General features: G+C 49.7%; 123 protein-coding genes and 2 tRNA genes (2 of these 125 running past the window's edge). 41 read left to right on the top strand and 84 right to left on the bottom strand.

Annotation, left to right across the window (positions count from 1 at the left end; genetic code table 11):
* On the top strand, positions 1-2,107 hold the 3' portion of the coding sequence (locus ACZ520_RS09430) for an outer membrane lipoprotein-sorting protein (RefSeq protein WP_464125175.1). It extends 800 nt beyond the left edge of the window; the window shows 2,107 of its 2,907 coding nt (coding positions 801-2,907); its start codon lies beyond the left edge, outside the window; it ends in the stop codon at positions 2,105-2,107.
* On the opposite strand, the gene ACZ520_RS09425 is transcribed toward ACZ520_RS09430, so the two are convergent.
* Positions 2,104-2,610, bottom strand: coding sequence for a TetR/AcrR family transcriptional regulator (locus tag ACZ520_RS09425; RefSeq protein ID WP_232468506.1), 507 nt, complete (start codon positions 2,608-2,610; stop codon positions 2,104-2,106). The two genes, ACZ520_RS09430 and ACZ520_RS09425, sit on opposite strands and share 4 nt — an antisense overlap.
* A 143-nt stretch (positions 2,611-2,753) precedes the next feature.
* Here ACZ520_RS09425 and ACZ520_RS09420 point away from each other — a divergent pair, with 143 nt between their 5' ends.
* From ACZ520_RS09420 to ACZ520_RS09410, 3 genes are read left to right on the top strand one after another with little or no spacing between them, the layout of a single operon-like run.
* The gene (locus ACZ520_RS09420; protein ID WP_416480619.1) at positions 2,754-4,274 is read left to right on the top strand and encodes a GH3 family acyl-acid amido synthetase; all 1,521 of its coding nucleotides are present in this window, start codon (positions 2,754-2,756) and stop codon (positions 4,272-4,274) included.
* Positions 4,271-4,837 carry a LysE family transporter gene (locus ACZ520_RS09415; RefSeq protein WP_464125172.1) on the top strand — a complete coding sequence of 189 codons (567 nt, stop codon included), beginning with the start codon at positions 4,271-4,273 and terminating at the stop codon, positions 4,835-4,837. Before ACZ520_RS09420 ends, ACZ520_RS09415 begins: the two co-directional genes overlap by 4 nt.
* The gene (locus ACZ520_RS09410; RefSeq protein ID WP_464125170.1) at positions 4,834-6,816 is read left to right on the top strand and encodes a C45 family autoproteolytic acyltransferase/hydolase; all 1,983 of its coding nucleotides are present in this window, start codon (positions 4,834-4,836) and stop codon (positions 6,814-6,816) included. Before ACZ520_RS09415 ends, ACZ520_RS09410 begins: the two co-directional genes overlap by 4 nt.
* On the opposite strand, the gene ACZ520_RS09405 is transcribed toward ACZ520_RS09410, so the two are convergent.
* Both ACZ520_RS09405 and ACZ520_RS09400 read right to left on the bottom strand, forming a co-directional pair.
* The gene (locus ACZ520_RS09405; protein WP_374030245.1) at positions 6,817-7,530 is read right to left on the bottom strand and encodes a substrate-binding periplasmic protein; all 714 of its coding nucleotides are present in this window, start codon (positions 7,528-7,530) and stop codon (positions 6,817-6,819) included. It lies immediately after the preceding gene.
* Positions 7,531-7,594: 64 nt separating this feature from the next.
* Complete coding sequence (locus tag ACZ520_RS09400; RefSeq protein ID WP_464125167.1) at positions 7,595-8,350, bottom strand: MnmC family methyltransferase; 756 nt, start codon at positions 8,348-8,350, stop codon at positions 7,595-7,597.
* A 39-nt stretch (positions 8,351-8,389) separates the two neighbouring features.
* Between ACZ520_RS09400 and mnmL the strand changes: the two genes are divergently transcribed.
* The 4 genes from mnmL to ACZ520_RS09380 all read left to right on the top strand — a co-directional run bounded on the left by mnmL (position 8,390) and on the right by ACZ520_RS09380 (position 14,347).
* Positions 8,390-9,397, top strand: coding sequence for a tRNA modification radical SAM protein MnmL/YtqA (gene mnmL / locus ACZ520_RS09395; RefSeq protein WP_232468508.1), 1,008 nt, complete (start codon positions 8,390-8,392; stop codon positions 9,395-9,397).
* Positions 9,398-9,884: 487 nt separating this feature from the next.
* Positions 9,885-12,290 carry a ribonucleoside-diphosphate reductase subunit alpha gene (locus ACZ520_RS09390; protein WP_417869190.1) on the top strand — a complete coding sequence of 802 codons (2,406 nt, stop codon included), beginning with the start codon at positions 9,885-9,887 and terminating at the stop codon, positions 12,288-12,290.
* Between the two features lie 86 nt (positions 12,291-12,376).
* The gene (locus ACZ520_RS09385) at positions 12,377-13,375 is read left to right on the top strand and encodes a ribonucleotide-diphosphate reductase subunit beta (RefSeq protein WP_088565253.1); all 999 of its coding nucleotides are present in this window, start codon (positions 12,377-12,379) and stop codon (positions 13,373-13,375) included.
* 9 nt (positions 13,376-13,384) lie between these two features.
* On the top strand, positions 13,385-14,347 hold the full coding sequence (locus ACZ520_RS09380; protein ID WP_232468509.1) for a hypothetical protein: 963 nt from the start codon (positions 13,385-13,387) through the stop codon (positions 14,345-14,347).
* Here the strand turns inward: ACZ520_RS09380 and ACZ520_RS09375 are convergent.
* From ACZ520_RS09375 to ACZ520_RS09345, 7 genes are all read right to left on the bottom strand, one after another.
* Positions 14,337-14,819 carry a hypothetical protein gene (locus ACZ520_RS09375; RefSeq protein ID WP_464125164.1) on the bottom strand — a complete coding sequence of 161 codons (483 nt, stop codon included), beginning with the start codon at positions 14,817-14,819 and terminating at the stop codon, positions 14,337-14,339. The two genes, ACZ520_RS09380 and ACZ520_RS09375, sit on opposite strands and share 11 nt — an antisense overlap.
* A gap of 112 nt (positions 14,820-14,931) precedes the next feature.
* On the bottom strand, positions 14,932-15,441 hold the full coding sequence (locus tag ACZ520_RS09370; protein ID WP_464125162.1) for a TlpA family protein disulfide reductase: 510 nt from the start codon (positions 15,439-15,441) through the stop codon (positions 14,932-14,934).
* Positions 15,442-16,341 (bottom strand): HTTM domain-containing protein, encoded by a 900-nt coding sequence (locus tag ACZ520_RS09365; protein WP_088565256.1) that lies wholly within the window; start codon positions 16,339-16,341, stop codon positions 15,442-15,444.
* The gene (locus ACZ520_RS09360; RefSeq protein WP_232468510.1) at positions 16,338-16,913 is read right to left on the bottom strand and encodes a hypothetical protein; all 576 of its coding nucleotides are present in this window, start codon (positions 16,911-16,913) and stop codon (positions 16,338-16,340) included. Before ACZ520_RS09360 ends, ACZ520_RS09365 begins: the two co-directional genes overlap by 4 nt.
* The gene (scpB, locus tag ACZ520_RS09355) at positions 16,888-18,354 is read right to left on the bottom strand and encodes an SMC-Scp complex subunit ScpB (protein WP_417869198.1); all 1,467 of its coding nucleotides are present in this window, start codon (positions 18,352-18,354) and stop codon (positions 16,888-16,890) included. Before scpB ends, ACZ520_RS09360 begins: the two co-directional genes overlap by 26 nt.
* A gap of 8 nt (positions 18,355-18,362) precedes the next feature.
* A complete protein-coding gene (locus ACZ520_RS09350) occupies positions 18,363-19,361 on the bottom strand; it encodes a segregation and condensation protein A (RefSeq protein WP_088565258.1) in 999 nt (332 codons plus the stop codon).
* 146 nt (positions 19,362-19,507) lie between these two features.
* Positions 19,508-20,170, bottom strand: coding sequence for a site-2 protease family protein (locus tag ACZ520_RS09345; protein WP_088565259.1), 663 nt, complete (start codon positions 20,168-20,170; stop codon positions 19,508-19,510).
* A gap of 364 nt (positions 20,171-20,534) precedes the next feature.
* Between ACZ520_RS09345 and ACZ520_RS09340 the strand changes: the two genes are divergently transcribed.
* From ACZ520_RS09340 to ACZ520_RS09305, 8 genes are all read left to right on the top strand, one after another.
* Positions 20,535-21,701 carry an acyl-CoA dehydrogenase gene (locus ACZ520_RS09340; protein WP_088565260.1) on the top strand — a complete coding sequence of 389 codons (1,167 nt, stop codon included), beginning with the start codon at positions 20,535-20,537 and terminating at the stop codon, positions 21,699-21,701.
* A 115-nt stretch (positions 21,702-21,816) separates the two neighbouring features.
* A complete protein-coding gene (locus ACZ520_RS09335; RefSeq protein ID WP_464125158.1) occupies positions 21,817-23,280 on the top strand; it encodes a peptide ABC transporter substrate-binding protein in 1,464 nt (487 codons plus the stop codon).
* A gap of 12 nt (positions 23,281-23,292) precedes the next feature.
* On the top strand, positions 23,293-24,495 hold the full coding sequence (locus tag ACZ520_RS09330) for an EAL domain-containing protein (RefSeq protein ID WP_374032985.1): 1,203 nt from the start codon (positions 23,293-23,295) through the stop codon (positions 24,493-24,495).
* 172 nt (positions 24,496-24,667) lie between these two features.
* Entirely contained in the window at positions 24,668-24,889 is a 222-nt protein-coding gene (locus tag ACZ520_RS09325) for a hypothetical protein (RefSeq protein WP_374032984.1), read from the top strand.
* A gap of 273 nt (positions 24,890-25,162) precedes the next feature.
* The gene (locus ACZ520_RS09320; protein WP_464125155.1) at positions 25,163-25,909 is read left to right on the top strand and encodes an SDR family NAD(P)-dependent oxidoreductase; all 747 of its coding nucleotides are present in this window, start codon (positions 25,163-25,165) and stop codon (positions 25,907-25,909) included.
* On the top strand, positions 25,906-26,295 hold the full coding sequence (locus ACZ520_RS09315) for a 6-carboxytetrahydropterin synthase (protein ID WP_416480627.1): 390 nt from the start codon (positions 25,906-25,908) through the stop codon (positions 26,293-26,295). Before ACZ520_RS09320 ends, ACZ520_RS09315 begins: the two co-directional genes overlap by 4 nt.
* A complete protein-coding gene (locus tag ACZ520_RS09310) occupies positions 26,292-27,029 on the top strand; it encodes a pseudouridine synthase (RefSeq protein ID WP_374032981.1) in 738 nt (245 codons plus the stop codon). The genes ACZ520_RS09315 and ACZ520_RS09310 overlap by 4 nt, the downstream gene beginning before the upstream one ends.
* Positions 27,022-28,047, top strand: coding sequence for a lipid A deacylase LpxR family protein (locus ACZ520_RS09305; protein ID WP_416480628.1), 1,026 nt, complete (start codon positions 27,022-27,024; stop codon positions 28,045-28,047). The genes ACZ520_RS09310 and ACZ520_RS09305 overlap by 8 nt, the downstream gene beginning before the upstream one ends.
* Here ACZ520_RS09305 and ACZ520_RS09300 read toward each other — a convergent pair.
* Positions 28,044-28,835, bottom strand: coding sequence for a DUF455 family protein (locus ACZ520_RS09300; protein WP_464128375.1), 792 nt, complete (start codon positions 28,833-28,835; stop codon positions 28,044-28,046). The genes ACZ520_RS09305 and ACZ520_RS09300 overlap by 4 nt on opposite strands.
* An 82-nt stretch (positions 28,836-28,917) precedes the next feature.
* On the opposite strand from ACZ520_RS09300, the gene ACZ520_RS09295 reads away from it, so the two are divergent.
* The gene (locus ACZ520_RS09295) at positions 28,918-29,616 is read left to right on the top strand and encodes a YebC/PmpR family DNA-binding transcriptional regulator (RefSeq protein ID WP_088565267.1); all 699 of its coding nucleotides are present in this window, start codon (positions 28,918-28,920) and stop codon (positions 29,614-29,616) included.
* Between the two features lie 164 nt (positions 29,617-29,780).
* Entirely contained in the window at positions 29,781-30,098 is a 318-nt protein-coding gene (locus ACZ520_RS09290; RefSeq protein ID WP_088565268.1) for a hypothetical protein, read from the top strand.
* A gap of 73 nt (positions 30,099-30,171) precedes the next feature.
* On the opposite strand, the gene ACZ520_RS09285 is transcribed toward ACZ520_RS09290, so the two are convergent.
* The 5 genes from ACZ520_RS09285 to ACZ520_RS09265 all read right to left on the bottom strand — a co-directional run bounded on the left by ACZ520_RS09285 (position 30,172) and on the right by ACZ520_RS09265 (position 33,758).
* Complete coding sequence (locus ACZ520_RS09285; RefSeq protein WP_464128370.1) at positions 30,172-31,041, bottom strand: trypsin-like serine peptidase; 870 nt, start codon at positions 31,039-31,041, stop codon at positions 30,172-30,174.
* 71 nt (positions 31,042-31,112) lie between these two features.
* Positions 31,113-31,547, bottom strand: coding sequence for a SufE family protein (locus ACZ520_RS09280; protein ID WP_464128367.1), 435 nt, complete (start codon positions 31,545-31,547; stop codon positions 31,113-31,115).
* Positions 31,548-31,561: 14 nt separating this feature from the next.
* Entirely contained in the window at positions 31,562-32,374 is an 813-nt protein-coding gene (locus ACZ520_RS09275) for a hypothetical protein (RefSeq protein ID WP_374032975.1), read from the bottom strand.
* An 8-nt stretch (positions 32,375-32,382) separates the two neighbouring features.
* The gene (locus ACZ520_RS09270; RefSeq protein ID WP_464128363.1) at positions 32,383-33,189 is read right to left on the bottom strand and encodes a phosphatase domain-containing protein; all 807 of its coding nucleotides are present in this window, start codon (positions 33,187-33,189) and stop codon (positions 32,383-32,385) included.
* Positions 33,190-33,287: 98 nt separating this feature from the next.
* Complete coding sequence (locus ACZ520_RS09265; RefSeq protein ID WP_011164410.1) at positions 33,288-33,758, bottom strand: hypothetical protein; 471 nt, start codon at positions 33,756-33,758, stop codon at positions 33,288-33,290.
* A gap of 240 nt (positions 33,759-33,998) precedes the next feature.
* On the opposite strand from ACZ520_RS09265, the gene ACZ520_RS09260 reads away from it, so the two are divergent.
* Entirely contained in the window at positions 33,999-34,262 is a 264-nt protein-coding gene (locus ACZ520_RS09260) for a hypothetical protein (RefSeq protein WP_088565272.1), read from the top strand.
* An 84-nt stretch (positions 34,263-34,346) separates the two neighbouring features.
* The gene (locus ACZ520_RS09255) at positions 34,347-34,541 is read left to right on the top strand and encodes a hypothetical protein (RefSeq protein WP_011164408.1); all 195 of its coding nucleotides are present in this window, start codon (positions 34,347-34,349) and stop codon (positions 34,539-34,541) included.
* A gap of 57 nt (positions 34,542-34,598) precedes the next feature.
* On the opposite strand, the gene ACZ520_RS09250 is transcribed toward ACZ520_RS09255, so the two are convergent.
* Together ACZ520_RS09250 and mutS are read right to left on the bottom strand one after the other, a co-directional pair.
* Positions 34,599-36,908 (bottom strand): [protein-PII] uridylyltransferase family protein, encoded by a 2,310-nt coding sequence (locus ACZ520_RS09250; RefSeq protein ID WP_464128358.1) that lies wholly within the window; start codon positions 36,906-36,908, stop codon positions 34,599-34,601.
* A 49-nt stretch (positions 36,909-36,957) separates the two neighbouring features.
* A complete protein-coding gene (gene mutS, locus ACZ520_RS09245; RefSeq protein ID WP_464128356.1) occupies positions 36,958-39,459 on the bottom strand; it encodes a DNA mismatch repair protein MutS in 2,502 nt (833 codons plus the stop codon).
* A 157-nt stretch (positions 39,460-39,616) separates the two neighbouring features.
* Here mutS and ACZ520_RS09240 point away from each other — a divergent pair, with 157 nt between their 5' ends.
* Positions 39,617-40,306: a transposase gene (locus ACZ520_RS09240; RefSeq protein WP_464128353.1), complete on the top strand. Its 690-nt coding sequence runs from the start codon at positions 39,617-39,619 to the stop codon at positions 40,304-40,306.
* Between the two features lie 61 nt (positions 40,307-40,367).
* Here ACZ520_RS09240 and mpl read toward each other — a convergent pair whose 3' ends face one another.
* From mpl to ACZ520_RS09215, 5 genes are read right to left on the bottom strand one after another with little or no spacing between them, the layout of a single operon-like run.
* Positions 40,368-41,807, bottom strand: coding sequence for a UDP-N-acetylmuramate:L-alanyl-gamma-D-glutamyl-meso-diaminopimelate ligase (gene mpl / locus ACZ520_RS09235; protein WP_416480633.1), 1,440 nt, complete (start codon positions 41,805-41,807; stop codon positions 40,368-40,370).
* The gene (locus tag ACZ520_RS09230) at positions 41,779-42,840 is read right to left on the bottom strand and encodes a serine hydrolase domain-containing protein (RefSeq protein ID WP_374032966.1); all 1,062 of its coding nucleotides are present in this window, start codon (positions 42,838-42,840) and stop codon (positions 41,779-41,781) included. The genes mpl and ACZ520_RS09230 overlap by 29 nt, the downstream gene beginning before the upstream one ends.
* A complete protein-coding gene (locus ACZ520_RS09225; protein WP_464128350.1) occupies positions 42,840-43,769 on the bottom strand; it encodes a S66 peptidase family protein in 930 nt (309 codons plus the stop codon). The genes ACZ520_RS09230 and ACZ520_RS09225 overlap by 1 nt, the downstream gene beginning before the upstream one ends.
* A gap of 3 nt (positions 43,770-43,772) precedes the next feature.
* Positions 43,773-45,056 carry an adenylosuccinate lyase gene (purB, locus tag ACZ520_RS09220; protein ID WP_088565279.1) on the bottom strand — a complete coding sequence of 428 codons (1,284 nt, stop codon included), beginning with the start codon at positions 45,054-45,056 and terminating at the stop codon, positions 43,773-43,775.
* Positions 45,053-46,357, bottom strand: coding sequence for a hypothetical protein (locus tag ACZ520_RS09215; RefSeq protein ID WP_464128346.1), 1,305 nt, complete (start codon positions 46,355-46,357; stop codon positions 45,053-45,055). Before ACZ520_RS09215 ends, purB begins: the two co-directional genes overlap by 4 nt.
* A 173-nt stretch (positions 46,358-46,530) precedes the next feature.
* Between ACZ520_RS09215 and ACZ520_RS09210 the strand changes: the two genes are divergently transcribed.
* The gene (locus ACZ520_RS09210) at positions 46,531-47,085 is read left to right on the top strand and encodes a glutathione peroxidase (RefSeq protein ID WP_374032961.1); all 555 of its coding nucleotides are present in this window, start codon (positions 46,531-46,533) and stop codon (positions 47,083-47,085) included.
* A 110-nt stretch (positions 47,086-47,195) separates the two neighbouring features.
* Positions 47,196-47,966: an outer membrane beta-barrel protein gene (locus ACZ520_RS09205; RefSeq protein WP_088565281.1), complete on the top strand. Its 771-nt coding sequence runs from the start codon at positions 47,196-47,198 to the stop codon at positions 47,964-47,966.
* A gap of 11 nt (positions 47,967-47,977) precedes the next feature.
* On the opposite strand, the gene ACZ520_RS09200 is transcribed toward ACZ520_RS09205, so the two are convergent.
* From ACZ520_RS09200 to ACZ520_RS09170, 7 genes are read right to left on the bottom strand one after another with little or no spacing between them, the layout of a single operon-like run.
* A complete protein-coding gene (locus ACZ520_RS09200; RefSeq protein ID WP_011164397.1) occupies positions 47,978-49,345 on the bottom strand; it encodes a sodium-dependent transporter in 1,368 nt (455 codons plus the stop codon).
* The gene (gene der, locus ACZ520_RS09195) at positions 49,338-50,687 is read right to left on the bottom strand and encodes a ribosome biogenesis GTPase Der (RefSeq protein ID WP_088565282.1); all 1,350 of its coding nucleotides are present in this window, start codon (positions 50,685-50,687) and stop codon (positions 49,338-49,340) included. Before der ends, ACZ520_RS09200 begins: the two co-directional genes overlap by 8 nt.
* Entirely contained in the window at positions 50,665-51,576 is a 912-nt protein-coding gene (gene era, locus ACZ520_RS09190; RefSeq protein WP_088565283.1) for a GTPase Era, read from the bottom strand. Before era ends, der begins: the two co-directional genes overlap by 23 nt.
* A gap of 1 nt (position 51,577) precedes the next feature.
* Positions 51,578-52,282 carry a ribonuclease III gene (gene rnc, locus ACZ520_RS09185; RefSeq protein ID WP_088565284.1) on the bottom strand — a complete coding sequence of 235 codons (705 nt, stop codon included), beginning with the start codon at positions 52,280-52,282 and terminating at the stop codon, positions 51,578-51,580.
* Positions 52,279-53,622 carry a tRNA (N(6)-L-threonylcarbamoyladenosine(37)-C(2))-methylthiotransferase MtaB gene (mtaB, locus tag ACZ520_RS09180; protein WP_088565285.1) on the bottom strand — a complete coding sequence of 448 codons (1,344 nt, stop codon included), beginning with the start codon at positions 53,620-53,622 and terminating at the stop codon, positions 52,279-52,281. The genes rnc and mtaB overlap by 4 nt, the downstream gene beginning before the upstream one ends.
* Positions 53,607-54,689 (bottom strand): tRNA 2-thiouridine(34) synthase MnmA, encoded by a 1,083-nt coding sequence (gene mnmA / locus ACZ520_RS09175; RefSeq protein ID WP_157678765.1) that lies wholly within the window; start codon positions 54,687-54,689, stop codon positions 53,607-53,609. The genes mtaB and mnmA overlap by 16 nt, the downstream gene beginning before the upstream one ends.
* On the bottom strand, positions 54,682-55,887 hold the full coding sequence (locus ACZ520_RS09170) for a cysteine desulfurase family protein (protein ID WP_464128338.1): 1,206 nt from the start codon (positions 55,885-55,887) through the stop codon (positions 54,682-54,684). The genes mnmA and ACZ520_RS09170 overlap by 8 nt, the downstream gene beginning before the upstream one ends.
* A gap of 209 nt (positions 55,888-56,096) precedes the next feature.
* Here ACZ520_RS09170 and ACZ520_RS09165 point away from each other — a divergent pair, with 209 nt between their 5' ends.
* From ACZ520_RS09165 to ACZ520_RS09150, 4 genes are all read left to right on the top strand, one after another.
* On the top strand, positions 56,097-57,536 hold the full coding sequence (locus ACZ520_RS09165) for a hypothetical protein (protein ID WP_464128335.1): 1,440 nt from the start codon (positions 56,097-56,099) through the stop codon (positions 57,534-57,536).
* Between the two features lie 2 nt (positions 57,537-57,538).
* A complete protein-coding gene (locus tag ACZ520_RS09160; RefSeq protein ID WP_464128333.1) occupies positions 57,539-59,218 on the top strand; it encodes a protein-arginine deiminase family protein in 1,680 nt (559 codons plus the stop codon).
* A complete protein-coding gene (locus ACZ520_RS09155; RefSeq protein ID WP_464128330.1) occupies positions 59,215-59,715 on the top strand; it encodes a hypothetical protein in 501 nt (166 codons plus the stop codon). Before ACZ520_RS09160 ends, ACZ520_RS09155 begins: the two co-directional genes overlap by 4 nt.
* A gap of 89 nt (positions 59,716-59,804) precedes the next feature.
* Positions 59,805-60,452: a thermonuclease family protein gene (locus ACZ520_RS09150; protein ID WP_464128328.1), complete on the top strand. Its 648-nt coding sequence runs from the start codon at positions 59,805-59,807 to the stop codon at positions 60,450-60,452.
* Between the two features lie 28 nt (positions 60,453-60,480).
* Here ACZ520_RS09150 and tsaE read toward each other — a convergent pair whose 3' ends face one another.
* From tsaE to ACZ520_RS09070, 16 genes are all read right to left on the bottom strand, one after another.
* Positions 60,481-60,927, bottom strand: coding sequence for a tRNA (adenosine(37)-N6)-threonylcarbamoyltransferase complex ATPase subunit type 1 TsaE (gene tsaE, locus ACZ520_RS09145; RefSeq protein WP_464128325.1), 447 nt, complete (start codon positions 60,925-60,927; stop codon positions 60,481-60,483).
* Position 60,928: 1 nt separating this feature from the next.
* Positions 60,929-61,654, bottom strand: coding sequence for a pyridoxine 5'-phosphate synthase (locus ACZ520_RS09140; protein ID WP_374032947.1), 726 nt, complete (start codon positions 61,652-61,654; stop codon positions 60,929-60,931).
* A gap of 36 nt (positions 61,655-61,690) precedes the next feature.
* Positions 61,691-63,064, bottom strand: coding sequence for a phosphoglucosamine mutase (glmM, locus tag ACZ520_RS09135; protein ID WP_088566836.1), 1,374 nt, complete (start codon positions 63,062-63,064; stop codon positions 61,691-61,693).
* A gap of 1 nt (position 63,065) precedes the next feature.
* Positions 63,066-63,488 (bottom strand): CdaR family protein, encoded by a 423-nt coding sequence (locus tag ACZ520_RS09130; protein WP_011164383.1) that lies wholly within the window; start codon positions 63,486-63,488, stop codon positions 63,066-63,068.
* The gene (gene cdaA, locus ACZ520_RS09125) at positions 63,488-64,297 is read right to left on the bottom strand and encodes a diadenylate cyclase CdaA (RefSeq protein ID WP_011164382.1); all 810 of its coding nucleotides are present in this window, start codon (positions 64,295-64,297) and stop codon (positions 63,488-63,490) included. Before cdaA ends, ACZ520_RS09130 begins: the two co-directional genes overlap by 1 nt.
* Before the next feature lie 76 nt (positions 64,298-64,373).
* Positions 64,374-66,311: an ATP-dependent zinc metalloprotease FtsH gene (ftsH, locus tag ACZ520_RS09120; RefSeq protein WP_088565293.1), complete on the bottom strand. Its 1,938-nt coding sequence runs from the start codon at positions 66,309-66,311 to the stop codon at positions 64,374-64,376.
* Between the two features lie 96 nt (positions 66,312-66,407).
* A complete protein-coding gene (gene tilS / locus ACZ520_RS09115) occupies positions 66,408-67,358 on the bottom strand; it encodes a tRNA lysidine(34) synthetase TilS (protein WP_417869230.1) in 951 nt (316 codons plus the stop codon).
* A 1-nt stretch (position 67,359) separates the two neighbouring features.
* Positions 67,360-68,709: an NAD-dependent succinate-semialdehyde dehydrogenase gene (locus tag ACZ520_RS09110; RefSeq protein WP_464128321.1), complete on the bottom strand. Its 1,350-nt coding sequence runs from the start codon at positions 68,707-68,709 to the stop codon at positions 67,360-67,362.
* Positions 68,710-68,781: 72 nt separating this feature from the next.
* On the bottom strand, positions 68,782-69,012 hold the full coding sequence (locus tag ACZ520_RS09105) for a hypothetical protein (protein ID WP_464128319.1): 231 nt from the start codon (positions 69,010-69,012) through the stop codon (positions 68,782-68,784).
* A gap of 56 nt (positions 69,013-69,068) precedes the next feature.
* Positions 69,069-69,446: a hypothetical protein gene (locus ACZ520_RS09100; RefSeq protein WP_374032943.1), complete on the bottom strand. Its 378-nt coding sequence runs from the start codon at positions 69,444-69,446 to the stop codon at positions 69,069-69,071.
* A complete protein-coding gene (locus tag ACZ520_RS09095) occupies positions 69,436-69,867 on the bottom strand; it encodes a type II toxin-antitoxin system RatA family toxin (protein WP_088565297.1) in 432 nt (143 codons plus the stop codon). Before ACZ520_RS09095 ends, ACZ520_RS09100 begins: the two co-directional genes overlap by 11 nt.
* Before the next feature lie 80 nt (positions 69,868-69,947).
* Positions 69,948-70,433, bottom strand: a complete 486-nt coding sequence (locus tag ACZ520_RS09090; protein WP_464128316.1) for a hypothetical protein — start codon at positions 70,431-70,433, stop codon at positions 69,948-69,950.
* Positions 70,434-70,519: 86 nt separating this feature from the next.
* Positions 70,520-73,210, bottom strand: a complete 2,691-nt coding sequence (locus tag ACZ520_RS09085; protein ID WP_464128314.1) for an RCC1 domain-containing protein — start codon at positions 73,208-73,210, stop codon at positions 70,520-70,522.
* A gap of 114 nt (positions 73,211-73,324) precedes the next feature.
* Complete coding sequence (locus ACZ520_RS09080) at positions 73,325-73,618, bottom strand: hypothetical protein (RefSeq protein WP_088565300.1); 294 nt, start codon at positions 73,616-73,618, stop codon at positions 73,325-73,327.
* Positions 73,619-74,581: a class II fructose-bisphosphatase gene (gene glpX, locus ACZ520_RS09075; protein WP_011164372.1), complete on the bottom strand. Its 963-nt coding sequence runs from the start codon at positions 74,579-74,581 to the stop codon at positions 73,619-73,621. It abuts the gene before it with no gap.
* Positions 74,560-74,982 (bottom strand): acyl-CoA thioesterase, encoded by a 423-nt coding sequence (locus tag ACZ520_RS09070; protein ID WP_088565301.1) that lies wholly within the window; start codon positions 74,980-74,982, stop codon positions 74,560-74,562. The genes glpX and ACZ520_RS09070 overlap by 22 nt, the downstream gene beginning before the upstream one ends.
* 58 nt (positions 74,983-75,040) lie before the next feature.
* Here ACZ520_RS09070 and pgsA point away from each other — a divergent pair, with 58 nt between their 5' ends.
* Positions 75,041-75,601 carry a CDP-diacylglycerol--glycerol-3-phosphate 3-phosphatidyltransferase gene (gene pgsA / locus ACZ520_RS09065; protein WP_011164370.1) on the top strand — a complete coding sequence of 187 codons (561 nt, stop codon included), beginning with the start codon at positions 75,041-75,043 and terminating at the stop codon, positions 75,599-75,601.
* Between the two features lie 181 nt (positions 75,602-75,782).
* Here the strand turns inward: pgsA and ACZ520_RS09060 are convergent, their stop codons facing one another.
* Genes ACZ520_RS09060 through ACZ520_RS09050 form a run of 3 tightly spaced genes read right to left on the bottom strand, consistent with a single transcriptional unit; the run spans position 75,783 to position 79,546 of the window.
* Positions 75,783-77,342 (bottom strand): DHA2 family efflux MFS transporter permease subunit, encoded by a 1,560-nt coding sequence (locus tag ACZ520_RS09060; RefSeq protein ID WP_464128311.1) that lies wholly within the window; start codon positions 77,340-77,342, stop codon positions 75,783-75,785.
* Positions 77,343-77,363: 21 nt separating this feature from the next.
* Positions 77,364-78,212, bottom strand: coding sequence for an HlyD family secretion protein (locus ACZ520_RS09055; RefSeq protein WP_088565303.1), 849 nt, complete (start codon positions 78,210-78,212; stop codon positions 77,364-77,366).
* An 11-nt stretch (positions 78,213-78,223) separates the two neighbouring features.
* Positions 78,224-79,546, bottom strand: coding sequence for a TolC family protein (locus ACZ520_RS09050; protein WP_464128308.1), 1,323 nt, complete (start codon positions 79,544-79,546; stop codon positions 78,224-78,226).
* 87 nt (positions 79,547-79,633) lie between these two features.
* Here ACZ520_RS09050 and ACZ520_RS09045 point away from each other — a divergent pair, with 87 nt between their 5' ends.
* Positions 79,634-80,092: a MarR family winged helix-turn-helix transcriptional regulator gene (locus tag ACZ520_RS09045; protein ID WP_157678766.1), complete on the top strand. Its 459-nt coding sequence runs from the start codon at positions 79,634-79,636 to the stop codon at positions 80,090-80,092.
* A gap of 12 nt (positions 80,093-80,104) precedes the next feature.
* Positions 80,105-80,578, top strand: a complete 474-nt coding sequence (locus tag ACZ520_RS09040) for a nucleoside deaminase (RefSeq protein WP_416480645.1) — start codon at positions 80,105-80,107, stop codon at positions 80,576-80,578.
* Here ACZ520_RS09040 and ACZ520_RS09035 read toward each other — a convergent pair.
* Positions 80,575-80,922, bottom strand: a complete 348-nt coding sequence (locus ACZ520_RS09035; protein WP_088565307.1) for a putative quinol monooxygenase — start codon at positions 80,920-80,922, stop codon at positions 80,575-80,577. The two genes, ACZ520_RS09040 and ACZ520_RS09035, sit on opposite strands and share 4 nt — an antisense overlap.
* Positions 80,923-81,104: 182 nt before the next feature.
* Between ACZ520_RS09035 and ACZ520_RS09030 the strand changes: the two genes are divergently transcribed.
* Positions 81,105-81,476 carry a hypothetical protein gene (locus tag ACZ520_RS09030; protein ID WP_464128305.1) on the top strand — a complete coding sequence of 124 codons (372 nt, stop codon included), beginning with the start codon at positions 81,105-81,107 and terminating at the stop codon, positions 81,474-81,476.
* Between the two features lie 8 nt (positions 81,477-81,484).
* On the opposite strand, the gene ACZ520_RS09025 is transcribed toward ACZ520_RS09030, so the two are convergent.
* The 8 genes from ACZ520_RS09025 to ACZ520_RS08990 form a co-directional block, all read right to left on the bottom strand.
* Positions 81,485-82,747, bottom strand: coding sequence for an APC family permease (locus tag ACZ520_RS09025; protein ID WP_464128303.1), 1,263 nt, complete (start codon positions 82,745-82,747; stop codon positions 81,485-81,487).
* Complete coding sequence (locus tag ACZ520_RS09020; protein ID WP_464128301.1) at positions 82,747-83,412, bottom strand: hypothetical protein; 666 nt, start codon at positions 83,410-83,412, stop codon at positions 82,747-82,749. Before ACZ520_RS09020 ends, ACZ520_RS09025 begins: the two co-directional genes overlap by 1 nt.
* Positions 83,413-83,486: 74 nt before the next feature.
* On the bottom strand, positions 83,487-83,795 hold the full coding sequence (locus tag ACZ520_RS09015; RefSeq protein ID WP_088565310.1) for a hypothetical protein: 309 nt from the start codon (positions 83,793-83,795) through the stop codon (positions 83,487-83,489).
* Positions 83,796-83,830: 35 nt separating this feature from the next.
* Positions 83,831-84,370: a hemerythrin domain-containing protein gene (locus ACZ520_RS09010; RefSeq protein WP_088565311.1), complete on the bottom strand. Its 540-nt coding sequence runs from the start codon at positions 84,368-84,370 to the stop codon at positions 83,831-83,833.
* A 149-nt stretch (positions 84,371-84,519) separates the two neighbouring features.
* Entirely contained in the window at positions 84,520-84,762 is a 243-nt protein-coding gene (locus ACZ520_RS09005) for a hypothetical protein (protein WP_088565312.1), read from the bottom strand.
* A gap of 60 nt (positions 84,763-84,822) precedes the next feature.
* A complete protein-coding gene (locus ACZ520_RS09000) occupies positions 84,823-85,005 on the bottom strand; it encodes a hypothetical protein (protein ID WP_088565313.1) in 183 nt (60 codons plus the stop codon).
* Positions 85,006-85,358: 353 nt separating this feature from the next.
* Positions 85,359-85,736, bottom strand: a complete 378-nt coding sequence (locus tag ACZ520_RS08995) for a hypothetical protein (RefSeq protein ID WP_088566838.1) — start codon at positions 85,734-85,736, stop codon at positions 85,359-85,361.
* Positions 85,737-85,868: 132 nt separating this feature from the next.
* Positions 85,869-86,621 (bottom strand): hypothetical protein, encoded by a 753-nt coding sequence (locus ACZ520_RS08990; protein ID WP_374032931.1) that lies wholly within the window; start codon positions 86,619-86,621, stop codon positions 85,869-85,871.
* 148 nt (positions 86,622-86,769) lie between these two features.
* Between ACZ520_RS08990 and ACZ520_RS08985 the strand changes: the two genes are divergently transcribed.
* A complete protein-coding gene (locus tag ACZ520_RS08985; RefSeq protein WP_232468518.1) occupies positions 86,770-87,246 on the top strand; it encodes a hypothetical protein in 477 nt (158 codons plus the stop codon).
* A 103-nt stretch (positions 87,247-87,349) separates the two neighbouring features.
* Positions 87,350-87,697, top strand: a complete 348-nt coding sequence (locus ACZ520_RS08980) for an FKBP-type peptidyl-prolyl cis-trans isomerase (protein ID WP_088565316.1) — start codon at positions 87,350-87,352, stop codon at positions 87,695-87,697.
* Between the two features lie 12 nt (positions 87,698-87,709).
* Here the strand turns inward: ACZ520_RS08980 and ACZ520_RS08975 are convergent, their stop codons facing one another.
* Positions 87,710-88,453 (bottom strand): DUF4423 domain-containing protein, encoded by a 744-nt coding sequence (locus ACZ520_RS08975; protein ID WP_088565317.1) that lies wholly within the window; start codon positions 88,451-88,453, stop codon positions 87,710-87,712.
* Positions 88,454-88,613: 160 nt separating this feature from the next.
* On the bottom strand, positions 88,614-89,420 hold the full coding sequence (locus ACZ520_RS08970; protein WP_464128296.1) for an alpha/beta hydrolase: 807 nt from the start codon (positions 89,418-89,420) through the stop codon (positions 88,614-88,616).
* 141 nt (positions 89,421-89,561) lie between these two features.
* Here ACZ520_RS08970 and ACZ520_RS08965 point away from each other — a divergent pair, with 141 nt between their 5' ends.
* A complete protein-coding gene (locus tag ACZ520_RS08965; protein WP_464128294.1) occupies positions 89,562-90,002 on the top strand; it encodes a hypothetical protein in 441 nt (146 codons plus the stop codon).
* Here ACZ520_RS08965 and ACZ520_RS08960 read toward each other — a convergent pair.
* On the bottom strand, positions 89,999-90,724 hold the full coding sequence (locus ACZ520_RS08960) for a response regulator (RefSeq protein ID WP_374032926.1): 726 nt from the start codon (positions 90,722-90,724) through the stop codon (positions 89,999-90,001). The genes ACZ520_RS08965 and ACZ520_RS08960 overlap by 4 nt on opposite strands.
* Positions 90,725-90,955: 231 nt before the next feature.
* On the opposite strand from ACZ520_RS08960, the gene ACZ520_RS08955 reads away from it, so the two are divergent.
* The 3 genes from ACZ520_RS08955 (at position 90,956) to ACZ520_RS08945 (ending at position 93,209) form a co-directional block, all read left to right on the top strand.
* Positions 90,956-91,138, top strand: a complete 183-nt coding sequence (locus ACZ520_RS08955; RefSeq protein ID WP_088565321.1) for a hypothetical protein — start codon at positions 90,956-90,958, stop codon at positions 91,136-91,138.
* Between the two features lie 219 nt (positions 91,139-91,357).
* The gene (locus ACZ520_RS08950; RefSeq protein WP_464128290.1) at positions 91,358-92,122 is read left to right on the top strand and encodes a DUF4423 domain-containing protein; all 765 of its coding nucleotides are present in this window, start codon (positions 91,358-91,360) and stop codon (positions 92,120-92,122) included.
* A gap of 10 nt (positions 92,123-92,132) precedes the next feature.
* Complete coding sequence (locus tag ACZ520_RS08945; RefSeq protein WP_464128287.1) at positions 92,133-93,209, top strand: hypothetical protein; 1,077 nt, start codon at positions 92,133-92,135, stop codon at positions 93,207-93,209.
* Positions 93,210-93,239: 30 nt separating this feature from the next.
* Here the strand turns inward: ACZ520_RS08945 and ACZ520_RS08940 are convergent, their stop codons facing one another.
* The 4 genes from ACZ520_RS08940 to ACZ520_RS08925 form a co-directional block, all read right to left on the bottom strand.
* Entirely contained in the window at positions 93,240-93,707 is a 468-nt protein-coding gene (locus tag ACZ520_RS08940) for a hypothetical protein (RefSeq protein WP_416480654.1), read from the bottom strand.
* Positions 93,708-93,828: 121 nt separating this feature from the next.
* Positions 93,829-94,125, bottom strand: a complete 297-nt coding sequence (locus ACZ520_RS08935) for a hypothetical protein (RefSeq protein ID WP_464128285.1) — start codon at positions 94,123-94,125, stop codon at positions 93,829-93,831.
* Between the two features lie 76 nt (positions 94,126-94,201).
* On the bottom strand, positions 94,202-95,419 hold the full coding sequence (locus ACZ520_RS08930) for a hypothetical protein (RefSeq protein WP_374032920.1): 1,218 nt from the start codon (positions 95,417-95,419) through the stop codon (positions 94,202-94,204).
* A 154-nt stretch (positions 95,420-95,573) separates the two neighbouring features.
* On the bottom strand, positions 95,574-97,109 hold the full coding sequence (locus ACZ520_RS08925; protein ID WP_464128281.1) for a sigma-54-dependent Fis family transcriptional regulator: 1,536 nt from the start codon (positions 97,107-97,109) through the stop codon (positions 95,574-95,576).
* 179 nt (positions 97,110-97,288) lie between these two features.
* On the opposite strand from ACZ520_RS08925, the gene ACZ520_RS08920 reads away from it, so the two are divergent.
* Positions 97,289-97,471 (top strand): hypothetical protein, encoded by a 183-nt coding sequence (locus ACZ520_RS08920; RefSeq protein ID WP_088565326.1) that lies wholly within the window; start codon positions 97,289-97,291, stop codon positions 97,469-97,471.
* Positions 97,472-97,532: 61 nt separating this feature from the next.
* Positions 97,533-97,949 carry a hypothetical protein gene (locus ACZ520_RS08915; RefSeq protein WP_088565327.1) on the top strand — a complete coding sequence of 139 codons (417 nt, stop codon included), beginning with the start codon at positions 97,533-97,535 and terminating at the stop codon, positions 97,947-97,949.
* A gap of 64 nt (positions 97,950-98,013) precedes the next feature.
* On the opposite strand, the gene ACZ520_RS08910 is transcribed toward ACZ520_RS08915, so the two are convergent.
* From ACZ520_RS08910 to ACZ520_RS08860, 11 genes are all read right to left on the bottom strand, one after another.
* Positions 98,014-98,457, bottom strand: a complete 444-nt coding sequence (locus ACZ520_RS08910; RefSeq protein ID WP_464128278.1) for a hypothetical protein — start codon at positions 98,455-98,457, stop codon at positions 98,014-98,016.
* Between the two features lie 20 nt (positions 98,458-98,477).
* Complete coding sequence (locus tag ACZ520_RS08905; protein WP_464128274.1) at positions 98,478-99,002, bottom strand: hypothetical protein; 525 nt, start codon at positions 99,000-99,002, stop codon at positions 98,478-98,480.
* Positions 99,003-99,013: 11 nt separating this feature from the next.
* A complete protein-coding gene (locus ACZ520_RS08900; protein ID WP_464128271.1) occupies positions 99,014-99,244 on the bottom strand; it encodes a hypothetical protein in 231 nt (76 codons plus the stop codon).
* Positions 99,245-99,611: 367 nt separating this feature from the next.
* On the bottom strand, positions 99,612-99,962 hold the full coding sequence (locus ACZ520_RS08895; RefSeq protein WP_464128268.1) for a hypothetical protein: 351 nt from the start codon (positions 99,960-99,962) through the stop codon (positions 99,612-99,614).
* The gene (locus ACZ520_RS08890) at positions 99,946-100,266 is read right to left on the bottom strand and encodes a hypothetical protein (protein WP_464128265.1); all 321 of its coding nucleotides are present in this window, start codon (positions 100,264-100,266) and stop codon (positions 99,946-99,948) included. The genes ACZ520_RS08895 and ACZ520_RS08890 overlap by 17 nt, the downstream gene beginning before the upstream one ends.
* 47 nt (positions 100,267-100,313) lie before the next feature.
* Positions 100,314-100,559 (bottom strand): hypothetical protein, encoded by a 246-nt coding sequence (locus ACZ520_RS08885; protein ID WP_464128263.1) that lies wholly within the window; start codon positions 100,557-100,559, stop codon positions 100,314-100,316.
* Positions 100,560-101,066: 507 nt separating this feature from the next.
* Positions 101,067-101,603 carry a hypothetical protein gene (locus tag ACZ520_RS08880; protein WP_464128261.1) on the bottom strand — a complete coding sequence of 179 codons (537 nt, stop codon included), beginning with the start codon at positions 101,601-101,603 and terminating at the stop codon, positions 101,067-101,069.
* Complete coding sequence (locus tag ACZ520_RS08875; protein ID WP_464128407.1) at positions 101,600-102,007, bottom strand: DUF4279 domain-containing protein; 408 nt, start codon at positions 102,005-102,007, stop codon at positions 101,600-101,602. Before ACZ520_RS08875 ends, ACZ520_RS08880 begins: the two co-directional genes overlap by 4 nt.
* Positions 102,008-102,683: 676 nt before the next feature.
* On the bottom strand, positions 102,684-103,028 hold the full coding sequence (locus tag ACZ520_RS08870; RefSeq protein WP_464128258.1) for a hypothetical protein: 345 nt from the start codon (positions 103,026-103,028) through the stop codon (positions 102,684-102,686).
* 321 nt (positions 103,029-103,349) lie between these two features.
* A tRNA-Leu gene (locus tag ACZ520_RS08865) sits at positions 103,350-103,436 on the bottom strand.
* A 105-nt stretch (positions 103,437-103,541) separates the two neighbouring features.
* Positions 103,542-105,014, bottom strand: a complete 1,473-nt coding sequence (locus ACZ520_RS08860; RefSeq protein ID WP_464128256.1) for an anion permease — start codon at positions 105,012-105,014, stop codon at positions 103,542-103,544.
* 373 nt (positions 105,015-105,387) lie between these two features.
* On the opposite strand from ACZ520_RS08860, the gene ACZ520_RS08855 reads away from it, so the two are divergent.
* Positions 105,388-106,191, top strand: coding sequence for a TIGR02147 family protein (locus ACZ520_RS08855; RefSeq protein WP_088565330.1), 804 nt, complete (start codon positions 105,388-105,390; stop codon positions 106,189-106,191).
* Positions 106,192-106,250: 59 nt separating this feature from the next.
* Here ACZ520_RS08855 and ACZ520_RS08850 read toward each other — a convergent pair whose 3' ends face one another.
* From ACZ520_RS08850 to ACZ520_RS08840, 3 genes are all read right to left on the bottom strand, one after another.
* Positions 106,251-106,727: a VOC family protein gene (locus ACZ520_RS08850; protein ID WP_088565331.1), complete on the bottom strand. Its 477-nt coding sequence runs from the start codon at positions 106,725-106,727 to the stop codon at positions 106,251-106,253.
* A gap of 121 nt (positions 106,728-106,848) precedes the next feature.
* Positions 106,849-107,157: a hypothetical protein gene (locus ACZ520_RS08845; protein ID WP_088565332.1), complete on the bottom strand. Its 309-nt coding sequence runs from the start codon at positions 107,155-107,157 to the stop codon at positions 106,849-106,851.
* A gap of 128 nt (positions 107,158-107,285) precedes the next feature.
* A tRNA-Gly gene (locus ACZ520_RS08840) sits at positions 107,286-107,361 on the bottom strand.
* 305 nt (positions 107,362-107,666) lie between these two features.
* On the opposite strand from ACZ520_RS08840, the gene ACZ520_RS08835 reads away from it, so the two are divergent.
* Positions 107,667-108,167 carry a hypothetical protein gene (locus ACZ520_RS08835; RefSeq protein WP_232468526.1) on the top strand — a complete coding sequence of 167 codons (501 nt, stop codon included), beginning with the start codon at positions 107,667-107,669 and terminating at the stop codon, positions 108,165-108,167.
* Here the strand turns inward: ACZ520_RS08835 and ACZ520_RS08830 are convergent.
* The 5 genes in view from ACZ520_RS08830 to ACZ520_RS08810 are tightly spaced (each overlapping or abutting the next) and all read right to left on the bottom strand, a layout consistent with a single transcriptional unit that may run on beyond the window.
* Positions 108,148-109,224: an ABC transporter permease gene (locus ACZ520_RS08830; RefSeq protein ID WP_088565334.1), complete on the bottom strand. Its 1,077-nt coding sequence runs from the start codon at positions 109,222-109,224 to the stop codon at positions 108,148-108,150. The two genes, ACZ520_RS08835 and ACZ520_RS08830, sit on opposite strands and share 20 nt — an antisense overlap.
* Positions 109,221-110,327 (bottom strand): ABC transporter permease, encoded by a 1,107-nt coding sequence (locus ACZ520_RS08825; RefSeq protein WP_464128250.1) that lies wholly within the window; start codon positions 110,325-110,327, stop codon positions 109,221-109,223. Before ACZ520_RS08825 ends, ACZ520_RS08830 begins: the two co-directional genes overlap by 4 nt.
* On the bottom strand, positions 110,324-111,064 hold the full coding sequence (locus tag ACZ520_RS08820) for an ABC transporter ATP-binding protein (RefSeq protein WP_464128248.1): 741 nt from the start codon (positions 111,062-111,064) through the stop codon (positions 110,324-110,326). The genes ACZ520_RS08825 and ACZ520_RS08820 overlap by 4 nt, the downstream gene beginning before the upstream one ends.
* Complete coding sequence (locus ACZ520_RS08815; protein ID WP_464128245.1) at positions 111,061-111,804, bottom strand: ABC transporter ATP-binding protein; 744 nt, start codon at positions 111,802-111,804, stop codon at positions 111,061-111,063. Before ACZ520_RS08815 ends, ACZ520_RS08820 begins: the two co-directional genes overlap by 4 nt.
* A protein-coding gene (locus tag ACZ520_RS08810; RefSeq protein WP_088565338.1) for an efflux RND transporter periplasmic adaptor subunit crosses the window boundary here: on the bottom strand, positions 111,804-112,201 show its 3' portion. Its footprint extends 337 nt past the window's final position; only the last 398 of its 735 coding nucleotides appear in the window; its start codon lies beyond the right edge, outside the window; the stop codon is at positions 111,804-111,806. Before ACZ520_RS08810 ends, ACZ520_RS08815 begins: the two co-directional genes overlap by 1 nt.

Here is a 112,201-nt window from a genome sequence, read left to right as displayed (position 1 = left end):
CTATACTTTCAAAGCACTCTTTGGAACGAATTTCTTTGCCTCCACGACCACCATGATTGGTTTTTTAAGTCTGCTGGTAACGAAAGTGCCACTGATTCGGGACTACGGTTTGACGGCTGCGGGCGCGATCATCATTGGCTGGATTGTCACCACATTGCTGCTATTCCCGATGCTTTACTTTATGCCGGGTCCAAAAGCACGTGACTGGGCGTGGGCGAAAGCACGCTGGGGACTGTATCTGTTCCGTCGCTCCGGCGTCTGGGCCTTTTTAATTATTTTAGTGTGTTCTGCTTTGGCCATCAAAGGCCAGGGACTCAGTTGGTCTGCAAGGCTGTTTGATGATTTGCCCGCCAACCATCAGGTGCGCCTATCAACTGAAACCATCGATCGCGAACTGGGTGGAATGATCCCGGTGGACATTGAAGTCCGCGGGCCTTCCGATTCCTGGAATGAACCTCAATTATTGGCGCGTCTGGATCAGTTGCTGGTTGAACTGCGCAGTATTGATGGCGTGGGAAGTGTTGTGGGGCTTCCGGATCTGGTGGCCGCGGCAAATCTTCATCATTCCCGTCTGCCCGCCAGTCGCTCCTCGACCGCTGAGATCTTTTTCCTTTACTCATTAAGCAGTGCAAGTCCGCTTAAGAACTTCCTGACGACAGATTCGTCCAATACACGTATTTCAGTTCGCACCTTTGATCTTCCTTCGAACCAACTGCAGGAAGTGGTGAATCAGATCCGTGAAAAGGCCCAGACCGCGTTCCCTCAAATGAAGGTGGATGTGACCGGCATGGGATCCACCATTCATCACTTAAATAACGAACTATCCAAGGAACTGATCTTTGGTTTCTGGCATTCGATGATCGCCATTGCTTTGGTGCTGGTCTTTGTTTTCAGATCCGTGCGCTGGGCGATTGTAGCGTGTATTCCGAACCTGGTGCCACCGGCAGCCCTGCTGGGCTTCCTTGCAATTTCTGAAACGCCCATCAAACCCAGCATCGCGATTATTTTCTCGATTGCTCTGGGACTGGCATTCAACAATACGGTTTATCTGCTGGAACGTCTTAAATACATGCAGAAAAAATCCAGCAGCAAAGAGCTGGAAATCGAGCGCACCTTATGGCGTGAAGGAAACCCTTGTCTGATATCAAGTCTGATTCTGCTGGCGGGCTTCTCCGTCTTTATGGCGTCATATTTTGCCATGAACAGGATCTTTGGCTTCTATATGATTTTGTCAATGCTCGCTGGACTGGTGGGGGATTTGATTCTTCTTCCAACGCTGTTGAAAAGTTGCCCTTGGTTGCTGGCTCCCGTACCGTGGAAAAAGGAGAAAGTCATGGCAACAACCGCAGTGATACTTTTGACAATACTTGTGGCAATGGCCCCTGTTCCAACTCACGCCCAGCCTCCGACGACAGAAAAACTGGGAGAGGAAATGAGTCAGCGCCTGCGTTCCCGGGATGAGCAGTTCGTGGTGAAGATGAAAATCATCGAAGCCGATGGTTCCAGCAAGGACCGCGAGATGAAGATCTGGCGTTTCAGTCCGCAGAAAAAAGAGCACTATCTTTTAGTGCGCATGCAAAAACCCCAGGACTTAAAGGGTACGGCCCTGCTGGCCACCCTGAAGGGCGAACAGGAGGACAAATGGATTTACCTGCCCTCCACCAAACAAACGCGCCGCCTGACCGGGGAATCCGGGCAAGGGGGCATTCTGGGGTCTGAGCTTTCCACCGAGGACTTTGATTTCAATCGCGATCAGGGCGTACAAACTGTTATTAAGAAAGAAGCCGAGATCGGCGGGAAGAAATATCTGATCGTTGAATCCGATGTGAACACGACCTCCCCGTCTTATTCCAAAATCATCAGCTATGTTTCCGCCACGGATTATGTGCCGGTGAAGGTCGAGTGTTACGACAAACAGGGAAAACTTCTGAAAACCCTGGATTTCACGGGGTACAAAAAGGTTGCAGGCAACAAAATGCGGGCTTCAAAAATCAGTATCAAAAATGTGCAGAATAAAAGAGCCACGGTGATTGGCCTGTCCCAGGTCAAGATCGACCAGGGCCTGACTGCCGCACGCTTTACACCGAAAGCGCTGGCAGAAGACTAATTCTTTTTGATGTAGTCAGCAAAGAGGTCATTGACCCGTTCCGGCGGCAACTGGAAGGCAATGGCCCCAAGTTCCTTTAAATAGATTTCCAGAATCTGGATTTCACTTAAATCCGGGAACTCGATTTTCATCGCTTTCATCAGCAAAGCCTCGGCCTCATTGATCATCTTGCCAAACTGGGTGCCAGCGTTTTTCTCCAGATAATAAAGCACGAACAAGTAAGGCATGTTTTTCACATCCCGCAAAACATCGCGCAAACGCTCGCGAATGCCGACTGTTTTGGTCCGTTCCATATTGAAGATATGAGAGATGACGAATTTATAGGCCTCTTCCAGAACCTTGTCCTTCTCTTTACCGAAATAGTAGTAAATCAGGGACCGGGTGACATTGGATTCTCTGGAAATATCAGACAAGGTCCATTGTAAATGGCCTTTGGCCACTTCCATCTTCAGGATAGCGTTACAGACCGCAAAATAGATTTCTTCCTTCGATTGAGTTGCCATCCTGCAATTTTGACAAAAACACCCGAATTCTGTCAATGGAAGCCGCCGAATTCGACAAAAACCCTCATTTACTGTCAACGCGTTAAAGCGACAACGGCTCTAAATCGAAATAGATTGCCTTCATTCCAACGAAGGAGAATTTTATGTTCGCAGTGAATCATGTTGTCCAGTCCCTGGGTCAAAAGTATCTGAAAACATACGGTCAAAGAATGACCGTGAATCACCAGGACCTGCTTGCCAAACAGGAAAAGAACTTTGCCAGCCTGAAGCGCTCTATGGTGGGCACACGCATCTATAAGGATCTGCGTTTGTCCCATATCCATTCATACGAAGAATTTGTAAACCACGTTCCGGTTTTTGGTTACGACGAATATGCGCCCTATGTCGATATGATTGCCGCAGGCCATAAAGACATTCTTTTTAAAGACAAAGCGGATTATTTCGGTCTTTCCTCCGGCACTTCCGGCAAAGACTCCAAACGTGTTCCTTATAATGAGCGCATGATCCGCATGTTCATCAAATCGCAAAAGCGTATCGCAAGCAAACTGTCCACTCTGGAGCCCAATCTGAACCTGCTGAAAGCCGGTCGCCTGACGTTTGGTTCCGATCCTTATCTGTATTCACAGAATGGTTTTAAATTTGGTTATATTTCCGGGATTCTGTCCACCCGTGTTCCAAAGGCTTTGGCCAAGAACACCTTCCCTTGCCGGGAGGTGCTGGCTATTTCCAACTGGGATAAAAAGATTGAAATGCTGGTCAACGAATCCATCCAGCAGGACATTCAAGTGGTGAGCGGAATCCCTACTTACATTATCTCGATCTTTGAGGCGGTTTTGCAAAAAACCGGCAAGACTCATATCAACGAAATCTGGCCAAACCTGAAGGTTTTCGTTTACGCAGCCACCCCGATCAAACAATACCAGGAGCGCATTGACCGCCTGGTGGGTCATGAACTGAACTATTACGGCGTGTATGCGGCCACAGAAGCGGCCATCGGCCTGCCTTACGAGAAATATGAAAACGGCCGTCAGCGTTACTTCCTGAACCCGGATCTGATTTATTCCTTCACTCCGGTCAATGGACCGAAAAAGAACGTCGGCCTGCACCAGATCGAAATGGGCGTGGCTTATTATTTGAACGTGGGCACTCCCAACGGAATGATTCACTATTGCATGAAAGACGTTGTCAGCTTTGACCTGAATAACGGCGATCTGGTTTTCGAATTTGTCGGTCGTAAATCCACGGGCATGAACCTGGCGGCGGAAAAAGTCAGCGACGATGAAATCCTGGATTGTTATCTGAACACCAAAAACTCTTTGAATGTGGATATGCGCCACTTCTTCCTTTCGCCGGTTCTGAACGAAGGCAAAGCTTCTTATCTTTGGACCTTGTTCGTACCGGAAAATGCCGACATCAACCCGGAAGTTCTGGCCCAAACCCTGGATCAGCAGATGCAAAAGCTGAATGGTGATTACCATGACTGCCGTGAGGTGGGTGTTCTGGGGCCGGCCCAAGTGCAAATCATGAATGCCGACTATTTGCAGGCGTATTTCGAAAAAAACCGCAGCCGCGGCCAGTTCAAAATGAAAACCACGTTTGAAACTGCTGAAGAATACCTGAGCTTCATCCGCAACAACCTGGAACAGACAGGACTTGCACAATGATTCTGTGGATGATTTCAGTGGGATTTTTATCAGCGTTTGCGCTGGGGCCGGCAAGCTTCAGCATCATTCGCAGCCTGGTGTCCCGCCGCACCTGGCCCTGGTCCTCGATTGCAGGGTTTTTACTGGGGGATGTGGCCTACATCCTTCTGGCAATGGCCCTGCTAAAAAGCCCGTTGTTTCACCAGGAATGGCTTAAGGTCACACTGACTGCAATGACCGCCGTGGTGCTATCAGCTTACTCTTTGAAAGTTCTGCTTTCCAAAGAGCAGCCAGCGTCACTTGAAATCCCGCATCAGGGATTCGCAAAGAGTCTGGCTTTGACCCTTTCCAACTTCCATCTGGTCTTGATCTATGCAGGTTTGTTCGTTCACTTGCGTGATGCGAAGTCCCTGTGGCTGGGAGTTATCGTGTATCTTCTGACCTTCGTGGTCAGCTTCCTTGCTCTTTTGTGGGGATTAAAAAGACTGCACGGGCCTATTAAGCAATTCTTAAGAAAAATCGAAATCGTGGCTGCCTGCGGTTTCTTCTGCTTTTCCATTTATCTTTCTGTGGGGATCCTATGAAGCGTCTTTTTATCCTGGCTCTTTTACTTCCCGGCTCTGCCTTTGCCGACTGTGTTCTTAAGAATGAACTGCAAGGCCAAAAGCATTTTGTCTGTCAGGCTCCGGGCACTTCCAAATCGGTGCACGTGCTGGACCTGAATGGTGGTTTTTCTGAGACCGCTTATTTCCACGGCTATTTCCTGAAAAAAGAAATCGAAGCTGGTGTTTTGAAGGGCGTTCAGGTTCGCACCGAACGTGCGTTTTCAGCACTGGACAAAAAGTCCCAGGATCAGCTGTTGTTGATTAAAAAATGCGTGATCGACAACTATCGCGCCAGTGTTTCTGATGAATTTAAAACTGGACTTAAAAACCTGCACCGTGGATTGAAAGATGCCGGAAGCCAGGTGCCTTGGACGGCGTTTGAAGAAACCAATTACATGGTGGAATTCTCTATCTTTGCCGATTCCATGCAAAGACAGATGGATGAAAGCCCCCGCAAAGGAGCCATGAAGGTTTTTGCCTCTTGCGCGCCTTACTTTATCGGGAACACTCTGGCCAAGCCCTTCAAGTTGCTGGCTCAGGGTTTAAGATCCATTAAAATGGGTTGTACAGGGATCAGTGCATCTGCTAGCAGCTCCAGGGATGGGGCCCTCCTTCATGGTCGCAACTTCGACACGGGCCTTCTGGGTTTCTATGAACCTGAACAGGTCATCGTGATCAATCGCCAGAAAAACGGAACCACCTCTGTCGGTCTGGGTTCTGCGGGGCTGCACTATGCCGGCGGCATCAGTGGTATCAACAATCACGGCCTGTCTGTGAGCTTGCATGAACTGCAAACCGAGGGCACCCAGATTCGCTATGATCGTGGTGAATCCGACATCGCCCCTTACCTGCTGCATTCCGTTCTGTTGAAAGCACGCACCCTTAATGAGGCCATTGCCATGATCCAGACCCGCAAGGGCTTTGGTGCATGGACGTTCTTTATCTCTGACGCCAAAACTGATGAATCCGCTTCCATTGAATTGAGCGGCGACACCGTGGTGGTGGCTCGTCGTGCGCAGAACAAATTCCTGGGTCAGAGCAATCACTTTCTGGGCGGCAAGACCAGTCAGGAAGGTTATGAATACAGTCTGAACAAAACCCTGGAAACCCGCGCGCGTCTGGCCCATGTCGAACGCACCCTAAATGAAGACTTCGGAAAAATTGATGCCCAGTGGGTGATCAATCGCCTGAGCGGCCACACCGACGAACTGGTGGGCGCAAGATCCTTTGGTCGCACCACCACGAAGCTGTACACGGCAGCGACGCACGTGATGCAACCTGGCCGCATGCAGTGGTGGATGAGTGTGGCAGAAACCTACCCAACCAACCGCTCTCACTTTGTCGGCTTCCGCCTGCTGGGTCCGGGGCAAAGAGCTCCGGTTGAGATTCTGGGAACCACCAAAGCGTGGGAAGATCCAACGAAGCCTGCCTGGTATGACTCTATGAAATACTATGTGAAGGCTTATCTCGCCAACGAACAGGATCACAGCACCATTGCCGGCCTTGATCGCACTCTGGCGCTGCTTGAAACAGCGTCTGCGACCGCAGCTCAGGATGGCGTGTTTGAATTCCCTTACGAGTTTATGTGGGCGCGTATCAAGGTTTTGCGATCTGCCAAAAACATCATGGCAGGTCAGCGTGACATCGCTTATATCGACCTGACAGAGGCCCAGGAGCGTTTGAATATGATCTCAGCCCGCTTGGGGGCAGGACTTCATGACTATGAAAACTTCCAGCTTGATCTTTGGAGATTCCGCGCGGAAACCCTGAAGCCTCAGGCAAAACAGTCCCGTGCTGCACAAGGTGCCTTCCGTCAGGAAGCTCAAGGGTTGTTGCAAGGTTTGATTTCCAAATACCCTCGCCAAAGTGAACTTTATGATTTGCAGTGGAGTTTGGGCGAAGAGGCGCAATTATACATTGTCCTTGATGCCGAGATCCGCTTGGGAACTGTGGAATAACTAAGGTGTGGTGGCGACAGTCTCGGTCAGGACCCGATCGAGGCTGCCGTCTTTTTTCATCGTCTCTATAGTTCTTGAGAAAATATCCGCCAGGCGTTTGCCATTTTCGTTGTCCTGGAACGCATAGTACACAACCTGTTCCGACAACGGCTGATTCCGGTCAAATTCAATCTGTTTCTGTCCGCTCAGTTGCAGTGCCTTAAGACCAGAGCGCTCTTCGACCACGAAGGCATCAATCAGACCCTTCCCCAGCTTCTTCATATTCAAGACATCATCCGCTGCCATTTCAAAGCGGATTTTCTTGTTGCCGATAAGTTCTCTGACATAGGGATAACGGAAAGTCAGACCGACTTTTTTCCCTTCAAGGTCTTTCAGGCTTCTGAGCGGCTTGTCTTTTTTGTAGAAGATATAATCCACCTTGCGGTAAAAGGCGCTGCTTTTGGCAGAGGCCTGAGGCACATACACATCCAAAGCCGGGAAGAATCCATCGACTTTGTTGTTAGTGAACGCCAGCAGGGTTTTCCCTGTGGGATAAACCAGGATTTCAACTTCTCGGGAATTGCGTTTGGCGATTTCACGGGTCAGATTGACGAAAAGACCTTTCTCTGGACTTTCCACCATCAAAGGAATGGCGAAGGTGGCCATCACAATCGGCTTGGCTGACGCCACCGACGTTAAAAGCAGCAAAGCTGAAACGTTCGCAATCAAAGACATAACTAAGTAAAGATTTATTGATGATATTTAGCAAGGCCTTTTCGGCCCGGCCAACGTTACAAATTCAGATGTTTCTCAGACCCAAAGTGGAGTTGCGCTTGCCTTGAAAACCTTCGCGCAAAATCACTTCGAAGCCTTGCGCCTTCAGCGCACGCTTCAAACTTCCTTTGCAAGCATAGGTGGTCAGAAGACTTTTTTCCTCTGTCCCCTCGCGCAGAACCTTGTTTAAGAACTCTTCCTCCCATAAATGCGGAGAGGTCTTCGAACTAAAGGCATCATATAAAATGCAGTGATATTTCGACACCAGCACAACGTCCGCATCAAGAGCGCCGCTGATTTTACCGACGTCCGAAAAATGATTTCTCAAGAAAAACTTAAGATTTTGCGGATCAAGTTCGGTGTTGCGACAAACACTTTGCAAAACGCCGTCGTAGGTTTGCAAAACTTCGGGATGAAGATTCGCGCGATCATCGTGCAACCACTGAACGAAAAACTCACGCAACTCAGGCACACTTTCATAACTTGTGATCAAGCCCACATCGTCCGCGGTTTTTCCCAAAAGCAAAGCCTCACGTGCGATCACCAATTCAATGTAACCAAGCCCCAGGCCCACCACCAGAAAATGAGGTTTCTGTACTTTCTGAAGCACTTGCTTTGCAGGCTCGCCATAGATCATCAAAGTCTCCGAGCATGCACCGCCGGAGTGATGCATGGTTTCGCCGCGATCCGTGGCGCCGTCAATGGACTCCAACAGATGCAAGCTGGGGCTTTCATCCCCCGTGATCTCGATTTCAAACCCAATATCGGCCCATGACTTCATTTGATTGACTTCCCGCAGAATAAACCTGTAAAAGTGCCTATGGAAAAAGGCTGGTTAGGGGTTCCCTATCATACTATCAGTGAGCACTACAATAAACTCTTTGGCGAAAAGGTTTATAAGGTGCCCGTGGCTGTCGTGGACGACTGCCCGAACCGCCGTGGCCTGAAGGGCATGCAGACTTGCGTGTTTTGTGATGTCTGGGGTTCGGCCGCCAATGCCGAAAGCCTTTCCATGGAACTTCGCGCACAAATCGAAAAATACCACGGTATTATCAGCAACAAGTACAACGCCAAGGCATTTTTGATCTATTTCCAGGCCTACACCAACACCTTCACCAAAGTGTCAGCTCTTAGAAACAACTTCGATGTGGCGCTGTCTTACCCTTGGGTGAAAGGCTTCACCGTGGGCACCCGTCCGGACTGCCTTTCCAAGTCCGTTTTGGACCTGTGGCAGGAGTATCACGAAAAGTCGTTTGTGGCCGTCGAACTGGGTGTGCAGAGCTTCTATAATGACCAGCTCGAATTCATGCGCCGGGGTCACACGGCAGAGGACTCCATCGCGGCTATCCACAAAATCGCATCTTCCACGACGGTGGATCTGGGTATTCACTTGATCTTTGGAAGCCCCACGGAAACTGACGAACAGATCATTGAAACAGCAAAGATCTGCAACGATCTGCCGATCACCAACGTGAAACTGCACAATCTGCACGTTTTGAAAAACACACCTTTGGAAGAGATGTATCACAAGGGCGAATTCAGCCCGATTGACAAAGACACCTACACACGTCGTGTGGAGCTGTTCCTGCAGCATCTTTCTCCGCGTTTGGCTTTGCACCGTCTGGCGGCTTATTCTTCACGCTGGGATGAGCTTGTGGCGCCGGAATGGACAAGGAACAAGATGGGCATTCACCAGCACATTATTGATTCTTTGCGCGCGCATGGCTCTTATCAGTCCCAGAATTTCGCTGCTTTGAACGAATCCGACCTGCTATTGCAAAAACGCTTGTTCGAAAAATCACAAAGAACAGACGCAGTTCGTGCCTAGTTTCTACACAATTTAAGATTGTGTAAGATCAGTACAGGGAAATTTCAGCTTTAAGCCCCCAAATTTAAGGTTTCAGCACTGGACTTTAGTTTTACGAGGTAAAATTACAACCTCTTGCCAGTTTTGTTTGCACGCGACTTCAGTCAAGAGGAAGTTTTTTTTGCCTATTTGATGGGCAACGTCACAAAAAAATCGGCGTTATTTTTAAAATTGTTCTTGAAACATCACCGAAAGAATTACAAGATCGGAATTGAGAGAGATACCCGGCATATGGATATGTCACCAATTAGAGACCACTAGATATAGTGGCAAGCCGAAAGGCGACTAAGGGGGATTCAAGGGAAACAGCTAAGGATTAGCAACTTCGTTCTCACCAATTACCATACAACTTTATATATGCACTAACCAGACCTAAGTCTTTACGAGGGGTGAAGATTTGGGGCGGGATTTTTTTGCCCAAACGGAACTGGGCAGAGGGGATACAGCCATGTTGGAAACAACAGCTCACATCATGAGAGTTAAAAAGCGCGATGGCACACTGGAGCCAGTGGACGTAACGAAAATCGTTGAGCGCGTAACCAAGAACTGCCAGGGGTTGACTCAGGTGGATCCTTTGCGTGTTGCCACTAAGGCCATCAGCGGTCTTTACGATGGCGCATCCACTAAAGAATTGGATAACCTTTGTATCCAGACAGCTTCTTTGCTGATCGGTGAAGATCCAGAGTATTCCCGTCTGGCCGCTCGCCTTCTTTCCACCTACATCGACGAAGAAGTTCGTTCTCAGAAGATTCAATCTTTCGCAGACTCTGTAAGCTTCGGCTTCCAGGCAGGTCTTCTTGCTGAGAACACTTACAAATTCGTTGAAGCCAACAAAGCAGCTCTTTGTGCGGCTATCGAACCGTACAGAACAGACCGTTTCGAATACTTCGGTCTAAGAACTGTTTATGATCGTTATCTTTTGAAAAACCCAACAACTCGTCAGGTGTTTGAGACTCCTCAATACTTCTTCATGCGTGTTGCCTGCGGTCTGGCGCAATCCGTGGAAGAGGCTGTCGAGTTCTATCGTTTGATCTCCTCTCACGATTACATGCCGTCCACCCCGACTTTGTTCAACTCCGGCACTATGCGTCCGCAGATGTCTTCTTGTTATCTATTGGATTCCCCAAGCGATGACTTGTCTGCCATCTATCAAAAATACACGGACATCGCCCTTCTGTCCAAATTCGCCGGCGGTATCGGCGTGGCTTACTCCCGCGTTCGCTCCCGTGGTTCTTTGATCAAAGGAACAAACGGTCACTCCAACGGTATCATCCCTTGGCTGAAAACAATGGATTCCTCCGTTGCGGCCGTCAATCAGGGTGGTAAACGCAAAGGCGCTGCCTGCGTTTATCTTGAGACTTGGCACGGCGACATCGAGGAGTTCCTTGAGCTTCGCGACAACACCGGTGACGAGGCAAAACGCGCGCACAATCTGAACCTGGCAAACTGGGTTCCAGACTTGTTCATGAAGCGTGTTGAAGCCGATGCAATGTGGTCTTTGTTCGACCCGAAAGTGGTTCCTCATTTCGTGGACACTTACGGTGAAGAGTTCGAAAAGGCTTACGCCGAAGCAGAGGAAAAGAAACTTTACATCAAACAAATCAAAGCTCGCGACCTTTACAGCCGTATGATGAAAACATTGGCTCAGACTGGTAACGGCTGGATGACTTTCAAAGACCATGCGAACCTGAAAGCCAACCAGACTGGCGAAGCTGGAAATGTGATCCACCTTTCCAACCTGTGCACAGAGATCCTTGAAGTGACCTCTGACAAAGAAACTGCCGTGTGCAACCTGGGTTCTGTGAATCTGGCTCGCCACGTGGAAAACGGTCAGTTCAACTTCGAAAAACTGGCTCGCTCTGTTCGCACAGCTGTGAAATACCTGGACCGCGTTGTTGATATCAACTTCTACCCTATCCAGACAGCTCAGGACTCCAACCACAAATGGCGTCCAGTTGGTTTGGGCGTGATGGGTCTGCAGGATGCTTTGTTCCTTATGAAGCTTCCGTTTGACTCTGCAGCGGCTCGCGATCTTTCTGCAAAAATTCAGGAAGAGATCTATTACAATGCACTGGTTACTTCCTGTGAATTGGCTGAGCAACTGGGTCCTCACGGTGCTTACGAGCAAACTAAAGCGGCTAAAGGTTTGTTGCAATACGACCTTTGGGGCGTGACACCTTCTCAACCAGAGCGTTTCGAGAAGTTGAAAGAGAAAATCAAAAAGCACGGCTTGAGAAACTCTTTGATGATCGCGATTGCGCCAACAGCAACTATCGCTTCCATCGTGGGCTGCTACGAAGCAATCGAGCCACAGGTTTCCAACTTGTTCAAACGTGAGACTCTTTCCGGAGAGTTCATGCAGATCAACAAGTACCTTGTAGGTGACTTGAAGGCGATGGGCATCTGGACTGAAGAAGTTCGCAACGAAATCAAACTTCAGGACGGCTCTATCCAGGACGTGGCTATGATTCCTCCACAAATCAAGGAATTGTACCGCACGGTTTGGGAAATCCCGATGAAGTCTTTGGTTGATATGGCTGCCGACCGTGGCGCTTACATCGATCAGGCTCAATCTTTGAACTTGTTCCAGGAAAGCCCGACTATCGGAAAACTTTCCTCCATGTACATGTATGCATGGAAAAAAGGTGTGAAGACGACTTATTACCTTCGCTCTCGTCCTGCGACCAAAATCGCAAAAACGACTGTGAAAGCTTCCAGCAACTCTGTAAATCCAACTGCTTCTGAAAGCATGATGGATGCAGCTCCTGCTCAGGAAGCCAAGAAGTCTTACTCTGACGCTGAAGTTATCGCATGTTCTCTGGAAAACCCGGAAGCCTGCGAAGCTTGTCAGTAAACGGCGGCGGTAGCCGCGGAGAGAGGTCCGCGAAAGCGGGCCTCTGAACCAGCGCTTTAAAGCGCGTACTTTTTTTGGAGATTTTTATGATTTTGGATCCTGGCTTTAACCTGACTTTGCGCCCGATGAAATACCCTGTTTTCTACGAAATGTACAAAAACGGGATCAAAAACACCTGGACTGTGGATGAAGTTGATTTCTCTACAGACCTTGTGGACCTGCACTCCAAAATGACTGAATCAGAAAAACATCTGATCCGTCGTTTGGTGGCTTTCTTCGCAACGGGTGATTCCATCGTGGGTAACAACCTGGTGTTGAACCTTTACAAGCACGTGAACTCTCCAGAGGGTCGCATGTACTTGTCCCGTCAACTGTACGAAGAGGCTTTGCACGTTCAGTTCTATCTGACACTTTTGGATAACTACATTCCAAATCCGGATGAGCGCGCCGAAGCTTTCGCTGCGGTTGAAAACATCCCGTCCATCAAAAAGAAAGCGGACTTCTGCTACAAATGGATTGATTCCATCAACGAGCTGAATGAACTGAACACGATCGAAGATCGTCGCCGCTTCCTGATGAACCTGATCTGCTTCGCAACTTGCGTTGAAGGTCTGTTCTTCTATGCTGCTTTCGCCTACGTTTACTTCCTGCGCTCCAAAGGTCTTTTGGCTGGTTTGGCGTCTGGTACCAACTGGGTCTTCCGTGATGAATCCATGCATATGGCCTTCGCAATCGAAGTTGTTAAAACAGCTCGTAAAGAAGAGCCAGAATTGTTCAACCAGCAAATGGAAGACATGGTTGTACAAATGCTTGAAGACGCCATCGAATGCGAGATGGAATTTGCTCACGACGTACTGAACCTGGGTGTTGCCGGCTTGTCTGCTAAAGACATGAGACAATATCTTGAGTACTGCGCTGATCAACGCCTTGAAAGCTTGAACATTGCTCCACGCTACAACGTGAAGAATCCGTTCATCTTCATGGAACTTCAGGATATGCAGGAACTTGCAAACTTCTTCGAAAGACGCGTTTCCGCTTACCAAACAGGCGTATCCGGCGCCGTTGCGTTTGATGAAGCCTTTTAATCAGGCTGCGTGAAAAGCAATATTCTTTGGATCTTCTTTTTTCTAATCTGCATGGGGGTGGGATTTCTGCACGGAGTCCTGCCCCAAGGCATTTCCAGAAGCTACTTTGTCACTCCCCGAAAAATTTCTGTACTGACCACGGATGAAGTCCTGTTCCCGATGAATTTGCGTCAGGAACTGGAAGAAGAACTTCATGTGCGTTTTTCCGTCACAGTGACCCGTGACTGGGAATCCATGCTGGCAAATGTGGTGGCAAGCCCGTCGGCGGATCTGATCTTCCTGCCTTCCTATTGGGCCAACACTCTGGCACACCAGAATCTTTTGGCCAACGTGGCGGGCATTCAAGGCGAACTTCTGCAGCGGGTTTCCACTGACTTTGTAAAAAGCCGCAATCCCGAGACCTTTACTTTTTTGCCCATTTACTGGATGAAAACCGGCATTGATACTCCGCTGGATGAAACCTTCCTGGATTATCTGAAAAACAAAAAAGAAACATTCCTGTTTTTGCTGGCCGACGAAGACCTGCTGTTGAAACACTTCCAGACATGGAAAGATCAGGGACTGCTTGAACAAATCAACACGAAAAGAATCCTGACCCTGCAACTGGATCAATTAAGCAAAACCAGCGATGAAGGCGCGGTGGAAACCCCGCTGAATCGTGAATTCCGCGGCGGCACTCACCCGTTCCTCAGCGCCCTTTTGATGTGGGGGGCCGCGATTCCAGCGAACTCCACCCAGAAAGAACTGGCACTGGAGATTCTTGCGGTTTTGACAAATGTGGAGCATCAGGAAAAGGGACTGCTCAGCACTCCCTTTAATTCGACCTTTTCAACTGTGACGGGAAAAGAAATTCCTCTGCATCGGCGCGCGGACTTCATCCGCGATCTGCAACTGAAGGACACCCTGATTCTTGAAACCAAGGATCAAGAGGCGCCTTTAAAGCTTAAAAACGAATTCAATTTTATTTTGTAAGAGTGAACGTCGGAGCTGCACGAGCCTCGTTCATCACGGCATTTCCGTCAGCATCGAAAGCCTGCATGATGATTCGCATGCTGTAAACCCCGGAAGCCAAAGTCGAAATATTCAAAGAAAAATTAAAGCGCCCGTTTTTACAAGTGGCATAGTTGGCATTGGAAGCAGTGGCCGGATTCGTATCCACCAAAGCCATTTGCGTGGAACCATTCATCACAATCAGTCTGTGGGACGGATAAGTCGAAACATAGCACTCGCCGGTGATCTCGGCCTTGGTGTCTGTGTTTTTCATATTAATGGTCGGAGAAAAAAGCTGAACCGTCAGCTCTTCTGATTTCGGAGTTTTATCCAAAGTGTGGGTGCTGGAATCATCTTTTTTATCAGTCAGCAGAGAATCGCCTTCCACCGGCTGACAGGCCGCCAACAGAAGACAAAGACTTGAAAGTCCTGCAAAATATCGTACTGATCTCATGAGCTCCCCCACCTCTATAGAATAAATGAGGTGCGGGGACGCTTAAACGAGTTTTTTCATCAGGTCCAGTTTTGAGACGGATTCTTCGTCCCAAAATGCGATAAATGCCGGTTTACTTAAAAAGACCCCGGATTTTTACTTCCAGCAAGGGGCTTAACCCCGTCGTGATCCAGGTCAGTTGATGATTCTGATCCAGCAAAGCGGTGGTCGGCGTGGCCCGAACCCCATACTGTCCGGCGATATGACCGCTGATATCCACTCCCACAAGAAAGCTGTATTTACGCTGATTCACCGTTGATTGAACCAGATCCCGGTCTTCAAGACTTGAAACAGCCAGCACGGAATTTGCGGGAATGACTTTATCATCAACCAGCTTTTGCACCCGGGACAACTCCACTTCGCAAGGCCCGCACCAGGTGGCCCAAAACACAATCACCAGGGGCTTGCCAGCTTTTTGTGATTCGAACAAGCTTCCATCCAGTAACGGCACCGCAAACGACGGGGCCGGCTGATTCTGTTTTTTGAAGTTTTCAATAATACCCGGAAGGCGGTTGGCCAAAACCCACAGGACCGCCACAACCAGCAGTCCGTTCACGATTTTTCCGATCAGGGCTTTGTTCATTTAAATGCGCACCACAGAGCGGGTCTTCACAAGAGTCTTTTCAAGAAGCTGTGGATCCAGGAACAGGAAGTACGTCGACACCATGACCGTGGCAAACGGAATCAGCCCCATGAAGATGCCAATCCCCGCGTGGAACGAAAGTCCCAACAGCAGGCACAGATACCTTGTCTTGGGCCAGGCCACCATGGCCGGGAAATAGATCTCAAACAAAATCGTCACATAACCAATCACCGGGATCACCCACGGGAAATGGCGCAGGAACGAAAAATCCATCGTTGTCATTTGCGGATTGGCCAGAACACTCCACAAAGCGGTTCCATCCCACCAGCTTCCACCTTTAAGTTTTTCCCAGCCGGTGTAAGCATAGATCACAGAAATCTGAACCTGCATCATGCGAATCATCATCGAGCTGACGGTGTCGCTCAGCTTAAACGAGCTTTTCTTTCGCACCAGATTCACGACACTCAAGCGTTCGCAGCTTTGCGTGAAGGACATATAGAACAGGAACAAGGCCCCGATCACATCCGCGCCAAAATTCACCGCATAGTTTCTTTGCAGGAAACCTGCGTTAATGATCCAGGCAATTCCCATCAACCAGCGACCGCCAATCCCCACCGTCAGCAGCGCCAACAGCACCACCAACACCAGGTTCATGACAAAGTTCATGCTGTCCGGCCAGAAGGTCCACAGGAACAGCGGACGCCCCAGTTCGGGCATGACTTCCAGCGCCCGCGTGCGAGGAATCCAACTGGAATCAGTGTAAAATTCCAAATTATAGAAGCGGGTCAGATTCATATAAAGCAGGGTCGCACACAACATGACTCGCATAAAAGCAAGCCCCAGCAGACTTTGCGGTGCAAACCAGAACTGATCCCAATGAGCCCAGAGTTTCTTGATCATAGGCTCTCCTCATCCCCGCCGGCACAGGAATAGCTTTCACGGATGTACTGGACCTCTTTGGAAAGATCACTGACGCTGTCCTCACGGAAACGCACGGCCTGATCCAGGAACGGAATAGTTTCAATCACATGTTCCATATCCACCGAGGTGGCCCCCGGATACTGCCGGCACAACCACGGCCCCATCAGCACGCGCAGACGCTTTGGATCCAGCACCATATAGCGCATCAAGGCCCATTCACGCTTGCGCGTGATATTCGGCAAAGGACGATCGTCTTTAGCGATTTCCAACGGGAAAAAACCATAAACCGGCTCTTTGGCCTCTTCGCCGGCATTTTCACCTTCGGTGTACAGATAATTGATGGTGTATTTCAGATACATGGGATGGGCTGGCTCGGGGGAAAAGAAATTCCACCCGGCATTCAAACCCACTGTGTTGGCGTAGGGGGTGACCACGTTTGCAGTCACCCGCCCGAAATAGGCACCCACATTGGGCATCACCAACATCACAAAGATATTATATACGATCCACAGACTCAGAAGAGTCTTAAACAGAAGCTTCACCTTCTTCATCAATGTCGTCCGCCTCACCCAGGAATGGCAACTCTTCTTCTTCGGAAGATTCATCATCAGAGTCAGCGAATAATTGATCGTCTGAAGCCTCATCCAGATCTTCGTCGTTATCAAATGCTACGACAGCTTCTTCCAGCTCGGAATCATCCCCGTCGGTGGATTCATCAACAGACTCATCCGCAGATTCGTCCATAGAAGCTTCCAAAGTCTCTTCAGATCCTTCTTCAGAGATTTCTTCGCCGTTTTCAGCAGTCACAGCCGGCTTTTTCATGTTTTCCAAAGCTGCGGCTTTCTTTTCAGCGGCAATAGCCACCAAAGAAGTGCCTGCCGCCAAAGCCTCATCGTACTTCGTCAGCCAGTTTTGGTCACGAGTGGACACTGGTTCACCGAATGCCAAAGCATCACGGATGTTCTGTGCACGCTCCTGATCACGTTTTTCAGCCTGACGGCGTTTTTCTTCCTCAAAGAAGTTAGAGGAAGTCGCGATGTCCTCAAGCTGTTCCTGGATCTTCATCAGCTCTTCCTCACCTTGCGAGTAAGAACCGATGTAAGTTTCAGACATGCTGTCAGTGATGGTCGCAAGAGTCGGTTTTTCCTCCGCCTGCTGTTCATCAATACCTTCCGGCAAAAGCTCATCAATCTGGGACAGGGTTGGAAGCTCTTTCAAGCTTCTCAGGCCGAAGATCTCCAGGAACTTTCTGGTCGTACCGTACTGCATAGGACGGCCTGGAAGCTCGGATTTACCCTCGAAGCAAACCAGATTTTTCTCCATCAAAGCGCGCAGCAAGTGACCGGACTCAACGCCGCGGATTTCATCCACTTCGGCTTTCACCGTCGGCTGCTTGTAAGCCACGATGGAAAGAACTTCCAAAGCCGGACCGGAAAGTTTGAACTGACGCGCTTTCAATGTGCGCTTCAGGAATTCCATATTGTCAATTTTAGTGCGCAGTTGGTAACCACCCGGAACCTCTTCCAGGGTCACACCACGGCGACCGCCGGCGTATTCAACTGCCAGTTGATCCAAGGCGCGACGGATTTTGTCGCCACGAATGTTGGTGCCTTTGAACAAAAGTTTCAAAGAAGCCAGGCTCACCGGTCGGTCAGAAGCAAACAGCACGCTTTCCACGATGCTTTCCAGACGCTCTTCCTCAACGAATTCCACTTCTTCAATTTCAGCGGAGTCAAAGCCGTCAAGCTCAGTGCCGTCAACGGACACTTCACTTTCTTCTTCAGAGGCTTCCAGGGCATCAACTTCATCGTCAGACACTTCCGGAAGGAAGCCTTCTGTTTCCTCTTCTTCCTGCAGGAATACAGAGGCGTCGGACTCAATACCATCAGCGGAAAGCTCGTCGGTTTCAACGTCAGCTTCGTTTTCGAAGCCTTCAGATTCCTCAGCGTGATTCATTTCTTCGTTGATCAAATCTTCTTTTTCTTCAGACATGGTCCCCTCTACACTTCCGTCACGTCATCTTTAAACAATTCGCTCTCAGCAGCCAAGATTTCGTCGTCCGTGGCGATATCATCCACATTTGTGTCAACAAATGCGATGTCGTCTGTGAGACCAGCACCCAAGTCCATTTGCAGCTGGTTGTTTTCTTCTTCAGTTTCCTCAACATCCGCCAAAAGATCTTCGTCAGCGTCGATCTTTTTGGTTTCTTCCATCATTTTTGCCGCGACTTCATCAGCGCGCATGGAATCATATTCTTCAACCCGGCTCAAAACGTCGGTTTCGATCGGTTTTTTGGTATCAACCCAGATGTCAGAATAAGCCTCCGTCTGATACAGACCCACAAAGCCCATCTTACCCAGTTCAAGCAAGGACAGGAACGTGATCAACGCCTGGCGCGCACGATCTTCGGTCGCCGTCACCATCTCCATCATTGTGGTTCTTTGCCCCACAATCAGACGGTCCTTGATTTCAAGAATACGGCTGGAGATGGACTGGGCTTTCGCCGCCACCTGGTGAACTTTCTTTTTAATAGCACGGGAGATACGACGATAGCTGGCAATCAAAGAGAACAGGGCGTTGTCCTCAAGAATGATTTCCTCTTCTTTTTCATCCAGTTTTTCACGGGTTCCACGCAACCACACATCACGACCCACCAGCGGGCGGTCATAAAGAAGCTTCGCTGCTTCCTGGTACTTCTGGTATTCAAGAAGTTTCTGAACCAGTTCCTTGCGCGGATCTTCAACTTCAATGGCTTCGCCATTTTCGTCGTACTGAGGCAAAAGCATGCGGGATTTAATCTGGATCAGAGTCGCAGCCATAGCCACGAATTCCCCGGCAACTTCCAGATCCAGTTCTTTCATCAATTTGATATATTCAAGGTATTGTTTGGTGATCTCATGGACTTTGATGTCCATGATGTCCATTTCCTCTTTACGGATAAGGTAAAGAAGAAGTCCAAGAGGTCCTTCGAATTTAGGCAACTGTACTGTAATACTCATGAAAGATGGTCCCCTCTACCCTTTCACTAAAACCGGAACGCACATCGCAGTCCCCGTCCAAACGCCGAAGATTGAATCAAGCGGCTTTGGATTATTCAACAACTCTTTAAAGGCCCCACCCGACGCGTTTGCGCCGCGGCAAAGCCTTAAACTCCCACCCCACTCAACGCAAGGTTGATAAGGCGCTGAGAACTCCAGAAAACCGGCTCAGCCAGGAAGCGCAACATCCCCGTCAACACCAACACCATCAAAACCATGCTGGTGATGTGCTCATTCTGTTCAAGCTTATAATTCAAGCTGGCAGGCAGGAAGCGCGCCAGCACCTTGCCACCATCCAGCGGATGCATCGGCAAAAGATTGAAAACAGCCAGGAACATATTAGTCACAATAAAGGTCTGAAGAATCGCCACGGCCCCTTTGGCATACACACCGAAGGAATAGTACTTCGCGACCAGGGCAATCGCAAAAGCCCCGACAAATGCCAGGAGGATATTGGACAACGGCCCCGCCAAGGCGATCCAGAACATATCCACACGAGGGTTTTTAAGGTTGCGGGAATTCACCGGCACCGGCTTCGCCCAACCAAAAAAGATCGGCGAAGAAAACGCAATAGCCGCAATCGGAAGAATCAACGTCCCGATCAAATCCATATGCGCCACCGGGTTCAGGGTCAAACGACCCATCTGTTCCGCAGTGTTATCTCCACGTAGACGCGCCACCCAACCGTGCGCAAACTCGTGGAAGCAAAGTGCAAAAAGAAAAGGAATAAAGTAGACACCAATCTTGGCGCCGATTTCCATCATGTCCATACAACCTCACGCTAAAACACACCTAGACTCATGTCTAGTGCGATAAAACACTTGCACATTTAAAGTGCAATTCAGCTTAACACAGCTTGTTAAGAGAAAAGCTCCCATCATTCCAAGGTCTTGAATAAATCTGCCAAAAACGTTACCGTGACCCCCGTTTTTACAAACAGTTTTAAAACAGATTTAAAACGGTTCTGAATACGTTTTAACAAGAACTGAAGCCCTGCCCTAGGGGCCTACACCTAGCCCTGCGCCAAGTTCCGCAGCAGCACATCCCACAGGGATGGCGTCCGCGAGGACTGTCCGAAGGCGAAGGGTTAGGTGTAGGCCCCTAGGGCAGGGCTTCCGATCGAAGGGAAATAAGATGTCTGATACAACAAATGCGCGTCCGGCGCTGACTATGCTTTCTGAAGATGAACTGGCATTCCGTGATGCTGTAAGATCTTTTGCAGAATCTGAAATCAAACCTCATGTGACTCACATGGACGAAGAAGCTCAGATGAAACCGGAGATCCTGACGAAGCTTTTCGAAATGGGTTTGATGGGCATCGAAACTCCTGAAAAATGGGGCGGCGCTGGCTCCACATTCTTCATGGCCTGCCTGGCCGTTGAAGAAATCGGTCGTGTGGACGGTTCCGTTTCCGTTCTTGTTGACGTTCAAAACACCCTGACCACAAACGCGTTCCTTAAATGGGGCACGGAAGCTCAGAAAGAAAAATACCTGGGCATGATGGCTTCCAAATCCGTGGGCGCTTACGCTTTGTCTGAATCCTCTTCCGGTTCCGACGCTTTCGCATTGAAATTGAAAGCGGAAGACAAAGGCGACAAATGGGTTCTGAACGGCTCCAAACTTTGGATCACCAACGGTAACGAAGCAAACATCTTCATCGTATTTGCCAACATGGCTCCTGAAAAAGGCTACAAAGGCATCACGGCGTTCATCGTTGAACGCGGCTTCAAAGGCTTCACAGTTGGCAAAAAAGAAGACAAACTGGGCATCCGCGCTTCTTCCACTTGCGAACTGTTGTTCGAAAACTGCGAAGTTCCAAAAGAAAACGTTTTGGGCGAAGTCGGCAAAGGCTACAAAATCGCGATTGAAACACTGAATGAAGGCCGTATCGGTATCGGCGCACAAATGATCGGTATCGCTCAGGGCGCTTACGAAGCGGCATTGGGTTACGTAAAAGGCCGTGAGCAGTTCGGCAAACCAATCGCTCACTTCCAGGGTGTTCAGTTCCAGTTGGCAGAAATGCGCACTGAACTGGAAGCAGCTCGTTTGATGGTTTACAATGCTGCTCGTCTGAAAGACGCGGGCCAGGACTTCATCGAGGCCGCTGCCATGGCGAAACTTTACTCTTCCCGCGCGGCAGAGAAAATCACTTCCAAAGCCATCGACCTGTTCGGCGGTAACGGATTCACCAAAGAATATCCGGTTGAGAAATTCTGGCGTGACGCGAAGATCGGTCAGATCTACGAAGGTACAACCAACATGCAATTGCAAACGATTGCAAAAATGGAATTGGACAAATAGTTCTTTCCTTAAGTTGAACTTGGAAAACGGCAGGCATCCCCTGCCGTTTTTTTATGGTTTTGCCCGGTAATTTTCGTGCTTCAATTCATCCCGCCCTTAAGCTAATCTTAAAGGCATGAAAATCATCCTTGCACTTCTTCTGGTTTTTCCTGCGCTTTCTTTCGCCAACACCAAGGCGTTTCGTCTGCATCTTTCCAACGAACCGGGAAGCCTTGACCCGAACAGGCAAAAGACCTCGGCCTCCAGTTACCTGCTGGGAAATCTGTATCGCAATATCTTCACCTTTGATGATCAAAAGGGCCTGGTTCCGGATCTGGGCAGCGGCTGCACCCGTGACAAGAAAAAGAACCTGACCTGCCGCCTGAAAAAGGACCTGCGCTGGAGCGACGGCACCCCGCTGACGTCCGAAGACTTCCTGCGCACCTATAAAAAGATTCTGGATCCCAAATCCGCAGCCCCGCGCGCGGATTTGCTTTTCAAAATCAAAAAGGCTCAAGATTATTATGCTGGCAAAGCCAAAATCACCGAGCTGGGAATTTCTGCTCCGGATGCCCAGACTTTGCGTTTTGAGTTTCAGGAACCGGACCCTGATTTTGAATACAATCTTTCAAGTTTTTTGCTGGCCCCCACCAAAGCAGATCTGGGCGCCTTTTCAGGTCCCTACAAACTGGCTGAATGGAAAAAGGGCCAAAAGATCATCCTGACAACAAATTCGAACTATCAAGGCGGACACCCCGGGCGCCCGAACGTGGAGTTTTTGTTCATTGAGGAAGACACCGTGGCTTTGCAGCTTTATGAAAAGAACGAGCTGCAATTCCTGCGCAGACTTCCAACTTTGTTCATTCCCAGCCATAAAAAACGCCCGGACTTTCACTGGATTGCAGTCACCCGCCTGGACTATCTGGGGTTTGGACCTGAGCTTGCCGACAAGGAAGACCTGAGAAAGGCCTTCACGTACTCTTTAAACTACGTGGAGCTGCAAAAGATCTTTTCTTCGGAAGGTCGCCCCGGCTGCATGGGTGTTCCGGATTCTTGGTTTCCGGAAAAAGCGCCCTGTTACGACTTTGACTTAAAGAAGGTTCCCAAGGTTCAGAACACTTCAACCTTTACTTTGATGTTCTCAAGCCTTGGGGGTGAAGATCACAAGCGCGCCACCGAGTGGATGCAAAACCAGTGGTTAAAAAATGCGGGCCTGAAAACCCATCTGGAGTCCCGTGAAAACAAAGTCTATCTGCAGATCCTGCAGCAGAATCCTCCGGCCTTGTTCCGTAAAGGCGTGGCTCCGGATCGTCCCACCTGCCTTGCGGCTTTGGAGACCTTTGCGCCGTTAAGCCCGGAAAACTACATCCGCCTGAAGTCGACAGAGTATGAAAGCATTTTGTCCTCACTGGCGAAGGCCGAAAAGCCTCAAGATCAGAAGAAATGGTGTCAGGCCGGCATGGATTTCCTGATGAAAAAGCATCTGCTGATCCCGCTGGGCGCCATCCATTTCTCGATGTTGGCCAAACCCGAATTTACGGGATGGAAACTGAATCAAATGAATCAGCTGGACTTGTCCAACCTGCACCAAAGACCTTAGAATAAACCTCATATGAATTCAGCAGCTCAGTCCGTCGACATCCACAAAGATCAGATCATTTTCAGCGAAAACGATGCAGGCGACTGCGCGTATATCATCGAAAAAGGCCGGGTGCTGATTTACATCACCAAAGACAAAGAGGAAATCCCTTTAACCATTCTGGGTGAAGGTGAAATCTTTGGTGAAATGGCCCTGATTGACAACCAAAACCGTTCTGCCAGTGTGCGCGCATTGGAAGACGTCCGTTTAGCCATCGTCACCAAGCAACAGGTTCTGGAGCGTGTTTCCACTGCCGACAAAGTCGTTCAGCTTTTGATGCGTGTTTTGTTAAAACGCCTGCGTCGCAAAAACATCGGCGGCCCCGGCGGGTCCCGCATCTCGGAAGTGGAGTTCGACAATTCCGGCGCCGGTGATGACGGCACCCAAAGCGCGCTGGATCAGATCAAACTTGAAAATCAGATTTTCCAGGCCTTCCAGAACAAGGAATTTGAACTGTTCTATCAGCCGATCGTGAACCTGAAAAACAAAACCATCACGGGCTGCGAAGCTCTGCTGCGCTGGAACTCCCCGCAGCATGGATTGGTTTCCCCGAATCTTTTCATCGATATCATTGAAAATTCATCCATGGTGATTCCGATTGGTCACTGGATTATCAATCAGGCCTTAAAAGATCTTCGCACCATTCAGGATCAGCTGCGTCTGAATAAAAAAGAGCGCATGGCTGATGATTTCATGATGAGCATCAATATCTCCGGCCGTCAGTTCACTCATTCTGATTTCGTGAACAACCTGGAAGACCTGCGTGAAAAGCATGATCTGCACACCCAGAACATCAAGCTTGAGATGACCGAAAGAATCATGATGGATGGCGCGATCGCCATTGATGCTCTGAACCAGTGCCGCAGTCTGGGTTATGCGATTTCCATTGATGATTTCGGAACGGGTTTCTCGGGTTTGCAATACCTGACTCAGATGCCAATCAGCTTCCTGAAAATCGATCGTTCCTTCGTGATGAAAATCCTGAGCGATCCAAAATCCAAAGCGGTGGTCAGTTCGATCATCCACTTGGCGCACGCCATGGATATCGAAGTCATCGCTGAAGGCATCGAACACCATGAAGAGGCGCTGGTGCTTGAAACGCTGGGCGCTCGTTTTGGCCAGGGGTATTTGTTCTCCAAACCCGTTGATCTGGGCCGCTTCCTGAAACTGATTTAACCGCAAGGCCTCTTCTTCAGAGGCCTTATTCCTTCGTAAAATCGCCAATACGTGTCTCAAACTGAGACTTCTAAACTTGAGAAGATTTCCTAAAGTCCGCAAGACCTTCGCCGATAAGTCTTATGTCTTAAGACAATCAACCAGCTTAAGATTTCATCTGGAGGTCACACGTATGGCTGACAAAAAATTTGATAAACAGATCCCAAACAATGTCGTTTCTCTTGAATCTGCCCGTTGCTGCGGCGAAGGCTGCAAAAAGAAATCTGAAAAAGCAGGTTTCTGCGCAGAGCACTTTGACTGGTTTAAAGCCGGCCTGATCACAAAAGAAGGCATGAAGGCGCCAGACTTCGACAAGAAGTACTACCACTATACGGCAGCCAAAAAAGTGGCTTAAAGCCGTTCCTATTTCGAATTCATCCGTTGAAAGCCGGGCTCCCACCCGGCTTTTTTTTATGCCGGCACTCCAGCCTCCTCGGCGTGGCCGGGGTTAAAAATGGCTGAAAAAGGCCCCGAAGATCAAAAGACCGACAAAGAAGAACTTTATTCCGATAGACGTCGCTTCGCGCATGGACATAACTTCTCTTCGGCCCCCTCTTTTGCTACCATAAGTCCAGTTCAAATCCATTTACGCTCCGACGAAGTCGGAGTGGGTGTTCGGGGGTCCAACTTGAAAAAAGCCGTCCTTATCACCGGCGCCAGCAGCGGCATCGGTGCTGCCACCGCGATCGAATTTTCCAAAAACGGATACTTTGTCTATCTTATGGGTCGCAACAAAAAGCGCCTGCAGGACGTGGCTTTGAAATGCCGAAGTGGCGCCTCCATTGTTTCCTGTGACCTGTCTGATGAAGCAGCTTTGAACAAGCGCCTGGACGAGGTTATGGGGGCTAAAATCCACCGCGTGGAATGCGTGGTGAACAATGCCGGCATCTATGAAAGCAACACCACTGAATCCGGAACGGATGAACTGTGGAGCCGTCAGTTTGAAGTTAACATGCTGGGACCATTGCGCATTGTTCGCGCTTTCTTCCCGTACTTCAAAGAACAAGGTGGCGGCAGCATCGTGAATATCTCCTCGACACTGGGGCTGCGCCCCCAAGGCCCGACATCTGCTTATTCGGCGGTGAAGGCCGCTTTGGTGAACTGGACAGAAAGCCTGGCCCTAGAAGGCGGACCGCTGAATATCCGCGCCAACTGCGTGTGCCCCGGCCTGGTCGACACCCCGATTCATCAGTTCCATGCTTTACCGGAAGATCAGAAAAAAGCGACCCTCGAAAAAATGGGCGGATTGCAGCCGCTGGGCCGCATTGGCAAACCGGAAGACATTGCCCGTGCGGTTTACTTCCTGGGCTCGGATCTTTCCTCCTGGACCACCGGAGCGGTGCTGTCCGTGGACGGCGGGATCAATCTGACATGATTATCACCCTGAAAAGCCCTTTCAGCGCCGCGCACTTTTATGCTCAACCCGCGTGGGACGAGCAAAAGAACCGCGAAACCTTTGGCCGCTGCTACACGCAGTACGGACATGGGCACAACTATGTGCTGGAAGCAGGCTTTCATTGTCAGAACAACAACTGGCAACAACAGCAGCAGCATTATCAGTCTGTTCTGAACAAACTGACCTCTGTTCTGGATCACGAGCATTTAAATTTTGTGATTCCGGAATTTAAAACAAACATCCCGACGACAGAAAACATCTGTCTGTATTTTCTGGATAAATTAAAAAGTCAGGTGAAGTCCGAAGAGATTTCTTATCTGCGCCTTTACGAGATGGACAACATCTGGACGGAGATCCGCCTATGAGCGAAGACAATAAAGTACGCCTTTCCAAACTGATGGCTGAAAAAGGCATCTGTTCCCGCCGCGAGGCGGATGACTATATTTCCCGGGGACTGGTCATGGTCAATGGTGAGGTTGTCAGCCAATTGGGAACCAAAGTCAGTCCGGATGTTAAAATCACCCTGGAAGCTCAGGCACTGAAACAGCAAAAACGTCTGGCGACGATCTTGCTGAATAAACCCGTGGGTTATGTTTCCGCCCAGCCGGAACCACCGTATCAACCCGCAATCAAACTGATCACCCCGCAAAATCAGTTCGGGAATTCCAAAACCCGCTTAAAAGAAGAACACTTCAAAGGCCTGGCCGTCGCCGGTCGCCTGGATATTGACTCACAAGGGCTGCTGCTGTTCACCCAGGACGGACGAATCGCCAAAAAGATCATCGGCGAAGAATCCAAGGTCGAAAAAGAATACATCGTGCGGGTGCAGGGTCAACTGCCGCCGGACAAACTGAAGCTTTTGAATTTCGGTCTGTCCTTGGATGGGAAAAAGCTAAAACCTGCGAAAGTGGAATGGTTGAATGAAGATCAGTTGCGCTTTGTTTTGCAGGAAGGAAAAAAGCGTCAGATCCGCCGCATGTGCGAGCTGGTCGGTTTGAAAGTCACAGGTCTAAAGCGTGTGCGCATCGGAAAAATCCGTCTGGGTCAGTTGCCCGAAGGCCAATGGCGCTTCCTGGAAGAGGACGAGAGTCTTGATTAAAACGTTGCTGCTGGCAGCATTTGTTTTTGCAGGACTCAACCCGCTGGCTGGCGCCGCCAGTCGCGGGGAATCCTACAGCGCAACAATCGAAAACGACACGCGCCGGATGGGCGGACCGAACTCGGATGACGATTACTCAAGCGGTTTTCGCTTTGCTTACATCTATGCCGAAGACACCATTCCAACATGGGCACCGACCTTGACGGACTGGTCCAAATCACTAAAAAAAGAACTGACGGAATCCACCACGAATTTTGGGATCTCGCTCAATCAGAAAATCTACACACCGGAAAACACCGACATTAAAGAGCCCATCCTGGATGACCGTCCCTATGCGGCCTGGCTGTATCTGGGGTTCACTGCAAACTACAAGACAGAGACCCACAGTCACAGCCTGGAACTGGATATAGGAATCGTCGGACCTCCTGCTATGGGGGAACAGGTTCAAAATGGGTTCCACCACATTGTCGATGTGCCCGAAGCGCAAGGCTGGGACAATCAACTCGACACCGAGCCCATCGTGCAAGTCTCTTATTTTCAGAAAGTGCGTTTTGTAGATGTCCTGGATAAAACCACAGGACGCATGTTTGATGTGATTCCCTATGCCGGAGCGTCCCTGGGGAATGCCCTGATTGCCGCACACACCGGCGTGATTGGGCGGCTGGGAGTGAATATCCCCAACGATTTTGGTCCCACCCGCCCCTCTGCATCTGATGGCGACATGATCAAGGACCCGCGCGAAAGCAACGGCGACCTTCCATGGCGGGCTTATGTTTACGGAGCCGCTCGCGGAAATCTGGTGGGCCATAATATCTTTATCGACGGAAGCATATTCCACAATGGTCCGCACGTGACCCGCAAGCCCTTTGTGGCCGAAACCGAGTTTGGCTACGGTGTTCAATACATGAACTTCAGCTTTATCTGGAGATTTGTGACGGTGTCACCGGAATTTGAGGAGCGCGACAACTTCCACAGCTTCGCCTCCATGACCCTGTCGTATTATCACGATTTGGATTAGTTCTTTTTGTCCTTGTTCATGAAATCAAGGCGCAGGTTTTCAAAATACTGAATCTCTTCATCCGTGAAGCCGGCTTTGGAACGCAATACGCGATTCACCGGCTCAATACGTTTTGGCAGGCGCAGGCGCAAATCCGCCATGCGCGTGAAGAAATCCTCGCCTGCATCCATCTTTTTCTGACGGCAGATTTCGCGGTACCATTCTGATCCAAAATTCACATGCCCGATTTCATCGTGATTGATCTGTTTTACGATTTTTTGGATAGGACCATTGGACCCCAGTCCTTCCAGTCGGCGGATCAAAGTGTCCCCCGCATCCAAACCGCTGCCTTCAAGGTACCGGTGCACAATCAGAATACGGTCCAACAATGAGTCTTCAGCACTCACGGCACGCCACAGGGCTGAATGCACCGGCCAGTCCCCCCATTTGAATCCCAGGGACTCGATACCCTCCAGACACATGCGCAGATGCTCGGATTCATTCAAAGTGATGGCCACCAGTTCTTCTTTGAAGCCCTGCGGAGCATCCGGGAACTCCGTCAGGGTTCTTACCCCCAGCTCCATGGCCTGAAGTTCGATATTGGCCAGATCGTGCAGCATGCGCGCCTGCCCTTCGGCAGAGGAAAAGCCCTTTTTAGGGGGATGAAGCTTCGGGTGCAGCAAAAGGATGTCCCGTGCCGGATCTTCAGGCATCTGTGTCCAGGGTTGAGTGAGTTTAAAGGCCTCCTCACAGGACTTTTCAATATTGTCTATTTTTTCCCACACATCCGGGACCAAAAAACTGAACATAGCCCCTTTTACATCCCGCTCCCTTTGTTGCCAAATATTTCCTGATTTGGTGCAATATGTCCCAAGCCTAAGAAGGAGATATATGGGTAAATCATGGAAAAACGCCGGAAAAGTTGAGAAGGCTCAACAAAAAGGCCAAATATTCACCAAACTTGCGCGCGAGATTGCTGTTGCTGCAAAAGCTGGTGGCCCTGATCCCAATGCCAATGCTCGTCTTCGTATGGCGATCGATGCTGCCAAGAAAGTTTCCTGCCCGAATGACACTATCGAACGCGCGATCAAAAAAGGCGCGGGTCTTTTGGATGACGGCAAGGTGATCGAAGAGCTGACTTATGAAGGCTACGGTCCTCACGGCGTGGGCGTGATCGTGGAATGCCAAACCGACAACAAGCACAGAACAGCTCCAGACATGCGTCACGCCTTTAAATCCCATGAAGGAAACATGGGTGAGACTGGTTCCGTGGCGTGGATGTTTGATCGCGTGGGTCTGATTGAAGGCACCAAAGACGGTTCTTTTGATCCGGACGAAGAAGCCATTGAAGCTGGCGCCAATGAAGTTTTCGCAGACGAAGGCACTTATGAGTTCTTCACCGCTGCAGACGATTTGGATGCCGTTCGTGAGGCACTAACCTCCCGCGGCTGGAAAATCACCAAAGGGGAATTGTCTTACAAAGCCAAGAACATCACCGAACTTTCCGACGAGCAAAGAAAAGACGTCGAAGAGTTCCTGAACTATCTTGACGATATGGATGACACTCACCGCGTTCACGCGACGATCTAAAAGTTCCAAAGGGAGGCCTCAAACCTCCCCTTTTTTTTTGCCCGACTTAAGGCGATCAAAATTCCTGTCTTTTAACAGTCACAATCCTCGCAGCCCACCTCTTGCACTTGAAAAATACCGGTCTGCAAATTTGAGTTATAATGAAAGATGCAAAGGAGGTCGTTATGAAATTTGCCCTGTGGTTAACGGCTCTTCTGATGATCGTTCCTCAATTTGTCAAAGGGGCTCCTGAACGCATGACTTCTGATCAAAACGCGTCCAGCGCCACAGTGACAAATGAGGAACTGAAACGAAAACCAGCCAACACTCAGAAGGAATCCCCTCTTCTGCCCTGTGCCGGGGAAGCACATCGGGACAAACTGGGTGATATGGCCCGACTTGAAAGCACGACCCGCGACTGCCCTGCTGAAGGAGCTATTAAAGCTCAACCGATCAGACCCGCGGATCCTGCTGAACCAGGCCGTCCGCTGAGATATCAGTAGCGGTCCTGAAAAAACAAAAAACCCACAACTCGGAGGAAGCTGTGGGTTTTTCGTTTTTAAATCTTTTTAAATTCTACTGCTTCAAGGCCTGAGAGATGAAAGAAATGTTTGTCACATCTTCACCACGGCAGCCTTCGTCCGTGCAACGATTGCTGACTGTGCACTGATTTACGCGGTCATAGGCGAAATCCTGTGCGCCACGAACAAGGATTCCCACGATTTCATTTGTGCGGGCATTAAACACAGCAGAACCGGAGTTCCCACCATAGGTGTCCAGATTAGTGACGAAGTAGCCGTTCTTTTGGGAACGAACTTTCGCACCATCGGCAATCTTGGTTGGCAGACCGGATGGGTGACCCACCACATAGATATCATCGCCCGGCTGTACCGGAGTCGATTGGATCGTCAGCACGCGGTGACCACGAACCGGTCTGTCCAGACGAACCAGGGCATAGTCCTGAGCGGAGGTGTATTCGCGCGCCACGATCTCTTTGCAAGTGTAGACATCGTCAGCCGCGATTGTTTGCGGAGCTGTTTTCGCATCCAGCATACGGAAGCCAAAAACAAAACTGTAAGTGGCGCAGTCTTTGGTGCTGATACAGTGACCAGCAGTTGCGATCAGATCCTCACCCACCAGAGAGCCTGAACAGTTCGCGGCTGTCGGCTGATCAAAGAACGGCTCAGATTTGCACAGATCCAATTCATGACCATAAGTAGTTGTGTTGATTTTGAAGTTGCCCTGAGCATCACGAACCACAGCACGGGATGGAATCAAAGCCACGGTGGAATCCGCGATTTCACGAATATCAGCGCGCTGGACTTGGTACACGTCCACACGGTTGTCTTCGCCATAAATAACTTTTGGAGTGATATTAACAAAACCGACTGAGAACGTTGCTGCAACCGCGACACTGATGGACGCGACCAATGAATTCCTTTTCACTTTGTCCCCTCTGGACGCTCATCATGAACATCCACCATTACAAGTTTGTGTAATGTGACAGGGAAAGACAACTATTTTTTTGTTTTTAACAAATAATCGAAGGCCGTTGCATAAAGCTTAATTTGCTTCAGCATCGAGTGAAGACCGTTGGCGCGACTGGGAGACAAATTTCCTTCAAACCCCAAAGCTTTCAAAAATTCTGGCGGCGTCGCTAAAATCTCTGACGGAGTGGAGCCGGAGTAAACATTCAAAAGCAAACCCACCAGACCCTTCACGATCAAAGCATCACTGTCACCCTGAAGCAGAACCTGCCCCTGCTCATTCAAGGACGCTGACAACCAGACCTGGGACTGGCAGCCTTTAACCACGTTCTGCTCAGTCTTCAAAGACTCGGGCATTTCCGGCAAAGCCTTCCCCATGTCGATGATCTTCTTGTAGCGGTCTTCCCATTGCGCAAGGGCTGAGAAATCCTGGATAACCTTGTTTTGTTTTTCTTGAATAGTCATATATCTAACCCTGCTCATTCACTTTTCAGTTTGGGAAGTATGGTGAATAGCTCTTCTTCCAGAGACTGTCCCTGCTCACCGATCAATTCATGGAAGGCACTTTTATCCAAATTAGCCACAATCTCAAAGCTCTTTTTATAAAAGCCCTCTTGATCATCATAATACCCGTTCCACAGCTCACGAGAGAGCTTTTCCGGGATCACCCAGGACTTTTTTTCGGCCGCTGTGCCGTCAAATCGATTGTGATAGTCCAATAAAGTCATCACCTGGCGCGGGGAAAAATCCAGCATCGCCAGAGCCTCTTCCAACAGGGCCAGCTCCACATACCAGAGATAATTACTGAACTTTTCCCAGAATTTCAGGCCCGTCTTCCCGTAAGAGCTTTTGCAGAAAAACGTCGTACAGACAACCCCACGGTTGCGCCACACATTGCAGTTCTGGCTTTCCTTGTTGTAGTACGGACACAACCAGTCCTCGCGCTGGCCAAAGTCGCCCTCTTCGCGGTTGTTGAACTGGACCTGGTATTTCACCGGGGCCACAAGGCCGATTGGCAGGGCGTATTCACGGCGCTCGATCTTGTCACGGAAGATGCGGTGAGCTTCCGTGGCAGTGCTGTCCAGGAAGGTCGCCCCGACCATATAGTTCGCCAAAAAAGGATGGAAGGTGCAGCACTTCAGATCCGCGCGATAATGAATCTTGGCCTTGTTTTGCGGGCGCGACATGGCGCAGGCATCACAGGTGGCCTTTTTTTCTTCCGGCGCGAAATTCAGAATCTCGCGCGGCAGGATGTTTTCATAAATGCGGGGAAGCTGGTACTTTAAAAGCATGGATCCTCTTACGGGCGAAGCTTGCAGCGGCTGACAATGCGGTCTTTAACGCTTTTCACGCCATCAAAACGGTTGATCGCATCATCCCATTTCCACACCATATCACGGCAGTTCACAAAATACGGGAACGCGACTTCGCCTTCGGCGGTGTAGTTGGGCTGTTCAAGAATTTTAGGCAAAACGGCCTTGATCAGAGTCTGAACCGAGGACGCCTTCAGCACGCCGGCTTTTTCCAGGTCCAGGGCCACTTCGACGGGAGTCACAAAACCAGTCTGCCCCTCCAGCATCATCTGCGGGGTCATCAGCAAAATACTGGCCTTCGGGTACACGATACGAATGAACTGATGAAACTCCACATTGCGGGCCGCGAATTCCTCTGAGATCTGTTTGTAGATTTCGGGATCCTGCTCGCCATTGTCGCCGACAAAGATGACTTTATCCGGGCGGACTTTCGCCATGACCTCTCTGAGGGTGTAGAGCTTGTGCACGTCAGAATCATAATTGGTGCGATTGATATACTCCCCGTCCGGATAGTTTCCATTGGCCAGGAATTTACGGTGAGTGCGCCCCATAAACCAATCCGGGGCACGGGACAGATACACAATTTCAAGATCGGGCTGATCCTGGGCGATCAGATGATACAGCTCACTCATACCGGCAAAACGACTTTGGGAGTCAAACGCGTATCTGGCGGCTTCCGACAGATCCTTTACGTGGGCCAGTTTGATCGTGTCATCAACATCACTGACCAAAAGAGTGCGCGCCTGGGCTGACAGCCCCACAAACAGCACAATAAAAGCAATCCATGTTTTCATTGGTTAAACCTCCGATTAGCGAAGGTTCTATAACAGAAAAGGCCCTCACTCAAAGGGCCTTTTTCGGGGACAAAGTAATTACAGGAAATGGTGCGAAACTAAACGCCGTTGGCGTTAAATTTCATCACAAATCGCTCTGGTGTGGCCTCAATCAGGAACAGGCCGTCGCCGTCACGGAACGAGAAGCGATTGTCCTGGGTGTGGAACTGCTCAAACAGGGCGCGAGCCTCAGCCCCGCGGGCCTCGAAATGCGCCATTCCCGGACCAATGCGCGCCAAAGGTGACTGATGGATGTAAATGGCACAATGATAGTTGTTTTCACCTTTGCGGGCACAGATGAAATTAAGCACTTTCTGAGGAGCTTCCAGCACCTTTCCGCGTCCCACCATGGAGTCCTGCTCTGGCCTGTTCATGGCCTCAAAAAGCACATGCGGAGAGCTGTCATTGGAGCCATCATACATGACCGAGGCGATATTCACGATCAACTGCATTCCCAGAAACTGACCACGGGTTCCGGCTTGAGAAGTCGTCGCCGTCAGAAGCAAAAGCGCAAAAAGAAAAACTCTCATAGAAACGTCCTTGTTGGTTTTTATCAAAGCTTAGCAGTGTCCAAAAGTTTATCAACCGCATTCCCTAACATGTCACCTGTCGACTTCCTACATACCCCTTTGAGACGCCTCACTATGAGATGAAATATATTAGTTATTTCAGTATGTTATAAGGCATTTTTGTGGCGTGCGGGCCGATTCTCTGGCGCACCCCTTGCTCTATGTAAAAGCAAGAACATTAATCCTGATCAAGGGGGACTTATGAAAACATTCATCACCATCGCAATCCTGGCTTTCTCTTGCACTTCTTTCGCATGGAGCAGCCGTGATGCCGCCTCTAAAGAATACACGTTTAAATACAATCTCTCCGGCCAGACTCTGGAACTTAAAAAATCCGCGGGCAGCTATGAAGAAGCCTATGAACAAGCAGCCCAACAGTGCTTCAGCTTCTACAAAGGTGCTGGCAAAGTTTCCGAAGACCGTGGTCTGGACATCATCGACGTTTGCGCCAACCCACGCTCCTAAGACGCGCCGCACTCATGAACCTTGCTATCTTGCTCGAGCCCCCTTGCTCGCTTATATTGGGATAGCAATCGAATGAGGTTATAAATGGGTATTCTGAAGTCCATCGGTCAATTTTTGGTAGGTAAAGATCCAGACATCTTTGATGAAAAGGGTCAGGTCTCTCACAAACTTCCTAAGAAAAAATGGGAAGCTTGGCACAACCGCACCAAAACAGATCCAGAATATAACTGGAGAAACCACACCGGCATCACTGGTGCGGCAAAAAAGAAAAACAACTAGTTTGTTGTTGAAATTAAAAGAGCCCCTGCGAGGGCTCTTTTTGTTTTTAGGGATGTCCTAAGAACCCAATCGCTCCGACAAAGTCTTCACCAGTTCCTGCGCATCGCCTGATGGCTTCACCACAAAGATATCATCCACCTGACGACCCCACGTGTGCACACGCGCGGACTTGATACTCATACCGGCATCACTCAAAGCCTTGGCTGCAGAGGCCAGCAGACCCGGCTGATCGGCCCCTTTAAAACTCACAACCCATTCCTTGTCATCTGCACTGACAATCTGAATCGTATCAAACTTCACGGCCGGCACGGGTTTGCTTTGCACGGAGGCGTTTTCAATCATTTTTGCCAGCGCCGCAAGATTGCGGGAACTCGTCACCTGGAACCAGTCATAGACACCCACCTTCGGCAGCGTATGAATGGAGGCGTGGCGGATTCCCAGACCCAATGAATACAACTGGCCCACGTAATCACTTAAAAGGCCGCGACGGTCTTTTTTGTCGTGGAAGCGGATCCACAGCTCCCCCTTGCGGGTTTTTAGCATGCGTGGTTTTAACGACACTTCGCTGGTTTCGGCTTTCTTCAAGTCATCCACCAAATCCGTTAAAGAAACACTTTCAAGCAACTGAAGGCCCAATTCTTCCACCACTTCAGCACTGAGGTTCAACTTCTTGCGTTTCTTTAACGACTCGAAATCAAAATAGTTCTGCGCACGTTTGGATTGAAGATTTAAGACCAAGTCCTTTAAAAGTTTCGCCTTCCAGTCATTCCACGCTTCGGGATTGGTGGCGCGAATGTCGATCGCGGTGAACAGCGCCAAGCGTAGAAGGCGGGCTTCAGAAATGCCTTTTTCACGCAGCTCCTGCCAGACCTTGGGGTCTTTCGGATTTTTGCGGAAGGCCGCTTGTGAAAGCTCCAGATGGTTTTGCACCATCCACTTCACTTCGTCCGTGAAAGCTTTTGAAAATCCGTAGCTTCGGAAATCTCGCTCAACAATCATCACGCCCAAGTCTGAATGGTGCTCGGCACTTTCAAGACCCTTGGCAAGATCGTGATACAAGCAGGACCAGGTCAGAATCTTCCAGTCTTCCTTGGTCAAATCCTTGCTGATAAATTTCAGCGGCCCCAGCTCTGAAGGTTTTTTATAGATACGTTTTACTTCACGACATGCCTGCATGATGTGGGAATCTGCGGTGAATCTGTGATATTGATCGTGCTGAACATAGCCCACCAGACGGCGGACCTCTGGCACCAGCTTGTCGATCAGGCGTGAACGAAACACGCTGACCAGGAACTCGTCGGATTCCTTTACGTCCAGGACTTCATCCAAAGCTTTACCGCGGCGTTTGGCCATGGTTTTCACCAGCTTATCAGGGATGAGTGAATCCAGATTCTCGCGGACTTTCTTTTGCACCAGAACGCGCGAACTCTTATGTAACGCAGCTAAAAAATCCTCGAACTTTTTAAAAGTGCCACTTTCAATTTTGCGCAGATCTTTTTCCGAGGCCTCAGCAACCTCGACGATCCAGTCTGAATAGAAGCTCACACGGGAAAGGCCTCTTTGCAGGCTGCGCATGAAATCCTTGTGCGACTTAAAGCCCATCCATTTCCCCAGATCAAACTGCACGGCGCTTGAAAGGATGTCGCTATGACCATCCAGATGAAGCTTCTGGCGCAAGCTTAGGAAATAACTGCGATAGTACTGAAGCACATTCAGGGCGTGACCGGGATTGTTGAATTTCTCGGCGAACAGTTCATAGATCTGCAGGCCCTGCTCCAGATCCCTCAGCCCCCCGGGGCCGAATTTAATATTGGGCTCCAGATAGTTGGTGATGGAGTCAAAACGCTTCTCGCGATTCTTGCGTTCGTCTTTGACAGCTTTCAGCAGAATGCGACGGAAGTGCTTTTTACGGGCCCAGATGTTCTTTTGCTGTTCAAACAGCTTACGGGCCCCTTCGGCGGTCAGTGGTTTAGCTTTTAAAAGCGCCAGAATGTCGAAGGCTTCAACCCCTTCGGTCCAGTCTTCCATGTTCAGGGGCATGCGATAGCGAAGCTTTAAACCACGCTCATGCAAATGATCAGTGAAGGCTTTGACTTGCGCTTCATCGCCACAAAAAAGGATGTCGATATCGGATTTGGGACTCAATTCACCGCGGGCCCAGGACCCCAGCATGATGGGATGAGTGTCGCGCCACTGTGGATTTTCTTTCAGGATTTCTTCTAATTTGGTGCCCAGCCAGTGGGACAGACTTTCCGAGGAAAAACAAAACACCTGGCGCACATCCCCGTCCGGTGTCATCAGAGGGGGAGTCAGGATTTCCTGCGCCTGTTGAAACTGCTCGGCTGTCAAAAACGTCTTGTGGGCCATAAAGTCCTCTGACTTTAAAGGATCACCGAATTTGCCAGCCGACTCAAGTCTAAACGCGCTCGACGATCTCTTTCCATTTAGCGACCTGATTCATAACATCCAAAGGACTTGTCTGCATCAGCGGGAACTTTTGCAGCTCTTCCATCAGCGACTTCATGGTCTCACCACGGCGGGCTGTTTCCGGATCGACAGCCTCAACCGCCTCGATGTAGGGCTCTTCAGCAGTCAAAGAATCCAAAAGCGACAACTGGCTGCTGGCTTGAACACGTTTGGATTCAATGTCACGCAGAAGGCTTTTTGCACGCTTGGTGACGGTCGCTGGCAGACCAGCAAGCTCGGCCACCTGAACCCCGTAGGATTTCAACGCCGGACCCTTAACAAGGGTGTGAAGGAAGCGGATTTCGCCGTTTCTTTCCGCCACTGTCATGTGGGCGTTGGTGATCTGACCGAAGCTCTGATCCAAGGACGTCAGTTCGTGGTAGTGAGTGGCAAAGAAGGTCAAAGCCTTCACATCACTCAACAGATGCTCAAGGATGGATTGTGCCAGGCACATGCCGTCAAAGGTGCTGGTCCCGCGACCCACTTCATCCAGAATCACCAAAGAATCTTTGGTGGCATTTTTCAACATCGCGGATGTTTCAGTCATCTCGACCATGAACGTGGAAAGCCCTTCAGACAACTGATCACTCGCCCCAATACGGGTGAAGATCGCATCAAAGATCGGCATTTCGGCCTCGTCACAAGGAACGAAAGAACCCATCTGTGCCAAGATGGCATTCAAAGCCACTTGACGCATCAATGTGGATTTACCGGCCATGTTGGGCCCGGTCAGCAGCAGGCAGGAATGCTGGCGAAGCTCCAGATCGTTGGCAACGAAGTTCTTTTTTACGGTCTGCTCAACCACCGGGTGGCGGCTGGCTTTCATTTTCAAAGAACCGTCAGCCGAGAATTTCGGACGGACGTATTTTTCCTCAAGGCTCAGCCATGCAAGGCTTGCCACCACGTCGACTTCACTGCACTCGTGCGCCAGCGCCAAAAGACCCGGACACTGAGCCAGGATTTCTTTACGAAGAGCTTCAAAGAATTCGAATTCCAGATCCGCACGCTTGGTGTTGGCGCTAAGAACTTTTCTTTCAAGTTCGATCAGTTCATCTGTGCAATAGCGTTCTGCATTGGTCAAAGTCTGCTTGCGCTGATAGTGCGCCGGTGCTTTGTCCTTATGGGAATTGGTAATTTCGATGTAATAGCCAAAGACGTTGTTATAACGGATCTTCAGACTGGAAATACCGGTCTTTTCTTTTTCCTCAGCTTCCATGCGAGACACCATGGCCTGCGCATTGGTGGAAAGCTCAATCAGCTCATCCAGTTCCGGAGACACACCATTACGGATCAAATAACCCTGCTTGGTCGCCAAAGGTGGATCTTCAACCAGGGTGCGCTCAATTTTATAAGCCAGCTCGCGCAGACCCTCAAAGTTCGCCTTGCCACCGGTGGCATGAACCAAAACTTCCAAAGCACTGATTCCGGCGTGCACACTGCCCGCCAAAGCCAGCAGATCACGGCCATTGCACTGAGGCTGGGAAATCTTACCCAGACGTCTCTCGATATCGCCCATCTGACCCAGAATCTGACGAACGCGTTTAAGCTCCAGAACATGATTGCGCCAGAACTCGACTGAATTCAGTCGTTGCTCAATTGCGTTCAGGTCGCGCAATGGGAAGCTCAACCACTGACGCAGCAAACGGCTGCCCGCAGAGGTCTGCGTGCGGTTGATGGCGTGGAACAAGCTGCCCAGACCTTCACCTTTGTAGGTCGAGAAAACTTCCAGGTGACGAAGTGTCGTGCTGGAGATTTCCAGACGGTGCTCAAGATCACGCATTACAAAAGGAGAAATGGTCGCCAGAGATTCTTCGCCAGACATATTGCCGACATAAGAAACCAAACGAGCTGCCGACATCGGCGCCTGGTTTTTCAGAAGCGGATGAAGCATATCTGCGATGTCTTCATGATGGCTGATCAGCACACCCTCAATACCCGTCAGCAAAGATTCATCTTCTTTGGCGATCACGATCTCGGCCACCGGCAGAATCTGCAGGAAGCGCAAAAGTTCTGTGGTCTTTTTGGAGCGGAAGAAGAACGCCTCGCCCGTTGTTGTATCCAGGAAGCTTAAAGATTCGGAATCAAGGCTGACCAGATAGTGAGGCTTTGTGCCGTCCAGAGTGTCAGAGTCATAAACCATCCCCGGCGTCAGAACGCGGGTCACACCGCGCTTCACGATACCTTTGGCAAGTTTTGGATCTTCCAATTGATCACAGATGGCGATCTTAAATCCCGCAGCCAGAAGTTTATTGATCGGGCCTGCGATAGAGTGATGAGGAACTCCGCACATCGGCGTTTCGTCCTGGGATTTTTTATTTCTTTGAGTCAGCGCAATTCCCAGCACCGGTGCTGCTTTCACAGCATCATCAAAGAACATCTCAAAGAAGTCCCCCATACGGAAAAGAAGGATTTTATCTTGGTGGACAGACTTGATGTCCCAGAACTGTTTCATGAGCGGCGTAAGATTCGACATAGGCCAAAAAAACTAACGAAACCCCGCCCCACTTTCACCCAAAAAACCCAAATAACGCACCGCACCCCTCAAAAGGTACCTGCTTACTTTTTCCGAAGCACTGCGCCGGAATCCAGCCGCCTTATTCAATCAAAAATTGCCTATTTTGCAGCCACATTTCGCACTGTATTTGCAAAACCGTCTTGCCATGCCAAGAAAGATAGTTCCGGCTTCTGCCGATCTTCCCTACCATATCGTCGCGCGCTCCCGAAATCGGGAGTGGTTTCCAATCCCCCGCCCCGCAGTATGGTCGATTATGGAAGACTATCTTTTCTTTATTTCTTACGCCTACGAAATCGAAATATTGTCATTCGTTTTAATGGACAACCACTTCCATATGATCGCCAGAGACCCCAAGCAAAAGCTTGGCGAAGCCATGAACTACTTTATGAAAGAGACCAGCAGACACATGAGCACTAAAGCTGGAATGATAAATCAAATCTATGGCGGCAGGTACCACAAGACACTTATCAGCAACCCGCTCTACTATCTACACGCCTACAAATACATTTACAGAAATCCAGTTGAAGCGGGCCTGTGCAATCAAGTGCAAGACTACCCCCATTCAACGCTTTCGATCTCTTTGGGATTTCATCGACTGGGCTTTCCGATATATCCAGACAACACGCTTTTTGAAGCGCCAGACGCTATATTAGCCTGGCTAAACACAGCTCCTGATCCACAAGACAAGGAGATGGTGCAAAAGGCCCTTCGAAAATCAGAATTCAAAATTCCAACGGTAAAAAAGAATGAGCGCCCGCACAGACTGTCCAATTCTCGGTATTGAACAGTCTTTACGCAGCGCTTCGGAAAAAGTAAGCAGGTACCTTTTATTCAGCAGGTACCTTTTATTCGAGGGCTTTTAGGAGTTTGGTGTAGATGCCGTCGAAGCCGCCGTTGCTCATGATCAGGATGACGTCGCCTTTGTGGGCTTTGGATTTCAGGGCTGCGACGATGTCGTCAGCTGTGTCGAAGTCCGCTGCGGTCACTTGGGATTTCTTGAGGTCATCGACCAATTCATGCGTGGAGAAACGGTTTTCTTCGTCGATCTTGGTTTGATCGAAAGCTTTTGCCAGAAGAACTTCGTGAGAACCTTTGAAGGCCTCCACATAGTCTTTCTGGAAGACTTTACGACGGGATGTTGCACTTCGTGGTTCAAACACCGAGAACACCTTGCGGCCCGGATATTTCTTCTGAATGCCTTTCACCGTTTCACGCACCGCTGTTGGGTGGTGGGCGAAATCTTCAATCACCAAAATACCGTTCGGCTCACCCAGAATCTCCTGACGGCGCTTCACACCTTCGAAAGACTCCAACGCAATCTGGATGCGGTTTTCAGAGAAGCCCAGCATTTTGGACATCGCCACCACCGCCGTCGCATTCAGAACGTTGTATTCACCGGTAATCTGCATGGCATAAGGGCCCAGAATCTCACCGCGGTGATGAACCTCAAAGCCCAGACCATTGGCATTTTGGAACATGATCTTCGCGCGGAAATCCGCCTCCGCCCCAAAGCCGTAAGTGAAAGAGTTCTTGCACTTGGCAAGCTTGCGAAGCTCCATCACATTGGCGTCTTCCGCACAAGCCAGCAAAGTTCCATTTTCAGGAATCAGCTCCATCAGGCGCGCGAAAGATTTCTTCACGTCGTCAAGGTCCTTGTAAATATCCGCGTGGTCAAATTCCACAGAAGTCAGAACCACGTGTTTTGGACGGTAGTGAATGAATTTTGGAACTTTATCGAAGAAAGCCGTGTCGTACTCATCACCCTCGATGATGAAGTAATTGCCTTCCGGATTTTTGAAACTTTGAGAGAAGTTCTTCGGAATCCCCCCGATCAGGAAACCCGGTTTTACTCCGGCATTTTCCGCCACCCAGGCCATCATCGAAGTGGTCGTGGTTTTTCCGTGAGTCCCGGAGATCACAACGCTTTCACGATTTTCAATGATGAACTCACCCATTGCTTTTGGCAGGGAGGTGTACGGAATCCCCAGCTTCATCAGCTCTTGGGCTTCTTCGTTGTTCGCGGAAATCACGTTCCCCACGATCACGAAGTCTGGCTTTGGATGCAGGTTTTCGGCTTTGTAGCCTTTCATGATATTGATGCCCAGATTTTCCAACTGGGTCGACATCGGAGGATAAGGATTGGAATCGCTGCCGGTGATTTTAAAGCCGCGGTCTTTCAAAAGACCTGCCATGGAGGCCATCGCCGTCCCGCAAATACCCATCAAGTGAATGTGACTGCCTGGTTTGATATTCATCTTAAAGTCCACTTCTTCTGTAGTTTTCAACAATCCAATTATGAATTTCCGGACGTAATTTGCCAAAGGCTTTGTTATCAGATCCGTACAAGACCCGGTTGGACAGAATGATCACACTCAAATCCATCTTGGGATCATACCAAACGGAAGTTCCCGTAAAGCCCGTGTGCCCAATGGAATCCAAAGAGAAATATGTCCCGCAGCTTGCAGAACCCGGAGTCGGCATCATGTAACCCATAGCCCAGTCACCCTTGCCTTCCGGCAAAGCTCTTTTAGCAAACAACTGGGCTGTCTTCTGACGGATGGAATAACGGGCAATTCCCATCAAGTGCGAACGCAGATGCAAAGAGAACCAGCCGGCATCGTCAATGCTGCCAAACAGGCCCGCATGGGTGGAAACCCCGCCCAAAGACCACGCATTCAAATCATGCACTTCGCCCTGAACCAGTTTGCGGCGAACCGGACATTCCTCGGTCGGCGCATACAAAGAGGTTTTGTGAACAGGCTTGTTATCCGGATGGAACTCCAAGGTCGTGCCCAGATAGAATTTGTTTTTGATGTCCGTCCAGACATCATCCAAAGACTTGTCGTAAAGTTTTTCAATGACGAACCCCAAAACCAGGAAGCCCACGTCAGAATATACCGCCGTGTCTTGCTTCTCAATTTTCAGATTCTGCAGCATGCCCTGCAACTGTTCACGGCGTTTATCGCGCGGCAAAGTCGTGTTGATCTCCTGATACAGCGGCAACCACCACGCCAGCCCTGAACTGTGAGTCAGAAGCTCGGTGATGCGGGTTTCTTTGTGCGCAAACCAAGGCAAAAGATCCGCCACTTTGGTTTCAAAGTTCCACTTACCAGCCTCAAAGGCCTGAATCATGGCTTGAGTCGTGAAAATAACTTTCGTCAAACTAGCCAGATCGTAATAGGCATACGTGTTACCCACGGCCACATCACAGATGATTCGCCCGCCCTGATAAGCACGCACCATTACACCCGGAGTGGTGTCACGAATACGGTCTTCAAGTTGAGTGATCAGATTTTTTTCCAGTACAGAAAATTTCATTATGGACGTCCTCCGGTATCGATTGTCAGAACGGTGCGGTTGTTTGCCACCACCAGTTCACAGGGAGTATTAAAGGGCACAGGTCGTTGCACCGGCGCATGTCCGGCTTCAAGACCCTTAAAGAGCGGAATTTCCAAATCCGCAGCCCAGCGTTTAAAGACCAATTGAGTTTTATCTTCAGTGCCATTGGGTTCGTTGCCACCAATGAAATCACCCAGCACAATGCCGTGGCATTTTTTCAGAATGCCGGCCTGACGAAACTGTTCAAACATGCGATCAATGCGATAGCCGCGTTCGCCGATATCCTCAACAAACAGCAGTCTGCGATCCGCATCAACCTGCCAAGGCGTTCCCAGCGTGGACTGCAAAACCGTCAGATTGCCGCCCACGATTTTCGATTTCAGGGTTTTCACCTGGCGAGCGGCTTCGTTCATTGGTTTCAATTTCTTGAATTCAACCTGGCGGGTTTTTCCAAACAAAATGTCATGAATTTCTTTTTCATGTTTGGCAGAAACCAGATTGCGTCCCAAACGATCCAACAGAGGCGCATGCAGGCTGGACCAGCCCCATTCCTGATTCACAAAAGTGTGCAAAGAGGAAATGTCACTGATACCGATCAGCAGTTTCGGTTCTTTGGGCTTTTTCATTTTCGCCAAGAACGGGATCAGACGATTGCTGCCGTAACCACCGCGCAGACACCAGATCACGCGGGAATCCTTGGACTCGATAGCAGCCTTCATAAACTGCCAGCGCGCCTCATCTTCATGAGCATGCAAAAAGTGCGGCTTGATGATGCCCTTGGGGATGCGCGGCTGCAGATTCCACTTTTTCAGGAATGCACGCGCCCCTTCCACCTCTTCGGGTTTGGACGGATAGCCCGGAGCCACCACATCAATCACATCATTTTCTTTCAAAAACTTCCAGGTCATTGTCTACACTCTCTTGATGATGTCTTTGATGGCTTTTTTATGTTTCTTGCCGGTGAAGATCTCGTCGATCTCTTTGGGTTTCAAAAGTTTCTGGATCTGCTCATCCACCAGAAGTTTGTCTTTCAAATGCTCCCCGTAAGACAGGGAATGACACAGACGCTGCACCAACGCGTAGGCATCCTCACGGATCATTCCTTTTTGAATCAGGGCCAGCAGCACGTGGGAGCTGAAAATCTGCCCCTGGGAGCTTTCGATATTGTCCATCATGCGTTTCTTGTTCACATCCAGACCATCCAACAAAATGCTCATGCGGTTGCAGGCATAGTCCGCCACAATAAAGGCATCCGGGAACACCACGCGTTCAACCGAAGAATGGCTGATATCACGCTCGTGCCACAATGCCACGTTCTCAAATCCGGCAATGGCATAACCACGCAACAAACGGGAAAGGCCGGTGATGTTTTCCGCACTGATGGGGTTTTTCTTGTGCGGCATCGCCGAAGAGCCTTTTTGCCCCTTGGTGAAACCTTCAGTCACCTCACCCACATCACTGCGCTGAAGATGACGAAGTTCCACAGCCAGACGCTCAAGACCCGTTCCAAACAAAGCCAAGGCCGAAAGCATTTCCGCATGACGGTCACGCGGGATCACCTGGGTGGCGATGGTTTCAGTTTTAAGTTTTAGTTTCTTTGCCACCAGAGATTCAATCTTCGGAGCTTGCGATGAATAAGTCCCCACCGCACCGCTCAGCTTGCAGATCATCATGTTATCAAGAGCGGCTTTCACCCGTTTTTTATTGCGTTGGGTTTCAGCAAGGAAGCCGGCCATTTTGAATCCGAACGTGGTCGGCTCTGCGAACATCCCGTGAGTGCGCCCCGCGCACAGCGTTTCAGCGTGCTTGGTCACCAAAGACTTCAGGGACTTTTCCAGCGCATCGATGGATTTCATAAGAACCACACCCGCCTCGCGCACTTGCAGACTGAAGGCCGTATCCAGCACATCCGAAGAAGTCATGCCATAATGAATGAACTTGCCCTGGGGGCCGACGTTTTCAGCCAGATTGGAAACAAACGCGATCACATCGTGTTTGGTTTCGCGTTCGATTTCAGAAATTCTTTTCACATTGAAGCGAGCTTTTTGAGCGATGACCTTGGCTGCGTTCTTGGGAATGATACCGAGCTGGGATTGAACCTGCGCCACGGCAATTTCAACTTCCATCATTTTTCCGAACTTGTGGTCGGCATCCCAAAGAAGGCCCATTTCCGGGCGGGTGTATCTCTCAATCACGGATTTTGTTCCTTTCGCTTCTTCTCTTTTTGCTCTTTCAGAAGTTTTTCTTTCCACCAGTTCACAATTTGCAACTGGATGCGCTCATGATTGTCAAAGTAAGCGCCCCAACTGTAATGCGGCCATACTTCAGGCCCATCCAGATGAAGATTGACAAAACCCGCGCGACCACGACGGGAGGTCTGTTTTTCCCCGAACACCGGGAAGCGTGAAGCTCCCAGTTGCGCATAAGTGTAGTAATACTCCTGCGGGAAACTGAGAATCTGCGGATCCGACAACGACATGCGCGCCATCAGCAGATTCTTCATGCGGTCACTGCGCACAGTCAGGTATTCTTTGTTGAATCGCTGGACTGTCGGGATTCGCATCCACACGTCAAACTGATCTGCCAGTGAAGTTCTTTGCAGAACCATCATGTTTTCATGAGTCCATGGTGACGACAGATCATCAACCACCAGCATATGCAGCGGCAGACGATCGCGCTCAAAGCATTGCTGCAATCCCACCCGGTAACGAACCCAGCACCATTCAGGCTCCAGCGCCCCTTCCGGGAAGAAGTATTTCCCCAGACGCTCATTCAGGAAATACGTCTCTTCACTGGAAAGCATCCAGACGATCTGCTCCAAACGGAACAATCCCTGTTTTTCACCGGAAAGTTCAAGTCCGGTGATGGATTTGCCACCACCAAAGGACACGTCCATGATCTGATGCGGGCGCATGACCTCAACACCTTTGCTGGCAAGCCAGGTCAGGGATTTTTCAAGGCCATTGCGAGTCGCCTGACGAACCAGGAAAGAAGAAGACAGCGGTGCCGCCGCCCCGACGCAGGCTCCGCGGGCATTGGGAGCATAGGTGGTTCCAGACCACTGATGCGCCAGATGCAAAATCCAGCTCTGATCAAAACTCAAGGCCTCAAGATGCTTGTACAGATTCTTAGCGGTTTTATCAGGACTGCTGCCGGCGATGAGTTCTTTGACTGGGGTTGCCAGTGAAGACTGATCCAGCTTGTACTTGCTGACCGGACCTTTAAATTCAAAAGGACCTTCCTTCAGCCACAAAGTAAAGCCGTTGGAAACTTCATCGTAAGGATCATCGGAATACAAACGCTCAAGCTGGGACTCGGAAATGCGTTCGTTGCGCAAAAATCCAAAAGGACCTTCAACGTCTTCCGAGGGCCACACACCCAGTTTCGAAGACACATCAACAAGAGTTGTTTTGATACCTTCTTTCGCCAAGGCCGCCGCCAGCCAGTGACCGCGACCAAATGCTGAAATCAAGATAACGGGACTGCCCAGTTCCATCGCCGAGATAATCTCCTGTTTTTGAAGTGAATTAGAATCCTAAAGGCTCTTAATGATTAGAAAATCACGAATTGATAAAGTCAAAGGTGCGCACTGCATCCAAAGGGTTTCCCAGGGCTTTTTCTTGTGAATTGCCCCCGCCCCCTCTAGAATACGAGCATCAAGGGGACACCATGCGTATTTTTGCTCTTATCGCCCTCATTTTGTGCACTTCCTTTGCCTGGGCCAAGGACACACCCGCGAGCTTCTTTGATCTTTCCGCCAACTCGCTTTCCGGCAAAAAGGTCAACTTCTCCACATACCGCGGAAAGGTCGTTCTGGTGGTCAACACGGCTTCCCAATGCGGCTTCACACCCCAGTTAAAAGAGCTGGAAGAAATGTACAAAAAATACGCAGACCGCGGCTTTGTCGTTCTGGGCTTCCCATCCAACGACTTCAAACAGGAAAAAGGCACGAACGAAGAAGTTCAGACTTTTGCCACCAAGGAATTTGGCGTGACCTTCCCGTTGTTTGATAAGGCTCCGGTCAGCGGCAAGGACATTCAGCCGGTTTATCAATTCCTGACGACACAAAAGCCCGGTTTGATCTTCAAAGATGTGGCGTGGAATTTTGAAAAGTTCCTGATCAATCGCAAAGGACAGGTGGTTGAACGCTGGAGTTCGATCACCAAACCCTCCTCGGACTCCATCACCAAATCCGTGGAAAAAGCCCTGAACGAACCTCTCTAAAAAGTCCGGTGTCCCAAAGCGAGACAAATCGAAGATTTCTGGACTCCGTTTTGATACTTTGCTTTGAAGTTTTACCCCTTTTGATTCGATAATATCAGGAGGGGGACCTTGTGAAAACCACAGCTCGATCACTTACATACAGCCTTCTGATTTTACTTGCTTTGGGGCTTAGCCTACCCTCGAAATCCCTGGCCCAGTCTGATCACAAATCCTATCTGATTTCCCAAGTTGACGCGGACGAAGCTTACGACCCATTCACTGATTATTCTGAATTTGAAGAGGAATCCGACGAAGAGGCTGACATCAACTTCTTCCGCAACGGCCGCTTCTTCACGATTGGCTTGGCCGGCGGTATGCGCGGCTTTACCGGCAACTTTGCTGATGCCTATTCCTCGGCTCCGACTTTTGGTATTTTCCTGACTTACTTCTTTGACCTGCGCCTGGCGATGAGCCTGGGTTTCCAGACGGGCGACCACGCCGTGAAATTCACCGTTAACAACCAATCCAAAACTTACGAAGGGAACGTGTCGATCACGGCCGTGAACTTTGACTTGAAGTACTACATGAACACCCAGAACGTGACCCGCGGGCTTGCGGATCTGAATCCGTACATCCTGGGTGGCTTGGGGCAGTTCTATCGCACCTACACGATTGCGGGCCTTGATGGTTTCAGCCGTGATTCAACGATGGGTTTTGATATCGGTGCGGGTTTGGAGATCCCTTTGATGCGCAAAAAAGCCTACCTGGGCCTGCAAGGGACTTATCACTATGTGAACTTCAGTGACGAAAATAAGTCCTATGTGGACGGCACTGAAAAGCTGGATAAAAATCTGACCGGGGACTTCTATAACTTCCTGGTGATTCTGGGGATGAACTTCTAATCATCCCCCTTCTAACTGACAAAGACCCCTATTACCTGCAGCAATAGGCCCACGATAATCACCACCGGCCCTGCCCACTTCAGAACAAACATCCAATGCGGATACATCGAGTAACTGACGAACTTGTCCTTGTCGACAAAGCCCAGCTCTTTTTCCTTGTCCGAAACCCCGCGATTGAAGGCAATCAGAATTCCCAGTGCCACCAGCGGCAGCAACCAGTTGATCAGCAATGAATCCAGATTTTCGATCAATGAACGGCCCCCTACACGGATGTCCTTAAAGATCGAACTGGAAAGCGCCGGCAGAACCGTCAGCATCAAGGCAATCGCACCGGAATACCAGGTCGCTTTGCCACGTTCCATTTCTTTTTTAGCATCCACCCAGTTGGAAACGACAACTTCCAGCAGACCGATACTGGCATTCAGCGCCGCCATATAAAGACACGCAAAGAACGCCAGACCAAACAGCGTGCCCCCGCGAATTCCCAACAGGTATTTCGGCAGGACTTCAAACATCAACGCCGGATCCGTCAACGGCACGTTGGAAGCCTGGAAAGCCACCGGGAAGATCATCACCACGGCCACAAGTGAAATCACCGTGTCCACAATCGTCACACGGAAGCCGGCCGTCGGAACATGGTCCTCTTCACGCATATAAGAACCAAAGGTCACCATCGTGCCAAAGCCCACTGAAAGCGTGAAGAACACATGCCCTAATGCGTGGTTGATGGAATCCCAGCTCAGCTTTGAAAAGTCCGGATAAAACAGGAAGCGCAGCACTTCGGGAGTTGAAGGAAGTGAAAAAGAACGCATGACCAGAATAATCACCAGCACCGCAAACAACGGCATGGTGTACCCGATCCAGCGTTCCAACCCCTGCTGCACCCCTTTGACGACCACCACAACCGTGATCAGAATGTGCGCACTTGCCAACATCAACTGCAGCCAGCCGTTGGACATCAGCGCTGCCAGATTGGTTTTGTCAGTCAGTTGTTCGGGACTGGAAAATAAAGACACCAGGAACTGGGTCAGGAAATGCAAAACCCAGCCGCTGATCACCGAATAATAAGACAGAACAACGATACTGACCATCACCGCCAGGCGCCCGACCCAGCGGAAATTCACACCGGTCTTGGCACTCATCTGCTGAGTGGCGACGATCACCGAACGGCGTGTCCCCTTACCCAGCATCAGTTCGGCAATCAGCAGCGGAGCACCGATCGCCAAAGCCAGCAGACCATAAAGCAAAATGAAGGCACCGCCCCCGTTTTCGCCCACGACATAGGGAAAGCGCCACAGATTCCCCAAACCACAGGCAGAGCCGATGGCCAGAAGATAGAATCCGTAGCGTGTTTTCCACGAGCCGCGTTTACTAGCCATTATCCGGTCCACCACGGCGTGACTTCATACAGAAGATACGAATCGGCATCCCATGAAGATCCCAGTTCGTCTTAATGTGTTTAATCAGGAAGCGGCGATAAGAGTTCGTCACTCCATCCGGATGGTTCGCAAACGCGATAAATGCCGGCGGCTGCTGATACGTTTGAGTCAGATAATAGAACTTCACGTTCGTCGTACCCCATACCGGAGCCGGAGCTTTACGGATGGTTTCGAAGAAGAAGTCATTCAGTTCTGCCGTAGGAACACGGAAGGTCATCTGATGAGCGACTTTTTCAATCATCTCAAACAGGTCTTCCAGACCATAACCGGTCTTGGCACTGGTGAAGACAATGTGCACGTCCGTGAAGAAGTGGAACACACGTTCAACCTGCTCACGGAAGGTCTTGCGGTATTCAGGAACTTCCTTACCACCCAAGTCCGATTTGTTCGCCACGACGATCACACCTTTGTGATCTTCCAGAATCGCCTGCATGATGCGCGCATCCTGATCTGTCGGACCCACAGTTCCATCCACCATCAACAGCACGATATCTGCGCGACGGATGGCCTCCTGGGATTTAAAGGCAGAGATGATTTCCAGATCCTCTTCACGTTTCGCAGAACGACGAAGACCGGCGGTATCAACCAAAGTGTACTTCTTTTCGTTGTAAATGAAAGGTGAATCGACAGAGTCAATGGTTGTACCGGCAACATCAGAAACGATCATGCGGTTGTAACCCAGGATCGCATTGCAGATCGAGCTCTTACCCACGTTCGGTTTACCGACAATGGCGATATTCATACCCTCTTTCACAGTTCCTGGATTTTCAGGGATCTGCGCCACGACCCACTCAAGGATTTCAGCCAGACCACGGCGCTGCTCGAAAGAAGCCGCAACCACGTCCACGCCGAATTCATAGAAGTCAGCCTTGGCCATGTCCTGATCCTGATCACTGTCGACCTTGTTGATCACCAGAAGGAACGGTTTACCGGTTTGTTTTGCAACGCGGATGATATCACGATCCTCAGGCACCAGGCCCACGCGACCATCCATCACCGCCACGATCAGATCCACAGAGTGCAGGAACTCAGTAACCTGTTCTTTGATCAGCTTGGAGAAAATATCGCCGGCTTCTGTGATACCCCCGGTATCGATCAGGTCAAATTGTTTGCCCCAGATGTCGACCGGTTCGATCATGATGTCACGGGTAACCCCGGCCTGGTTTTTCACCACGGCTTTACGGGTTTCAGTGATGATATTAAACAATGTTGATTTCCCGACGTTCGGGCGACCGATGATCGCCACCTTCGGGGCGAAATCAGTCTTTACTGTCGACGACATATCCAAGCTCCTTCATCATGCGTTTATTGGAGAACCACTCGGGCTTGGCTGCCACGTTCAGGTCCAGGAAGATTTTCTCTCCCATCAGTTTTTCAATTTCCTTGCGGGCTTCCATGCCGATTTGTTTGATCAGGCTGGCACCTTTACCAATAACGATCGCCTTGTGGCTGTCTTTGGACACCACGATCTCCGCATAGATCTTTGGCACGGGCTTGGCGTCTTCTTCAAATTTCACGATACGAACCGCAATGGAATACGGGATTTCATGATGAAGGGCCTCAAAGCACTGCTCACGGATGATTTCCGCCGCCATCTCACGCACGTTTTCATTCGTAAACAGTTCCGTGTCATACAAAGGCGCCGGGGACTCTGGAAGCAGTTCCATAAACTCGATCAGAAGTGCTTCACGCTCTTCCTGATCGTTTTTGGAGTCCTTCACAGAAACCGAGAAGGCTTTTCCGCCCTTGTCCTCGACCATCTTGCGAAGAATCATCACACGGTGGGATTTTTCTTCGATATCCGTTTTGGTGATCACTGCCACCCAGGGTTTGCCGCTTTTGGAAACCAGGTCGATGACTTTTTCTGCGTTTTCCGGTTTTTCCTCGTCAACCGCAATGATCGCCAGCAAAGCGTCAGAGCTATTGATAACGTCATGCGCTTCCTGGGCCAGGAAACCATTCAAACCTTCATCGGCTTTGATCAAACCCGGGGCATCAACAAAGATCACCTGACCTTTATCCGTGCTCCAGATGCCCAGAATGCGGCGGCGGGTTGTCTGAGGTTTTGAAGAGACGATAGAGACCTTTTCGTCCACAAGGAAGTTCATCAACGTGCTCTTCCCCGCGTTCGGCTGTCCGATCAGACCTAAAAATCCAGCTTTGTAACTCATCTTAATTCGTCTCCTTGTACTTCATCTCAAGGGCATTCTTGGCCGCCATTTGTTCGGCGTTTTTCTTACTGCGGCCCCGCCCTTGAGCCCAGACATCTTCTTTTACTTTTACACAAACCAGGAACTCGCGATCATGCGGAGGTCCCTCTTCCGCCAGCACTTCGTAGCGTGGCGTTTCTTTCGAGGACTTCTGCACCAGTTCCTGCAGACGGGTTTTATAATCCCGCTCAAAGTCCTCATGCCCGCACACCCGGTCCGCCAACGGAACAAATTCCTGGCGAATAAATCCGCGAGCCACTTCAAAGCCGCCGTCCAGGTACAAAGCCCCGACAATGGCTTCAAACGAAGAGGCTATAAGGCGCGGCTTCTGCGCGCCTCCGGTCAGGGCTTCACCCTTTCCCAGTTGCATGAGTTTATTCAAACCCATTTCCAGTGCCAGTTCGGACAGAACCTCTTCATTGACGATACTGGCGCGTTTCTTTGACAATCCACCTTCGGTGTCGGTCGGGAATTTTTCATACAAAAACTCTCCCACGACCAGATCCAAAACAGCATCACCCAAAAATTCCAGCTTTTCATTGTGCTCAACGGTGTTTCTCAACTCGTTGGCAAAACTTTTGTGGGTCAGCGCTCTGTCCAGCAGTGCCGGATTTTTAAAGTGATACCCGACACGCTCTTCAAGACTCTTTCGGCCCTGTTCGCTCATGACAGCACCTCGCCGATCAGATGACCTTCCATGTGTTGTTTGTTGGAATGATCATAGCCGGTGACTTTCACATCAACTTCCTGACCCGCCCAGTGGTCAAGGAAGCTTTCCGCCCCCGAGATATCCACGGGCCAGTAATCATGACTCAGCCCCTGTCCGCCTTTGGCGGCATTTTTCAGGACCAGAACACGTTTCATGCTGCCAATCTGAAGATTGGCCTGCTCGGTGTAGCGCTGGATGGAAAGTTCACGCAGTCTGGCTGCTCTTTCCGCGCGCACGTGAGGATAGACAGAAACATCCATCGCCGCCGCACGCGTCCCCTGACGTTCGCTGTACGGGAATACGTGCAGCTTGGTCCATGGCAGATCTTTCAGGCAGTCGTAGGTGTCCTGGAATTGTTCTTCGGTTTCAGTCGGGAAGCCGGTGATCACGTCCATTCCGACAAAGCTGCCCGGAACACGATCCGCAATCGCGCGCAGAGATTTTTGCACGTCAGCTTGCGTGTATTTGCGCTTCATATGAAAAAGGACATCGGTGTTGGCACTTTGAATGCTCATATGGAAATGCGGACACAGACGGGAATCCTGATAAAGATCCAGCAGGCGCTCAGACACTTCCACCGGCTCAAGGCTGGAAAGACGGAAGCGTGGCATTTTGGTTTTCGCCAAAAGATTTTCCAGCAGGTCTTCCATCACATACTTGCGATCCCCGATCTGGTCTTCGTAATCCCCGATATGCACACCCGTCAGCACCACTTCACGCGAACCTTCGGCATAAAGGTCATTAATACGATTCACCAGATCCGCCACAGGGATGGAGCGGCTCTTGCCGCGTGCGTAAGGAATAATGCAGTAAGTGCAGAAGCTGTTACAGCCGTCCTGAATCTTCAGGAAGGTGCGGGTGTGTTGCTTTTCAATACCGCCACCGGCTTCCAAATCCTCTTTTTTGAAGATGTTGGATTTAAAGACTTTTTCAGTCAGTTCCCCACGGAAGTGTTTGTTCAAAAGATCCGGCAGGCTGCTTTTGTGGGAATTGGCCACAATAAGATCAGCCCCTGGAAGGCTTGAGAAAGACCCCGTATCAACTTGCGCCGCACACCCTGTCACCACGATCGTACAAAAAGGATCTTTGACCTTCAGACGACGGATATAGCGAACCGCCTCTTTCGTGGCTTCCGCAGTTACAGCACAGGTGTTGAGCACGTGAATACGCGCGTCTTTCTGGCCGGACACCACCGGCATGAATCCGCTGGCGTTCAGGTTCTTTTGAATCAGGCCGGCATCGTAAGTGTTCACCTTACAGCCGAAAGTGTGGACCTGATACTTCATAGAGTGATCCATCCGCCCCCCACGAGCTGTCTGTCACGATAGAACACAGCCGCCTGACCCGGAGTCACCGCACGCTGAGGCTCAGTAAATTTCAATTTGAATCCGCTGGCCGTTTTAATCACCTGGGCCGGAGCCCCTTTGTGCTGATAGCGGATTTTCACATTCATGATTTCGCCGTCCTGGATTTCATCCAGCAGTTTTGGATCGACCACATCGACTTCATTGGCGAAAAGATGTTTTTCTTCACCCACCCAAACGGTGTTGTCAGCGGCATCGATTTTAATCACGAACAGTTTTTCGTGGTAATCCATGCCCAGGCCTTTGGATTGACCGTAAGTATAGTTGTGAATGCCTTCATGGGAAGCCATCACCTGACCTTCCGGGAAGCGCTTAATCAGGCCTTTTTTGCTGGCCAGAATCTCGGACTTCACATGGTCTTTGATAAAGTTCTGATATCCTTGGTTACCGACAAAGCAGATGCCTTGAGAATCTTTCTTGCGCGCAGTTACGAGTCCACGACTTTCAGAGTACTCACGCACCTGCGGCTTTTTCATGTCCCCCACCGGGAACAAAAGCTTCGGCACAAGCTCCGGATCAATCGTGAACAGGAAGTAAGTCTGATCTTTCCAGTCATCCGTGGATGTGTGGATAGAGGCTTTGCCTTTTTCATCATAAACGATTTTGGCATAGTGGCCCGTGGCGATGTAATCGCACTCAAGCTCTCGCATTTTTTTAACCAGGTGGTCAAATTTCAGATACGTGTTGCAGTTCACACACGGAAGTGGTGTCTGCCCTTCAAGGTAGGCTTTCAAGAAAGGATCAATAACCGCAGCCCGGAATTTGGCTTCGCAGTTGATCACATAAAATGGAATACCCAGACGGTCGGCCACGGCCCGAGCATCATCCACGTCGATACTGGAACAGCAGGTGCCGTTGCCTTCTTCGATATCGCAGGTGGAATAATCCCAGACCTGCATCGTGGCTCCAATAACTTCATAACCCTGTTCGACCAAGAGCGCAGCCGCGGCGGAACTGTCCACGCCTCCGCTCATAGCAACAAGGACTCTCCCTTTAGACATGACAAGTCTCTCCTTTGTCGTCGTTCAAGGATCGCAAGCGATCCACTACTGTTTTCAATGTATCTACAAACGCATCCACCTGCTCCAGAGTGCTGTCCCACCCCAGACTGACACGCAGACTGTTCTGCGCTTCCGCGCGGGTCAGCCCCATGGCAAGAAGCACCGGACTTGGCTCCGGATTCCCCGAAGAACAAGCAGCCCCGGTTGAAACCGCATAACCCTTGATATCCAAAGACATCAGCATGGTTTCCCCGTCCGCGCCTTTCAGCACCAGTGAACTTGTATTCGGCAGACGCGGACTTTCACCGGCCGTCACCGTCACTTCAGAAATTTCAGACAAAATGCGGGCTTCCATGTGATCGCGAAGTGCCGCCAGTGCTTCGGCCTTTTCCGCAATCATCGGCGCACGCTTGGCAACCACACCCAAAGCGCCAATACCCAGTGTGTTTTCCGTCCCACCACGGCGGTGTCTTTCCTGCGCCCCACCGTGAATCAAAGGTGTGACGTTGTTGCCTTTCTTCGCATACAAAACTCCAGTTCCTTTGACGGAATAGAATTTGTGACCAGAAAAAGAAGCGAAGTCGACATTCAGCGCTTTCAGATCCACCGGAACTTTACCGAAGGCCTGAACCGCGTCTGTGTGGAAGAGCGCGCCTTTTTTATGCGCCATCTCGGCCATCTCTTTGATCGGGAACAATGTGCCGGTTTCGTTATTGGCAAACATCACAGACACCAGGGCGGTTTCTTCGCTCAGATGCTCTTCATAGAACTTCATGTCGATCTGTCCCTGGCGATTCACCGGAATAAAGTCCACGCGCGCGCCCATGTCTTTCAGGTGCTGCATGGTTTTCATCACACTTGGATGCTCCACTTCAGAGCTCATGAAGTGAGTGCGTTTGCGCTGTTCCGGGGTCAGGAACTGGGCAGTCTGGTAGTATTCCAGCAGACCTTTCAGAACGGTGTTGTTGGCTTCACTGCCACCGGAAGTGAAAATGATTTCCAGCGGACTTGCGTTCACCATTTCTGCCACGGCCTTGCGCGCGTCACGCAGAATATTCTTCGGCTGACGACCACCCCAATGGATGGAGCTTGGGTTCCCCCAAGCTTGTGCGAACTCGGGCAGAGATTCCAAAACCTCTTTGCACACCGGAGTCGTGGCGTTGTGATCGAAATAATGAAGGACCTTGGTCTGTATCATAAGCTGCCGGAACCTATCACAGTTCTTAAGTATTGAGAACCTCTAAGATAATCTGCCCTTTTAGGGTGTCCACTGCGTTAACAGATCAGGAAATTTCTACACCCCGATTCTGCCTGTTTTCCGGGCCGACCGAGGATTTTTCGCGGCTTAACTGGACTAGACCTCAGTTTTCACTCAGGTTTTTAACAGGAATTCCGATAAACACAGGGATGAGTCATCATTTATGGTTTGAACATTTTAAAGAGCAACTTCAAGGACTTACCGAAGCCTTTGAACAAAGCGCTACGCCTCTGAGCCTCTTGGCTTACGCTATCAAGGAGCAACGCCTGAGCTCTGAGGACTATCTTCGTTGGGCGATGACTCACCATAAACTGCCTTTGCTTCAGTCACGATTTTTTACAGAAACTCCCGTGTCCCAGGAAATGTTCGCGAAGTGGGCGACCCATTATCCGTGGTCTGCGGAGTGTCTGCCTGTGGCGGAGTGGGATGGATCCCTCATCGTAGCATGTCTTCAGCCGCCGCAGGATTTTCCTTCCATGCCTTCCAGTATTCTGGTTCTGGCGACCTATGAAAATCTGGAGTCTGCCTGGAAACAACTGCATCCGGAAAGACACCAAGCCCCTGCGGCAACCCAGGTTTCCGAAGAAGCGCCGGAGGGTATCGATCTTTCCGTGGTAACCACGACAAAACAAGCCTCCGACAGCTTCTCTTTTGAGGACCTGGGTGTAAAAACCGACTCTAAAGAAGCTCCGGACTTCCAGCCTCTGAGTGAAGATGAATTGCAACTGGGTGAAACCGGTGGCGAAAAGCTTGATGGTCTGTTTGACGGGCCGACAGTGATCCGTCTTGAGGCTTTAAGTCCATCCGCTGAGGCGCCTGCGCAAGCTGCGCCGGTTCTTGAGCCGGTGGCCGTTTCCTCTGAAACTCCAGAGACTGAATTAAAAACTGTGATTTCTTCCGCGTCACCACTGACTCCACTGACACCGGCGCCCGCCGAGTCCGCACCAGTGGTTGCCGCAACAGCAACTGAAGGTTCTGCGCCGAAACGAGCAACTCCTCCACCGCCTCCGCCGAAAGCTGAAATGCCGCCTCCATTTGAGGACAGCTTCAGCAACAAGCCTATCGCGATCACCCCGCGTCCGGCAGGCGTGGCGAAGCCGACCATCAATCCGGTGGCCAGCGGTCATTTTGCTTTGGAAAAAATCAAAAAGAAAAATGCCGCTTTGCTGAATGAGAAAATCAAAACAATCCTGAGCCAGATGAAAGTGCACTTTGAAAAGTCCATGATTCTGACTTTGGACGAGCAGGAAACACAGATGACCGCTTTTGCCTGGGACGAGAATTTCCAGGGCATGAAAGACACATCCATGCGCTTCCCGCTTCAGACTCCAAGCATCTTCAACATCGTGGCTACGACGCAAAAACCGTATCACGGTTATATCTCTTTGAATGCGATCAACGAGAAGTTCTTTGATGGCTGGAACCAGGGCCGCATCCCTGATCACGTGACAGTCACCCCGATCATCATCAATGAAAAACTGGTGGGCATGCTGATGGGCTTTGCCGAAAAAGCGGCTTACAACAAGGTTTCTTTGACCCTGGCTGAAAAGCTTTCCGGTGAGTTCACAAAAGGTCTGCAGGCGGCATAATCATGACCATTTTCCTGCAGATCGTCCTGAGTTTTTTTCTGACTGAGGCTTCTGCAAATTCCTGCTCCCAGCACAATCCCATGGCTGAGGATGTTCCACTTTGTCCTTCGGGCGGCAGCAAACTGCTTTCTGAAAATTACCCGATTATGGCCGCCACTGTGTCTGATGACATGGGCGGACCCGGTTACGTCAAAGAATACGTCACAAAAGTTTTAAAAGCTCAGTCGCAAAAACCACCGCAGTTCTTCCTGGCCGTGACTGATGAAACCTGGGATGAAGTCGTCCGGGAAATCAAAAAACAAGCCCCGGATCAGGCGACCGCCCAAGAATGGATTTCAGGCTTGAGCCGTGTGAAAACCAACAGTCGCTGGAACTGGCAACAGGACTATTTTGAAAGCTTCTTTGATGCAAAAACAGGAAAACCCGTCCTGCGCGAAGTGCAGGGTTATGGCCGCCATGGAAGCGCTTTCACTGATTTGATGCAACAATCCGGAAAGGATTGCTCTTTCAAACAGGGTCCACAACTGACGAACAACCCTTACAAGTCCGGACACAGCGGCGGTAACATTGAAGCCGTCAATGGACTGTGCCTGATCGGGTCCGACCACTTCAAAGGCAATGAGTGGGACAAATACGCCAAAGTCACTTGTGAAAACCCAGCCATGGCCGTAAAAACACCGTCAGATTTTTTAAGCGTGGGCCACACCGATGAGTTTTTCAAAACCCTGAAAGATCCAAACCAAAAAGCCCCTTGCGATTTCAGCCTGGCCTTTGCAAGTCCGAAAAAAGCACTGGACCTGCTGAAGAAAAACCCCCAGGGCCGGGCCTTTGATTTTTCCCACCTGACGCCGGATGAGGCTTTGGCCCGAATGAGTCAGACCCCTTACACCTATGTCTGTCGGGAATATTCCTACAGCAAATCCCTGAAAAACAACGGCGGCAATCCGGACAAATCCCGCGAAAAACGTTCGCGCGGAGTCAGTCAATTCCTGTTTGAAATCATCCTGCCACCCGTTTCTGCCGGGGCGACGGTTCAGCCATTAAAAGATGCTGAATCCAAACGCATACGGGAATATCTGGAAAGAATTTCTGAAGGTGGTATTGACGACCCGGCCCTGGAGCGCAGTCGTCGTGAGGAAAAGTATGCCCGCTTAAACCGGCGTCGTGCGCTGATGAGGCAATCCGGCATGATCAAGGATTCCACGAGCATCCAAAACGCCATGGACTGTTACAACATGACGAACAAGGATCTGGCCGACCTGATCGAAGAGGATTTTGAGCTTAAAGAATTCAATGCTTCGATCGAGGCTGCGACCCAGAAATTCAAAAAAGAACTGCTGGAAAAAGTTAAGAAGTCCTATCCGCAATGCAATCCAAAGACCGTGGAACTTCCCGATCTTTTCATGGGGGAAATGGACTATGACAGCAATTCTCCGACGTACGTGACGGGGTCCGCGGACTCGATTTTCCCCAATCCCACCAATGGCGATATCGTTCAAGACACATTTATTTTGCCTGAACCGGTGAACCCGGCTTTTAAAGCTGACATTGATTCTTCAATTAAGAATCTGGGTCTTAAAACTGACTATATCGACACACATTTTGCCCACTCCATGAATGGAAATCTGCACTGTTCCAGCCACACCATGCGCTATTGCCGCCCTCAAGGAGGCACCAAATGATCCGCCACATATTGATTTCTTCATTCGTTTTCGGATTCATTTTTTCAGCCCAAGCTCAAAGCAAAAAGACACTTTATTCCTGCCAACTGCAGGACGAGTGGCTGCAAGCCAAGAATCTTTCTGCCGGTATTAATATCGAAGACCTCGACCACGCGACGATCACGATCAAGTCTGAATCTGAAACCGTGGTCTGCCCGATGGCTGTGGAAACAGTTCAGGACGCCTCCCGCAGTCGCATCGCGCGCATTGTTTTCAGCATGACTCCGGCTGGATGCTCGCCTCAGGAAAAGCTTTTCCACCACAATCTGCGCCGTCGCGTGGAGCTTTTTGTCGATGCTCATCCCGATGCCAAAGGATCAGCCCAACTATCCTGGCGTCACCGTGGGGCTCGTTCAGAGTGCAAGGAAACCGTGAACAACTTGAAGGCCCACGGAATTGGAAATAAATTCCATCCCGCCTCGGCGACTCCATCCAAGAATGCCTCAGGAACAAGATAAGACCGCCTCACAAAATAGGCCGGGAAATTAATACGTTATCCCCTTGCTGCTATTGAGTTTTCACCGCAAATCCGTTAATTTTCAGGACCATGAAAAACCTTTCCGTTCTTTTCATTGTCCTGCTTCTTCCTTCTTTTCTTTGGGCGCAAGGCGCTCGCATCAAAGTTCTGAGCGTGCATGATGGCGACACTCTGACGGCGGTGGATGTTTCAAACAACACCCGTGTTAAAGTGCGCTTGATGGGGGTGGACACTCCGGAAGTGGACTTTATGAAAGAAACCCAAGGCGATGTGGCATTGGCAGCGCGTGATTTCCTGCGATCCCTGATTCCGGAAGACGGCATTATCACCTTAAGTGAAGACAGCCAGATCGACAAACACGGGCGCATCCTGGGTCGCTTGCTAAATGGAAAAACCGATATCAATCTTGAGATGCTGAAAAATGGCTGGGGTATGATTTACTTTATCTATCCCTTTGAAAAGCGTGTGGCGAGTGACTACAGCAGGGCATCCAAAGAAGCTTACGACAACCGGCTGGGTGTTTTCTCAAACGACTATCGCGACACCCAAGAGCCATACCAGTTCCGCATGCGCGTGCAAAAGCAAGTGGGCAGAAATCCGGTCGGCGATCTGGAACTAAAGAAGGTCGTCCCACCAGAAGAGATCAACAAAATCCCCGTGTGGAAACGAGTCTTCTTCCCGAACTACGAAATGGCCTATCAAAACGGCTACAATTAAAAAGAAAAGGCACCTCAGGGTGCCTTTTTTATATCAATCTTGTGGTGATTTTTCTTTCGGTGTCGCTGAGTTTTTCAAAGCGCACTTCGACGCGCTGCCAGTTGAGTGGCAGATAATCGAAATCCAGGCGGTTCGCCCATTCAATAATGATCAGTGAATTTTTCTGGGCAAACAGGTCCCAGAAACCCGAACTTTCCAGATCATCGTCATCTTTCAGACGATACAGGTCCAGATGATCCATGGCTTTACCCTCGGCGTTTTCATAGCGCAGATGAATGGCAAAGCTTGGTGACTGCACATCCCGCATCCCCAGCTCCCCTGCAATCATCTGCACCGAGGTCGTCTTGCCGGCACCGACATCCCCGCTCATCAGCAAAATGCAGCGGTCATTCAGGTGGGGCAAAAATTCCTGCCAGAAGCTTTTCAGCTCCTGGAGGTTTTTGACGATGTGTTGGGAATTCAGGATGGTAGACATTTTACTTCAGGATTTTTCTCATCTTGCGAACGGATTCTTCCATGCCATGCTCTAGCGCATAACACACCAGAGAATGTCCAATATTCACTTCCTGAAGATGCGGCAACTTATTGATAAGCTTGGAGTGCTCGTAATCAAGCCCGTGACCTGCGTGAACATTCAGCCCCAGATAGTGCGCCCATTCAGCCGCTTCACAAAGACGCTTCCATTCAGCCGCCTTGCGCGCGCCTTTTAGCATAACCCATTTACCCGTGTGGAATTCCACCGCATCCGCACCGATTTCATAGGACGCTTCAACCTGCTCAATGGAAGGCTCAATAAACATCGAAATCTCAATGCCGATGCGCTGAAGCTTTTCAACCATCGGGAACATTTTCTTAAAGCCTTTCTTTACATCCAGGCCACCTTCAGTTGTCAGCTCGGCACGCTTTTCCGGAACGAAGCACACCCAGTCAGGACGATACTTTTTGGCGTAAGTCACCATCTGAGAGGTCGCCGCCATCTCCAGATTCAGCGGCACGGAGCAATGCTTGGAAAGCACTTTAAGATCTTCCAATTGAATATGACGGCGGTCTTCACGAAGATGAATCGTGATTTGTTCTGCGCCACCTTTGACGGACTTTTTCACCATATCCAGCAGATTAGGATAAGCCGTTGTCCCGCCACGCACCTGACGAAGTGTCGCCACGTGGTCCACATTTACACCCAAACGAATTTTATGTTTCATAGATTTTAGGACGACAGAATGTCGCCCCCCTTTTAATTAAGACAGTTCTTTTTCCAGGAAAGAGGCGATCTCTTCGGCAAACTGAGTGATCTGAGCTTTCTCAGTCCCCTCAACCAGCACACGAATCACCGGCTCCGTACCAGAGAAACGAACAAAGACACGGCCATTGCCAGCCAGTTTCTTTTCAATACTGCGAATCATCTCATTGTATCCTGGAAGCTCAGAAAGCTCGGCACGGCGTTTTACGCGGCAGTTGATCAGGATCTGCGGCACGTCCTCAAAGACATGGTTCAGATCGCTCATTTTCTTGCCGGTTTGTTTCATCACCGCCAGCACACTCAAAGCCGCGATACAGCCATCACCCGTTGTGGTGTGATCCAGGAAGATGATGTGGCCGGACTGTTCGCCGCCGAGGTTGTAACCGTTTTTACGCATCTCTTCGACAACGTACTTGTCGCCGACGCCGGTTTTAACAAGCTTGATGCCTGCTTCATTCATGCGCTTTTCAAGACCGAAGTTCGACATCTGAGTTGCCACCAGAGTGTCACCTTTCAACAAGCCACGCTCTTTCATGTGCAGCGCACAGATCGCCAAAATGCGGTCTCCGTTTACGATCTCGCCTTTTTCATCAACCATGATCACACGGTCCGCATCTCCATCCAGACTGATACCCACATCCGCACGATAGTGCAAAACGGATTCAGCCAGTTTCTGCGGATACAAAGCGCCGACCTTGTCATTGATGTTTGTGCCGTTGGGATCATCACCCAACTGAATAACTTCCGCACCCAGCTCCTGGAAGATGGACGGAGCAACCTTATAAGACGCTCCGTTGGCGGTATCCAGAACGATACGCATGCCATCCAAAGTGTATTCCAGCGGGAAAGTACCTTTCACGTAAACGATGTAACGCCCTTGGGAGTCCTCGATACGACGGGTGCGACCGATTTCTTTGCTTGGCGGAAGAAGTGGCGTCAGGTCTTCTTCAAGCACCAGACGCTCGATTTCACGTTCCATCTCTTCCGAGATTTTAAAACCATCAGAACCGAAAACCTTGATCCCGTTGTCATGGAAGGGATTATGGGAAGCGGAGATCACGATACCGGCCGCAGCACGCATGGTGCGAGTCAGGTAACCAATCCCCGGCGTTGGCAGTGGTCCCACCAACTGCACAAACACACCCATGGAATTTAAGCCCGAAGCCAAAGCCTGCTCGATCATGTAACCGGACAGACGCGTGTCTTTTCCGATAACCACTTTGCGCACGCTGGAGGATTTTTCTTCAGCTTCTTTGCGCAGAAGATAACCGATGGCCTGACCGATCTTTACAACCATATCCGGAGTCATCGGATACTGATTCGCGGTCCCGCGAATACCATCTGTTCCAAACAGTCTTGTTTTCTTTTCCACTTTATCGGCTTTCTTGTTCGTCACGGGGCTTTTCCTTTATCTGCAACACTTCAGCTTGAATTTGATTGGGGCGAACACCCAGAATTCGCACACCCAGCGGGACTTCAATCTTGCTGAGCGGGATGTCCACATTCACCACGCCCTCGCCCCTTTGCGAGATGTCCAGCGTGATACTTTGAGCCAGTGAGCTTTCCAGGAATTTCTTCAATGAAGAACGGGGACCTGAAACCTTCACCTTGATATGATCCGTCGTCTGAGCCACCACATGGGTGCCCGGCGCCGTGATCAGCTCAATATCAATGTTTTTACTTAGAACAAAATCGCGGCGACCCAAAATGGTCAGCCACAGAATCAACGAAATAAACAACGCCACCACTTTGTAGCTGAAGTTTTCGGTGATGACATTCGACCAACGACGTCTCATTAGACCTCCCCTTGCTGGGAGAAGGCTTTGTACTTAAGACCGAAGGTTTCATAAAGAGCTTTGCGGATATCACCCAGTTCCACGTTAGGACTCAAGTGACCCCCTTGAACGATACCAATGGATTTATTTTCTTCCGAAACGACAAACACCAAAGCGTCAGTTTCTTCCGTCAAACCGATAGCGGCACGGTGACGCGTGCCCAGGTTCTTGTCCAGGGCCGGATTTTTACTGAGCGGCAGGAAGCAGCCGGCAGAATGAATCTTGCCGTTACGGATCAACACCGCCCCGTCATGCATCGGGCTTTCCGGATGGAAGATGGAGGCCAGCAATTCCGCAGAGACTTTGGAATCCATCTCCGTTCCGAATTCAATGTGATAGTCGATGACGATTTCACGCTCCACCACCACCAAAGCGCCGAAGCCTTTTTGGGCGGTCAGAATAATACCCTTGGCGATTTCTTCAATCACCTGGGTTTCCTGGATTGTGGAGGCATCACTGAAGAACGGATTGCTGCCGATATGAGCCAGCGCGCGACGAATCTCGCCCTGGAACAGGACCACCACAATCACAAACAGATTGGAGAAGAACTTTTCAAGAATCCAGTTAAAGGTGAAGAGCTCCAGCCAGATACTCAGGATGTACCCGATCGCCAGGACCCCGAGGCCGGAAAGCATTTGAATCGTCCCGGTTCGTTTGATCAGAACCAGAATGCGATAAACAACCATCCAAACCAGGAGCATGTCGATAGCATCCTGCACCCGCAAGTGCTGGACGATAAACACGAGGTTGTCGACAAACTGCTGCAACATCAAGATGCCTTTGTAAAATTGTTGTCGTCAAAAAGGCTCTGCCGACGGAGTGTCGGCAGATAGGGTTTCAGAATTTTTAGATCGTCACCGGGCCGGTGTTGCCCACCGGATCTCCAGATCCTTTCTTTTCCGCCGCATTCATGATCGCTGCGTTGGTGTCCTTCTTGGTGTTGCGGTATTTTTCAATCTCCGCAACGGCCGCGCCGTTCACCAGCATGTCGACTTCATGACCGTCGATGGTTTCGTATTCCAGCAACGCTTGAGTCAGACGCTCCAGAGCATCCTGATGGTCACGAAGAATCTGGATGGAAACTTCGTAGCCGTGCTTGATGATCTTTTCGACTTCAGTGTCGATCTCTTGCGCTTTTGCATCAGAGTACTCTTTGGACTTGTTGCCGTAGTTCATACCCATGAACACCGGATTATCGCGCGTTTCATAAGCCAAAGGACCCAGTTTGCTCATACCCCATTCACACACCATGCGGCGGGCGATTTCCGTCGCACGCTCGATGTCGTTGCCGGCACCGGTGGTGATGTCTTTGAAGATCAGCTCTTCTGCTGCACGACCGCCAAACAGGAAGGCGATCATGTTTTCAGCTTTGGATTTGGACAGGGACACGCTTTCTTTTTCCGGCAAAGTCTGAGTCACACCCAGCGCCATACCACGAGGGATAATCGTCACTTTGTGGATCGGATCCAGGCCGGAAAGCTTTTTACCCACCAGCGTATGGCCCGCTTCATGGTAAGCCGTGACTTTCTTGTCTTCATCAGAAATCACCATGGAGCGTCTTTCCGCACCCATTGTGACTTTGTCTTTTGCTTTTTCAAAATCGTCCATTTCCAGATACTTCTTGTCAGAACGAGCCGCCACCAGGGCTGCCTCATTCACCAGGTTCTCCAGATCCGCACCGGAGAAGCCCGGTGTGCCACGCGCGATTTTGGAAGCATCCACATCAGGACCCAGTGGAGTCTTGCGCATGTGAACCGCAAGAATTTGCTCACGGCCTTTAAGGTCCGGTTTATTCACGATCACACGACGGTCGAAACGACCCGGGCGAAGCAACGCAGGATCCAGAACATCCGGACGGTTGGTGGCAGCGATCATGATGACACCTTCAGAGGATTCAAAACCATCCATCTCGACCAGCAACTGATTCAGGGTTTGTTCACGTTCATCGTGACCACCACCCATACCCGCGCCACGATGGCGACCGACAGCATCGATCTCGTCAATAAAGATCAGACATGGAGCATTCTTTTTACCTTGTTCGAACAAATCACGAACACGGCTGGCACCGACACCGACGAACATCTCGACGAAGTCAGAACCGGAGATTGTGAAGAATGGAACGCCCGCTTCACCCGCAACAGCGCGAGCCAGCAACGTCTTACCAGTACCTGGAGAACCCACCAGCAAAACCCCTTTAGGGATACGGCCGCCAAGCTTGGTGTATTTCTTAGGGTCTTTCAGGAAGCTCACGATCTCTTGCAGATCTTCTTTGGCTTCATCCACACCAGCGACCTCTTTGAAGGTCACGCGGTTTTTATGCTCCGTCAAAAGACGCGCACGGGATTTACCGAAGGACATGGCTTTACCGCCACCGACCTGGATCTGGCGCATGATGAACAGGAACATCGCCACAATCAGAATCAAAGGCAGCCAGTTCACAATCAAGGACTGGAAGAAGCCGCCATTGTCAGCACGCTCATAGTTTGGCGTGATGCCGTGTTGTTGCAGGAATTTATAGCCCTCATCCTGGGTGTTCCCAATGATGGCAAAGTGGGTGCCGTTGTATTTCTTTTCAAACTCCGGCTTCATTTCACCAACGACTTCGCTGGTGTCCTGACGGAAGGTGACAGTCGCCACCTCACCGGCCTTTACGGCTTCAGTGAATTTGGAGAAATTAAAGTCAGCAATCGCTTTTTGATGCTTGCTCTCATAGGCTTGAAATAGAAACACAGCCATGATGATCAGGAAGAACCATAGAGCCAGCGTTTTCTGGGTTGATCGCATTTCAGTTCCTTTCAGTCGAAGGTAATACCCCCAAAGGGTAGCATGAATGCCCTCTCAAAAAAAGAAACTTTAGAGTGAGAAACCAGTCCTCTCAAATCAGGACTGGACCTTGATTTGCTCTGCGTTAACTTCCCATTGGCACCCAGCGACTTTGAATGTGATCACTTTTTGCGACTTGTCCAGGCGCTTTTGAATTTCTTCAAGGTGAGATTGCGAAAAATCTCGTTTCCCGAGAGAAAACAGGTACTGGGCCAACAATCTTTTTTGTTCAAATGGACTCAATGTGAGGTAAAAAGACCGGCGCAGGCCCTGTGTCTTATAAGCCTCATTCTGCCCCAGAAGGTCTCCCCAGGGGCGATTTTCAATCTCCTGCGCAATGGTTTCCAGCGACCGGGCCAAGGCCGCAGTCGAGCCTCTGGAGCGCCTTTCAAGGGATTTTAGCCACTCTTCCCGCAGCCAATTGCGCAAAGGGTCCAGGCCCTTGTTTGTTGGGTCCTCGAAGCTTCGCAAGCGTTCTTCGCGCAGATATTTTTTAAGCTCTCTTTTGGAAATCTCCAAAAACGGCCGAAACAAACCATCCCGCAAAACATGCATCGCCGCAAATCCCTGCGCTCCGGTGCCACGAATCAATCGGATCAATCTTGTCTCTAACAGGTCATCCCGATGGTGCCCCGTGGCCACTAGTTCGAACCCTTCTTCTTTCTTCAGACGGTCCAAGGCCTCATAACGCAGCTCGCGATATTCTGCCTCTGATTTAGCCATTTGCGAGGCGCGCAACGGATAAAAATCAATTTCAAGTTTCTTGCACAGCTTTTCGCAGAACTCCTGGGCTTCCTTGCGATACTCCTGGTTGGAGTCCTCCCCATGATGAAAATAACAGGCCCCGAGCAGACTTTTTTTATGCACTTTCGTCAAACTGCGAAGCAGAGCCACCGAATCGGTTCCACCTGAAAGCGCCACCAGAATTTTTTTATCCTGCAGTGAATGAAGTTTAATCAGCTTCCATACGTGGTGATCCAGATCCTGCTTGGCCTTTGACAGTTTCACTTTACTCCCCTGCAACCGCGACGGTCTTGATATTCACAAACTCCATGATTCCAAAATGGCCCAATTCACGACCATAGCCGGATTCTTTGATCCCTCCGAACGGGATTCTGGCGTCTGACTTCACATAATCATTCACTACGACAAAACCGGCCTGCAACTCTTTTTCAATCAGCTCTTTGCCCTTTTTCACGTCTCGAGTAAAGACTCCACCACCCAAGCCGTACGGCGAAGAGTTCGCCACCGCCAGGGCCTCTTCGGTGCTTTTCACAATGAACACCGAGGCCACCGGACCAAATACTTCCTCTCGATGAACCTCGGGATGATCTTTTTCAAAGACCACCACCGTCGCCGGATAAAATGCCCCCGCCCCTTGCGGAGCCGAACCACCCAGGACCACTTTGCCGCCCCATTTTTTCAGCTTTTCCACCTGATCCACGATGGTTTTTTGAAACTTCACCGAAGCCAAAGGCGCCAACTCAGCCTCTTTCATTTCTTTGGTAAAGTGATGGATAAAGTCTTTGGCGACTTTTTCATTCACGATAAATCTTTTCCCCGCAACGCAGCTTTGCCCGCAGTTCACCAGACGCACCTTCGCGCACGCCTTGGCGGCGGTTTCCACGTCGGCATCTTCCAAAACCAGATAGGCATCACTGCCCCCAAGCTCCAGAACGATTTTCTTCAGGTTCTTGGCCGCTTCCGTTGCGACCGATCTGCCACCCTGACTGCTTCCGGTGAAGGTCACCCCGTGCACTGCGGGATGAGCAATCACCTGGGCTGCGACGTCGTGATTGACCTGAATGTTGCGTAAAAGTTTATAGTCCGAAGTCAGATCGTTAAAAATTTTCCCAATCAGCTCTGACGTGCCTGCTGTTAAATCTGCATGCTTGAGCAAAATCACGTTCCCCGCCATCAATGCCGGAGCCGCAAAGCGGATCACCTGCCACAGGGGGAAATTCCACGGCATCACGCTGAAGACGACACCCACCGGCTGAAAGCTGACTTCGGCATGTTTATACGGGGAAGAAGCGGCCACCTGATTTTTCAGCATGGTTTCAGCTTCCTTGGCGTAGTGCTCACACGTGACGGCGCATTTTTCAACTTCGGCTTTGCCTTCGGCGATAAGCTTACCCATCTCCTGATTCATCATCTGCGCCAGTTCAGATTTATGCGTGCGCAGGGCCTGAGCAAGTTGCAGCAAAACTTCGGAGCGCTCCTTGAAAGAAACTTTGCGCCAGATTTGAAAGTCCTTGGCGGCTTGTTCGATATTTTTTTCTGTATCGGACCAGGAAAGGTGATTGTAGGATTTAAGAACATCGCCGGTGGCGGGATTCACGGTTTGAAAAGCACTCATGACAACCTCCGAAAACTCAAGGCTGCCACAAGAATGAGGGATGCGCCTCTCTCAGCGCATCAAAGACACAAACTACAAAGCCAAAAAGACCTGCTGGAAGGACACCACTAGGCCCCCTAAGAAAGCCATGGTCATCGTGCCCCAGGCGACAGATTTATAGAACTTGCCAAGTTGCATAGCACCCCGGGCATAGGGTCTTTCTGATGCCAGCACAGGGATGGGCTTTACCATCGTGCGAATGAACTGGTGGCAGCACAGGCAGAATAAAACGACAGAGATCAGGCTTAGAATAAGTTGTTCCATGCTGAACTCTTCGGCAGAAGTCCGTCTCAACTTGAGACAGACTTAAGTCTTGTATTTTACGCTTTATCTTCGGATTCGTCCTTGGATGAAGGCGTATCCTTTTTGATGATGTCGATTTCCGCGGTGATTTTAAACTTGTGCGTTTCCGCGAACTTGGAGGCTTCCTTTACAAAGTCAATTTTCTGAATGATCCCGACGATCTCTTTGGTCACACGCTGCGTGACTTCGTCCTTGGATTTTTGTGCCCCTTGAATCAGCAGATTCAAAGCTTCTTTGGGAAGTTTTAATTCAGAGACGTAGGCACGCAGATTTTCTTCCGTCATAAACGCCGCACTGACACCCGCGGTGAAAACCTTTTTTACCGTATCACCCAGAAGACCTTTCAGGTCCCCCGAGTTGTCCTTGTCGTCTTTTTTGCTTCCATCAGTTGCCATAAAGTTGTTTCACTCGCTTGTGATAGCTGCTGATCATATTCGGAAGATTCACACTGACCAGGGCATTGGCAATCGGACCCGGAACAAACATGCTGAAAGTGGCTTCAACAGTGTACGTCGCGCGGGTTTTGCCGGCTTCATCTTCCAGCTTCCAGGAACCCACAGAGGTTTTAAACACATCGCCCGAGGCAAATTCCCAGGTGATGCTTTTCGGTGCGGACTCAGTCATCCACAAAGAGTACTTGAAACTTTTCACGACGGAAACATTGTATTCCACCAGTTTGCGATTGCCCTCGGTCTTAAGAACCGTGCACTTTTTCACTTCCGGCAGAAACTCATGATACTTGTCGTAGTCAGAGATGATTTTGAAAAATTGTTCGACGCTGCAGTTGAAAACTTCTGTAGTGGATGCTTTTGCCATAGGCCTTTAGTGTGTCGATTTCAAAGCATCGAGTCAACAGCAGGCCTAGACCATAAAACGATTATGTTACATCGCCTTTGCTATTTCACTCCCACGCGTGCGTACCAATCTTCAACCCAGGAATGCCACTTGGACTCACCCTCGCCATCATCCACAATCAGTGAATCATGGCTGATCATTGTGCCGTTGGGCTTTTGCACCATGTGATAGTGCGCAATCCAGTCAATCTCGCCATCGACAGAGACACGGAACAACCATTGATCGATGGACCAGTTGCCGTCGGCATCAAGCAGCCATTGCTCAGAAACACCCTCCAGATGCCCGGCGTGAAAATTTCCATTTTCATCATACCCGCCCACGGCACTTAGATAATCCGCCTGACGAGCCCCTTCGGTCCCGATCGGCACGATACTGGACAAAGTCAGATAAATCCCAAACTGGGTTTCTGAAACCGTGCCAGTGTCTTTGATGATTTGATTTAGATTTTCCCACTGGGAGCCAGAGGCCAACGCCGCAGAACCCAACATCACTATAGAAACGAAAATGGATGCGATCAGTTTTTTCATGCTTTAAAGCATATCCAAAAACCAATCAGACTAAAGAACAAACACAGATAACGCAGTGTGGGCCTAAAAAAGAACCAGGAACCTTTTTAGTAGTTTTCGAAAAACTGTTTGCGGGGGGTGGTTCTGTCCATCTCCAAATTACAATCTCGCCCGATGCAATAAATCTTGTTGGCCGAAGTGGTCACATACAAATTATCCCCGCCACTGATACTGACCGGCGTTCCCAGCATACCGGTTTTCAGAACAGCCACTGGAAGCGGGTTCACACCGTCTGAAAGACCCGCAGGTATATCACGACCCCAGCAATAAATATTGATGGCCGAATCCAGAATCCCACAGGCAAAACGTTCAAATGATTTCACCATCAGTGGAGCCGCCGGCGCCAACAAGCCCCCGACAGAAACCGGCACCGGAGAATTAGACACCACTGCCGTGTTGTTTCCTAAATTACCGTAATACCCTTCACCCCAGCAATGGGTGACGTCATCCGTAGTGATCCCGCAGAAAGTTTCATCATCGCCGTGAATATCCTTGAATAAGGTCGATCCCACCATACCCGACTTATCCAGTGCCGCCGGAGTGTATACTGAAAACATACTGCTATGACCCAGACGACTGTAGACCGAGTTACCCCAGCAATAAACCTCCCCGTCGGTCATAAGACCACAGGCATGATACAGACCGACTGAAATCTTTTTGAAAGTTTTGGCACCCGCAATGCCCGTGACAGTTATAGGGTGGGGCTTATAGCGTATCATTGCCGACCCGTTACCCATGACCGGGTTGTTTAATCCGCCAGAAAACGACGACCCACCCCAACAATAGCCGATCCCATCTGTCGCCACACCACAGGCAACCATTTCGCCCATTTCCACATCCGCAAAAGTGGTCGCACCCGTCATAGAACTTGTGTCGACAGCCTTCAGGGTGGTTTGTTCGACTATCGCGCCTCCCTGTCCCACGACGGCGCCCCATCCCATGCAATGCAAAATATCATCATTGTTGATTCCGCAAATCGCCCCGCGATTCAGGGTCAGCATTTTAAACTTAGCGCTGCCGCTCATCGTGGACGTATCCAAAAGTCGTGGAGCTAAATCCCCATTCTCTGTTCCCGGTGAACCACTTCCCAATGCATAAGCCGTCCCATCAGAAGAACGCAGCACCAAACCGCGCCCGCCGGAATACTGGGTGACGGCGGACCAATACTGTCCAGACGGCAGAACAGAGGTGTCAACCTCCACCGGCACAAAGGCCTCGGTATCCCTGAAGAATGCCTCATTGTAAGGACTTCCCCAGCAGTATAATTCATCCCCGGTACTGCCAGCGCAAGTGCGACCCTCATGCATATAGACTTCGCGATAACGCTGCCCTGAAGGAAGCATGGATGAGTCCACAAGAGTCGGAACAAAAATCACTCCGGAACTTCCGTTCCCCGACAGGTAATGCCAGTTGGAACCAAAACAATAAATCTTACCTGCCGAAGACGTCGCGCAAGTTCCCTCATAGCTGGCTGTCACGGCCTGAAACTTTTCTGATCCACTTAACATGGAGTTCACAACTAGCACCGGAGTGGCCCGATTATCATCAGTGCCATCCCCCAGTTGACCATAGGAATTGCTGCCCCAGCAATAAACCAAACCCTCCACCGTCACGCCGCAAGTGTGGTTCTCCCCTGACGCCAGATGGATGAACTTGGGCTCACTGGGAAACGCACTCCAGTCAGGCAATACGGCCACTGCCGAATCAACAAAAGTGCCATCGCCGAGCTGCCCCTGATCATTAACACCCCAGCAAAAAATACGACCGTGTTCCGTCAGGCCGCAGGCAAAATCATATCCCACTGACACCTGAACAATCCGCGCAGCAGATTGCGCCAGACTTGTCCAATCAATCTTTGTCAGCAGGCCCGTGGTGGCAGACGAGACTTTGCCAGCACAATACAAATCCCCAGCAATGGAAATTGCACACAAGGATTCGTGCGCCAAGGCGAAATCAATAAATCGAGCCTCGCCCGTCACATTCGTCATCAACGCCGGAGTCGGCAAAAGAACTTCGATTATGCCAGGGCCGATCCCCAGCTCATCCTCATAGTTGTCACCCCAGCAGTACAACTGGCCTTCTTTCGACAAAGCACAAGAACTATAGCTTGCACCGGAGGCCTTCACAAATTCACCAGAACCGGCAATAAGCGAGGTGTCCACCGGTCGCCCCGTATAATATGACCCGGAACTGCTGTCACCGATACCCGTCTGACCGCCATAGTAGTACCCTTGACATCGAATGGCTTTAGCCTGATCCACATAGCAAAGATGTTCTTCTCCGACAGCAACACGGGATTGCTTGGCCGCAAATGTACTGACAGACTCGTCAGAGCGAGTACCAATGTTTGTCGTGCCATCCTGAAATTCAACGGCCCCGTCAGGCAACTCCAGCACCACCGTGCCTTCCTGGGAAGACACCGAGACATATATATCAAATTCAAAAGGCGAGTCTGTGGGCTCCACCACGACCACCACTCCCAGAGCCGAACCACTGTGCACGAAGTCTTCTGCTCGGACCGACTCCGGCTTCAGAGGTTGCTGCGAAATCAGTTTGTATTTTTTTAAACTGTCCAGTGGTGAGGCAGAAAGCGCATTCACCTGCTCAACAATGCGAATATCCTGCGTGGAGGAAAAAATGCCTTCCTTCACCAGCGAAGCCGATAACATGCATCCCAACTGAGAGTACGAAATCAAAAGAAGAAGAATGTGAGCTAAATACGTCCAAAATGTGCCCATACTCACATTTCGGCTTTTTGGGCACCAAACTAGATGAATATTATGAGGACCAGCTCATCATTGCGGCTTCACAATCAAGCCACACTGCCGCCGTCTCAAAATGAACCACCTAGATTACTTTTTCTTAAACAACGCTTCGGCTGCAGCTCTTAAGGCTGCTTTTTTATCTTCTGCGGAATTGGCCCCTTTGCGAGGCGTGAAGTAATCGCAGAAGTTGGCGCGGTCCTTTTCACGGACCACGTCAGCTTGAGTTTCGCGGCATTCGTTGTAGACCTTGGGATCATAGTGCTCACAGTTTTTGCAAACATGAACATCCGCGCGGCAGTGAGGACACTCATCGCGACGGCCGACATTCCCGGGGAATGTCAGCTCTTTATTGCAGCTAAAACAGTGCAGCGATGTCGCCATCTATTTGCTCGGCTTGCGGGAAAGGTCGTGGAAGGCTTCAATGGTGCGAATCGTCCCGGTCTGGGAACGCATCACCACGGAATGACTTTTCGCTTTGCCATCCGGAAGGAAGCGCACACCCTTCAGGAAAGGACCATCTGTCACACCCGTTGCCACAAACATCACAGACCCGGAAGCAAGTTCATCCACGGTGAATTTCTTGTCCAGATCCTTCAATCCCATGCGAGTGGCGCGAGCACGCTCTTCTTCGTTGCGGAATTTCAAACGTCCCTGGAAGTCACCGCCAAGACACTGCATGGCAGCGGCAGAAATCACACCCTCTGGCGCGCCACCGACACCCATCAAAAGATCGATACCAGAATCCGGCCATGCCGCACCCACCGCCGCGGAAACGTCCCCGTCCCCGATCAGATGAATGCGTGCGCCGGTTCTGCGCACTTCCGCAATCAAAGCCTCGTGACGAGGGCGATTCAAAATAACAACCGTCAGATCGTTCACCGCTTTATCCAAAGCTTTGGCCACGGCGTGAATGTTTTCAGTCGCGGATTTATCAATGTCGATCACACCTTTGGCCGCAGGACCACAGGCGATTTTATCCATGTAGGTGTCCGGAGCGTGCAGGAATTTTCCTTTTTCTGCCACCGCAATCACAGAAATGGAACCCACCCCACCCGTAGCACAGATCGTTGTTCCTTCCAGTGGATCCAAAGCAATGTCCAATGCCGGCGCATCACCTGAATTGGTGCCGACTTTTTCACCGATATAAAGCATCGGAGCTTCGTCGCGCTCACCTTCACCGATCACCACGGTGCCATCCATATTGATGATGTCGAAAGCTTTTCTCATGGCGTCCACAGCGGCAGCGTCTGCAGGTTTTTCTTCACCACGACCCACCCAGCGGGCGGAAGCCAGAGCAGCTGCTTCGGTCACACGTACGAATTCTAAAGCCAGGTTTCGATCCATGGTTCTTTCTCCAATTCTTTATTCACAATGGCTTTCATATCTGCCGGAAATCTTAATAGTTTTAAATCCAACCCCAGGGGGACGTGAACAGTCTTTGCAACCGAACACACTTCGTTGTTGCGGCCATGCAGACGGTACTGGAACACCAGTCGGTTGCCTTCCGTGCGCGCCTGCACTTCGATTTCAAGATCGTCCCCAAAGAATGTGGGTTTCACATGTTTTACTTGAGTTTCATAGACTGCAAAATGACTCGCCGAACCCGGCTTTTGGTAATCCAGCAATCCATGAGCATGCGCCCAGGCCACACGGGCTTCCTCGTAAAATCTCAGGTAATTGCTGTGGTGAACAATTCCCATAAGATCTGTTTCGTAAAACTGCACTTTGTGACGATGAATAAACATTGATTCTTTCTAGTCTAAATTGCTACCTTTAGTCCAGCGCGAAGCGATTGGAGTGTTTGTGGCAGTTACAGAATTTCAGAAGAATCTTCCAACAAGAATCACCTTAAGCCGGGTGTTCTTTGTGCCTGTTATTGTGGCACTGATGTGGCCCAACACTCTGGGCTGGAATGTCGCTGCTGCCTGCTTTTTCATTCTGGCCTCCATCACTGATTACTATGATGGCTACTATGCCCGCAAATACAACGCCGTCAGCAATTTCGGCAAATTCATGGATCCCATCGCCGACAAAATCCTGGTCACCAGCGTCCTGGCCATGCTGCTGGCCCAGGGCAAAATCGACGCCTGGATGGTGATCATTATCCTGGCCCGGGACAACTTTATCGGGGGCATTCGCTCCGTTGCTGCGGCAGATCAAATCATTATCGCGGCCAAACCGGCCGGCAAATGGAAGACCGCTATGCAAATGGTGGCCATTCCTATTGTAATTATTGGAAATCTAGAGCCCCATATCCCTTATTTGGACAAAATTGGGTACGGAGTCTTGTGGGTGAGCGTCATTTTAAGTATAACAAGCGGAGTTGAGTACTATTTAGGCTATCTAAAAAGTCGTAAAGACTAATGGACACATATGCTTTTGCAGCTAACCCCAAGTAATTGGTTCTTCATTTTCCTGGCTTTGCTTCTGTGCAGCTGGGTGAAGCTGTCTTCCGGTAAGCCGCAAAGTCCAATCCAATTTGCCAGCGCCACAATCATCTCGGCAATCAGATAAAAAAAGCCCTCTTTCCCGAGGGCTTTTTTGTTTAGTGCGCATCCACCACCGTATTGGTTTTGTTTTTAAAGCGGATCAAGGCCAGCGGGATAAAGGCGGTTGCAAAGATGATCATCATCAGGAACATCAACTGGCGGAAGCTTAGCATGAACACCTGATTCTGAATGCGCCCATAAAGACTTTTTAGCGCCGCCTCGTTCCCCGTCGCCATCCCCAGCCCCTCACTCATTTTAGAACCCAGCGTGTTGGCTGCTCCGTAATAAGCGCTTTGAGTGTTGGCGTTCAAAAGAGACACCTTGGAAGTCAGATCCAAATAGTTTTGATGGCTGTTTTTGTTCAGCATCGTTCCGATCAAGGCAATCCCCACGCTGCCCCCGATTTGACGGGACAGGTTTAACAACCCCGACACTTGCCCCATCTCAACACCTTTAAACTGGCTTAAGATGCTTGAGTTGATCGGCACAAACAAAAAGGCCATACCGAACCCGCGAATAAAGAGCATGCGCAAAATCTCGCCTTCCGAAGAAAGCGGAGAAAGCAAGGTCATCGTGTACAGACACACTTCCAAGGACAGAAGGCCCACAAAGATCAGTTTTCTTGGGTCCACCCCTTGCACCATGGCCCGGCCAATAAACGGCATCAATGCCGCTGTCAGAATCGAGCCCGGGATAAACAGCACCCCGATCTGGGTCGCATCAGAGTGAAGAGTTCTGGAAACAAACACCGGAAGGATAAAGACCACACCATAAAGGAAGAAGCCGATCATACCCATCAGGAACACGCCGTTACTGACTAACGGCTGCAGGAACAGACGGACGTTGATGATCGGATTCTTCACTCGCAGCTCCCACCATACAAACAGCGGCAATGCGACTGCCGCAATAACGGCGTTGAACAAGATAATATTCGAAGCAAACCAGTCATCCGCCTCGCCGCGCTCTAGAACATACTGAAGACAACCAATCCCCAGTACCAGGAATGTCAGTCCCCAGATGTCGAGTTCGGATTTCTGATTTTCCTTACCCGGTTCTTTTTCGCGATCAAAGATAACCAGGCTTCCGATAAACAGCGCCAGCAAGCCCAGGGGAAGATTGATGTTGAAGATGGATCTCCAACCGAAAGTATCAGTCAGATAACCACCCAGCACCGGACCCAACGCGGGTCCGATCATCACACTCATCCCGAAGATGGCTCCGGCAATGCCGGCCTTTTCTTTGGGGAACTGTTCATAGATCAAAGTTTGCGACGTTGGTAGCAAGGCCCCGCCTGCAAGCCCCTGAAGAATGCGGAATACCGTCAGCGTTTCCAGATTGGGCGCCAGACCACAGGCCACCGACGTCAGAGTGAAAAGCGCGATACACCCCAGGAAATAAATGCGGCGACCGATACGTTCGCCCAGCCACGCCGATACGGGAAGGATGATGGCATTGGCGATGGCGTAACCGGTGATCACCATACTGATGTCCTCCAGGGTCGCCCCCAGATTTCCCATCATCGACGACAGCGCCACATTCACGATGGACGCATCGACAATTTCAAGCAGGGAAGCCATCACGGCCACCACGATAATCAGTACGGATTCTCTTTTCATACGGCCCTCGAGTGTGAGGATTTAGTGCTTGTGCACTTTTACGAAAGCAGAAAGACCCGCCTTCAGGGCTTCCACTTGCTCAGCAGTGACGTTTTCAAAACGGATTTTCACTGGCACACGCTGCACCACTTTGGTGAAGTTCCCAGTGGCATTGTCCGGGGGAAGCAACGTGAACGTCGCACCGGTTGCAGAACTGATGGACTCCACCACACCAACAAAACTGTGGCCGGAAATCGCATCCACATCGATATTCACTTTCTTACCCGGAACCACACCCTCGATTTCAGTTTCTTTGAAATTTGCCGTCACCCAGCGTTCACCCGCGTCGACAAAGCCGACCAAAGGAACACCCGGGGAAGCCAACTGCCCCACCTCGGCGGCACGTTTGGCAATAAAGCCGTCGGAAGGGGCAAGAATTTTAGTGTTCTGGAAATTCAGTTCTGCCTGGGCCACTTGGGCGCTGACCGCCTCATACTTGGCTTTCACTTCGGCCAAAGAGGTTGTCGTGCTGTCATACTGCTGCTGGGAAACCACGCCTTTAGAGAACAATTCAGAAATGCGGCGAAGATTCTTGTCGGCGTCTCTTTTCTTGGCCTCTAAAGAGGCCAGCTCGCCTTTGATCTGACGCAGGTGATTTTGATAATCGCGATCGTCGATCTCGATCAACACATCGCCTTTTTTGACTTTCATACCTTCAGTAATATGAACCGCGTTGATATAGCCACCCACTTTGGCGGCGATCATCACCGAGTGCGCTTCGACCTGCGCGTTGTCAGTCGTAACGTACATCATGTGTTCATACAGAAAATATCCTGCAACCAGCACCGCCACAGTTCCGAAACCTGCCAATAACTTTTTCTTTTTATCCATTGTCCTGATCCTTAATTAAAATTAACCAATTGCTGACCGGTGCTAAGCTCCAGATTGACGATCGCTTCGATCGCCCCGACCTGGGCATTCACCGCCCCCGCGCGAGCGCGGTAAAGTTCGGCCTCGGCATCCAACACGTCCGTATTGGTGCGGGCCCCGACCTTCTGACCTTCGCGGGCCAGACGAACACTTTCCTCTGATTTGGAAATATCGTTCAAACGGGCTTCATAGACTTTGCAGTAATAAAGAAACTTCTTTTTCCACATGTCGAAGTCGCGCTGACTTTTCAGCTCGGCCTGACGCACGGTCTTTTCGGCCTGGTATTTCTGTTCAATGCTTTGCTTGGAACGGGAAATCGAGGTCATTCCGTCGAACAAATTCCAATTCAGCATCACACCAAACTGATACGCATCACGGAACTGATCAAAATCATCAAAGCGATCATTGCGATTGTTGTAGTACTGATACTGACCAATCAGCGAAATGCGCGGCACCCAGTATTTTTCCGCAGAATCCTCCTGATGCTTAAAACCTTCTGCGCGCAAGCGCAAAGCCTGCAGATCCTTGCGATCTTCCAGAGTCGCTTTTTCCAGCTTTGCAACCACATCCGGATTCAATCGCGGCAAAGTCCCGTCAACTTCCGCCACATCCTGATCCATTCCCAGCGCCTCACTCAAACGCCCACGGGACAGCTCGACATTGTCCGTGGCATTTAAAAGTTCGGATTGGGCCTCGCTCATCTGCACCTCGACACGCAAAACATCGTAATTGGTCGAGGAGCCGACCTTTTTAAAAAGACGCACGTCTTTCAGGTGATCTTCCAGGGCCCGCACGTTTTGTTCAGCGACGGCCTTTAATTCTTTCGCCGCCAGGGCCTTATAAAACAGCACCGTCACTTCCCGCTGCACTTGAAAACGAGTCCAGTCGAAATCATTTTTCGCGGATTCACTGAAAGCATCTGCACTCAGATAACGATTCGTGCTGGCAAAACCATCAAAGATGGACCACTGGGCCGTCAGATAGGCATTCGTGGTTGGGACCACCTGGGGTATTGCCAAAGGAACATTGTTAAGATTGACGTCGACCAGCGCATATTTCTTGTCAAAGAGGTAACTGGCCTGGGCCGACAGTGTAGGCAGGAAGCCCGAATAGGACTCTGTCTTTTTCCAGTCGGTTTCACGGTATTGGGATTCGGATTTTTGCACTTTTGGAGAGTTGTTCAGAGCTTCGTTCAAGGCGTCCTGCAGATGCAGACCCGCCGCCTGAGACTGGGGAGAAGACCCCAGCAACGCACCAACAACAAGAACTTTGCCGTAGTTTTTCATTGTGATCATAAGCCACCTAATCTTTATTGGTTGTACGCCCAAATGGTTTGCGTTGCAAACGGTTTGTGTTACAATCTTTCAAACAGGAGGCTTACTTTGAAAAAATCATCACCCCCCACCAACTGCGATGCCACCTCGTTTAATCCCGTCCTGAAGGCCTACTTCGGGTACTGTCTCAATAAGTGTGCACTTCGATACAAGGACATGATGGGACGCGCCCTGCTTCAACATAAGATTGTCGGTCCTCAACTGGGAATTATGAAGCTTCTTCAAGTTCAGGGCCCCAAGAGTCAAATCGCCCTGGGGCAGGAAATGTATATAGACAAAGCCTCGATGGTAAAATTCATCGATGGCCTGGAGAAACTGAAGTACGTGCGACGTGTTCCGGGCGAGCAAGACCGCCGCATCAAGGTCATCGAACTGACGCCGAAAGGCTTGAAAGACCTCGATGCCATCGCCAAAACCCAAAGGCAGGTGGAGGATGAATTCCTCTCACCGCTGACAAAGAAAGACAAAGACCTGCTGAAAGAAATCCTGCCGAAACTTCTTACATAAAGAGGAGCCCTTATGAACAGCGATCAAATCCGTTTTTTGGAAATGGCTATCAACCTTGCCGCTGAGAACCTGCAGGAACACCACGGCCGACCTTTTGGTGCGGTGCTGGTTAAAAATAACGAAGTGATCGCCACGGGTGTGAATCAGATTCTGCTAACTCAGGATCCAACTTCGCACGCAGAGCTTTCGGCCATCCGCGCAGCAAGCCAGGTGCTAGAAAGCCCCCGCTTGGATGGCTGCGTGATTTACGCCAGCGGACAACCCTGCCCCATGTGTCTGGCAGCGATGCACATGACCGGAATCAAAGAAGTATATTACGCGCTGTCAAACGATGATGGTGAGGCCGTGGGACTTTCCACCGCACGCATTTACGAACAGATGCAAAAACCCCTCGCCGAACAATCCATTAAAATCACCCACACACCCCTGGTTGGAGCCCGCGACCGTCTGTACGAAGGATGGAAGCGCCTTCAGCAAAAAACTTAAGGCGCATAGGCTTCCGGAGGAAGCTCACGGGCACTTTTGCCTGAGCCTGGAAGTTTATCAGCGATCACATCAATCTGCTCGATGCGTGGTTCTGCCGCAAATAAATCCGGCGACTGAGCAAAAAGAGCTTCGGCCACTTTCCCGGCCAAATGAGCTTTGCGACCGGATTCATCCGGGAAGGCATCAAAGATCCCAAATTCATGCGAATTCAGCCTTAAAGCGAACCACGCGGTGGTTTCAGGCTCGTCCTCCACCAGCGCAAGGCCGTTCTTCAAAAATCTTTCCACTTCTGCTTCTTTGCCGGGCTTGGCCTCAAAGCGAACCAACAATGCACATTGAACCATAAAAGACCTCTCTTGTTGCCCTTGAGTACATGCTATTTTTCTGCGAACACCAAGGGGCAAGAAGAACCTCTGTCACCTCTCACGCCAACAGCACGGCCGAACTCAAACTTTGGACCTGTGATCTTCGCAAAAATACAAATTGGAACTTGTTAATTGGTTGGCAATGAAAGCAAACTAAGAACATGAAAACACTTATCATGATTGCCGCCCTGATTCTTGTTGCGGGCTGTTCAAGTCAGCCTAAATCAAATTCCACCCCAGAGGCCGAGCTGCCCAAAGCCTCACCACCTCCCGGAGGCGGAACGCGCATGTATGAGGGGGCCGCTCCGACAGCGATTGAAGCTTCTCCGTCGAAGTCCGCTCCCGTGGTCACAGAAAAAAGAAGCTGCGACACTCCGCTGGGAACAATTCCAGACGGTGGCAAAGCCACGGGCTGGCTGAAACCAACCGTGCCCCCTGATGAGATCTGCATTTCTGACACGTTGACTTGCAAAGACGGAACCTGGTCCGGTCAGGCGATCTATCCGACCTGCAAAAAAGAAAAAGCCAAATAGTTCACTTTTCAGGCGCGGCGTCTGTGCAGCGCCTGATACACCAAAAGCACAAAGATCACGATCCCAAAGCCCACGTAATACACCTGTTCTTCAAAATGAAATAAAAAGAACAAAGCAATTCCCGCCGCCAACAGAGGCAGCACAGGCCATCCCGCGATGGCCCCCGGAACCCGAAAAGGTCTTTTTCGCGCCGGATCCTTGCGCCGCAGATAAACCACCGCCGCGTTCACGATAATAAAAACCACTATCGTCACAAACGAAGAAACACTGGCAATAATCTCGATTTTCTTAAGAGGCAAAAACAACAAGGTCAGTGCAAAAACCAAAAGCGACGCCAACCACGGGCTTTGTCGCTTGGGTAAAATCGCCGAAAACATTTTCGGCAGATCCCTGCCCCGGGCCATCCCCAGGCAGATCCGACTGCCAGCCAACAAAGCAATCATCACAGTGTTGGCCGTGGCAAACAAGGCAATACCCCCCAAAGCCCTCGCCGCCTCCGGCGAATGCCTCATCAGGGCGTCACTTAAAACAGCATCTGACTTTTCCAAATCATCTGGACTCATCATTGCCAAGGCCGCCAGACCGACAGTCACATACACCACCGTGGTCAGCGCAAGACTGATCAATATGGCGCGGGGGATGTTCTTCTCTGGCTCTTTGGCCTCTTCGGCCAGGTTCACCATACTTTCAAATCCCAGGTAGGCAAAAAATATTAATGAGGCCCCGTTGACAATCCCCCAGCTTAAAGGCGCCGAGAGGGCTTTGCCGAAATCAGGCTGCTTTAAACCGGCATAAATGAAAATCAACAAACCTGAAAGCTCGACCAGGGTGAAAACAATATTCATCCAGCCCGACTCACGCACCCCCCAGATATTCACCAGCGTAAAAAAAATCAGCACGGCGACCGCAATCAGAGCTTCCGGCGCCTTGAAAAAATCCTGGAGATAGGCCGCAAAAGAAAGAGCCACTGTTGAAGCCGTGCAAATCGCAGCAAATATCATCAGGCAACCACACAAAAATGAAAGGATCTTTCGTTGAGGAAAGATCTCTTTCATATAAACATATTCCGCTCCCGCCTTGGGGAACAGGGTCGAAAGCTCAGCGTAAGAAAGAGCCGTCAGCAAAGCCGCCACTGCAGCCAGCACAAAACTAAGCCACAGCCCCTCGTGAGCGACCCCGGCGGCCTTTCCAATCACCGAATAAACCCCCGCCCCCAGAATCATGCCGGTGGCGTAAAAAATCAGCATTAAAAGGCCCAGCGATTTCTGCACTAGTACCCCTCTTCGATTTCCTGCTTCACGCTCATAACCAGGCGGTCCTTATTGTAAATGTATTCCGTCGGATACAGGGCCCCGCCATCAGTTCGCAAAGAGGCCAGAATGCGCGCGTAAAGCTCGGCTGCGTGCAACCCCTGATCAGCCACATTTTTAAACTTTGAACGAACCTTGGAGCTGCGCTTGCTGATGTTCACATAAATAATATCCATCCGCAGCTCCACCTCATGCGCCACACAGGGAAGATCCACGGGCACTCCGCACTTGCTATCTGCCGGAACAAAGTCCGTCACCTCTTCAGTGAGGTCAGCAATAGGCCCTGCAGGATTGGCTGCCAGATTTTCAAGCCGGGTGGCGATATACAGAACTTTACCGGCATAGTGATCTTCGCGCTGCTTTTTGTTTTTCAGATAAGTGTGAGTCTGTGCCGCGGAATTGGAATAGGATTTATAAGCTGTCTTATAACCATTCAGATCTGACACCAGCAGCAGCCTGTCGATTTCCGTGATCTGTCCTGAATTAAAAAGCCCCTCCACCAGTTGAATCACCTTTTGGTGGGCCTGATCCAAAACCAGGTCCGCCTCTTTCGGGGTGGCGGCAAAGAGCTGAAAACTGAAAAGAAGAACACCAAGGGTCGTTGAAAGACAAAGGCCGTGCGCCATAGGTCACCTCTTTTTTTCTCAGTTTAGTGGCATTATTTGCTGATGCCAGCTTGAAAGAGAAAATACAAGAGCGGTTAAAAGTCCTGCAGGCCCAGAATCTCTTTGCAGGTTTCCATCTGACGATCGATTTCGACAAGCGCCTTTTCAAGCTTCAACATGTCACGATCATCAAGATCGGCTTCCATCGCCGCAAGCACAATGGGATGCTTTTTGAGCCATTGCCCCTGGCGGGAAGCGTAGTTTTCAGGAACACCGGATCGCAACGCTGCCATGCGGGCGTCGCGGTCCTTGAAAAACTCCACTATAAATTTCAACGTCTCCAGGGTCAGAAGCTTTCTGTGGGCCTTCAGACGCGACGAAAATCCCATTTGCCTGATACGCATGGACGTCCCCTCTTGTACGCCCACAGTTTCTCACCTCATGCGGATGGACGCAAGCCCTCTGACGGAATCTTACGCATCGGATGGGTGAATATCTCGACATCCTCTTCAAGAGCATCATCAATCATGGTTTTATAGCGCTCCTTCAGGGCGGTCATCTGTTCCGCGATCTCTTCGGCCTCCGCATCGGAGAAATGCTTTTTAGCGACCTTGAAGATCTCACCCTCCTCTTCTTCAACGTGATGATCCACAAGCTCACTCAATACGGTCAGCTTCGCCTTCCAGGCATCCTCATTGACGCTGATTCGCGACAATTCATTCAACAACAACGCAATAACGTGATGTTCCTCCTGGCCTTCCCAACTGAGTTCTTCGGACTTTTCGTCCCGGGCCAGCGCTTTCAGCGGCTGATAGAAAACCTCTTCCTCGGATTTGGAATGAGCGGTCAGTTCGGTGCGTATTTTATAAAACACCTTTTCCGCCTCAAACAGGTTGCCGTCATCCAGGGCTCCCTGCGCCTGCTCGAACATCTTTTTCACCTCACGATGATCCTTCTTTAAAAGTTCGTAAATTTGCATAGAGTCCCCCTTTGCACCTTATGATTTTACGAAAATCCCCGGCGCCAGGGTGATTAAAACCAGGAATAGTTTTAAACAACAACTGCCGGGACGTTTTTATGTCACACAGGAAAAAACAACGAACTGCCGGGAGTCAACCCGTGCAGCCGTCAGTGCCAGCCATCACCATGCCCACTGCTCCACGACGGCGGATCACTGGCCGGGAAGGAATCCTCTGACGACGTATCGACTTCCTGCTCTTCGCGCGGATGAGCAGAGTCAGACTCACTCCGTTTGGAATGACGGTACTTGTTGAAAAAATAAAGACCGACGGCCGCCCCGCCAAAAACTCCCAGCAGTGCCGTCAGCGGAAAACGTCGGGGTTGGGAAAGGTTCGAAGCAAATTCATCCATAACACCTCCGTAACAAAAGAGAGGCATCAATGCCCCTCTTTTGCAATTATCAGACTTTCATCACTCTTCCATTTCTTCATCACGTGAGTATCTTTCAGTGGTCGAGCTTGAACTTCTGTTGTCTCCCTGGTTACGGGAAGGCTGTTGTGATCTTTCGGTTCTTTCTGCAGGTTTGCTGGCAGGCTGTTTTACACTGCTGCTTTTATCCGCGGATGTTTCGTTAAAGTTTTTATTGGTTGCCATAAAGACCTCCCTTTAAACCTACCCTATGATAAGCCCCGGAGAGTCAGATGATACTGGACCGCTGTGCAAAAGCAGCGATATCGCCAGCCCAGTGTCCAGAAAATAAAAAAGCCCGCTGCATTAGCGGGCTTATTCACGGCCACAGTCTACGGCCTAAGTGGGCCTAGTCCAAATGTGCCAGGCATTCTAGTACGGATGGTCCGAACAGTTTCACTTTTAGAGATTCAATAAATCCCATCATGGAAGCCTCCTTTTTTCGTAATTGCTTCTTAAAAGCAATATACTCAAAAGTCCTCCAGACCGCGACTGCGTAGTCGGAATCCAGATATGCATGTTTTGCATATCTGAATGACTTATTGCTTAGCGATCATGCACTGGGCCTGAACCGCTTTTTTGTTCACCAAAACAGTCTGAACAAATTTGCCGTTTTTATCGGTGTAGGATTTGTAGCCCACAGACTGATCACCGGAAATACCCCAGAACTCAATGATCTCCAGATCGAAGTCTGTGTAGTACTCGCCCGCTTTGTAGAAGATGTAAGATCCATTGGCATCTGCCTGGAACGCCTCAACGCCGGCACCTGCTGCCGCCACAAAACCTGTCACCTTGCGACCTTCAACAATCAGGTTCGCAGTAATCTGGGCGTCACCACCCACACAGTCGACCTGCATCACAGCGGCTTGCGCCGTCGCAGACAAAGACAAGAAAGAAACAAAAGCAGTCAGAAGCATTTTCACAGGAAAACCTTTCGTTAAAATTTCCAATTTCCTCTTCACGCCAAAAACTATACGAACAATAAATGCCCGGCTCAATAGATGCCGCAGCTCTGAAAAGCGCATTGTGGACGGAAACTCACGGAACGATCAGGTCAGTTTTGAGGAAGACGGAAGAGTCGCTTCGGTGTCCGGAGCGGACTCCTTCAGCATTGCAAAAACGGCATTCTGGAAGCACACCAGGGACTCCCCGGCCTCAGAGTCAAACTCGGCGATAAACTCGCGCTGGAAGGCCCGCAAACGCGCAATAGCCTCTGGCAGGCGCGACCGTTCCATGCGGATGAAATTGGTCGAATACTGGCGGGACTCTTTGGGAACCAAATCAAAGGATCGTTCCAGCAGACCCAGAACTTCCTGGTGCATAGACTTGGGATCGGGCTTTTCCGGAACTCCGGGTTCCAAAGCCAGAACCTCTGCGGTCTTCATCCCGAGGATCGGCCCCAGCATCTCGGCGAGACTTTCGGTGTCCTCAAAGCGAGGCATGCGAAGTCCTTCGCGCACGATATAGCGAGCCAGAGAGTTTTTCTTATCCCCGTCCAGATGATTCAGAACCATGATTCGCAGGGTGCTGCTTTCGATGGACTTTTCGTACTTTACCAGATTGGTGAAGTGATTCTTCTCAAGCTCCGTGAACTCGAAATACTGGCACATGGTCCCTAGCAGCTTGTCACCGATATGTCTTTTGCGGTTCAGGATCATGGACAGGGCCGACGGATACGAAAGGCCCAGATGACGAGTCCACACGGACAGACTCCAGCCCGCGCGATTTTCACTGCGCCAGTTGTTATAGTCCGCCAGAAAGGCGCGATAATCCTTATAGTTCAGAATATCAGACTTGTTCATCGTGGGACCCTTATACCTCAGGGTCCCGCCAAGCGTTCACAAGTTTAGTGAACGTTCACAAAGGCTGTGAAAGGTTTTCATGGAGCACCGCTTGTCCGGGAAAAATATCTATGTCAAACATCTCGACATCAAAACAAAAGGAGTTTTTATGAAACTGATGATCGCTATGCTTATGATGTTGCCGACTTTGGCTACTGCTGCCACTGAAATCGTTTACAACAGCTCTTCCAACCCATACATCCCAGCTCGTGGCTACGTTACCGCTCAGCAAATCTGCCTGAACGCAAACAAAGACTCTTTCAAAGTTTTCGTTGCCCAGCACACTGTTGAAACCTGCGAATCTGTAAAAACAGACTACTCTGACTCCACTCGTCCTAAAAAAGTATGCGTTGGCCGCAAAATGGTCACTGTTCCTGCGACAACAAAAACTGTTTCTGCTTTCACTAAAAAAGAAGTTTGCCAAAAATGGAACCGCAATGACTCTGCTTACCCACGTTGCGTAAGCTCTGTTATGAAAGACACCATGTACTCCACTTCCTACACTCAGTACAAATATGAGCAGGCTGACTGGAGACGTGAACGTCCGATTTCTTCTGTGAACAAATACATCGAAACTTGCAAATAAGCCCCTCTGATCAAGGATCTTTGCAAAGGCGCTGGCTGAAAAGTCAGCGCCTTTTTTATTTTCACGATTGCCCAGCCCCCCACACATCTCGTAGGATGCCCTTATGACATCTGAACTGCCTGAAGTAAAAATCACCGACACTGTTATTGGAACCGGCCAGACCGCCAGCAAAGGCGCTTTGGTGTTTTGTCATTACGAAGGGTTTCTGGAAGACGGCACCAAGTTTGATTCCAGCTACGACCACGGCCGCCCTTTTGAGTTTGTGGTGGGATCCAAAAAGGTGATCGCCGGCTGGAGCCTTGGATTTCTGGGCATGAAAGAAGGCGGAAAACGGACAATCTATGTGCCGTCACACCTTGCCTATGGCGAGCGCCAGATTGGACAGTTTATTAAACCTCATTCCAATCTGATCTTTCACGTGGAACTGATCGAGGCCCGCCCGCGCGAATAAGGGCGGCCTCCATCACTTGACCGGCACGGTCAAAGGGAAGAACTGAATATTCAGGTTGTAGACCTCGGACGGTTCCCCCTCTTCTGCCAGCAAAGAAAGACGCTGGCGGAACTTTTTAATGAGCGCCTTGACCTCTGTCATCTTCTCGGGATTGAAAGCCAAGGTGATCGCAGAATAATCGCGACGGTCCGGAGTCGTGACCTTAAGAACCTCAATGGCTTTATTCATATCAGAAACATGGGCCTGGACCAGGGCATGACTGGGAATATCGGAAGTTGTGCCCAGACTTGCCACTGTGCGCACGAATATGTTCCCATGCATCTTGATAAAACCAAGATTCATCAGCAGATCCAGACTGTGCTGTACTTTTTCAACCGGAATGCCCAGGCGCTGGCTGATCCATTTTTCGCTGGATTGAAATTGCGGGATGCGCATCAGATTAAGAATCGCAAAATGCTCCCAGCTTGAAAGAAGCTCCAGTTGCTGTTCGGTCAGCCTTTTTTGCACATTGAATTTGCGGGAGCGGGTCGCAATCATCGCATAAACCTGATTGCGCTCTTCCACCCCCAGTTCCAGACCCAGAACAATCTTGCTGGCATAGAACTCACTCAAAGGCCGCTTGCCGTGCATGAGCTCATTCAGGCATCCGGGAGAGATCGCGACTTTTTTTGCCAGGGAACGGAAAGAAAAACGTGGATTTCGTTTTTGAATTTCATCGAGTTTGCTTTTCAAAAAATTACCGAAGGGATTCGACATACATCTCCAAAAAAATCTTGAGAAATTCTTCAACTTTTTTGGCTGCACTTGCAAGTCTTATCTGTTCGTTTAGTTCCTCGTGCCCCTCAGAGGGAACACATCCTTGCCCTCAACGACATTCACGGAACAAAACCATCATGGGAAAATTGATTTGCGAGAATCACTTCAGCACAGACAGCACGGCCTCCCAATAAGCATCAAACTCAGAGAGATTGTTGTGATCTCCACCCTGAATCAGAACGTATGTGCTCCTATTGGACTTTTGAGAAAGTTTATAACCCATCTCGGCGGGAATAACCTGATCGTGATCACCATGCACAATCAAAATAGGTGCTTCCACATTTTGAATCCACTGGACTGACGGCATCGAGTACTTCAACAAAACCTGAGGGAACCAGGAAAACCTCAGTTTCGCCATTTCATACAAACTGGTGTAAGGCGTTTCCAGAATCACTCCGTCGACTTTGTTGTCGACGGCTGTTTTCACCGCAATTCCAGAACCAACCGAGCGACCGTAAAGAAACAGTCGAAGACCCGGATAGTCCCGACGAATCTCGTTCACGAATGCCTGCGCAACATCCAGCAGTTGCTGCTGGGAACGAACCGACCCCGTGCTTTTACCAAACCCTGGATAGTCCACCATCCAGACATTGCAACCGGTTTTCCGAGACAGCTCGGCGCCGACGTGCCCCCAACTGTCCATGGCTCCGGCATTTCCGTGAAAATACAAAATCATCCCTTTAGGCGTAGGCACTTTGAAAAGCACGCTGTGAACCTGAGCTTCCCCGGCCGTTAGAACTTTTTCCTGATAATCACCGGAAAACTGAAATTTGTAGTCCGCGGGAAGCACTTTAGGGAAAAAGATGAAGCGCTCCTGAAAGAAGTACAGCAAAAACACAATTCCCAGATAGGAAATGGCCACAACCCGGACGATGCGCTTCAAATAAGAAAATCCCTGATTTTTCATGTTCTCATTGTACGCCGAAACAGTTTTTAATGTAAATTGCTGGTAATATCCAATGACACTCTGTCGCTCTTGGAATCTCAGCATTGACTCCCGACACACCCGCAACAACCATAGAAGCACGTTCCAAACAAGGCAGGTCCTATGAAATCAACATTGTTTGCATTGGTATTGTGCGTAGGCCCGGTCGCCGGGGCCGACAGTATTGTGTGCACCTCTGAAAACTGGGAAAATGAAAAAATCGTCTTTTCAGCGGATTTCCAGGAACTTCGCCACGATATTTATGATGAAAACGGCAACATCTTCAAGTCTGAGATCCTGCACGGCGCAGGACTTGTCGGTGGGATCAACATTCATCCGAAAAACGATTCCTGCGATCAAAGTGTTTTTGAATTTAAAGGCATCAACCAGGTTCTAACCACCTGCCAGCTCGACAAAGAAGCCCACGGTTTTGATTACCTCACCGTGGACTTCCGCTATGATCAGGACAAAAAAGTGGGATACTATATCGTCAACTCCTATTATCAGTCCGGCACTGGCAATCGCAGCCTTAACTTCAAGGACTGCCGCGAGCAGTCCTTTTAAAAGTAAGACGAACTGAATCGACCATCTGAAGAGCTGACATTGGAAAGACGCGAAGACGTTCGCAAAGTATACCCGACGCCCCGTACAGTGTATATCATCCGCTGATTAAAGCCCTTGTCGATCTTTGCGCGCACCCGGCACATCAACACATCCACAATATTTGTGTGCGGATCAAAATGATAACCCCAGATGTAAGAAAGGATCAGCTGTTTGTTCACGATTTTGTCAGGGTGGGACATCAAAAGTTCAACCATGCGATATTCGCGATCCTGAAGATCTATGATCTTTCCTTCGCGCGAGACCTCACGACGGATGCGGTTTAAATGAAGGCCCTGGCAGCGAATTTCAATTTCCTCTGCCTGCGAAGAACGTTTCACCAGATTTCTGACCCGGATTTGCAGCTCAAGAATCGAAAACGGCTTAGGCAGATAGTCATCCGCACCCCGGCTTAAACCTTCAACCCGGTCACTGGTTGCACTGAGGGCACTGACAACAAGAACCGGCGTGCTGATATTATTTTTGCGAAGAGCCTGAATCAAATCACTGCCTTTCATCCCCGGCATAAGCATATCAAGAATGATGATGTCATAACGATCCACCAGGGCCGCTTGCAACCCCTTGTCACCATCAGCGACGTACTTCACATCATAGCAGATACTCACCAGGCTTTCGATAATGTGACTGGCGATTTCCTGATCATCTTCTATCAATAAACACTTCATGAAAAACTCCTTGATGCGGGACTGTTCAGTTCGTGCATGAAGCCTACACACAGTTTATGCAAAGAGCTTTTTAAAAATAAAAAATGAATGTCCACCACAACTGGTGGATTCATAATAAACAGTCCAGTAAAAGTCGTGAACTCTGTCTGAAATCACGAAGGTAACGATATCACCCAGAGAATAAAAAGATTAGGCTGACTTCAGAAACCATACAACCACAAGGAGGCAGTTATGGCAGACAATAACCAAAGACCGAATCAAGGGTCCCAGCAGAATCAGGGAAATCAGGAAAGAGAATCCAACCAAGGGCAGCGTCAACAGCAGCCACAACAGGGCGGTCAGACTTCTGAAAGAAGCAGCGGCGGCGGTCAACAGCAGCAGCAACAAGGCAACCGCTCCAGCACCAGCAGATAGATTGCAAAAACAGGACAGGGGGACGAAGACTCCTCTGTCCTGTACTTTACCTGGACCTTATTGGGTTAATAGACTGTGCGCACCCACGACATTTCCGCAGAGCAGTTCCTTACATTTTGGAAATGTCGCCTGTTATAATTTCAAATGCCCGAATGAAAGTGGCTGTTCCCCAATGTAATCTTGCTCGAACTTCGAGGGACTGCTACTTCTGCGACCCTTATGTCGGGACTTGAGAATCTGCCTTACTTTGCACTCAAACTTCAGGAACAGTTTCTGGCCAGGAAAGCCCGGAACAAGCGCTATTCCCTGCGCTCCTATGCGCAGTTTCTGGAGATCAACCCCGGCACCCTGTCTGCGATCATCAAAGGCAAAAGACTTGTGCCCCTACAGGAAGCGGCCAAGGTCATGCATAAGCTTTCTTTAGCCCCGAAAGATCAGGAGCAGTTCCTGCTCAGTCTTGGAGTGAACAAACCACCTGCTGAATCGTCTTACAAACTGGATCCCAGCCTCTATGCCGTGCTTTTTGATGAGTGGGAGTATTTTGTAATTCTGGCCGTGTTTCGTCTGGCGGATTTTAAAAGCACCACAGCCTGGATTGCCAACAAAACCGGAATCACCGAAGCCCGCGTGGATGAGTGCCTCGAAGTCCTGCAGAACCTGCAGGTCATCTCCCGTAAAGGCCCGACGTGGGAACGCAATCACAAGAGCCTGTATTCACCTCATGACATTCCCTCCCGATCCCTGCAGCAGGCTCATTTAAACTCCCTGGAACTGGCCCGACAAATGATTTCGCGTGTGCCCGTAACGGAAAGAGACTATTCCTTCCTGACCGTGGCCCTGGATGAAAAAAGATTTAAAAAACTGAAGAAACTGACCCTGAAGTTTCGCGATGATGTCTTTGCTCTGGATGAACAATCCAAAAAAGGTCAGCTCTATCGCGTGAACCTGCAGTGTTTCCCCATTCTGACCCCGAGACCCAAATAGGAGCTTCATCATGACGACACTGATTCATCTTCTTTTTTATTCTGTGATGTCTTTGGCCGGTGGCGACTGGGTCGGTAACGGGGGCAATGTGATTGCCTGCGGGGATTCTTTGCGACTGCTGGATTATTATGAAGCCGAAGAGCAGCGCCGCATCCCCCTGGATCTGGGACCGGAACATATGAGCTTTCAGCAAAAGGTCTATTATGTTCTGCATCGACTCGAGAACGTGAATCCGACCCGGGCTAAAATGTATAAAAAATGGTTCAGGACCTTTGATGAAGAAACCCAGTGGTTCTTTATCGGAAAATTTCTGCCCATCCGCGATTCCGGCGTGGTGATCATCCCCGAGGAGTGCGAAATCAAGCAGGTCGCAATCCAGCGTCCCAATGCCCTGATCATGCCCGGGGACCAGCGCTATGTGATTGACCTGCGTTTGTTCGAAAAGCTCAGTGAAGACGACAAAGCCGGCCTGGTGCTGCATGAGCTGATCTATCGCGAAGCCATCGAACTGGGCATCGCCTCATCCCCCGGAGTTCGTTATTTCAATCAGGTTATCAGCTCTTACCTAATGAAGTCTTTCGACAGTCGCATGATGCTGGATCTGGTGCGCACGGCAGGACTGAGGCACGTCGATTACCACGGATTTGCAGTGGGACTGGAGGCCGCCCAGTATTACGAAGACGGAAACATCAAAACCGCCATGGTCTGGGGTGGAAACCTGCTGGGGCAGAATATCACCGGGAAGTACGTCAATTTCTATCCAAACGGTAAAATTGAATCCTTCCTGTACACCAGCGCGGATGAATACAGGTTTACCATCAATGGTCAGACCCTCCCGATGGACTATGAAGGGCCTTTGTCGCGAATGATTCTGCTGAAATTTCATGAAAACGGAAGCCTGATGTCGGGATCTGTAAAAAACAAGACCCCGTTCATCTTAAACGGCAAAACGGTTTTGCTGTCGAATCTGAACGGGGCCGTGACCTTCTGGCCCAATGGTCAACTGCACACAGGAACCATAGAAAGCTCTGAGTACAGCGGCCCCCTGGTTTTAAGCCAGGAAGGTTCCCAGATCGTGAAGCTCTGAGCGCCCCTCCCGCTCAGAGAACACTCGCTCTTAGAAAGCCTGAAGAAATGTGGCCCCATTTCGAGTGGTCACGATGATCTGATAAACCCCACCGTCATGAGCGTAAAGTTTCAAAAGGAAGTTGCGCTCGCCCGCTGCCAGGGCGTCAGAATAGAATTCCAAAACAACCTGATGAGAGAACTCATTGGCGCGGAAGATGCGCGGAGAAGCCGCGATCGCATGCACGTCACTCAAATCAGCCAAAGAAGGTTTTGCGAAACGATTGGAGGCCTTGGGAACCACTTTGTTGCCTTTGCATTCCGCATCCAGCACGTGAAGAATAATCTGGGTGGTGTAAGCCTTTCGGATCACCATAAAAACTGACGGAACCACAAGATCTTTGGCATCCCCCTGTTTTGCACAGTAGTACTTGGCATACGCAGGAGCATCCAAAGACACTGACTGAGCCTGGGCAGATAAAGAAATCAAAGCGACGAAAGACAATACAAGAATACGCATAGTTTCCTCCAAAAATGTGAACGGAGGAATATCCACGATTCAGGCATCAATAAAGAAAAAACCTGCCAGACAGCAGGTTTAGGTAATAAAGTCGTTGCAAACACTGGGGCTTGCAACACTTTTAGTTCTTTTCACAAGTGATCTTTTCTTTCTCGCAGAATGACAACAATGTACGGCTTTGGCATTTTCCCATGGCGTCTTTGCGCGCATCATCTTCCGTTTTACCAAACCCAAAAAAGCGTGTGCCCTGGGAAACGAGCTTGCAGGTGAAGGTTTCAACAAGTTTCGGACCATCGCCAGACATATCCAAAGCCAAAGTCCCCTTGTTGGGATTTTGGTCCGCGAGATTGATGACCTTAAGACCGCACCCGGAAAGCAAACTGCAAAAGACAAAAAACTGCATCACTGAATTTTTCATAGACTCCATGCTATCAGCCCCTTTCAGGATTCAAAGACCAGAAAAAAGGGGGCCGAAGCCCCCGCCCTGATTTTAGTTACTGAACATCATTGAAGTTAACACTTGTGAAGCCCAAACCGGTCAACTGGGAAACCCAGGCTTGAGTCGATGTGTACTGCGTGCTTGGATGCAGGTTGAATTTGAAGCTCGCCTCCTGGGGAAGTTCAATACCAGGATTGGCACTGCAATCCGCCTGATCAGAAGCGTGAGTATAACAACGGTTGTTCACGACTTCAGAGTATTTGGTTGCATCCCCCAGATCCGCACTGGTGTTGGAGTTCACCATGAAATAGCGCGCCTTCAGACCGTTTGCCAGACTGCCTTTGATGGTGGAAACACGAGCCGAGAACCAGTTGCCGTCGCCATAGATTTCCCCGGCGATAGCTTCGATCTTGGATACGGAGGTGATTTCACCATTGGTCATGCCCACCTGAGCCAGCAGGCGCTCGTGACGGGACCAGCCGCAAGTACCACCCTGCTCAGCACACTGGAAGCGATCACCACGACTTTCGTACTTCAGCTCTCCGGTCAGCAAATCAAAGCTCGCTGCAAATGTGCCGGACTTGTTCGGGCTAACAGATGTCTGGTCGTCCTGGGTCAGGAACTCCATCTTGGTGCCGCTGAGTTTCGCCGCCACTCTGTAAATACCCATTCCCGGAATGGTCATGGAAACCCCGGAGTCATAATAAGTGTTAAAGAAGGCGGGCTTCGACGCACGCACGGTGACAGTCATCGCCTGCACCTGCATGTTCTCTAACTGCTGAGCAGTGAAACAGGACGTATCCGGCGTCACATGAACCTGCCGTTCCTGATCGTCATAAACGATGCCCACTTTTTCAAGCATACAGGAAATGGCTTTGATCTGCTGGAACGAGCCCGGAATGGAATCCGGGGAACCGCTGTTTTGAGCAAGCTTACAATAGAACAAACGCGACGGGTAATCCGGCCCCTGACTGTCCATATAGCCGCCTTGTTCATCCAAAGGCATCGCGTGTTCATTACACAAAGCATTTACATTTTGTGCCTGAATCTTGCCTTGAACGGCCTGTCCTTGATTGTCGCTGACCAGGCCATTACCCACTTCAACGATAACTCCCTGAACCGCCCCCACCACAGTGGAAGGCTTGTCAGCAGATACCGTGACTGACGGTGATTCAACGACTTCATCCACTTTACCTTGGCAGGCCACCAGGGTTGCAACATGGAACAAAACAGCTACGGCCAGGACTTTTCTGATTTCGTTATTAAAGATCACGAACTCTCTCCTTGTTTAAAGTTTCACGCAATTTCGTCTGCGCTACTTTCCTTAAGGCAAGGATCCGGCCAACGGCTAAGTCCACAATTTCACTACAGTCTTAAAACAAGACGCCCACCGTGGTTGTCAGGTTGGCGCCAACTGTTGGTGGGAACTAGGCGGGTTTTTTAATCAGTATCTTTCTAAGACCTTCACGGGAAACACCCAGGCGACGGGCGGCCTCGGATTTGTTACCCAACGACCCTTGAATGGCCCGCTGGACAAACTCGGATTCAAATGCCTCACGTGCTTCGCGCAAGCTCAGGTTTTCATAACGTTTCAGCGAGTCTTCCTGAGAATCCGGAACCACGACTAATTGCGGCCGCGCCCTGAACTGGAAATCATCCGGCATCAACAACGCCCGGTCACCGGCTGACAGACAGGCACTTTCAATTTTGTTTTCCAGCTCGCGAATATTTCCCGGCCAATGATAGTCGATCAACCGCTCCAGGGCCTCGGGACTGATATTTTTAAGCTTCCAGCCGCGCTTGTTGTGCAGTTGTTCCAGGATCGCCTGCGCCAACTCAGGAATGTCTCCTTTGCGTTCTCGTAGTGACGGGATCTGCAGATTCACCACGTTAATGCGATAGAACAGGTCTTCCCGGAATTTCTCCTGCTGGATCTGGGTTTCAATATGCTTGTTGGTCGCGCAGATCAAACGGAAGTCCACAGCCTTCGGAGATTCGGTGGACCCCAGTCTTTGCACTTTCCTTTCCTGCAAAACCCTTAAGAGCTTTGCCTGCATTTCCACCGGCATTTCGCCGATTTCATCCAGGAACAGCGTGCCCCGGTGAGCCAGCTCAATCTGCCCCTGTCGAGCCACCGTGCCGGTCGCCGCCCCCTTGACCACCCCGAAGAGTTCAGCCTCGAACAGGGACTCTGGGATTGCCGCGCAGTTGATCGCGATAAAAGGTCCATCACGGCGGCTGGAATGATGATGCGCAAGTCTTGCGATCACCTCTTTCCCGACCCCGCTTTCACCGGTGATCAGGATGTTGGAATCAGACTTTCCGAAGTCCTCGATATGATCATAGATCTTTTGCAATTCAGGAGCTTTCGAGTGCAGGCTGACGGAAGAAATACTTTTACGCCAGATGTTCTTGCGGTGCTCGATGGCCGATTCAGATTCTTCATTCTTCTGATGAACCTCATAGTTTTCAAAAGCCACGGCCGCCAGCATGGACAAAGCCTCCAGCGCGTGCTGGTCTGATTCATCAAAGTCCCCGTCGGCTTTATTTAAAACCTCGATCACCCCGATGACCTTGCCATCTTTCCAGTGCAAGGGAACAGCCAGAACCTTTTCCGTCTGATAGCCCGTCTTGCTGTCGACACCCAGATAGAAGTCGCTGTCCTGAGCCACGCAGTTAGAGAAATGACTTTTGCGCGTTCGGAACACCTTCCCGGCAATTCCCTGATCTGTGTTGATCACGATGGTCTGATTGCGGATGCCGGTCGCGATATAGCTGTTCAGGTATTTGAAGTGTTGTTCCAGGTTGATTTGGGAATCAAAGAAGATGGTCCCGCGATCGGCACCGGTGGCCTGAATACACAGATCCAAAATTCGCGAAATGAGACTTTCCCCCGCCTGTTGTTCAAAGAAAATTTGCGCGGAGTCGCCTATAAACTTTAGAAGCTCATGTGATTTTGACATGTTCTTGTTATCGGCAGGTCCTGCCAACCAAAGTAGGCTGCCAACTGCACTTTCCACATTTAAGCCACCAATTGTGGGCGTTCCATTTTAAGACCTAAAAGTTTTCAAGCCCTTACAGATCGGCCCGGGATTAGCAGTTTAAGTTCATGAAACTTTGGAAATAAACAAAAGGAATAAATATGAACAAAGAAAACATCCCCCAACAATTAGATCGCATGGACCGCGAACTGAGATTCCTGTGGCAGGAAGCCCACGAAGAAACCGTTCAAAGCATCAAGGAACGAAAGCTGAAGCAATACTATGAACTGTTCAAGGCCTATAAAAAACAAAAGCAGTTTCTGACCGCTCTTGAAGCCAAATAATGAGCACGGTTCATGCACTTTAGACGACTGATTGAGTTTAAATTAAAACAAAGGTTGTCTTATGAGAGCGTCGATTGCCGCTTTTTGTCTATTGGCTATTTCTTCTACATCCCTGGCTTCCACGGTGAAGGTCATGGATCTGGGGTTTAATTGCGAACCTTCCGTTTCGGATGTGTTTTGTCTGGAGCAGGCCAAGAAACCTAATTCAGGATACCTGAACGGAAAAGTCAAAAGCGCCACGCTGGTCAGCAACGCCGACTTTTACAACAAGTCAGGGGATCTGATTAATGCTTCCCCGGCGATCGTCGTCGTCACCGAAAAAGGCAAAATCGTTCTGACCAAAGAAAGCGCCCTTCGCCTGGGCATGACCATGGGTGATTTGCTGAATGAATTCGCTTCCCCAAAGTCGAACATCATTCTTCGCTATAACGACGACAGCAGAATCCTGGGCCTTGTTTTAGCTATTGAGAAAAAGTAAGCGCTTCTGTGTTAACCTAGTTCGCCTGCATCTAGAGCTTTGCAGGCCCAACATCTACGACCGCCTATTTACAAGCCTTTTCAATGTCCTTGCAAACATCACTCGCACCTTTCGGGCAGTCCTTCACAGATAGCGATAGAATCTTTTGAGATCTAATTAGACCCACAATCTCATTCCCCAAAGAGCGAATTATGTATTTATAGAAAGAAGGATTCTTGTTCCTAATTTCAACAAGATCAGAAATTCTATCCCACCTACTACTAGTGAGTTCAGCAATAGCGTCATTAAAAGATTCATCCTGGAACCAGTGCGTACATGAATCCCAATACTTAAATGCAGCTTCCAAGTCTTTCCATGGCTCGCTTGACTTCTTCATTTCTTTTTCCGCAATCGCCAACTTACCTTCAGCTTCAATGTACTTTTTGTCACCGCATGTTTCTTTGCTATCAGCGGCATGGCAATTAATCGAGACAACCACTAGCAAAGCTAAGAAACCCACCTTCTTCATCAGCACCTCAAAAGATATAGTCATACCAGCTCGTAGTTAAGAATTATGTCCCAGTTAACTCCGTCTGAAAACTCATTGGCTTTGTCTGCAATAAACTCTTCAAATGACAAGACATCCGCATTTTGCAAAAGACCTAGATCCTTAAACTTCTCTAGTTCGTCAGATGTTAGAAACAATGAAACTTCATCTGTCATTCCTGAACAGTACAAAAGCGAATGGCCGTTACTCCGGAGGAAGTTCAAATCATCAAATAGTTGCGGATAAACCCAATCCGTCGGAGTCGAGGACTCTTGTAAAACAATCTCGAGAGATTCAAGACTAGACTTAAAGAAGTAGCCATAGTTAATGTATCCATCCTCTTGCCAGAGGAATCGCTTCACGATAAGCCAAGGCTCAAGCTTCAGGAGCAAAGCCTTTGCACGAGGAGACAAATGCTCTTTCGCTCCTGCCGCCGCTTCTACAAAGAGAATAGACTTAACCGAACTGCGAATGGCGCCTAACAATACATCCAAGCTATAGCCAGATAGATTTCTAATCAGAAACATCGCGCCACCTTTTATTTGACTCGATTCATATAACATCGATAGAAAACATTCCCAGAAATGCACGCCAGCACTCCGACCATCAACACAAAGCCAATAGGCGCCAACTCACCACACAAAAGTGGCGTACTCGTAGGACCAATTACGCATTTTGTTTCAAAATAAAAATAAACTTCATAGACCAATCCAAGTGCCGCTGTTACTCCTATAACAACATCCATATCGCTATTTTTGGGGACAGACATGCTTACTCCCTTCAGAGTCATTCGACTATTGATGGAAAGAAAATCCTCAAAAGCAGAGGTTCAACTAACAAAATTCCCATGTTTAAAAGAACCTTAAAATAACTAAGTTGAACTTTGAAGCACCTGAATACTGAGTAAAGAATCAATGTCCCAGCTACAACATAGACCTCCACCACATTTGAAATACTCTGTGAGCCAATTTGTAGTAGTAGCAAGTAGTTCCAAATGAGGATCGGAGCCAGCAATACAATGAACTCAAATTTGAGGACGGGTCCCCGCCTAGATGCTTTGTAAAGAAAATAGCCACCAAATGTTATGGAAATCAAACTTGGCAATAACAGAGTAACTACTAACATTTATTCTCCCGCTATCCTGCCTCTACCCTAATTTCTTCACAGAAAATTAAGTACTCACCTGAGTCTTGTGAAATACATAAAGTACAAGGTTCAGATGAAACAAAATCGATAGGTATGAGATCGTACCTCAATTCTTTCGTAAGCAAGTAGCCATCATAAATATCACCTTGCTTGGGAAGACTTTTATAACGTGCCTTCTTTAGGTAAAATGAACCAGTAATATACATTGTATTTTCAAATTCAAACCCCAAATCATCTGTAATATCCAAAACTACTAACGTTTTAAATGCAATCGCAATGCCCTCACTAAGGACTTTGACTTCATCAATTTGCGAATCATGAAGTTCAATTAGTTTTCCCATTCCCCTGCACCTCAACACTGTCCGAACTATAGATCAACCAACCCGATAACCCATTATCTTTTGCAACTTTTATTGCCATATAGTCTTTTCCATACCGAATGCGCTCTATTTTCAGATTTTCTCCCGGCTCAACTGTAGATGCACTTTCCTGCCCGCCTAAGCTTTCCCAGCTTTCGTAGAGGGCTGTTGTCTTAAGAATTCTGACTTCCTTAGATCTATCCAAATGAATATCCCAGGCAAGCCACGCCAAAAGTGATGAGCCAATCAATAAGAATAGACCTGCCAATTTGAATACCGCTGACATAATTTCCTCTCCGACCCAATAAAGACTATTTAGCTTCTTTTACACGTTCACGCAGTTGCACCAGGTTCTTTTCGGGTTGAACGAATCGATAAGTCATAGCCGCCGCAAGCAAAGTATAGTATTCCCATAACAATAAGTCCTTTTGAGATTCTTTTGCTCTTCTTCAGAAGCAAAAGACCGATCAATATAACAATTGGACCAATAAAGATCCCTAACCCGCCCTCGCCGCCACCTAAGCTCAAATAATACCAACCCCACATTAAGCTTATAAAAATATAAAGATATTTCCCCATGCTAAGAGACCTCAAAAAGTAAATGCGTAATTCAGAGGACACTTACTATCTTGGTAACCAGCATCTAGAGCCTTCTTACGCCAGAACCTTTTCTCTTCCGGGTCCCTATTATCACGAGCCATCAGCTGATACGCCGAAGATAACTTGGGAACACCTTCACAAAGATGACTTTCCTGCCTAATGAATATCTTCAAGTAATCCTCCGCCCTAGTTCGATTCCTTGGGACACCCCATCCCTGAGAATAGATCTGAGCTACAGAATATGAAGCACCAGGCAACCCTTGTTCACTCAGCTCGAGATATAGAGCGAGACCTTCAGAATACTTACCTTCGTTGATAAAATGCTTAGCTTGACTTTTTTGCGAATATAAATTCGATTCAGATGTCTCGCGAATGATAAAAAACCGAATCAACAGTAGAGACGTTGGCACTAACAGCGCTAATAATACCAACTTTCGATTACCGGTCATTACCGCTCCGTATCTTCATCCTTAAATACCCGCGCACTTATTCAGAACCCTTCGAATATGAGCGTATCGCCGCAGCAATCCTCGGCTGCTCCAAATCCAACTCAGATAATGATCCAAACGACTCAAAGCTGCGACCAACTATCTTCGCGCCGAGAGACTTAGAAATCTGTTGAATTTCTTGGCCTGAAAGAACCGCAAAATAAGAATTGTCGAGTTTATACCCTTCAAACAATACTAAGTCCGTTCCCTTTCGATATAGGGTAATATCCTCAGGCATTTCATCATTCCAGTCCCATTGCTCCCAAGAGGAACCCAATCTAACTAATTCGCCAATTGATTCGGACGTAAGAGCGAACTTCTTATCCACTGTTTCATGCGAAACAATGCTATTAACGGATTCAGAGATAAAGTACGCATCCAGGACAGATAGCTTATCTTCTATCTTTACCCCATCGTTCCCATATCCCTTTTTGGGGATATTTAATGTTAAATAGTCTGAATACAATTGAAAGACCTTCAAGACCTCCTCAACACCAAACTGGTCCAATTTCTCAACCACAACAAATGGAATCATCGACTATCCTCAGCTCGACCCTTTGATGGCACCAAAAAGTAGTAGTCCATCCAAAACGAGATCCCGCTTTCGGCCATTTTTCTTAGGTTTTTATTGCCGATGGTTAAATTTGGCAGGCGGTCTCCTGTATGAAAGACGCAAACAATCTCTGGCGTCCCAACTCTTGAGACCTTATTCAGGGTCCTTTGATCCTTAAACCTCTTGAAAATCTTTGTGATTAATCTATCAAGACTGAACTCTGAACTTGCGTCGACTCGATACTCCCACCTGTCCCTACGATGCTTCAACTTTGTCGTGCCGACCCGACTACCCTTGCGGTTGAATTTGGTACCTTTAAAACCCGCGAGCGCATCAACCTTTGCACAATCTAATGCTGAACCACTTACCGCGAAATATACATACATTCTATCTTTAGTACCTTTGCTCACAAATCAGTCCTATGTATATCAATATCAGCCATATGCTGATAAACCGTAATTACTTTATCTTTATTCAATACGAGATTCATGTGATCTTCAATGGTCACAGCCATCAAGATTCAGTCAATTTGTGCAAGAGAGACTACGACTCCGCGAAATGCCGTCAACTCGAAGGTATTCGCTAAAAACTAGAGGTTTCCAGCAAGCTTGACCAGAGGATGATCTTTAAATAGGAACGCCCCAAAGGGAGAACGAATGAAAGAGAGAAATCCGCATCCAAAGTCAAAGGACTGGTCTTTAAGGTTTAGACTTAGACCCTACAAAGGGCAAATACTTGATCCTGAGGATATGACCACCAACCAGCTAATTACTTTTACGAGGTGGGCAAACGAATACATACACTGGAGAGAAACTCATCGGATCACAGAGCCAACTATGGATTCTCTGGTTAAAGATATTGGCGGCTACAAATTGGAACTAGCCATTAGGCAGCCCAAAAGAAAATCTCGATGAAGCCTTGAACTAATTTAAATATGTGAGAGTAGAAAGTCCTAATCTAGCCTATACAGTCAAGATACTTGACTCAAGCATGAGCAACTCTTTCGATCAGGATTCAAAAAAGAAAACAAATCAAGTTTGAAGATATTTGCGTAACCATAAGCTACCTTCTTGATCTCTGATAAACGAGAAGGCAAACAAAAACTCCAAGCAAAAAGGTAAAAATAACTCCAGATAATAATCGCCCAACTTGCACGCCAAAGATCGTTACCATCTCTTTGTTTAAGAGGAATGACTTTGAAGTCGCATAAAAGAAATAAAATAACAAAATGACTAAAATCGCCTTAACAACCCCCTTTGCCCTTAGCTCCCCTACTCCGCTTTCACTGCTTTCGATAGCCTTTCTATCTCGCATATACAAAGCAAATCCCGTAATGACTACGATAGAAACAATAACAAGAATATTGATCGGACTTCGATGGGCAGATTCTGATGAAGTCAAAATCACGCCAATCGAAATTATAATCGGAAAAATTATTAAAATATTTTTATAGATATAGTTGATAAAATTCCCCTGCCACTATTCGTTAAAAACTACAGTTTTCCTGAAGGCTGAACCGATTGTCATAAACGATGCCCCAACCCCGTAAAGATACTCAAAGAAACAATAGAATCAGCAAACACCCAGGCGCGGAGTTTTCTGCCGACGGCAGAAAACGACAAACCACAAAACAAACATCGAAGGCGGGAAACTTCAGAAACTACTCCTGCGAAGCAGGAGTGCTGACAGATAAAACAAAAAAAGCCGACAAAGTCGGCTTATTTTGTTTGGTGCGCGAGGGGGGACTTGAACCCCCACAGCCTTGCGGCCACAGGCTTCTGAGACCTGCGTGTCTACCAATTCCACCACCCGCGCGTTGGAATGAAGGACTATCTTGTACGCTTTCCCACACTTTGAAAACAGTTTTCGCAGAAGGTCATAAAAGGATTTCCAAGTTGCCCAAGTTTTAGGCTTTTAAACTTACCAATACCCCAAAACCTTCCACCAGATCGCACAACCTCCGGCAAAAATCAGCAGATTCAGAAGTGTCACCACAAAGCCCCACTTCCACCACTCTCCCATTGTCACATATCCAGCACCAAACAGCACCGGAGCCGACCCTGTCCCATAGTGGGTTAAAGAGGCACACAACGAGGAAGCAAATCCCAGGAACAGACCAAACATCAATGGCGGAGCCCCCAAAGCCACACCCACCCCAAAGAACGACGCAAACAGTGCCGAGATGTGAGCCGTGTTGCTGGCAAAGAAGTAATGAATGAACACATAAAGCAGAACCAAAATAGCCGCCGCCTCCATCCACCCCAGACCCCAATGCTCGATCGAGGATTCGACGGTTTTAGAGAACCAGGCCACCACACCCAATTTGTTCAGGAACGTCGCCATCATCACCAGGGACGAGAACCAGGTCACCGTGTCCCAGGCGCCTTTTTCCTTCAAAAGGTCATCCCAGGTAAGAACCCCACTGAAAAGAAGCACCCCCAGCCCCACAAACGCGCCTGCGGTTGCATCCACCTTGAACAGAGGATCTGACGACAACAACTCAGGGCCCCCAGCCCAGATGAACAGAAGCAGGAAGAAGACACCAATCAGAATCTTTTCGTCCAGTCGGAGCGGCCCCAGCTCTTGCAATTTTTTATTGGCATAACCAGCCGCATCCGGAGTTTCTTTGATTTGCGGAGGATAAAGCTTAAACAACACCCACGGGATGATCAAAATCGCCAGCAGACCCGGCACAAAAGCTGCCATCGCCCACTGCGCCCAGGACACATCGATCTTGGCAATATCCCGAATCCCCGCCGTCACCAAAGGATTGGGCGCGGTCGCCGTGATGAACATCGCCGACGTGATCACGTTGATCTGATAGGCCACCAAAGTCAGGAACGCGCCGACCTTCAAACGAGTCGCCTCATCCGGAAGTGACCCCATGGATTCTGAGATGGAGCGATTGATGGGATAAAGAACACCACCGCCACGAGCGGTGTTGCTTGGCATAACCGGAGAAAGCACCAGTTCAGCAAAAGACAGCCCGTAACTGATCCCCAGGGTCTTTTTCCCAATGGCGCGAACAAAGTAATAAGCCACGCGGGAACCAAGACCGGTCTTAATGAAAGCGCGGGAAATAAAGAACGAAATACCAATCAGCCAGATCAGGGTGTTGGAATACCCACTGAGCGCATCGCCCATGGCTTTACCAGGATTTCCGGGATTGGTGACTTGTGTGATACCCACCAGCAGGATCCCGATCATGGCGGCACCTCCGATCGGAAGCGCTTTACCGATGATGGCGGTGATGGTGCCTACGAAGATCCCCAGCAAGCGCCAGGCGTTGATGTCCACCCCTTCCGGCGGAGAAATCACGAACCAGAAAAGACAGGTCACAAGAAATGCAATAACGGCCGGTACAATCTTCACATGAGGTAGCTTCATCCACATCCCCGGTTAGAAATTTGCAAACAGGATATGCTTTAAGCACCTTTCGCGCCAGCAGGAAAACACCAAAACTGTGCAATCTTTACCAAAAAGCCGTGGACAAAAACAGCAGAACCAGCCGCACGGAAACAGACGATTTCAAAGATTTCATAGGCCACCTTCGGGAGGCAAAAACGCCGTCTTATCGCATTTAATGAGCCTCCATCACGCAACTGAGCTGTCCTTGCAATTCTTACTTAAGTGTCTAGATTCACGACAGGTTCCAAAATCGGAATCTCATGGAAACTTTTGGAACAAAATGCAGGACTAGAGTCACTCCTCTAGATGACACAGCGAAATTCAGATATATAAAGGGCGTCACAAAAGAGGAGCTCTTATGACCAAAAAACATCATTACAGAGACTTTATCCTGAAAGAACTTGAACGTCGCCAGCGCAAAAATCCTTCTTATTCTCTTCGCGCATTTTCCCGTGACCTGGAAGTTCCATGCTCTCGCCTGTCTGAGATCCTGAATGGCAAAGTCGGCTTGTCCGAAAGCCGCGCCGTGAATCTGGCAACCAAACTGAACCTTTCCCCTTCCGAGCGCGAATTCTTCGTGGATCTGGCTTTGTCAGAGCATGCGCGCAGCGCGGTTCTTCGTGAAATGGCTTTACAGCGTGTAAACGCCCGCGAAGAAGCTTTTGAGAAAATCGGTGAAGACCAATTTGCAGTGATTTCTGACTGGTACTATTCAGCCATCACGCAGATTCTGCAATTGAAAGACTTTGATCCGACAGTTGAAAACATCGCACAACGCCTGGGCCTGACTTTGGATGTGGCCGAAAAAGCCATCGAACGCCTTGAAGCCATGAAGCTGGTTGAAAAGAACGCCGAAGGCAAGTGGTCCTCTAGCGATGCGAAGTATTCATCCACCTATGGCAGCTCTTCCGTGGCGGCCCGCAATTACTTCCTGCAAATGCAAACCAAAGCCACAGAGGCCATGAGTGCGGATAACAAACGCCGCTGGGACATGGGTTGCACGATGGTTCCAACCAACCGTGAAAAAGCCAAAGAAGTGGCTGCAAAAATCCGCCAGTTCCGCCTGGAAGTGATGCAAGAGCTGCAAAACATCGACAACAAAGATGCCCTGTTTGCCCTTTCAACAAGCTTCTTTGAAATGACAGACGTACAACCCCACTAAATAAAAAAGGCGCAGGAGACTGCGCCTTTTCTTTTTCAAACCATCCTGCTTAAGAAACACTACTTCACCGCGGCTTCAAGCTGGGCGATATCAATTTTTTGCATCGTCATCATGGACTCAAAAGCCCTCTTGGCTTTGTCAGCATCCTTGCTGGTCGTCAGGTCCAGCAGAATTCTTGGTGTGATCTGCCAGGAAAAGCCCCAGCGGTCCTTGCACCAGCCGCAGTCGCTGGCAGCACCACCGTTATTGATGATGGCATTCCAATAGCGGTCGGTTTCTTCCTGATTTTCAGTGATCACCATGAAGCTGACCGATTCATTGGGCTTAAAAATCGGGCCCCCATTCAGGCCCACAAACTTGCGGCCCAGAACGGTGAATTCCACCGTCAGCTCCGTCCCCTGTTTTCCACCGGGAAAATCCCCCGGAGCGGTGTTCACACGACCCACTTCGCTATTGGGGAAAGTCTTTGCATAGAATGCGGCGGCCTTACTGGCCTCGCCGTGATCGAACCAAACACAAGTCACTAACTCCGTCATGGATTCTCCTTGGTGAACGATTTAAGAAGCTGAAAACCCTTTCAGGGTCGCTGAGCCTGCCCGGTGATGGCAACTGATCTTTACGCAACGTTCAGGGGGCACTTTTTAATGAAAACATTTTTTACATCTCGAACAAGACTAAAATCAAACCGACAACCCCCAGGCCCACGACCACGCGAAAACGCAGCATGAACGCGGGAATAACAGTTTCGATTTTATTCAGCAGTTGCTTCGAGGCCGCCGATCCCACTTGGGAATGAATCTCGCGGGCTCTTTTCACACCTTGCAGGGATTCATCCAGACGCAGCCCTGATCTGTGTGCGACTTTTTCCATTTCACCCATCAGGCGACGGTATTGAATCGTGGAGGCAATATAGATCACCACCGCAACACTGAATATCACCGCATAGATCACAGAAAACAGTCCCACGACAGAGGCTCCTTTGTTGTTTTTAAGAATACGGGATTTTGGGAATAAAAAAACCCCTGAAGTTTCCTTCAGGGGTTTTAAACTTTTTAGAATATCCCGGATGCGGTCACTCCAATTTAAAGAAAAATTGGAGCGGGAGACGGGGCTCAAACCCGCGACCTATGCCTTGGCAAGGCATCGCTCTATCAACTGAGCTACTCCCGCATCGTTTCGAGAGAACCAAAATTACTGTTGCCTGACCCTATTGTCAACGGGTAAAAATCAAAAAAATGAAAACTTTGTTGGTCGGTCGCATCAAAAAATGGATGATCTTTGCTCTCATAGGCTGTGTTGCCTATTTTACAGGCTATATTTGGGGGCAACACCAAAAACAAAAGACTCCGCCTCCCCCACCCGTTCTGAGCAACCCTGAATAGACCTGTCGAAAACGTCATCTAGGTTACCTGCTAAAAAGATGACTCTTGCTTGTGATCGCATAAAAGGTCCCTAAACACATTTTAGGAGACCCCATGCTGAAGCTATGGCTGTGCACTTTGACTTTTCTGACTGCCGCGCCACCCGCAAACGCGGCGCTTTTTTCCAACATGGAAGGCACCTATCGTGTGCTCTCCTGTGAAAATCTGGGAGCCAATCCTCATGAATCCCTGTGTGAATATTCGCAGATGACCGTGCATCCGATGAACGATGCCACGGCCCTGTATTTCTCTCGCTGGGAAAACGAACAGGAACACGTCCGATCTTTCGGATTGCCGGTTTCCACGCGCCACCACCCGCACAGTCGCTACTGCGAAAAGGGCGACGTCTATGCAGCCTACGAACGCCTTTCTCAGGGTCATGGTGAAGTCATGATCATGAAGCGCACCACAGATGACCTGTTTCATCTGTCCATCCATTTGCGCGCCGACGACTATGGCACACTGGATGTGATCGAAATGGATCTGGAGCGTCTGACAACCATGTCCCGTCCCGTTCCGGAGCTGAACCCGGGGGTTATGACAGCGTCGTTTTAAAGCGGCGCCAGCTTGCGGTGATGGCAATCACAGCCATCGCCACAAGAATCAGAACATTCGTCGTAATCAGCCGCAAATCCCCGCCCTTAAGCATTATGTTGCGCAGAAGTTCAATAAAATAAGTCAGCGGATTGATGTAAGAAAAAATCCGCATCACCCATGGCATGTTTTCCACCGGAAACACCATCCCGGAAAGCAGCACAGAGGGGAACAGGTATAAAAAACCACCCATCATGGACTGCTGCTGGTTCTTTGCGATCGTCGAAATGAAAAGACCGATTCCCACGGTGCAAAACACGAAAGCCACTGCTGCCAGCAAAAGCATCCACAGACTTCCCCGCAAAGGCATATCAAACAACGCCACCGCCACCCCGACAATCAAGGGAATATTGCTCAACCCCAACAGCACAAAGGGCACCGTCTTACCCAGAATGACCTCCTCGGGCGACACGGGGGCTGAGATCAGTGTTTCAAAAGTGCCCATCTCTTTTTCTTTTGTGATCGACATACTGGTCAGCAAAATCGTGATCAGGCACACCAGCATGCTCATCACCCCGGGAACCAGAAACAAAGCCGAACGCATCGCTGGATTATACAGAACCCGCACATCAAATCGCAGCGGAGGATCCTGCGGATACAGCGAACGCACAACACTTCCCATATAGCGCTCAATTCCCTGAGCGCGCGTGACGTTGGTGGCATTAATCAGAAGCTGCACTTCCCCCTCGCCGCGCCCCCTGCTGCGATCAAGGCCCCCCGTCGGCGCCACCAAAACGGCATCGGCTTCGCCTTTTTGAATCTGCTCATAAGGATTCGTCGTCTGAGTCCTGGCCGGAATAAACCAACCCGACGCCAGAGCTTTACGGTGAATCTCTTGCAGGGCGCTGTCATGGGGCGCACCAAACAACCCCAGGCGGATGTTCTTGGCCTCCGTGGACAAGGCCACGCCAAAGATGGTGAGCTGAACACACGGGGCCAGGAAAAGCAAAATGCGCATGCGCGGATCGCGCAAGGTCTGAAGAAACTCTTTTCGGATAAATCCCAGCAGTGTTTTCATGGTTCGACGTCTCTTTTAAATTTCCTGGTGGCCAGGGTGATCATCAAAGTAAAAAGCCCGCACAGGGCTAAAAACGACGGCAGAATACTGAAAAACCCGGCCCCTTGTAAAAACAGTGCGCGGCTGATTTCGATAAACCAACGTGCCGGCAACAGCATCGTAAAATAGAAAAAGAACTTCGGCATATGCTCGACGGGAAAGATAAAACCTGAAAGCAGTATCGTGGGCAAAAGCCCGGACAACATCGCAAACTGCATGCTGAGCTGCTGCTTGCGCGTGACCACCGAAATCAAAAGTCCCTGAGCCAGATAAGTCGAAAGGAAAATCAAACAGGCCAGCAGATACAAAATAAAATTTCCCCTGAAGGGGACAGAAAAAACCACCTGCGACATCAGAAACACAAAAAACACCGCGATGATTCCCATCACCGAATAAGGCAACAATTTTCCCAGGATGATTTCGATCGGACGCACCGGCGTGGAAAGCAAAAGCTCCATCGAGCCATTTTCCCATTCCCGGGCCACGGTCAAGGCGGTCAGCAAAATGGACAAGATGGCGATGATCGCGGCAGCAAGCCCCGGCACGACAAACCAGCGACTGTTCAGTTCGGGATTAAACAGGTAGCGCGTTTTGATTTCGACCGGTTCGCGAAATGTTCCAAATTCATTTTGCAATGCCCTTTTTTGAACCCCGCCCAGATAACCCAGTATCGATCCCGCAGAGGAATTATCAGCCCCATCAATCAGTATCTGAACCGCACTTTCATGCAAAGGCTTCAGGTCCCGCGCATAAGATGGCGGCACCAAAAGGGCGGCATGCGCCCGCCCCTCATCCAGATACTGCAAGGCCTCTGCAGGGCTGTGCACATAGCGCGACTGAAAATATCCAGAGCTTGTAAAAACCCGTTCCAACAAGCGGGAATTCTGCGTTTTGCTGGCGTCATGGATCGCCAATGAAATGCGCTCCATATTAAACTCAATGGCAAACCCGAAAAAAAGCACCATGACAACCGGCATTCCCAAAGCCAGGGCCAGTGTGAAAGGGTCCCGCACAATATGAAAAACTTCTTTCTGTGCAATGGCCCAGACGGAACGAATTCTCATCGTCCCTCCACTTCGGCAATAAAGACATCTTCCAGGCTGACATCGTGAGGGTTGTGATCCGGAAAGTTCGCCGCCTTCAAACCTTCCGGAGAATTCAGTGCAATCAACTCTCCGGATCTCATCAAGGCAATGCGGTGGCACTGCTCGGCCTCATCCATATAGTGAGTCGTGACAAAAACGGTTTTGCCTTCTTTGCCCAGGGCCCGAATCAGCGACCAGAACCGCTGACGGTAGGCCGGACTGACACCGGCGGTGGGTTCATCCAAAAACACGATCTCGGGATCATGCAACAGCGATGACACCAGACTGACTTGTTGTTTGATCCCGCCGGGCAGGTCTTTCACCAGGGTCTTTTCAGAGGCTTTAAAACGGATGAATTCAAGCAGTCGTTCTTTTTGTATTTTTAGCTGCTGCTCAGGAAGCTTTCTTAAAGACGCGGTGAAGGTCAGATTTTCCGCCACGGTCATATCATCATAAAGCGTGAATTTCTGGGACATGTACCCGACCTTCTTCTTCACCTCGAACGCCTGCCGTTGCACGTCCAGCCCGCAAACCCGGGTTTCCCCTTGGGAAGGCAGCAGCAGTCCGCAAAGGACCCGAATCGTCGTCGTCTTCCCCGCGCCATTGGCCCCAAGAAAACCAAAGATCTCACCCTTCTCAACCGTAAAACTGATATCCTTCACGGCATAATAGTCACCGAACTTCACTGAAAGGTTTTGCACCTCGACGGAGTTCATGGCGTCTCCTCGAGGGCGTCGTATTGCAGAAACACCTCATCAAAGGTCCGACACCGGCGTTCCTTTAAAATCTGCTCCGGAGTTCCCTCCAACAAGGCTTTGCCATCAAATAACAGATGAACTTCATCACACTTCAAGGCTTCATCCATATAGGAGGTCGTGACCAGGATCAGAATATCCTCATCGCGGATCAGCTCATGCAAAAGCTCCCAGAAATCACGACGGCTTAAGGGGTCCACGCCATTGGTGGGCTCATCCAGCAACAACACTTTTGGTGAAGACAGCAGCGAGCAGATCAAACCCAGCTTCTTGTACATCCCGCCGGAAAGCTGTGAAGCCAGACGATCGGTGAACTCTTCAAGCCTTGCCATGCGCAGAAGTTTGTCCCGGCGTGACTGATAGACCTGATCGGGCACCTGAAAAAGCGTACGAAAAAATTCAAGATGTTCATGAATGCTCAGCTCCGGATAAAGACTTTGGGTCTGAGGCATATAAGCTATGTGTTCGCGCAAGTCTGAAAAAGACACCGGCTGATCTTCGCGCCGAAAGATGATCTTGCCGCCGTCGGCCTTTAAAAGACCCATCAAATGGCGCAGGAAGGTGGTTTTACCCGCCCCCTCAGGTCCAATAACCCCATGAATGACCCCCGGAGAAAAGCTCATCGTCAGGCCTTTTAAGGCCTCCGTCGTGCGCAGTTTTTTAGTGAGGCTTTCGACGGTGATGGCGATAGTTCCAGACATCAGTCCTCCGCCATCCACTCCAGAGTCATTCCGGGCTTCAGAATGCCTTCGGGGTTTTCAAAACGGATCTTCACCGCATAAACCAGCCTTGTTCTTTCGTCCCGGGTCTGCACGTTTTTAGGTGTGAACTCGGCTTCCGGATTGATGTAAGCAATCACCCCGGAAAATTTTTTATCGTCCATCTCCGGCAGGCGCGCTGAAACTTTTTGATCCATCTTCAACGGAGAGATCCGGTCATGGGGCAGATAGAAATAAGCGTAAACTTCAGAAAGGTCCCCCAGCGTCAGCAACTTCGCTCCGGGTAAAACCATTTCACCGGGTTCGAAGTACGTCGTCAGCACAGTGCCTTGGATGGGCGCTGCGACTTCGCACCACTTGAAGCGGGTCTCGATTTCAT

The sequence above is a fragment of the Bdellovibrio sp. BIS2 genome, assembly GCF_055398295.1.
The sequence above is the reverse complement of the archived record's forward strand: the minus strand, read 5'-3'. Positions and strand labels throughout refer to the sequence as shown.

Coding starts and splice junctions, on each gene's coding strand:
- ACZ520_RS09225 (WP_464128350.1), bottom strand. CDS start 43,769: ATGACCTGGAAGTTTTTGAAAGAAAATGATGTGATTGATGTGGTGGCT.
- ACZ520_RS09415 (WP_464125172.1), top strand. CDS start 4,271: ATGATTCTGTGGATGATTTCAGTGGGATTTTTATCAGCGTTTGCGCTG.
- ACZ520_RS08875 (WP_464128407.1), bottom strand. CDS start 102,007: ATGTATGTATATTTCGCGGTAAGTGGTTCAGCATTAGATTGTGCAAAG.
- ACZ520_RS09100 (WP_374032943.1), bottom strand. CDS start 69,446: ATGGCAACTGATGGAAGCAAAAAAGACGACAAGGACAACTCGGGGGAC.
- ACZ520_RS08975 (WP_088565317.1), bottom strand. CDS start 88,453: ATGTCGAATCCCTTCGGTAATTTTTTGAAAAGCAAACTCGATGAAATT.
- scpB (WP_417869198.1), bottom strand. CDS start 18,354: ATGTCTGAAGAAAAAGAAGATTTGATCAACGAAGAAATGAATCACGCT.
- era (WP_088565283.1), bottom strand. CDS start 51,576: ATGAGTTACAAAGCTGGATTTTTAGGTCTGATCGGACAGCCGAACGCG.
- ACZ520_RS09005 (WP_088565312.1), bottom strand. CDS start 84,762: ATGGATGAATTTGCTTCGAACCTTTCCCAACCCCGACGTTTTCCGCTG.
- ACZ520_RS09210 (WP_374032961.1), top strand. CDS start 46,531: ATGCGTATTTTTGCTCTTATCGCCCTCATTTTGTGCACTTCCTTTGCC.
- ACZ520_RS09150 (WP_464128328.1), top strand. CDS start 59,805: ATGAAAAACCTTTCCGTTCTTTTCATTGTCCTGCTTCTTCCTTCTTTT.
- ACZ520_RS09280 (WP_464128367.1), bottom strand. CDS start 31,547: ATGACTATTCAAGAAAAACAAAACAAGGTTATCCAGGATTTCTCAGCC.
- ACZ520_RS09105 (WP_464128319.1), bottom strand. CDS start 69,012: ATGGAACAACTTATTCTAAGCCTGATCTCTGTCGTTTTATTCTGCCTG.
- ACZ520_RS09200 (WP_011164397.1), bottom strand. CDS start 49,345: ATGGCTAGTAAACGCGGCTCGTGGAAAACACGCTACGGATTCTATCTT.
- ACZ520_RS08860 (WP_464128256.1), bottom strand. CDS start 105,014: ATGTGGATGAAGCTACCTCATGTGAAGATTGTACCGGCCGTTATTGCA.
- ACZ520_RS08915 (WP_088565327.1), top strand. CDS start 97,533: ATGAGAGCGTCGATTGCCGCTTTTTGTCTATTGGCTATTTCTTCTACA.
- mnmL (WP_232468508.1), top strand. CDS start 8,390: ATGGAAAAAGGCTGGTTAGGGGTTCCCTATCATACTATCAGTGAGCAC.
- glpX (WP_011164372.1), bottom strand. CDS start 74,581: ATGGATCGAAACCTGGCTTTAGAATTCGTACGTGTGACCGAAGCAGCT.
- ACZ520_RS08950 (WP_464128290.1), top strand. CDS start 91,358: ATGTCGGGACTTGAGAATCTGCCTTACTTTGCACTCAAACTTCAGGAA.
- ACZ520_RS09350 (WP_088565258.1), bottom strand. CDS start 19,361: ATGAGTATTACAGTACAGTTGCCTAAATTCGAAGGACCTCTTGGACTT.
- ACZ520_RS08920 (WP_088565326.1), top strand. CDS start 97,289: ATGAACAAAGAAAACATCCCCCAACAATTAGATCGCATGGACCGCGAA.
- ACZ520_RS08850 (WP_088565331.1), bottom strand. CDS start 106,727: ATGACGGAGTTAGTGACTTGTGTTTGGTTCGATCACGGCGAGGCCAGT.
- ACZ520_RS09050 (WP_464128308.1), bottom strand. CDS start 79,546: ATGATCACAATGAAAAACTACGGCAAAGTTCTTGTTGTTGGTGCGTTG.
- ACZ520_RS09170 (WP_464128338.1), bottom strand. CDS start 55,887: ATGATACAGACCAAGGTCCTTCATTATTTCGATCACAACGCCACGACT.
- ACZ520_RS08995 (WP_088566838.1), bottom strand. CDS start 85,736: ATGCTTCTGACTGCTTTTGTTTCTTTCTTGTCTTTGTCTGCGACGGCG.
- ACZ520_RS09360 (WP_232468510.1), bottom strand. CDS start 16,913: ATGAAGAAGGTGAAGCTTCTGTTTAAGACTCTTCTGAGTCTGTGGATC.
- ACZ520_RS09290 (WP_088565268.1), top strand. CDS start 29,781: ATGAAATTTGCCCTGTGGTTAACGGCTCTTCTGATGATCGTTCCTCAA.
- ACZ520_RS09155 (WP_464128330.1), top strand. CDS start 59,215: ATGATCCGCCACATATTGATTTCTTCATTCGTTTTCGGATTCATTTTT.
- ACZ520_RS09010 (WP_088565311.1), bottom strand. CDS start 84,370: ATGCAAATTTACGAACTTTTAAAGAAGGATCATCGTGAGGTGAAAAAG.
- ACZ520_RS09260 (WP_088565272.1), top strand. CDS start 33,999: ATGAAAACATTCATCACCATCGCAATCCTGGCTTTCTCTTGCACTTCT.
- ftsH (WP_088565293.1), bottom strand. CDS start 66,311: ATGCGATCAACCCAGAAAACGCTGGCTCTATGGTTCTTCCTGATCATC.
- ACZ520_RS09270 (WP_464128363.1), bottom strand. CDS start 33,189: ATGAAAACATGGATTGCTTTTATTGTGCTGTTTGTGGGGCTGTCAGCC.
- ACZ520_RS09080 (WP_088565300.1), bottom strand. CDS start 73,618: ATGGCGACATCGCTGCACTGTTTTAGCTGCAATAAAGAGCTGACATTC.
- mutS (WP_464128356.1), bottom strand. CDS start 39,459: ATGAAACAGTTCTGGGACATCAAGTCTGTCCACCAAGATAAAATCCTT.
- mtaB (WP_088565285.1), bottom strand. CDS start 53,622: ATGGATCACTCTATGAAGTATCAGGTCCACACTTTCGGCTGTAAGGTG.
- ACZ520_RS08990 (WP_374032931.1), bottom strand. CDS start 86,621: ATGAACAAGTCTGATATTCTGAACTATAAGGATTATCGCGCCTTTCTG.
- ACZ520_RS08955 (WP_088565321.1), top strand. CDS start 90,956: ATGGCAGACAATAACCAAAGACCGAATCAAGGGTCCCAGCAGAATCAG.
- ACZ520_RS08925 (WP_464128281.1), bottom strand. CDS start 97,109: ATGTCAAAATCACATGAGCTTCTAAAGTTTATAGGCGACTCCGCGCAA.
- ACZ520_RS09330 (WP_374032985.1), top strand. CDS start 23,293: ATGAATTCAGCAGCTCAGTCCGTCGACATCCACAAAGATCAGATCATT.
- ACZ520_RS09035 (WP_088565307.1), bottom strand. CDS start 80,922: ATGGTTCAATGTGCATTGTTGGTTCGCTTTGAGGCCAAGCCCGGCAAA.
- ACZ520_RS08900 (WP_464128271.1), bottom strand. CDS start 99,244: ATGTCTGTCCCCAAAAATAGCGATATGGATGTTGTTATAGGAGTAACA.
- ACZ520_RS08890 (WP_464128265.1), bottom strand. CDS start 100,266: ATGTCAGCGGTATTCAAATTGGCAGGTCTATTCTTATTGATTGGCTCA.
- ACZ520_RS09160 (WP_464128333.1), top strand. CDS start 57,539: ATGACCATTTTCCTGCAGATCGTCCTGAGTTTTTTTCTGACTGAGGCT.
- ACZ520_RS08985 (WP_232468518.1), top strand. CDS start 86,770: ATGAAACTGATGATCGCTATGCTTATGATGTTGCCGACTTTGGCTACT.
- ACZ520_RS09070 (WP_088565301.1), bottom strand. CDS start 74,982: ATGTTTATTCATCGTCACAAAGTGCAGTTTTACGAAACAGATCTTATG.
- ACZ520_RS09055 (WP_088565303.1), bottom strand. CDS start 78,212: ATGGATAAAAAGAAAAAGTTATTGGCAGGTTTCGGAACTGTGGCGGTG.
- ACZ520_RS09085 (WP_464128314.1), bottom strand. CDS start 73,210: ATGGGCACATTTTGGACGTATTTAGCTCACATTCTTCTTCTTTTGATT.
- ACZ520_RS08960 (WP_374032926.1), bottom strand. CDS start 90,724: ATGAAGTGTTTATTGATAGAAGATGATCAGGAAATCGCCAGTCACATT.
- ACZ520_RS09300 (WP_464128375.1), bottom strand. CDS start 28,835: ATGTTCAGTTTTTTGGTCCCGGATGTGTGGGAAAAAATAGACAATATT.
- ACZ520_RS08885 (WP_464128263.1), bottom strand. CDS start 100,559: ATGGGGAAATATCTTTATATTTTTATAAGCTTAATGTGGGGTTGGTAT.
- ACZ520_RS09425 (WP_232468506.1), bottom strand. CDS start 2,610: ATGGCAACTCAATCGAAGGAAGAAATCTATTTTGCGGTCTGTAACGCT.
- ACZ520_RS09340 (WP_088565260.1), top strand. CDS start 20,535: ATGTCTGATACAACAAATGCGCGTCCGGCGCTGACTATGCTTTCTGAA.
- ACZ520_RS09255 (WP_011164408.1), top strand. CDS start 34,347: ATGGGTATTCTGAAGTCCATCGGTCAATTTTTGGTAGGTAAAGATCCA.
- ACZ520_RS09315 (WP_416480627.1), top strand. CDS start 25,906: ATGATTATCACCCTGAAAAGCCCTTTCAGCGCCGCGCACTTTTATGCT.
- ACZ520_RS09405 (WP_374030245.1), bottom strand. CDS start 7,530: ATGTCTTTGATTGCGAACGTTTCAGCTTTGCTGCTTTTAACGTCGGTG.
- ACZ520_RS09275 (WP_374032975.1), bottom strand. CDS start 32,374: ATGCTTTTAAAGTACCAGCTTCCCCGCATTTATGAAAACATCCTGCCG.
- ACZ520_RS09310 (WP_374032981.1), top strand. CDS start 26,292: ATGAGCGAAGACAATAAAGTACGCCTTTCCAAACTGATGGCTGAAAAA.
- ACZ520_RS09345 (WP_088565259.1), bottom strand. CDS start 20,170: ATGGACATGATGGAAATCGGCGCCAAGATTGGTGTCTACTTTATTCCT.
- ACZ520_RS08820 (WP_464128248.1), bottom strand. CDS start 111,064: ATGAACTCCGTCGAGGTGCAAAACCTTTCAGTGAAGTTCGGTGACTAT.
- ACZ520_RS09375 (WP_464125164.1), bottom strand. CDS start 14,819: ATGAGATCAGTACGATATTTTGCAGGACTTTCAAGTCTTTGTCTTCTG.
- ACZ520_RS09230 (WP_374032966.1), bottom strand. CDS start 42,840: ATGAAATTTTCTGTACTGGAAAAAAATCTGATCACTCAACTTGAAGAC.
- ACZ520_RS08905 (WP_464128274.1), bottom strand. CDS start 99,002: ATGTTTCTGATTAGAAATCTATCTGGCTATAGCTTGGATGTATTGTTA.
- ACZ520_RS09090 (WP_464128316.1), bottom strand. CDS start 70,433: ATGAAAAAACTGATCGCATCCATTTTCGTTTCTATAGTGATGTTGGGT.
- ACZ520_RS09110 (WP_464128321.1), bottom strand. CDS start 68,709: ATGAGTGCTTTTCAAACCGTGAATCCCGCCACCGGCGATGTTCTTAAA.
- ACZ520_RS09390 (WP_417869190.1), top strand. CDS start 9,885: ATGTTGGAAACAACAGCTCACATCATGAGAGTTAAAAAGCGCGATGGC.
- ACZ520_RS08880 (WP_464128261.1), bottom strand. CDS start 101,603: ATGATTCCATTTGTTGTGGTTGAGAAATTGGACCAGTTTGGTGTTGAG.
- ACZ520_RS09420 (WP_416480619.1), top strand. CDS start 2,754: ATGTTCGCAGTGAATCATGTTGTCCAGTCCCTGGGTCAAAAGTATCTG.
- ACZ520_RS08910 (WP_464128278.1), bottom strand. CDS start 98,457: ATGAAGAAGGTGGGTTTCTTAGCTTTGCTAGTGGTTGTCTCGATTAAT.
- ACZ520_RS08965 (WP_464128294.1), top strand. CDS start 89,562: ATGAAATCAACATTGTTTGCATTGGTATTGTGCGTAGGCCCGGTCGCC.
- ACZ520_RS09335 (WP_464125158.1), top strand. CDS start 21,817: ATGAAAATCATCCTTGCACTTCTTCTGGTTTTTCCTGCGCTTTCTTTC.
- ACZ520_RS09095 (WP_088565297.1), bottom strand. CDS start 69,867: ATGGCAAAAGCATCCACTACAGAAGTTTTCAACTGCAGCGTCGAACAA.
- ACZ520_RS08835 (WP_232468526.1), top strand. CDS start 107,667: ATGCTGAAGCTATGGCTGTGCACTTTGACTTTTCTGACTGCCGCGCCA.
- ACZ520_RS09000 (WP_088565313.1), bottom strand. CDS start 85,005: ATGGCAACCAATAAAAACTTTAACGAAACATCCGCGGATAAAAGCAGC.
- rnc (WP_088565284.1), bottom strand. CDS start 52,282: ATGAGCGAACAGGGCCGAAAGAGTCTTGAAGAGCGTGTCGGGTATCAC.
- ACZ520_RS09265 (WP_011164410.1), bottom strand. CDS start 33,758: ATGAGAGTTTTTCTTTTTGCGCTTTTGCTTCTGACGGCGACGACTTCT.
- ACZ520_RS09020 (WP_464128301.1), bottom strand. CDS start 83,412: ATGGCGCACGGCCTTTGTCTTTCAACGACCCTTGGTGTTCTTCTTTTC.
- cdaA (WP_011164382.1), bottom strand. CDS start 64,297: ATGTTGCAGCAGTTTGTCGACAACCTCGTGTTTATCGTCCAGCACTTG.
- ACZ520_RS09410 (WP_464125170.1), top strand. CDS start 4,834: ATGAAGCGTCTTTTTATCCTGGCTCTTTTACTTCCCGGCTCTGCCTTT.
- ACZ520_RS09295 (WP_088565267.1), top strand. CDS start 28,918: ATGGGTAAATCATGGAAAAACGCCGGAAAAGTTGAGAAGGCTCAACAA.
- ACZ520_RS09400 (WP_464125167.1), bottom strand. CDS start 8,350: ATGAAGTCATGGGCCGATATTGGGTTTGAAATCGAGATCACGGGGGAT.
- ACZ520_RS09140 (WP_374032947.1), bottom strand. CDS start 61,654: ATGAAACATAAAATTCGTTTGGGTGTAAATGTGGACCACGTGGCGACA.
- ACZ520_RS09060 (WP_464128311.1), bottom strand. CDS start 77,342: ATGAAAAGAGAATCCGTACTGATTATCGTGGTGGCCGTGATGGCTTCC.
- ACZ520_RS09215 (WP_464128346.1), bottom strand. CDS start 46,357: ATGGAACTGGGCAGTCCCGTTATCTTGATTTCAGCATTTGGTCGCGGT.
- ACZ520_RS08980 (WP_088565316.1), top strand. CDS start 87,350: ATGACATCTGAACTGCCTGAAGTAAAAATCACCGACACTGTTATTGGA.
- ACZ520_RS09015 (WP_088565310.1), bottom strand. CDS start 83,795: ATGCGTATCAGGCAAATGGGATTTTCGTCGCGTCTGAAGGCCCACAGA.
- ACZ520_RS08895 (WP_464128268.1), bottom strand. CDS start 99,962: ATGGGAAAACTAATTGAACTTCATGATTCGCAAATTGATGAAGTCAAA.
- ACZ520_RS09130 (WP_011164383.1), bottom strand. CDS start 63,488: ATGAGACGTCGTTGGTCGAATGTCATCACCGAAAACTTCAGCTACAAA.
- ACZ520_RS08830 (WP_088565334.1), bottom strand. CDS start 109,224: ATGAAAACACTGCTGGGATTTATCCGAAAAGAGTTTCTTCAGACCTTG.
- tsaE (WP_464128325.1), bottom strand. CDS start 60,927: ATGTCTACCATCCTGAATTCCCAACACATCGTCAAAAACCTCCAGGAG.
- ACZ520_RS08815 (WP_464128245.1), bottom strand. CDS start 111,804: ATGTCTGGAACTATCGCCATCACCGTCGAAAGCCTCACTAAAAAACTG.
- ACZ520_RS08825 (WP_464128250.1), bottom strand. CDS start 110,327: ATGAGAATTCGTTCCGTCTGGGCCATTGCACAGAAAGAAGTTTTTCAT.
- ACZ520_RS08945 (WP_464128287.1), top strand. CDS start 92,133: ATGACGACACTGATTCATCTTCTTTTTTATTCTGTGATGTCTTTGGCC.
- ACZ520_RS08935 (WP_464128285.1), bottom strand. CDS start 94,125: ATGAAAAATTCAGTGATGCAGTTTTTTGTCTTTTGCAGTTTGCTTTCC.
- ACZ520_RS09040 (WP_416480645.1), top strand. CDS start 80,105: ATGAACAGCGATCAAATCCGTTTTTTGGAAATGGCTATCAACCTTGCC.
- ACZ520_RS09030 (WP_464128305.1), top strand. CDS start 81,105: ATGAAAACACTTATCATGATTGCCGCCCTGATTCTTGTTGCGGGCTGT.
- ACZ520_RS08970 (WP_464128296.1), bottom strand. CDS start 89,420: ATGAAAAATCAGGGATTTTCTTATTTGAAGCGCATCGTCCGGGTTGTG.
- ACZ520_RS09165 (WP_464128335.1), top strand. CDS start 56,097: ATGAGTCATCATTTATGGTTTGAACATTTTAAAGAGCAACTTCAAGGA.
- ACZ520_RS09250 (WP_464128358.1), bottom strand. CDS start 36,908: ATGGCCCACAAGACGTTTTTGACAGCCGAGCAGTTTCAACAGGCGCAG.
- ACZ520_RS09325 (WP_374032984.1), top strand. CDS start 24,668: ATGGCTGACAAAAAATTTGATAAACAGATCCCAAACAATGTCGTTTCT.
- ACZ520_RS08940 (WP_416480654.1), bottom strand. CDS start 93,707: ATGCGTATTCTTGTATTGTCTTTCGTCGCTTTGATTTCTTTATCTGCC.
- der (WP_088565282.1), bottom strand. CDS start 50,687: ATGTCGTCGACAGTAAAGACTGATTTCGCCCCGAAGGTGGCGATCATC.
- ACZ520_RS08855 (WP_088565330.1), top strand. CDS start 105,388: ATGACCAAAAAACATCATTACAGAGACTTTATCCTGAAAGAACTTGAA.
- mnmA (WP_157678765.1), bottom strand. CDS start 54,689: ATGTCTAAAGGGAGAGTCCTTGTTGCTATGAGCGGAGGCGTGGACAGT.
- ACZ520_RS09365 (WP_088565256.1), bottom strand. CDS start 16,341: ATGATCAAGAAACTCTGGGCTCATTGGGATCAGTTCTGGTTTGCACCG.
- ACZ520_RS09385 (WP_088565253.1), top strand. CDS start 12,377: ATGATTTTGGATCCTGGCTTTAACCTGACTTTGCGCCCGATGAAATAC.
- ACZ520_RS09370 (WP_464125162.1), bottom strand. CDS start 15,441: ATGAACAAAGCCCTGATCGGAAAAATCGTGAACGGACTGCTGGTTGTG.